The sequence below is a fragment of the Leifsonia sp. NPDC058248 genome (genome assembly GCF_042881905.1).
Classification (GTDB): Bacteria; Actinomycetota; Actinomycetes; order Actinomycetales; family Microbacteriaceae; genus Leifsonia.
On the sequence record NZ_JBHVXB010000010.1, the window covers coordinates 1 to 111,647 of the forward strand.

Genomic DNA, 111,647 nt, shown 5'->3' on the forward strand with positions numbered 1-111,647 from the left:
ACCGATCAGCCGTCGCTGGATGGCAACGGTGACCCGGTCCGCTCCACTATCACGGTGACCGACAAGGACCCCTTCCACGCGGAGACCACGGTTGAGCCCGTCACAGCCCTCGACAAGAAACTCCTCTCCCAGGAGAAGCTTGCCGATGGTACGTGGAAGGTCACGTACGAGCTGACAGCATCAAACCTGTCGCCCGTCGCGGACAGATACACACTGACGGACACCCTGCGGTTCGGCGATCAGATATCCGTCATCTCGGCGTCCGTCAAGGCGGCAGCGCCCGGTACTCCGGTAGGGAACCCCAGCTGGAACGGCGAGCAGGACACTCTGGTCGTCAGGGACGCGGTCATCGCCCCGAACCAGACGCACAGGTACATCGTCGTGGTGCACGCCGACACACCTGCCAGTGTCGACGGAAACGTCGACTCGCAGTGTCCGGTGCCGAGCGACACGGATCACCGGGGCGGATTCCTGAACCTGGCTGACCTCACGGCGACGAACGGCGCATCGCACGACGAAGCCTGTGGTTCGTTCGACGAGGAGCCGCCCGCACCGGGGAGGCTCGCGAGCACAGGCTTCGATGGAGGAATCGTCGGCGGCGCAGCTGTCGCGCTCCTCATGCTCGGCGCAGCGTTGCTCGCACGTCGGCGCAGGACGATGCGGGCTCGCGGCTAGAGCGACCGGTCAGGACTGGGGGAAAACCTTCCCCAGTCCTGACCGTGCGACCTGGGTTGCTTCAACCGGCTGGGAGTTGCCTGTCGGAACGTAAGTTCCGTGCATCCGATGCGTCTCTTCTTCGTGCGCCGTTCCGCGCCCACCCACACCACAGAAGAGGAAGACAATGAAGAGAAGCCATGCAGTGCGCGTCGTGCTCGCCATGACCGTGGCAGGTGTCGGCCTGGCCGGGCTGGCCGGCTGTGCCGGCCGCGAGTCCGCGAGCGATTCAGCCCGGAGCTTTGTCGCTGCCATGAGCACGCAGGATGGTTCGGCGTTGTGCGAGAACGCCGCTATGGGCGGAAAAGCAGTTGCTGGAGACAAGGATCGCCTCGCACTGTGCAAGGACATCATTGCGCCGAAGATCATGTCCGGAGCGAAGGGGAACGCTGCCCTCAAGAAGCCCAACGTGTCCGTGAAGGAAAACGGAAGCACAGCGAAGGCAACGGTCAAGGGACTCGGCTCGGACCTCACCCTGGAAGACATCGATGGTCGCTGGCTGATTGTGATCGGCTAAGTGGTCGACTGCACAGATCCAGGACACAGGACGCGTCCGCTCGCGCGTCTTATCGCCGGACTCATTGCTGCTGCAACAGTGCTGGGTATCAGCGGGTGCACGACGGCGCCTTCGCAACCCGAATCCTTGATCGTACGTGTGCCGGAAGACGCCGGATCGATTTCGGCGGCGGTGGGGGAAGTACGTCCCGGCGGCATGGTGCTCGTCGGGAAAGGTACATACCGAGAGTCGGTCACAATCGACAAGCCCGACGTGACCATTCGCGGGACGGACCGCAACGCGACCGTGATCGACGGCGAGGGCATCCGGCCGTACGGAATCGTCGGGGTAGCCGCCGGCGTGCGCGTTCAAAACCTGACCGTCAAGTCCAATACCTTCTACGGAGTCCTGGTCACTGGACTGCACGACAAGAACGGGCCGGCAGCTCACGGCCTCGACGGCTACAAGCCATTCGATCCGAAAAAGTTCCCGCCCCTTCAGCGGTACGCGATCGACCATGTCACGGCGTACAACAACGGCCTCTACGGCATCTACGCATTCAACTCACAGCACGGCTCCATCACCGAATCGTACGCGTCGGGGTCGGCGGACTCGGGGTTCTACGTCGGGCAATGCAGGTCTTGTGACGTACTGGTCGCGAACAATACCGCGGAGCGCAACGCCATCGGATTCGAGAACGCGAACGCTTCTGATTCCGTCACCATCGCAGGAAACCGGTTCACGAACAACCGGGTCGGCATCACATTGATCTCCAGCTACCAAGAAGCATTCGTTCCTCAACGCGCGAACACCGTCATCGGCAACCTGATCGCCGACAACGCGGAAGCAGACTCGCCCGCGCACGCTGAAGGAGCCTTCGGAATCGGAATCGGAATCGCAGGCGGGCGCGACAACCTGTTTCGGGCCAACCGTGTCTCGGGGAACCCCGGCGGCGGCGTTGTGCTCAGCAATACCGAGGACCTTCCCGCCACCGGGAACACGTTCGCGGACCTCTACGAACACAACAGCTTCGACGTCGTCAACGAATCGGCGGCACGAGCTGGAGCCTCAGGCAATTGCTTTGACATGCCCGGACCCCAGACATCCCTTCCCGCGACGTCACCCGAGCATCCCTGGTACCGGAACCCGGATTGCTCCCAGACGCCTCAACCGGCGACCACGCCGTCAGCGACGCTATCGGCCGTTCCCACCCCACCCGGAATCAGCTTCCTCAAGGTCGCCTCACCCCGCCCGCAGCCAGGGCTGGCCGACGTGCGCACGCTGCCCGGGAAAGTCCCCGGATCGCCGGACCGTTCTGCCGTGGACACGCTGACGACCCCGGGTCGGGACTACCTGGAGTCCAGATCAGGAATTCATCGATGAGTGGAGAAGATCGGGCGTCGATGCGATGGCGACGTTCGATGACCTCCAAAGTGATCGCCGCGCTCGCTCTCGGAACTCTGCTGCTCGCGGGCTGCGCCGACGCATCCACGGACACAGCCCGACACCTGACCCAGTCCGAGGCGCAGCTCATGGCAGTGGCGCGGTTCAAGAACTACAACACCGGCACCCGCACCATCATCGCAACGATTCACGACGGAACGGACGAGTGGAACGTCCGAGGTTGGTACGACTACGCACGCGACGTCGGCTACGCATCCCTGACCAACGCTCGAGGAGGCACCACGGCGCGGGCGGCCGCACTCCTCCTGTGGTCGAAACACCTCCTGTTCAGTCGCAACGCAGACGGCCTGGCAGGCAGATCGATGCCGCCGCTTCCGGTGCCCGACGCGAGCCAGCTCGAAGACAAATGGAAGTCGACACCGTACGAGCCGACCGAATTCGCCGCCCACGCGGCCCTTCTCATTCTCGCGTCACTGGGATTCGACAGGCCGGAGAATCCGCTTCTCCTGCGCCAGTCCGATGCCCAGTGGCTCCGCGAAGATCACCTGGGGAAGACTCCAGTCGACGTGTTCGCCGGACCGACCGGCGCGAGCGCTGACGACAGCGGCCCGACGTCCCCTGCCACCGACCGTCCCGCGTCACCCGAGACGTCCACCGTGCGGTATTGGCTCAACCGATCCGGGCTGATGCTTCGAGTGGAGATGCGGCTCGGAACGGCGGAATGGTCGAAAGTCGACTTCGGTTCGCCATCGAAGTCCACCGTGGTCGAACTTCCTGATCTGAGTGCGCTGAGCGAATCGGAGGGTCGGTGAGGGGCGACTCGCCGGCGTTGACGGGTGCCGCCCCCGGCGCCGGCCTCAGCCGAAGGGCCTTTGGAGGTCTCCTGGCGGCCGGAGCAGGCGCGGCGATGGGCACGGCACTCGAACGGCAGTCCAGTACCGCGCGCGGCGACACGGACACAGCCGAGCTCACCAGGCACATCCAAAGCCCGTACGGCCCGACGCAGCGCGGAGTGTCTGTGCCCGAAACTCCCCAGACTCACACCCTGCTCAGCAGCTTCGACCTTCCCGACCCGCGCGCACTGAGGACGACCACCACCGAACTCGCGGCATCACTCGCTGATATCGGTTCGGCGATCGCTCAACTGGCAAACACCAAGCCGGGCGACGATCCGCTGATCCCGGACGGACCAGAGGGACTGACTGCAACGATCGGGATCGGCCCCCGTGTTGCAAGACTCGTCGACGCCGCTGGCGTTGGGACTACGAACTTGCCGGCATTCGCCGGCGACGAGCACATCTCACCGACGAACCGCGACGGCGACATTCTCATCGCCGTCTCCAGCGACTCTCCATCCACCTTGCTCCCTGCGACCGACTTTCTGATCAGCCGAATGCCGGGCGCAACGTTCAGATGGCGGCAGGCAGGGGTTCGAGGCCACAGCAACGGCTCGATCGTGCGAAACCCACTGGGATTCCACGATGGTGTCATCGTTCCCCGGGGCGGCGCCCAGCTCGCGGAGAACGTGTGGATCTCAGATGGGCGGTACGCGGAAGGATCGATCATGGTCATCCGCCGGCTTCGGCTCGACATCGCTCGCTGGAACTCGCTCACAACCAGCCACCAAGAATCGATAATCGGCCGTCAGAAAATGAGCGGAGTCCCTCTCTCCGGAGGGAAGGCCACCGACGCGGCCGACCTGCACGCGAAGACGCCCGACGGTGAGTATCTCACCCCCGTTCGTTCCCACGTCCGGGCAGCACACCCGTCGTTTACGGGGTCGCGACTCATGCTGCGTCGAAGCTACATGTTCGACAGCGGGATGCAGGGCTCCGTGCCCAACGCCGGCCTGCTCTTCATCGCCTACCAAAACGACCTGAACACTTTCATCGACACGCAACTGCGTCTCGACGCCCAGGACGACCTCATGGGCTTCGCCAGCCCGTCCGCTTCGGCGACCTTCCTCGTCCTGCCGGGATTCACGCACACGCGACCCCTGGGACATTGCCTCACGAACTAGTGCACTCAGACACGCGCCAGGATCGACTAGGCAAAGCGTGAAGCGATGTGATGCGCCTCATCGATCACAGCCGCACACTCACGGCATCCCGCAACGTGATTCGTGAGCCGCGCGGATTCGCCAGGCGTGAGGTTGCATCTTGCGGCCGCGCCCGCGCGCGAAGACACCCACCCACAGGTGGGGTTGGACTTCACCATCTGCACCTGCTGCTGGATCCACTTCTCCCGCAATCCCTCCCGAGCACGATGCGCCAACTGATCCACTGCGTTTGTCGTCACCTCGAGCCGGCGAGCGATTTCACTATGGCTGGTCCCCTCCACCACGGAGTACCAGAGAACCTGCTGCCAGCGAAGCGGGAGCGATTGAAATGCGCGAGCGACGACGTTTTTACCGTGATTTCGCACGGCACTCGCCTCAGCGGAATCGGACTCGTTGACGTACTCGAGCTCTTCTATGGACACCGTCTTCGCACTTCTACGTCCCGCGTTCAGGGCAAGCCTTCGAATGGTCGAGAGGAGGTAACCGCGGAACGTATCCGATGGTCCGCCGCCGGACAGAATCGCCGAGTAGGTGCGGAGGAACGCCTCCGCCACAAGGTCCTCTGGATCGGCGAGATTCGAATAGCCCACGGCGATGGCGATCCCAACCGAGCGGTGACGCCCCCACAGCAGGGCGTAGGCCTCCGAATCACCGCCTCGCGCCGCTCCGACAAGCGTGAGATCACTGATTTCATCCACGGGCACCGCCCAGATTTGAGGTTGCAACTCGCTACCGTTCTCGCATTCGACACTGATGGTGCGGCGTCAACGGTCGTGCTTTGAGCGGGGCACATGTATTCGCCGACCCGCAGCACTAGTTCACATGCGACCATCGAGCGTTCTCGGGTCAGCCCGGACAATGCAGTAGCACCCGATTGCCAGTTGCGTGGTCGGCGCCCGATAGTCGGCGCGTGCGAGGCGCGGTGACGTGTTTCTCGTGTGAGCTTGCGGTCGCGGGCGCTCGACGCGCGCGCGAGAGAATCCCCGCACCCCGGCCGGGATCCTACGGGTTCAGCGGCGCGGAACACGCAAACGTGTCAGTGGCGCCGCACTCGTGGTTCCTGCGACCTAGCGTGGGTTGTGCGGCCGGATGATTCGAGCTCACCACGACCGCGGCGAGGGTGTGACGCGTGTGGGTCACACCCACGGTCGGGGCGACTCCGCTGCTTTCGGGTTAGGAGTGTAGAGCCGCCCCGGCCATCCCTTTCGGCAAACGACTGCGCCGCAATCGCGGCTTCGCCGATCAGGCGGTCAGATGCCCGACGGCCGGCCAGGCGATGGAGCCGCCGACGGCAACCCCACGACGGTGCCCAGCCACACCGCCTCACCCGGGCCGGCCGTGCATCCGGGGCGGAACGACTCGATCATCAGAGGTGATCGATCATTCCCTCCGGCGCGCGGCGCCGTTAGGTTGTAGCCATGAAGTCTGTCAGGAGCCTTCGATCCGCCTTCGCAATCGCCGCCACCGTCGTGGCACTGACCGCGCTCGCCGGATGCTCGTCGTCCGGATCGGCCTTCACCGGCAACTGGGGCCAGGTCGCGACCGGCCAGCCGTCCCTCACCATCAAAGCCGATGGGACGTGGTCCGGAATGGACGGCTGCAACAAGATGAGCGGCAAGGGCAGCGTTTACACCGACACCTTCACGTTCGGCCCGTTCGCTTCGACTCTCAAGGCGTGCGAGGGCGTCACTCCCTGGCTCAACCTCGCCCACACGGCCAAGGTCGACGGGAGCACCCTCACCGTCTACAGGACCGACGGTGAGAAGATCGGAACGCTCGCCAAGCGCTGACCTGCGCTGACCTGCCGTTCGCCGATCGCCGGCGGTCACGCCGGCTGCTCGAACTCCTTGGTGCGGTGCCCGACCGCCAGCCAGGCGATGGAGCCGCCGATGGGCAACCCGACGATCGTCACCAGCCACGCAGCCCTCACCGAGACGGACATCGTGCGGTCGCGAGCGATCTGCACCACGGCCACGGCGAACAGCGCCAGATAGCCGCCGGCTACGCTCACCGCGAGCACAGCCAGAACGATCCCCCAGAACCCCATGGGGCTCAGCCTAGGTGGTACGCCCTGTCTGCCGCACCCTCGAAAACGTTCAGGCTCTCGCCGGCGCTCAACTGCGAGACGAGGTCGTGCGTCGTCTCCCAGGTCTCGGCGTACGGCCCGGCGAGGGTCGAGACGGGCCAGTCGCCGCCGTAGAGCACCCGCTCGGCCCCGAACGCAGCGAGCACATGGTCGACGAAAGGCCGGAGCGAAGCGGCGTCCGCGCGGCCGGCCGGCCCGAGGGTGGTCAGCCCGGAGAGCTTGACGAAGACATTCGGATGCTCGCCCAGCCGCGTCATCAGCCCACGCCACGGCTCGGGGTCGGCCGCTCCGACCGGAGGTGTTCCGAGATGGTCGATCACCAGGCGGAGCCCGGGCAGCTCGGCGGCGATGGCCAGAGCGTGCTCGAGATGACGGGGGAGGACGCCGACGACATCGAACGTGAGGTCTCGCGAGGCGAGCAGTGCGAGGCTCTCGCGCACCGCATCCCGTGCCAGCCAGTCGGGGTCGGGTTCGTCGTGGATGAGGTGCCGCACTCCCGCGAACACCGGATGCCCGACCCAGCGGTCGAGCTGAGCAGCGGCGGCCCGCGGGTCGAGCAGGTCGACCCAGGCGACGACCCCGGCGACGAGCGGAGAGTCCGCGGCGACAGCGAACATCGCCTCGGAGTCCTCCAGGGAGTTCGCCGCCTGGACCAGGACGACGCGGTCGACGCCCGCACGCTCCAGCTGGGGTGCGACCTCCGTGAGAGCGAAGGTGCGGTGGATCGGGCCGAGTGCAGCGGTCAGCCAGGGGTATTCGACCCGATCCAGGTCCCAGAGGTGCAGGTGGGCGTCGACCGTCATCCTCAGACCGCCAGGTCGAAGCGGATGAGAGCGGGTCCCGCGATCTCCGGCGCCGGGAGGGTGAGGCGGAGGCCGTCTCCCTCACGGGTGACGGAGACGGCCGAGCCGTCGGCGAGACGCGCCGAGCCGCCGAGCACCGCATCCGTGACGCCGGTCAGCGCGACCTCGCCGGACGCGTCGACGAACGCGTTGGCGGTGTCGCCGGTGCGGGTCCAGCGGACCCAGGGCTGGTCGCCGGGCGTCGCGATCGAGGCGTCGAGAGTGGTCGAGCCGAAGACCGCGTCGCCGTTCACCGCGTTCCAGGATGCGAGGTGCTCGAGAGTGCGGCGCTGCAGGTCGGGGACGGTGCCGAGCGACGTGAGGCCGACGTTGAGCAGCAGGTTGCCGCCCCGCGAGACGATGTCGACGAAAGTCTTGACCGCATCCGGGCCGCTGAGCAGGTGGGTCTCGTCTTCGAGCGTGTTGTGCCCGAACGAGTAGCCGATGCCGCGGCAGTTCTCCCAGCCGCTGTCGCCTTCGACGCTGAGGCCGTTCTGGTATTCGCTGGTGCGGAAGTCCCAGTGCGTCTCTCCCCAGCGGTCGTTGGCGACGCCGTCCGGGGACTTCGCGTAGAACTTCTCGAAGAGGTTCTCCATGCTGAAGGGGCCGGGCGCCTTGCCGGCATCCGGCCACTCGATGTCGCCCCAGAGCACGTCGGGGGAGTAGCGGTCGAGCAGGTCGTCGACATGCGCGTAGGCGTAGGCGGCGTAGTCGGCGTCGACCGGGCGGCCGAACTGCTGGTTGTCGTCGGTGATCGGAGGCAGGTTCGAGAAGTGCCAGTCGAGGCCCCCGGAGTAGTAGACGCCGAAGCGGAGGCCCGCATCCCGGGTCGCCTTCTCGAACGCGCCGATCAGGTCGCGCTTCGGGCCGCGGGCGACCGTGTTGCGGCCGTCGGTGCCGGGAGCGTCCCAGAGGGTGACGCCGTCGTGGTGCTTGGTGGTGGGGACGAAGTAGCCGGCGCCGGTGCTCTTCACGAGGGCGAGGAACTCGTCGGGATCGAACTCGGACGGGTCCCACTGGTCGATGAAGTCGTCGTACGGAGCGCCGCCGAACACGTCGCGCTGGTGCTGGGCGGCTGGGCTGTCCTCGATGCGGACGGTGTTGAAGTACCACTCGGCATAGGGGTTGTGCTTGAACCAGTACTGCTTCTCGATCGTGCCGAGCTCGCCGATAGGCTCAGCCCAGGCCGGAACGGAGTACGGACCCCAGTGCACGAAGATGCCGAGCTTCGCGTCGGTGAACCACTGCGGCACCTCGCGTTCGAAGCGCTGGTAGTTCTCGGGGCGGACGGGGTCGTCTTTGAACATGGCCACGCGGAGATTCTCCTTCTTCGTCGAATGGATTGTGGGACGCATCCCGCGCACATATCCTATAGGCAATAGGCATCTCACTTCCAAGACCTATCTCGAAGGAGAGTTTTTCACCGTGGAATCCACCCTCGCAGTCCTCCCCGACAGTTTTGTGCGACCGACCGACTTCCAGCTCCCCGGCGGCGAGTGGTTCGTCGGCGCGGGCTTCGGTCTCTTCGTGCACTGGGACCACGCCAGCCAGCAGGGCATCGAGATCTCCTGGCCGCTCGTCGGCCGCTCGATCATCCCCGGCACCCGGGAAGTCGAAGACACCGTCTCGGTGTCGCAGTACCAGTCGAGCGCCGCCACCTTCAACCCGGTCGAATGGGACGCCGTTGCCCTCGCCCGGCTCGCCAAGCGCGCCGGCGCCCGCTACGTCGTGTTCACGGCACGGCACCACGCGGGGTACTCGATGTTCCACACGGAGCACTCGGACTTCGGCATCGAGCACTCGCCGTTCGGACGCGACATCACGCGGGAGTTCGTCGAGGCCATCCGCGCCGAGGGCATCCGGGTCGGCATCTACTACAGCCTGCCCGACTGGAACCACCCCGACTATCCGGCCTTCGAGATGAGCGACCGGCCGTACCCGCTCGAGCACTGGCCGTCGGCCGGCGACCCCGCATACGCCGGGACGCCGGTGGCCGACGACAAGCACCGGCGCCCGTCGCCCGAGGCGTGGGCGCGCTACCAGGACTACCTGCGCGGACAGCTCACGGAACTGCTCACCGGCTACGGCACGATCGACCTGCTCTGGTTCGACGGCGAGTGGGAGCGGTCGGAATCCGAATGGGACAGCGCGGGCCTGCGTGCGCACATCAAGTCGCTGCAACCGGATGTGGTGATCAACGACCGCCTGCTGGGCCAGGGCGACTACAAGACGCCCGAGCAGGGCTTTCCGGTCACGGCGCCGAAGGGACCGTGGGAGCTCTGCCTGACCATCGGCCAGATGTGGGCCTGGCGGTCCGGCGACACGAAGAGCAAGAGCACGACGTCGCTGCTCACGACGCTCATCGAGGTGGCGAGCCGTGGGGGCAACCTGCTGCTCAACATCGGGCCGAAGGGCGACGGCAGCCTCAACGGCTCGCAGGTCGAGACCCTCGAGCAGATCGGCTCGTGGATGGATCGGCACGCGGAGAGCGTGGTGGGCGTCTCCCCGGCGGTCGGCGTCGACTTCTACGGGCCGGTCACCGCACGGCCGGGAACGCTGTACCTGCACCTGGTGATGCGCCCGATCGAACAGGTGATCGTGCGCGGCATCCCGGTCGGCCGCGTCACGGGCATCCGGATGCTCGCCACAGGGGAGCAGCTGCCGTACGAGGTCAACTTCGAGGTGCACGAGCAGTCGGCGGCCGGTGACGACCCGCTCGGCGAGCTCCTGATCCCCGCGCCGGCCGCATCCGGTGCTCCGATCGACGTGCTCGCGATCGACTTCGCCTGAGTGCGACGGGGTGGCGGCGAGGTGGAGCGGGCGGACTACTTGACCGGGGGAGCGCATGCACTTATGCTCCCAATAACCTATATCAAAGACCCTATAGGATCGGGCGAAAGCAGACCGGCAGAGACGCCGCGGAGCAGAGCCTGAAACGCCAGGCTCAGTAGGCGATCACATTTTGATGAATCCAATGGAGGAGGCACAGCAAGTGACACCACGAAGCAAGCGCACGGCGGGCCGTATCGGAACCGCCATCGTACTCGCCGGAGCGATGACCGCTCTCGCCGGGTGCTCCGGGGGAGGTGGGGGCAGCAGCGCCTCCGGCCCCATCGCGATGTACACCTGGGTCAGCAGTCAGAGCGACCGCGACCAGTGGGAGGGCTTCATCTCCCTGGGCAAGAAAGAAGACCCGAAGCTCGACGTCACCATCGACGGCCCGAGCTTCAACGACTACTGGACCAAGGTCAAGACCCGCCTCAGCGGCTCCAACCCGCCCTGCCTGCTCACCACGCAGGCGGCACGCGCCCAGGAGCTCGGCGGGCTGCTGATGCCGCTGAACGACCTGATCAAGAAGTACAAGCTCGACACCTCGGCGTTCGACGAGTCGATGCTCAAGGGCATGACCGTCGACGGCACCATCCGGGCCATCCCGTACGACGCCGAGCCGATCGTCCTCTACTACAACCTCGACGCGTTCAAGAAGGCCGGCATCACGCCGCCGACCACGACCTACACGCGTGACCAGTTCATCGCGGACGCCAAGAAGCTCACGACCGCGAACCACAAGGCGCTCGCGATCGAGCCCGGGTTCTTCACGGTCAACGCGTGGACCATCGCAGACGGGGCGGAAGCCGTGAAGAAGGGCAAGCTCGACCTCACGAACTCCAAGCTGGTGGACCAGGTGCAGTCGTACTTCGACCTGGTGAGCAAAGAGGGCATCGCCAAGGCGCCCGAGGCCGCCGACGGATCGGATGTGGCCCAGGCCGCGTTCACCAGCGGAAACGCCGACATGCTGATCGAAGGCCCGTGGATGTACGGCACCTTCGCCGACGCGGCCAAGTTCGACATGGGCGTGACCGTCGTCCCGAGCACCAGCGGTGAAGCGCACGGAATGACCGCCGGCTCCGGCTTCGGCATCGCGAAGAACTGCAAGAACCCGGATGCCGCGTTCAAGGCCATCCAGGCGATGACGGCCACCAGCGTGCTCGAGGGACAGGCCGCCAAGCGCGGCATCGTCCCCTCGCGCGCCGAGGCCCAGCCCGCCTGGGCGGACGGCAAGACACCCGAGGCGGCGTCCGCGGTGAAGGCCCTGCTCGGCAACGCGACGGCGCAGCTCACCACACCGACCTGGAACCAGGTGGAAACCCTCTTCACGCAGTACGGCGTCGAGGGCTACCGGGGTGACAAGACCGCCAAGGATGTGCTGAACACGATCCAGCATTCGGTGGGCGAGTAGCCGCATGGCCTCTCCGCTCATCACGGGTGCCGTCGTCTCCGAGGAGACGGCGGCATCCGCCGCGCCCGCGACGCGCCCGTTCGGGGTCCCGCATCCGACCCCGCCGGCCGCCGGCAAGAAGAAGAAGGGCGACGGGCTGGTCGCCCTCGCCTACCTGTGGCCCGGGCTCGCCGGGTTCACCTTCTTCATCCTGGTCCCGCTGCTGGGCTCGCTCGTCATCAGCCTGTTCGAGTGGCCGCTGTTCGGGACGCCGACGTTCATCGGCCTGGCCAACTTCCAGAAGCTGTTCGCCGACCCGACCTTCTACACCGTGCTGGGGAACACGGTGGTCTTCGCGTTCGTCTACACCGCGCTCAACCTGGCGCTCGCACTGGCGGTGTCGCTCTGGCTGAACACGCGCATCAAGTTCGCCGGCTTCTGGAGGGTCATCTTCTTCCTGCCGGCGATCACGCCGATGGTGGCCAACGCGCTCGTCTGGCGCCTGCTGCTCAGCGACAACGGAATCGTCAATTCGGCGCTCGCCTCCATCGGCATCGACGGCCCCAGCTGGCTCTCGGACTCGTCGTTCGCGCTGTTCTCGGTGATCGCGATGTCGGTGTGGCAGTCGTTCGGCTACAACGTGATCGTGCTCTCAGCGGGCCTCGGCGGCATCCCGAAGGAGATCCTCGAGGCCTCCCGGATGGACGGCACCAGCGCATGGCAGCGGCTGCGGTCGATCATCCTCCCGATGATCTCGCCGTCCCTGTTCTTCACGATGACCATGACGATGATCGGCGCCTTCCAGGTGTTCGTGCAGCCGCAGATCCTGACCCAGGGCGGGCCCGGCGAGTCGACGAACACTTTCGTGCTCTACATGTACCGCAACGGCTTCGTCTTCGATCGTCTCGGCTACGCCTCCGCGCTGGCGTGGATCCTGTTCATCGTCGTGATGCTCATCACCGCACTGCAGTTCGCGGGACAGAAGAAGTGGGTCAACTATGACAAGTGACACCGTCACGATCGCCCCGTCGGGGTCCAAGGCGTCGAAGGCTGCGACAGCCTCGAAGGCATCCATGGCGCCGAAGCGGCCGAAGCCCCGGATGCGCCGCGCGCAGAAGGTCGTGGCCGCCAAGACCTGGGGCAACACGCTCGTCATCGCTGTCGTCGCCCTAGTCTTCACGTTCCCGTTCATCTGGATGTTCTTCACTGCCCTCAAGCCGGAGTCGGAGGTGTTCTCGTCCACGCCGACGTTCATCGGCTCCGAGGTGAAGTGGTCCAACTTCGTGGAGGCCTGGACCGTCGTGCCGTTCGGCCGGTTCATCTTCAACGGCTTCTTCGTCTCGGTCATGGGCGCGCTGCTCTCGGTGATCGTCGCGGTGCTGTCCGCGTACGCGTTCTCCCGGCTGCGGTTCAAGTACCGCGACCGCATCTTCATGCTCTACGTGCTCACGCTCGTGCTGCCGCAGGAGGTGCTGGTCGTCCCGCTGTTCATCATGATGAACCAGCTCGGCCTGGTCGACACCTACACCGCTCTGATCATCCCGTTCGCGTTCACCGCGTTCGGCACCTTCCTGCTGCGGCAGTTCTTCCTCACCATCCCGATCGAGTACGAGGAGGCAGCGCTCATCGACGGCGCCTCCCGCTTCCGCACCCTCTGGTCGGTGCTGCTCCCGCAGCTCACCGCGCCGCTGTCGGTGCTGGCCGTCTTCTCGTTCGTCGGCTACTACAACTCGTACCTCTGGCCCCTGATCATCATCAACAGCCAGGAGCTGGCCACCGTGCCGCTCGGCCTCGCGATGTTCACCGGTGAGCGCGGTACGCAGTGGAGCCTCATGATGGCCGCGTCGACTCTGGCGGTCATCCCGTCGCTGATCATCGTGGCCGTGCTGCAACGTCAGCTCATCAAGGGCGTCGCTCTCGGCGGCTTCGGAGGTCGCTGATGACCATCACCTCACCCGGAGAAGGATCCATGACACTCGCTCCACCCGCCCTCGCCACCGCCACCCACGTGGACGGCACGATCGTCAGTGCCGAAGCGTGGCTCAGCGACCTCGAAGTGGAGACGGTGCGGACGGACGCCGTGCAGTCGTTCGTCAAGCAGGAGACCATCTTCGTGCGCATCCGGACCGCGGGCGGTGTGGAGGGGCTCGGCTACAGCTACACGATCGGCACAGGCGGCGGGGCTGTTCTCAGCCTCCTGCGCGCCGGGCTGCTCGAGGTGCTCGTGGGGCTGGACGCCAACCGGCCCGAGGCCGTCTGGCGCGCACTGTTCGCCTCGACGCGGGCGACGACGGTCGGTGCGATCACCTCGCTCGCGCTCGCCGCGGTCGACACGGCGGTGTGGGATGCGCGCTGCAAGGCTGCCGGGGTACCGCTCTGGATGCTCGCGGGCGGCACCCGGCCGAGCATCCCGTTGTACGACACCGAGGGCGGCTGGCTGCACTTCAGCACCGACGAGCTCGTGGCGCAGGCGGTCGAGTCGAAGGCCCGCGGGATGAACGGCGTGAAGATCAAGGTCGGCAAGCCCCGCGGCCATGAGGACTTCGAGCGGCTGGCCGCCGTGCGCGAGGCCGTCGGCCCCGGCATGGACATCATGGTCGACGCCAACCAGTCGATGACCGCGGCCGAGGCCATCCGTCGCGCTGCGCTCTTCGAGTCGCTGGGCATCTACTGGTTCGAGGAGCCCCTCCCGGCCGAAGACGTCGCCGGCCATCGTCGCCTCGCCGAGTCGACCAGTCTGCCGATCGCGGTGGGCGAATCGATCTACTCGATCGGGCACTTCCGCGAATACCTCCAGACGGGCGCCGCCTCGATCGTGCAGGTCGACGTGGCCCGCATCGGCGGCATCACCCCGTGGCTGAAGGTCGCGCACCTGGCCGAGGCGTTCAACGTCGCGGTCGCGCCGCACTTCCTCATGGAACTGCACGTGTCGCTCACCTGCGCCGTGCCCAACGCGCTCTACCTGGAGCACATCCCGCAGCTGCGCGCCGTGACCTGCAGCGAGATGGAGATCGTCGACGGTCACGGCGTCGCGCCGAGCGCCCCCGGGCTCGGAATCGAATGGGACCTCGACGCCGTCGACGCCCTCCGGGTGCTGTGAGCAGAATGGAAACCGTGGAAGAGAACACCGCACAGACCACGACCACGACCACGACGGTCCGATCCTTCGAGACGCGTGCCTACGGCCGCGGCGGTCTCACCGTCGGCCCGATCGGCTACGGCGTCGCGGCGCTGGGCAACCTGTACCGGGCCCTGCCCGACGACGTGTGGCCCGGATGCGTGCCCGCGGCCTGGGATGCCGGCGTGCGCTACTTCGACACCGCGCCGCACTACGGGCTCGGTCTCGCCGAGGAGCGGCTCGGAGCCGGCCTCCAGGCATACCCGCGCGAGGCGTTCGTGCTGTCGACCAAGGTCGGCCGGGTGCTCGACCCGAATCCGGAGTACCGGCCGGGCGACACCGACATCGCCAACCTGTTCGACGTGCCCACGACCCGGCGGCGCCGATTCGACTTCTCACGCGACGGCGTGCTGCGTTCGGTGGAGGACAGCCTGACCCGGCTGGGCCTCGACCGCATCGACGTGCTCTTCGTGCACGACCCCGACGAGCACGAGCGCGAAGCCCTCGACGGCGCCTTCCCGGCGCTGGAGGAGCTGCGCTCGCAAGGGGTCGTCCGCTCGTACGGCGCGGGGATGAACCAGTCGGCGATGCTGACGCGGTTCGTGGAGCGGACGGACCTCGACATCGTGATGTGCGCCGGCCGCTACACGCTGCTCGACCAGAGCGCGGAGGCCGACCTGCTGCCCGCGGCGCAGGCCCGTGGCGTCTCCGTGGCCGTGGCGGCGGTGTTCAACTCGGGCATCCTGTCGACCGATCGCCCCCGGCCGGGAGCGACCTTCGACTACGGCGCGGCTCCCGCCGAGCTGCTCGCGCGCACGGAGAGGATCGCCGACATCGCCGACGGCTACGGGGTGAGCATCCCGCAACTGGCGGTGCAGTTCCCGCTGCGGCATCCGGCGGTCGCGACCGTTGTGCTCGGCGCCGACTCCGGCGCCCAGATCACCCGGAACGCCGGTCTGGCGGACGCGCCCGTGCCCGAAGCGCTCTGGCGCGAGCTGGAGCACGAAGGGCTCATTGGTGGCGACCGATGAGAATCCTCTACCCTGTATCCTCTCTTTTCCTGGTTCCTACACTTAGTATTTCTGCATGAGCATCCAACCCGCTTCCGGCGAACACTTCCTCCCCGCCAGGCGTGCTCTCGCCGACGACGTCTACGACGCGGTGCTCGGACTGCTCATGGACCAGGTGATCGAGCCCGGCAGCCGTGCCAGCATCGACGGCATCGCCCGCCAGCTGAACGTCTCGCCCACCCCCGTGCGCGAGGCGCTCGCCCGGCTCGAGTCCGAAGGGCTGGTGGTCAAGCAGGCGCTGAAGGGCTACACCGCCGCCCCGCTGCTCGACGCCGAGGGCCTGCGCCAGCTGTTCGAGATGCGCCGCCTGATGGAGCCGTACGCCACCGGTCACGCCGTCGGAGAGCTCACGCCCGAGACGCTCAGCGAGCTCGAAGAGCTCTGCGAGGCGATGCACCGCAGCGGTGAGGCCGCGCAGACCGGCGCTGACCGCTTCCGCGACTACAAGGAGTTTGCCGACCAGGACGCGGCCTTCCACCTCATCATCGCGGAGCACTCCGGCAACGAACTGCTCGCCGACGCCATCGCGCGACTGCGGTCGCACATGCACCAGTACCGCATCTTCTTCAAGCACGGCGTGGTCGAGGAAACCTCCGGCGAGCACGAGGCGGTGCTGGAGGCGCTGCGCTCCGGTGATCCGTCGGCCGCCGAGAAGGCGATGCTCGATCACATCACCAAGTCGTACAACCGCATCTCGGCGAGCCTGGCCTCGTCAGAAGACGCCGGCTAGCGTCGACACGAACCGGTCGATCGCGCCGGGGTCGCCCGCCGATCGGGTCGGGTTCAGCTCGCCGACCGACAGCACCCGGAACCTCGGGTCGGCGCACGCCGTCGTCAGCGCCTCGGCCACCTGTGCGAGACCGGGCCCGGTGTTGCGGCCGCCGGTGTCCTGCGCCAGCGGAGCGTCGGTGAAATCGAGCACGTCGACGTCCAGGTGAACGGCGAACGGGCCCGTTCCGAGGGTCGCCAGCGCGCGGGAGGCTGCGGCGCGCGGATCGGCGGCGAGCTCCGCGCCGGTCGTCATCCCCAGCCCGAGGGCGTCGCGGATGCTGCGCTCGCCCGGCGTCGACGCGGCCGGGTCCAGGCCGAGCAGGTGCAGGCGGCCGGGTGCGAGCAGGGGTGAGGGGCCGAGCGCGTCGCGCAGCTCGGGAACGACACCGGGCACGTCGAGCAGGTGGGCGAGGCCCATCCAGTCGAGGGCGCCATTCGTGGTGGTGGCGGGTGTGTTCAGATCGGAATGCCGGTCGATGTAGAGGAGCGCGGCATCCGGAGCGCGCTCGACCAGAGCGCTCATCACCCCCAGCGCCACGAGGCAGCTGCCGCCGAGCACGAGCACGTCGGCGTCGCCGTCGAGCGCCTCGCCGACCTGGGCGGCGACGGCGGTGACGGATGCGATGACCGCGTGGGCGTTCTGGGCGAGCGGATGCGCGGGGTCGGGCGCCCACACCTGAAGCGGTCCGTCTCCGGAGTCGGTGACGTCGAGGCCGCGGTCTCGCAGCTGCTCGAGGAGGCCGTGCTCACGCAGAACGCGGGGCGCCTGCTCCTGGCCGGCGGCGTAGCTGCCCGCGCTCGAGGGGGCGCCGACGATGGCGAGGCGATGCCTGATGTCGCTCATCCGCCCATCCTGCTCCCGGCCGGACTGGCACGCATCACCTATATCCAATAGGATGTACGTTGCGGACTCTCGCGATGATGGGAAAGAGGGCAACGAGTGAGCACTGTCACCGGTTTCGAGACCCTGGACGTGCGATTCGACACGTCCGCCATGCTCGACGGCTCCGACGCCATGAACCCCGACCCCGACTACTCGGCCGCCTACCTGCGGGTGACGACGGATGCGGCGGACGGGCTGGAAGGGCACTCCTTCGTCTTCACCATCGGCCGAGGCAACGACGTTCAGGTCGCCGCGATCGAAGCGGTCGCCCACCGTGTTCTCGGGCGCGACGTCGAAGCGATCCTCGCCGACCTCGGAGGCTTCTGGCGGGAATTCGTCTACGACTCGCAACTGCGCTGGCTCGGCCCCGAGAAGGGCGTGATGCACATGGCCATCGGCGCCGTCGTCAACGCCTTCTGGGACCTCAAAGCCAAACGCGCCGGGCTCCCGCTCTGGCAGCTGCTGGCACGCCTGACCCCGGAGGAGCTCGTCGACCTGGTCGACTTCCGCTACCTGAGCGACGCGCTCACCCGCGACGACGCGCTCGAGATCCTGCGCGCGGCGCTCCCGGGCCGTGCCGAACGGGAGGCGACGCTGCTCGCCCTCGGCTACCCGGGCTACACGACCACGCCGGGCTGGCTCGGCTACAGCGACGAGAAGCTCGCCCGCCTCGCCCGGGAGGCCGTCGACGACGGGTTCGAGCAGATCAAGCTCAAGGTGGGCGACAACCTCGACGACGACATCCGCCGCCTGGGCATCGCCCGGGAGACGGTCGGGCCGGGCATCCGGATCGCCATCGACGCGAACCAGCGCTGGGACCGCGACCAGGCCATCGAGTGGATCAAAGCGCTCGAACGGTTCGACCTCGCGTGGATCGAGGAGCCCACCAGCCCCGACGACATCCTGGCCCACGCGGCGATCGCGCGCGCCGTCGCGCCGGTCAAGGTCGCCACCGGCGAGCACGCGATGAGCCGGGTGCTCTTCAAGCAGCTGCTGCAGGCCGAGGCGACGGCGATCGTGCAGATCGACTCGACCCGGGTGGCCGGCGTCAACGAGAACCTGGCGATCCTGCTGCTGGCCGCGAAGTTCGGCGTCCCGGTGTGCCCGCATGCGGGCGGAGTGGGCCTGTGCGAGGCGGTGCAGCACTTCTCGATGTTCGACTTCGTGGCGGTGTCGGGCAGCCAGGAGGGCCGGATGATCGAGTACACGAAGCACCTGCACGAGCACTTCGTGTCGCCGGTCGAACTGGTGCGCGGACGCTACCGCGCCCCCCTGGCCCCGGGCATCGGCATGGAGATGCTGCCGGAGTCGCTCGCCGCCCACCAATTCGCGGAGCCCACGCTGGCCGAGAAGCGCTGACGCTGGGCGGGCGTGCGCCCTCGCCCCACGCACCTGAACCTCGCTGAGTTGCCCCAAAGTGTCGTTATGAGGCCGAAAACGCGCCCTATAACGACAATTTGCGACAACTCACGGGCCGGGCGGGCGTTCGGGTGTGGATAAGTCGGGCTCTAGGCGTGCGGGCGCGGCCGCAGCGAGTACATGCCGCCATCGACGGCGAGGATGACGCCGTTCGTGCTGCCCGACGTGGGCGAGGCGAGGTAGGCGACCGCCTCGGCGACCTCCTGCGGCTGCACGAGACGGCCGCTCGGCTGGCGTGCCTCCAGCGCAGCGCGCTCGGCGTCCGGGTCGGCAGCGCTGTCGAGGAGGCGGCCCACCCAGGGCGTGTCCGCCGTGCCGGGGGCGACCGCGTTCACCCGGATGCCCAGGGGCAGGCAGTCGGTCGCGATCGCCAGCGTCATTGCCGAGATCGCGCCCTTCGACGCCGAGTAGAGCACGCGCTGGGGCAGGCCGGCCGAAGCGGCGATCGAGCTGGTGAACACGATCGCGGCCGACGCCGACTTCTCGAGGTGCGGGAACGCGTGCCGGACCGTGCGCGCCGAGCCGATCACGTTGACGTTGAGCACCCGCAGCCACTCCTCGTCGGAGTTGGCGAGCACATCGCCCTGCGCACCGATCCCCGCGTTGGCGACCAGCACATCCAGGTGCCCGGCGTCCGCGACGACCGTCTCGATGGCTTCACGGACGCTGTCGTCGTCGCCGATGTCGCAGCGCACCCCGACATGCGGCGCCTGCACGCCGGCGGCGTCGAGGTCGAGGCAGTACACGCGCGCGCCCTGGGCGTTGAGCTCGTCGGCGATGGCCTTGCCGAGTCCGGATGCCCCACCCGTGACCGCCGCCACCAGGCCCTGGAAGTTCTGCGTCATTGTGCTCTCCTCGTTTCGTTCGTGCTGTCGTTTCGTTCGTGCTGTCGTTTCGGTCGTGCGGCCGGTTCAGTGCGGCTGCCGGTTCAGTGTGTCCGCTTGGGTGCGGAAGCGTCTAGACCTGGGCAGCGCACGGTCGCCCGCTGCTCGCCGAGGCCGTCGACGCCGACTTCGACGACGTCGCCCGCCTGCAGGTAGGGGAAGCGGCCCGAGAGGCCGACCCCTTCCGGCGTTCCCGTGTTGATCAGGTCGCCGGGCTCGAGCACGGTGAACTGGCTGAGCCGGTACACGATCTCGGCGACGCCGAAGATCAGGTCGCTCGTCGAGGAGTCCTGTCGCGCCTCGCCGTTGACCGACGACCGGATGCCCAGGCCGGAGCCGTCCCCGACCTCGGCCGTCGGCACCAGCCAGGGGCCGAGGGGGTTGAAGGTCTCGAAGCTCTTGCCCTTGCTCCACTGGCCGCCGGAGCGCTGGAGCTGGTACTCCCGCTCGGAGACGTCGTTGGAGACGGCGAACCCGGCGATGTGGCGCAGCGCCTCCTCGGGCGACGAGAGGTAGCGCGCCCGCGTGCCGATCACGGCAGCGAGCTCGACCTCCCAGTCGGTCGTCGTCGACCCGGGCGGCAGCAGGATGTCGTCGTTCGGGCCGACCACCGTGTTGGGGTGCTTGTAGAAGACGACGATGTCGCTGGGCGGTTCCGATCCGGACTCGCGGGCGTGGGCCGCGTAGTTCATCCCGATGCAGATGACCGCGGTGGGCCGCGCGATCGGCGCGCCCACGCGCATCCGGTGCCCGTCGAATTCGGGGAGCTCGCCGTTCTCGGCGGCTGCGGCCGCATGTTCGAGCCCACCGGATGCGAGGAACGCCCCGTCGAGGTCGCCTGTCAGCGGACGGAGGTCCCAGGTCCGTTCGCCGTCGGTCGCCATCGGGATCTCGGCCCCGGGCTCGCCGAGTCGCATGAATCGCATCGAGGGTCCTTTCGCTCGTCGAGGAAACCCTATTACTATTTCCTATAGCATTCCAAATATCGTCGAGGGAGAATCATGCGCGTGGCCCTGCATTCCGTCGTCCGCGAAGGCCGCGAGGCCGGCTACGAGGAGGCGCACGCCACTATCCCCGACGACCTCGTCGAATCGTTCGCGCGCGTCGGCATCCACGACTGGACCATCTGGCGGAGCGGACGCGACCTGTTCCACGTCGTCGACTGCGACGACTTCGTGGCGGCCATGGCGGCGCTCGACTCCGACCCCGCCAACGAGCGCTGGCAGGCGTTCATCGGCCCGTACGTCGACCATTTCGAGACCACCGCGGACGGCCCCGCCGGCATGCTCGTGGGCCAGGTGTGGCGGCTCTCGGCGCAGCGTGGGGATCCCGCAACCCAGTCGTGAGAGAAAGCTGGGGGCGCTCCGCAGATGAGCCGAGCGGATGCGTTCACAACTTGACTACAACTCAGGGATATTGCACTCTTATCGCATGACCGTCACTTCGGGCCCGCCCGTCCGTGGCGCACGCAACCCGGGGTCGCAGGGCGCGCTCAGGCACCTGAACCAGGAGCGGCTCTTCGAGTTCCTTCTGGCGAACGGCCCGTCGACCCAGGCGGAGCTCGCGCGCGGAACGGGGCTGTCCACCGCCACCGTCTCGAACATCGTGCGAGACATGGCGGCGAAAGGCGTCGTCGACACCACCCCGGTGAACAGCTCCGGACGTCGCGCCCTGCTGGTGCGGCTGACGGACACCGGCGACATCGCGGCGGGCGTGGACTTCGGCCGACGTCACGTGCGGATCGTTCTCGCCACGCTCGGCTACGAGGCGCTCGCCGAGGAGTCGGTCGAGCTCCCGCTCGGCTACGACGTGGGCGACGCGCTCAGCACCGCCTCCGACCTCATCGACCGGATGCTCGAAGCGAACGGTTTCGAGCGCCAGTCCGTGCTCGCCGTCGGCGTCGGCGTTCCGGGCCCGATCGACCGCCGTACCGGCACCGTGCTGCAGGGCGCGATCCTCCCCGAATGGGTCGGCGTGAACCTGCGCGACCTCGAAGACGCCTTCCACTTCCCGGTGATGGTCGACAACGACGCGAACCTCGGCGCACTCGGCGAGGTGACCTGGGGCGTCAACCGGGGGGTGCGCAACCTCATGTTCGTGAAGATCGGCTCCGGCATCGGCGCGGGTCTGATCCTCAACGGCGAGCTCTATTACGGCTACCTCGGAATCACGGGCGAGCTGGGCCACACACCGGTGGCGGAGCACGGGCTCATCTGCCGCTGCGGCAACCGCGGCTGCCTGGAGACCGTCGCTTCGACGACCGTCATGCTAGAGTCGCTGAGCCGCGGGTCGGAGGTTCCCGTCGCCATCGCGGACATGGTCGAGCGCGGGCTCGCGCGCGACCCCGCCACGTTGCGTGTCATCGGCGACGCCGGCACGGCGATCGGCAAGGCGATCGCCAACATCGCCAACGTCATCAACCCCGAGATCGTGCTCATCGGCGGCCCTCTCGCCGGCCTCGGGGACGCCTTGCTGGACCCTGTTCAGCACGGGATCCTGCAGAACGCCATCCCGGCGATCGCCGAGACCACGACGCTCCGGATGTCGTCCCTCGGCGACCGCGCGGAGTCGCTGGGCGCCGCGGCACTGGTGATCAAGAGCTCCCTGGCGACGCATGACTGAACACCTGCGCCCGAAAAGCCCGTCAAGTCGTTATCAGGTCGTTGTGTTCACTATTTGACGCCAACGAGGAAGTTAGCGTTTACTACTTAGGCAGATAGATAGTTCGAAACAGAGCAACAAACGAAGGAGCGACGATGTCGTCGAACGCGGTCATCCTGGAGATGCGCTCGATCACCAAGGAGTTCCCTGGTGTGAAGGCGCTCGAGGATGTCTCCCTCACTGTGAAAGCCGACGAGATCCACGCGATCTGCGGCGAGAACGGCGCAGGAAAATCAACCCTGATGAAGGTACTCTCGGGCGTCTACCCCTATGGGACGTACACCGGTGACATCGTCTACCAGGGCGAAGAGGTCCGCTTCAAGGACATCAAGTCCAGCGAGCAGCAGGGCATCGTCATCATCCACCAGGAGCTGGCGCTCATCCCGGAGCTCTCGATCACCGAGAACATCTTCCTGGGCAACGAGCCGGGCCGCGGCGGTGTCATCAACTGGCAGGAAGCCAAGACGCGCGCCGTCGAGCTCCTCGCCCGTGTCGGCCTCACCGACGACCCCGACACCCCCATCAAGAACATCGGCGTCGGCAAGCAGCAGCTCGTCGAGATCGCCAAGGCGCTCAACAAGTCGGTGAAGCTCCTCATCCTCGACGAGCCGACCGCCGCGCTCAATGAAGCCGAGTCCGCGCACCTGCTCGACCTCATCCTGGGCCTGAAGTCCAAGGGCATCAGCTCGATCATGATCTCCCACAAGCTCAACGAGATCGAGCGCGTGGCCGACGAGATCACGATCATTCGCGACGGCCGCACCATCGAGACGCTCAACGTGGTGGCCGACGGCGTCGACGAAGACCGCATCATCCGCGGCATGGTCGGCCGCAACCTCGAGAGCCGCTTCCCCGAGCACACGCCGAACATCGGCGAGAAGTTCTTCGAGGTGAAGAACTGGGTCGTACAGCACCCGCAGATCGCCGACCGTCTCGTGGTCAAGAACTCGAGCTTCTTCGTGCGCCGCGGTGAGATCGTCGGCTTCGCCGGCCTCATGGGCGCCGGCCGCACCGAGCTCGCGATGAGCGTCTTCGGCCGCTCATACGGAACCTTCGTGTCCGGCGAGATCTACAAAGACGGCAAAGAGATCAAGGTCCGCAACGTCAGCGAGGCCATCGACGAGGGCATGGCCTACGTGAGCGAGGACCGCAAGGTGCTCGGGCTCAACCTGCTCGACGACATCAAGGAGTCGATCGTCTCGGCCAAGCTGAAGAAGATCTCCCGGTTCAACGTCGTCAACGACGAAGAAGAGCACAAGGTCGCGGAGCAGTACCGCAAGAGCCTCCGGATCAAGACGCCGGATGTCGAGCGCGGCATAAGCACCCTCTCCGGCGGAAACCAGCAGAAGGTCGTGCTGGCCAAGTGGATGTTCACCGACCCCGACCTGCTGATCCTCGACGAGCCCACCCGAGGCATCGACGTCGGCGCCAAGTACGAGATCTACGGCATCATCCAGCAGCTCGCCGCGCAGGGGAAGGGCGTCATCGTCATCTCCTCCGAGCTGCCCGAGCTGCTCGGCATCTCCGATCGCATCTACACGATCTTCGAGGGCCAGATCACCAATGAGCTCCCGGCCTCCGAGGCCGACCCCGAAACACTCCTGAAAAGCATGACGTCCGCCAAGAAGAGGGTTGCCTGACAATGTCCACACAAATCCCCGAAAAGAAGAAGTCCGGAGGAATCCGCGACCTCGGCAAGATGTTCGGAGGCGGCCAATCCACCGGACGCCAGTTCGGCATCCTCGGCGCCCTCGTCGTCATCATCATCTTCTTCGAGATCCTCACCGGCGGAAAGACGCTCGAACCGGTCAACCTGATCAACCTGGTCAACCAGAACGCATACGTGCTCATTCTGGCGATCGGCATGGTCATGGTGATCATCGCCGGTCACATCGACCTGTCGGTCGGCTCGGTGGCGGCCCTCGTCGGCATCGTCGTCGCCAAGGCGATGAATGACTGGAACGTGCCCTGGCCGCTGGCGATCATCCTCGGACTCGTGGTCGGCGCGCTCATCGGCGCCTGGCAGGGCTGGTGGGTCGCGTACGTCGGCGTGCCCGCGTTCATCGTGACTCTGGCCGGCATGCTCATCTTCCGTGGACTGAACCAGCTCATCGGCAGCGCGCAGACCATCCCCGTGCCCGACGGCTTCACCTACATAGGTGGAGGCTTCCTCCCCGACTGGGGCCCCGACATCGGCTACAACAACTCGACGCTGCTGCTCGGCCTGATCATCGCTTTGGTCATCGCCTACACGGAGATCCGCCGCCGTCGGACCCAGACCAAGATGGGCTCCGAGAAGGCGCCGCTCTGGGTCAGCGTGTTCAAGGTCGTCGTGCTCGACGCCGTGGTCATCTACGCCGCGTTCCTGTTCGCGGGCGGCCGCATCGGCACCAGCTTCCCGGTGTCGGGCATCATCCTCGGCGTGCTGGTGATCATCTACTCGTTCGTGACCCGCAACACGATCTTCGGCCGTCACATCTACGCGGTCGGCGGCAACTGGCACGCGGCCGAGCTCTCCGGCGTGAAGATCAAGCGCATCAACTTCTTCGTCATGATGAACATGTCGGTCCTCGCAGCGCTCGCCGGCATGGTCTCGGTGGCACGCTCGATCTCCTCCGGACCGCAGGACGGCCTCGGCTGGGAGCTCGACGCGATCGCCGCTGTGTTCATCGGTGGCGCCGCGGTCTCCGGCGGCATCGGAACCGTGGCCGGCTCCATCATCGGTGGTCTGGTCATCGCCGTGCTGAACAACGGTCTGCAGCTGCTCGGCGTCACGATCGACAAGGTGCAGATCATCAAGGGCCTCGTGCTCCTCGTGGCGGTCGGCATCGACGTGTACTCCAAGCGGAGCGGTGGTCGATCGTTGATAAGCAGGTTCGGCCGCAAAGAGAAGCCGTCTGACGCAGCCGGCGCCGACCAGCCCCTCGTCGTACCGTCCGCGGACTCGGCCGAGGACAGCTCCCGCTCCCTCACCTCCTAGAACTTCACCTCCTGCACCACAACACAACCCTGCACTATCCAAAAAGAGAAAGTGAAAGTACACATGCGCAAAATCGCACTCGCGACAGTGGCCGTCGCTGCTGTCGCCGCGCTCGCCCTGTCGGGCTGCTCCAGCCGTGGATCCGGTTCCGGCTCCTCGGCCGCGGGCTTCGACAAGGGCGCGACCATCGGTGTCGCCCTCCCGACTAAGACGTCGGAGAACTGGGTGCTCGCCGGTGACCTGTTCACCAACGGGCTGAAGGACGCCGGCTTCAAGGGCGACGTGCAGTACGCCGGAGCATCCGGTGCTGTCGCCGACCAGCAGTCGCAGATCAACTCGATGATCACCAACGGCGCCAAGGTCGTCATCATCGGCGCGGTCGACGGTGGCCAGCTCGCCGCCCAGGCCAAGGCCGCGCACGATGCGGGCGCCCTCGTCATCGCGTACGACCGCCTCATCCTCAACACGCCGAACGTCGACTACTACGTCGCGTACGACAACGAGAAGGTCGGCGAGCTTCAGGGTCAGGCCCTCCTCGACGGAATGGCCAAGAAGTTCCCGGGCAAGACGAAGTACAACATCGAGCTGTTCTCCGGTTCGCCGGACGACGCCAACTCGGCCGTGTTCTTCAACGGCGCCATGAAGATCCTTCAGCCGAAGATCGACGACGGAACCCTCACGGTCGTCTCCGGCCAGAAGGAACTGAAGCAGACCGCTACCCAGGGCTGGCTGCCGGCTAACGCGCAGACCCGCATGGACACCCTGCTCGCCGCCAACTACGGCTCGAAGGAGCTCAACGGCGTCCTGTCGCCGAACGACACCCTCGCTCGCGCCATCATCACCTCGGTGAAGGGTGCAGGCAAGCCGATCCCGACCGTCACCGGTCAGGACTCCGAGGCCGAGTCGGTCAAGTCCATCATGGCGGGCGAGCAGTACTCGACCATCAACAAGGACACCCGCAACCTGGTGAAGCAGGCCATCGAGATGGTCAAGGAGCTCCAGGCGGGCAAGAAGGCCACGACGAACGACGACAAGTCGTATGACAACGGCAAGAAGATCGTCCCGGCGTTCCTGCTGAAGCCGGTCATCGTCACCAAGGAGAACGCGGCCGAGGCGTACGCCAACGACCCGACCCTCGAGCCGCTGACCAAGTAGTCATCGACTCACCGCCCCCGGGCGACGAGCGGGCCGGATCCCTTCGGGGGTCCGGCCCTTTCTTCGTGTAGGCGCGCCCGTGGGTCGTGCGAGGGCGCGGCCGACCGTTGATTCGGGCGACGGGAACGGCGAGGATCGGATCGACACCGAAGGGGGAGTCATGGCCCGCTCGTCACGCACGGCTCGTGCATCCGGTTCGGCCACTGGGCACCGCGGGCGCCGGAGGCGGGGCGGGCTCGGCGCCGTCTCGCTCGCGGTGGCGGCGGGGCTGGCTCTGGCCGGGTGCGTTCCGTTCGCCGGCTTCTCGGCGCCCGCCGCGACCTTCAGCTTCGCCGACGGCCAGAGGCTGGGGTCAGGGGATGCCGGAGCGATCGCGTTCTACGCCGACCTCGGCGATGTGCAGGGCTGGGTGCAGGCGCCGGGAGGCGACGCCGACCACGCGGAGTTCGTGCAGGCGTCGACCGGGTGCCGCGCGATCCTGCAGCGCATCGACGCCAGCGGTCAGGACTACCTGCATCCCGGAGACGACGCGACCTCGTCGGCGGCGATCGTCGACTCGACGTCGGGACTGCACGAGAACCGCACGCTGCGCGCCCGCTCGCTGCTGGCTCTCGGCGACCCCGCCTCGACCGGGAACCAGCGGACCGTCGACGTGATCCGCATCGTGTTCGCTCCCGCGGAAGGCGGGGTGACGACGCACGACGCAGCGCTCGTTCGGGTGTTCGCCGACGCCGGCGTCGGCCTGGTAGCGGAGGCCGACTGCCGGACGGACGAGACGCTGTCCGCCGCGATGCAGGTGCTGCGGCAGCATGTCGCGTTCGTGGTCGAGCGCTGATCGGGCCGGTCTCGGGCCGGCGCCGGCCGCCGACACACGACTGGGGCCGGAGCGGATGTTCCGCGCCGACCCCAGCCTCCCCCGTGTCTCCCCCTGAAACACTGATATCAACCTACGGTCGGGTGCCGGCTCGGGCATCCGGGCTGGCACGGATATTTCGACCGTGCGTGCTCGGAGCATCCGGTCGCGTCGCTATCGCCTGCGGCGGCGGCGCAGCGTGCCCAGCACCGAACGCGGGAACACGACCAGCAGCAGCACGAGCAGGACCAGCATCGCCGAACCGGCGATCAACCCGGCGGGCCGGCCGAGCGTCACATCGAAGATGAAGAAGACCACGCCGCTCGTCAGCAAGGCGACCAGCGTCAAGGTCGCGCGCAGCAGCCTGTCGGCGATCGTGACCGTCGGCACCTTCTCGTGGTGCTGGAACAGCGCGCGGTGCAACGCCACCGGGGCGAGCCCCAGCGCGGTGGCCGCGGCGGCCATCACGACGAGCACCAGATAGAAGCCCACCTGGAACGGGTCCAGGTGGGCGAACCGCTGCTGGAAGACGATCGTGAGCAGGAAGCCGCTGATGACCTGGGTGCCGGTCTGCGTCACGCGCAACTCCTGCAGGATCTCCGCCCAGTTGCGGTCGGCGCGCTGCGTCGCGCTCTCGGGACGTCCGTCGTCGGGGTCGGCGTCGGGGGAGTCGTCGGGTCGGGGGAGCGCGTCGCTCATGCGCCGACCAGGAAGTCGAGGAGCAGGGGAGCGAGCACGGCATCGTCGACGTTGTGCGACTGGCCCGGGACGATGCGCAGGCTGACATCCCGGATGCCCCGCTCGGCAGCCACAGCCGCCTGGTGCATCCACGCGGGGCTGTCGCCGCCGGCCATCAGCAGCACGGGCACGGCGATCCGGGAGAGGACGTCGGCGGGCGGCCCGTCGTCGACGAGGGCGAAGTCGTAGGGGAGCGACGGGGCGAGGGACACGAGGCCGGGGAACCACGGCTGATCCGCCACGGTGTCGGGGTTCATCCCGGTGCCGGCGAGGAACGCCCGGGCCGCCCTGTCACGGTCACCGTCGGCCAGAGCATCCTGGACCACGTCGGCCCCGCCGTCGGGAACGCCCTCGCGCCCGCCGCCGGTCGAGTAGGGCGGCTCGTAGCCCGCCACCCGGCTGATCGCCGACGAACCGGATGCCGCCTCGAGTGCCAGCGCGGCACCCGACGAGTGCCCGTACAGCATGGCGCTGCCGCCGACCGCCTCGACGACCGCGTGCAGATCGGCGACCTCGCGGGCGATCGCGCCACGATGGTCCCGTGCATCCGGAACCGCGAACCCGTGAGGACCCGCGGCGGTCGACGCATCGGTGCTGTCGCCGCGACCGCGCCGATCGAACGTGACGACGGTGAGACGCCCGCTGAGCAGGGGGACCAGCCCACCCGGACTGCGGCGGGTGTTGAGCGCACCCCCGACGATCACGAGCACCGGGCCGGCGCCGGACCTCTCGAATGCGATCGCGCTGCCGTCGGAACTCGTCGCGGTCTCTGCCATCAATGCCTCCCGGATGTCGTGCGCTCCATGGTCCCCGCAGTTGGCCGCCGCCGCAATGACGCCCGGTAGAAGCGCACCAGGTCGGCCGCCGACGGACGCTCACGGTCCATGGTGGCGGCGTCGGTGCGCTTGGCGGCCAGATGGTGCCGCCACGATTCGGAGGCGCAGCGGTGATCCCACCCGGCAGCGGCAGCGGCCTCGAGCGTGCGGCACCAGCCGATCAACTCGCGGTCGGCCGAGCGCGGGGCCCAGGTGACGACGCGGAACCAGAGCTCGGGCCGGTTCGGGTCGCCGAACGCGAAGCGGCGGACGACGGCGTACGGGGCGTCCATCGCGCCCTGGCGCAGCAGCCACTCCGACGCGTGAGCGTTGGCGACGGGATGCCACGGGGCCACTGCTCTCCTTCGGTCGGGTCCGCAGCCCGGCCCGCTGCACTCACAGAGTACGAACGGCCTCCGACACGGCTGCCGTCGCCGCGAGCGTCGCCTGCGGCCGCCGCCTGCGCGCGCCGCCCCGGGCCGGCGACAGGCGAAAAGGGGTCCCGAGTTACCGTCGCGAGGGGGTCCGGGTGGTAGATCGGGACCTTGTGCGTCAGGGGATGAGGCGGATGAGCGCGGCGACGACCGCCGCGGCCGGAACGACCACGATGAACGGGACCCGCAGCGCGTAGAGACCGGCGGCGATCGCGACGGCGGGGAGGCGCGCATCCACGTGCAGTCCCTGGCCGGCGCCGAGCGTCTGCACGCAGATGAGTGCGGCGAGCAGGGCCGCCGTGAGCAGGTCGCTGATGCGCGCGACCGTCGGGTGGTCGAGCGCCTTGGGCGGCACCAGCCAGCCGATCGCCTTCAGTGCGAGGACGGCGATCGAGGCGAGCAGGATGATGTTCCAGGTGGTCACGGCTCCACCTCGCGTTCCATCGGGATGGCTTCCGGATGCGGTGGGTCGGTGCGCCGTCCGAACAGATTGAGGGTTCCGATCACGATGGCGACCAGCGCCGCCGCGAGCACCGGGAGGCCGGGCATCAGGAAGGGGGTGAGCAACGTCGCGACGAACCCGGCGGCCACCGCGACGGCCTGCGTCTGCCTCGCCTTGAGCCGCGGCCAGAGGAGGCCGAGGAAGGCGGCGGCGGCAGCGGCATCCAGCCCGTAGGCCTTGACGTCGCCGATCAGGTTGCCGAGCAGCGCGCCCGCGAGGGTGGTGAGGTTCCAGCCGACGTAGACGACCAGGCCCGTGGTCCAGAAGCCGATGCGCTGGGCACGCCGCTCCTTCTGGGCGGTCGCGACGGCAGTGGACTCGTCGATGGTGAGCTGGGTCGCGGCTGCCCGGCGCCAGAAGCCGGGACCGATGATGCGCGACAGCCGCAGGGCGTAGAAGGAGTTGCGGACCCCGAGCAGGGCGGCGCCGGCGATCGCGGAGCCGCCCGCGGACGTGCCACCCGACGCGAGCACGCCGATCAGGGCGAACTGCGAGCCGCCGCTGAACATCAGGAGACTGAGCACGCAGGCCTGCCAGATGTCGAGGCCGGATGCCGTCGCGAGAGCGCCGAACGAGATTCCGTAGGCGGCGGTCGCGAGCCCGACCGCCCATCCGGAGCGAGCGGCGGCGCTCTCCTCACGGGTCCGGCTCATCCGTCGAGCCTACCGAGCGGCTGCGCGGGGCGGATGCTCGCGTCGTCAGGCGAAGAGGCGGGCGACCAGGTCGTCGGCGGTGCGGTCGGTGAGCGTCCAGGGCTGGAAGATGACGCGGTAGATGATCGGCGCGACCACGTGGTCGACGATGTCGTCGGGGGTGATGCCCGCGGCATCCGTGCGCTCGATGAACATGGTCGCCTCCGCCCGGCGGTTGCGCAGGCAGTCCGATTCGCGCTCGCCGGCGTTGGCGGCGCCCCCGCGCAGCAGTGCGGCGTTGACCGGTTTGCTGTAGTGCTCCACGATCTCGCGCGCCCAGTCGGTGAGGTCTTCACGCAGGGTCCCGCTCTGCGGCAGGGGGCGTTCGGGGTCGAGGCGGTACGTGGCGATGTCGTTGATGAGGGTGGGCAGGTCGCCCCAGCGGCGGTAGATGCTCGTCGGGTTGACGCCCGCACGCTCTGCGACCATCGGCACGGTCACCCGGTCGCTGCCTCGCTCTTTCACGAGCTCTTCGACGGCCGTACGCACGTTGTGGATGACCGCGGCGCTTCGCCCGCCCGTCCTCTTCGACGGAGTGGTCTTGGTTTCCATGACGTCGATTATACGTCAGGAATTTCTTAAAGCAAAAATTGTTGCTTTTGAGGAGCGATAGGTCTAACATCCCTAAAGCAATCGCATTTGCTTTTAGGAGGCGAAGATGTCAACAGGAACAGCAACCGCAGGAGCGACGGGAACCGGAGCCGTCGCCGCGGTCACGACACGCCGGCGCACGCTCGGCCCGGTCGCCGCCTTCGCCGGAGCCGCACTCGCCTTCGTCGGCGTCACCTTCGCCGCCGGCGCCCCCAGTCCGCTCTTCGTCCTCTACCAGCAGGAGTGGGGCTTCCCGGCCTGGGTGCTCACGGTCGCCTTCGCGATCTACGCGATCACCCTGCTGGTCACCCTCCTGATCGCCGGATCCGTCTCCGACCACATCGGCCGCCGCCCGGTGCTGATCGGCGCTCTCGCGCTCGAAGTCGTGGCCATGCTGCTCTTCCTGTTCGCCCGTGACATCGGCTGGATCATCGTCGCCCGCGCTGTGCAGGGTGTCGCCACCGGAGCCGCGACGGGCACGTTCACCGCCTCGATCGTCGAACTCGCCCCCGAGCGCCACAAGAAGCTCGGCGCCGTGATCGGCAGCACCGCTCCGGTCGGCGGTCTCGCCCTCGGCGCCCTGATCACCGGCGCGGCCGTGCAGTTCACGTCACAGCCCACGGTCCTCATCTTCTCGGCCCTCGCCGTCGTCTTCGCCGCGGGGATCGTCGTCGTCGCGTCATCCCGGGAGACCGTGACGAGGCGTCCGGGGGCGATCCGCTCGCTCATCCCGCGCCTCAGCGTTCCGCGCGCCGCGCGCCGCGAGTTCGCCGGCGCCGTCCCGTTGCTGGCGGCGACCTGGATGCTCGCCGGACTGTTCCTCGGCCTCGCGCCGTCGATCGTGCGCGGCGTCTTCCACATCGACAGCGGCCTCGTCAACGGCCTGATCGTCGCACTCCAGCCGGCCGTCGGCGCACTCGCCGGGTTCCTGCTGAGCCGGGCTCCCGCCCGCCTGACGATCGTCTGGGGCACCGTGGCCGTGCTGATCGGCGTGACCCTCGCGGTCGTGGCGGTCGCCGGTAGCGTGCTCTGGCTGCTCTTCGTGGCGGCGGTGTTCGGGGGCGCGGGCTTCGGCGTGGCGTTCTCCGCGACACTGCGGATCCTCTCCCCGCTCGCGCCGAACCACCAGCGGGCCGAGCTCTTCGCGGGTGTGTACCTGGTCAGCTACCTGGCGTACGGAGTGCCGGCGCTCGTGGTCGGTGAGCTGATCGGCGTGGTCGGGCTGCTTCCGTCGGTGATCGGCTACGGGCTGGCGATCGCACTGGTCGCGGCCGTCGCTCTCGCAACGCAGCTCAGCCTGCTGCAGAAGGATCGCGCCCGGCGGGCGCAGGACGCACTCGCGAGCTGATCCGCGCCGGGTCGGCGCATCCGTTTGCCAGTCGTCGTCGTCATCCCGGGCGTGTTGACGACATCAACCGGCAAACGGCGCGCGTACTGGCAACGGCGCCGCGCTCACGCCACGTCGATGAGCGCCTTGCCGATCAGGCCGTTCTCGACGGCGTCGTGGGCGGCAGCGGTGTCGGCCAGCGCGAAGCGCGTGATCGGGAGCCCGTGCTCGGCGCCCACCGACAGTGCTCCCGCGGCCGCGGCCGCGGCCACGCCCCGCACGGCGGCATCCTTCGCGGCAGACGGCGCCGTGTACGTCAGCACGAACTGGAACCGCAGGTTCTTACTCATGCTCGGGCGCGCGGGGATCGTCACGCCCGGCGAGTCGGGGGTGTCGGCGTAGATCGCGATCGCCGCATCCGGAGCCGTCACCCGAACGTCGAGCTCGGCGTTCGCCGCGCCGTTCACCTCGACCACGATGTCGACGCCGCGCGGCGCGAGTGCCCCGATCGCCTGAGCGGCGTCCGAGTCCCGGTAATTGACGACGTGGTGGGCGCCGGCCGCCCGGGCGAGCTCGGCCTTCTCGTGGCTGCTCACGGTGGAGACGACGGTGGCGCCGGCCCAGACCGCGAGCTGGATGGCCGCGTGGCCGACCGCTCCGGCACCGCCCGCGACCAGCACGGTGCGACCCGAAAGGGAACCGGGTGCGAGCTCGCTCGGCGACGATTCGTGCACGGTGAGCGCGCGGTGCGCGGTCAGGGCCGGGATGCCCAGCGAAGCGCCCACGTCGAAGCTCACGTCGTCGGGCAGGGCCACGACCTGACGTACGGGGACCACGGCGAGCTCCTGGGCGGTTCCGTCCGCGCGCTTGTAAGCGGTATCCCACATCCAGACCCGGTCGCCGACCGCGAACTCCGTGACGCCCTCGCCGACTTCGTCGACCACGCCGGCGCCGTCCTGGTTCGGAACCTGCGGGCGCGGGAGCGTCTGCGACTCGGCGCCGCCGCGCCGGGCTTTCCAATCGGTCGGGTTCACGCCCGAGACGTGGATGCGCACGCGCACCTCACCGGGGGCGGGGTGCGGTTCCTCGCGATCGACGAGCTCGAGCACATCGGACGGACCTGTGGACGCGTAGGTGACAGCCTTCATGGCTCCAGCCAACCACTCCGGAGCGGGATGCGCATAGCCGCGAGACGGGCGCGGCCGCCCTGCCGGTCGCCTCCGAGATCCCGGACTCGGTCGACGGGCCCGGGATCGCGCACCTGCCCTGCACCTGTGTCGCCCGGAATCATGTCGGTCCGACGTGCGGCGGGATGCGGTGACTCCAGGCTAGCCGGGCAGGGGCGCCGGGGACAGTAGAAGGGCTCGACGCAGTACGTTCCCACAGCGCGCGGTACGACCCGTGGCGGCCGTCACGACCCCGTGGCCGCCGAGGCGTCAGCCCGTCGCGCAGCCGCCCGAGCTGATGGGCGCCGAGCTCACCCGGGACAGCACGGGCCGCAGCTCCGTGAGGGTGAGGGCGTACCCGGTGTCGGGGTCGACGCTCGAGCGTGCGAACACCACTCCGGCCACCTTGCCCGAGGAGTCCAGCAGGGGGCCGCCCGAGTTGCCCGGACGCACGGCGCCGCGCAGCGCGTAGATGTCGCGGTCGACGACACCGGTCTGGTAGATGTCGGCGCCGCGCGCGGTCACGCGATCGCGCACGCGCTGAGGGCTCACGGTGAACGGACCGTTGCCGGGGTAGCCGGCGGCGTAGGCCTGGGCCCCGGCCGTGAGGTCGTTGCCGATGTCGAGCGGCGGCGCGGTGAGGTCGGTCACGTCGAGCACCGCCAGGTCGCGCTCCGGGTCGAATGCGGTGAGCGTCGCGGCCACCGGACGATCCGTGACCGGGTCGCGCACCACGATCGAGGATGCGCCCGCCACGACGTGGGCGTTGGTGACGACCCGGCCGCGCGAGACCACCCAGCCGCTGCCCTCGGAGTCGACTCCGCAGTCGGGCTTGGACGCGAGGACGGTGACGACGGAACGCTCGGAGCGGACGACTGCGGCCGGGACCGAGCCGTCGGGCGGCTGCACGGTCGTGATCGACTCGCCGCCCTCGAAGACCTTGGGCAGCCCGGCGTCGGCGAGGGCATCGTCCACGGCGCCCAGGATCGTCGACGACGGGATGGGCGCGATGGTCTCGAGGGTCGCCACGACGCGCGACGAGTTCGCGGCCTGCACGACGGTCGCGATATTGGTGGCGAGCGCGAACCCGGCGACCAGCCACACGACGAGCGCCCAGGTGAGCAGCCCGAGCACGGACCCGATCAGCGAGTCCAGCCAGCGGATGGGACCGTGCCGCGCGACCTTGCCGATGAAGGCTGCGATGGTGACGGCGATGGCGTAGGACACGGCGGCGCAGGCCAGCACGACGATCGAGGCGACCACGGACCGCTGCATGATGCTGCCCCAGCCGGCCGAGGCGAGCCAGCCGACGACCAGCGGCGCGAGGGCCAGACCTGCCCACAGGCCGAGACCCAGGCCGACGAGGGAGCCGGCGGCCTTGATGGCGCCCTTGCTCCACCCGGCGGCGATCGCGACGACGGCGAGCACCACCAGCACGACGTCCACGACGATCTCCACGTGGCCACCCTGCCTCATCTGGCTGTGGGTGTGCTCAACCCCTCCCGCGGATGCGCCGCGCTGCCCCTCGCCTGGATGCGCCGCGCGATACCCCGGGCGGCGCTCTGTCGCCACCCCTTATGGCTTCGCAGGCCAGGGGCTACCGTCCGTGACCCACCACGAAAGGACCGACAACGATGAGCGACCAGCAGAACCGCCCCGACCTCGACGAGGGCGAACGGGAGATGACGAGCGCCGACCTCACGGCGGCCGACCCGCAGCACGGCCAGGAGTCCGAGCCGTCGCAGCAGCAGCATCACGACGCGGAGACGGAAGAGGACACAGCGTCGGGCGGCGCTCCCGACTGATCGGCAGCGGGTCAGCCGCTCGTCGCACTCGCCCGGCTAGAGGCGCCCGTCCTCCTCGTCGCCGTCGTCCACGGCGCTCGGATCGGGCAGGGACGTGGGCACGATGTCCGGGTCCAGCTGGTAGGCGGGCACTGCGTTCTGCGGGTTCTGGGCGTCCTTGTCCATGTGCTGAAGGTACGCCCCTGCGCCGCCCCGGGAAACCCCCTTGAGGCGCCGTATCCCCCGCCCCCGCCCCCGCACCCGCCCCCCGCCCCGCCCCGCCCCCGCCCCGCCCGCAATCGAGTCCGGAGTTGCTGGGTCTCAGAACGCGATTTCGACCAAGCAAGTCCGGACTCGATTGCGGGCGGACTGCGCGGGGCGGACTGCGCGGAGCGGACTGCGCGGCCTACTCGGTGGGCTTGCGGCGGCTCGTGAAGACCACGATGAGAACTCCGGCGATCGCGAGCACGACGATCCCGATCCCGATGCCGATCACCAGGGCCAGGTTGCCCGAGTCGTCGGAGGCGGGCGCCGTCGGGGCGGCCGAGCCGGCCGACTCGGTCGGCTGAACCGCGGGGGCGGTCGCGCTGGAGCGCGGGGTCGAGGCGGGCGTCTTCGCGCCGCAGACCGCCGCGTCGCTTCCCGCCGCGGCCACCGCGCCCGCAGGCGGCCGGTACGTGAACGTCAGCGCGTCCGACACCGTGTGCCCGTCGGCCGAGACCACCTGGTACGTCACCGTGTAGGTTCCCGCGGCACCGAGCGCGACGGGTGCCGAGACGACGCGGTCGGCGACCGTCGCGCATCCGGTCTCGAAGTGGCGGGAGCCGGCATCCGGGCCCGTCACTGTCACGAGCGAGCCTGAGCCGTCTCCGGCGAGGTCGAGCACGCGGTCGTTGAACGTGAGCGACACCCTCTGCAACGGCTGGGTGACGACGGCGCCGGATTTCGGGTCGCTGTCGACCAGGTAGTCGTGGGCCGACGCTCCGACCACGGGCAGCAGCGCAAGCGCCACAGCGCCGAGTGCGGCGACGGATGCGGTGAGCAGCCGGAGGCGCGTCATGCGCTCGCCTTTCCACGCGCACGCCGGGTGGCGGCGAAGACGGCCACGACCAGTGCGATCGCGCCCAGGAGGAGGCCGGCGATCCCGAGTCCGATCGCGACCGCGTCGCTCAGCCCGCTCGAGGACGACGCCGGCACCGGCGCGGTTGTCGCGACCACCGGGTTGGCGTCGCCGCCGGCGGGCGCCGGGTCGTTCACGTAGACCGTGGGCGCCGGATGCTCGGGCTCTGCGCCCGACGCGGGGGTCTTGTCCGACCAGTCGACGACCGTTCCGTCGGAGTACGTCTGATGCGTCGGCATCACGATCCGGCCGACGTCGGGGACCGCTCCCGCCGAGATGGTGAACTGCTGGAACTGTCCCGCCGCGATCTGCACGCCGCTGCCGGCCGTCCAGGTGACGCGGACCGGGGCTTCGGTGATCGTCCCGTCGGAGGTCGTAACCGGCTTGGTCAGTTTCTCCGTGTCGACCGTGGTCGTCCAGCCGGCGACCGGCTGATACGACACCGACGTGAACGGGGTTGCGGTCGGCAGGTCGACGACCAGCTTGACGGTGCCCGCGGTCGTGGACTCGGTCGGGACCCGGAAGGTCAGGGTGGCGTAGCTGCCGGGGGAGGCCTGGTCGGGGTCGACGTGCACGTGGGCATTCGCGGCGAGCGGAGCGCCGAAGAGCAGGAGGGCGGTCGTGCCGGCGGCGATCGTCGCGGCGATGGTTCTTTTCTTCATGGGGATGTCCTGGGTCGGAGTCGTCAGAGGATGCGGGAGGCGCGCGTGCACGGACGGCGCGGCCCACGGCATCCGTGGCGACGCGACGTCAGAACGCGACGGCGGCCCGAGGGGGCCCGCGGTGACGAAGGCGGCCGAGCGGGATGCCGAGATCCTGCAGGCGCGACGGCTCCGCCTCGACGGCGGTGGCAGGGGTGAAGAAGAGGGTGACCGGCGCGGTGGCGAGGTGCGCGGCGAACCGGGCGACGCCCATCCGGGCCGTCTCGAACAGCTCCCAGAAGGCGCGCTCCCCGAAGCGGAGTGCGACCACGGTGACGAGCGCGGCGGCAGCGTGCGAGAACCACATCGACGCGCTGCTGGGGACGACCCCCATGTCGGCGTGCCCGGATGCTCCTGCCGCGACCGACATGACCAGGTGGGAGCCCAGGTGCACGTGGCCCTCGCCGGCGGGGGAGAGCGTCGCCGTGCCCGTTCCCAGGCCGAACAGCAGGTGGAACAGGAACTGGCTGAGGACCACCGAGACGGTGAGGCGCCACAGCGAGAGGCGCCGCCCGGCGAGGGCGATCGACGCGAGGGTGGCGAACGCCAGGCTCAGCGCGAGCGGCAGCGGACCCGGCGCCGCACCGCCGCCGGCGACGTGGAAAAGGGCCGCGACGAAGATGGCGATGCCGGACGCGAGCAGCCCGCGCGTCACGCGAGCCCACCTCGATCCCATGTCCGTCCCTCCGTCGGCGGCCTGTCGCGGCCGCACTGCGGTGTCGTTCGCCTGCTGGTTGTTCGTAGCCAGTCTAGGAGTCGGATGGCTCGCGTGCTCCGGCCCCGGATGCTCGGCTCGGTCGCCCGGCTCGCTCAGTGGAGCCGGCTGCGCCAGTCCTCCGGCACCCGGCCCGCCGGCCCCGGAACGGGCTGGTCCTCCGGATGGTGCTGCGGCCCGGCGAGTTGCGGACCGTGAAGCAGTTCGTCGGACTCGTAGTCGTAGAACCAGATCTCTCCGGGCTCGAACGAGCGGATCACGGTGTGACCGGTCTCGCGGAAGTGCGCCGTCGCATGCTGCGAGGGCGACGTGTCGCAGCATCCGATGTGCCCGCACGCCGTGCAGCGGCGCAGGTGGAACCACCACCCGTCGACCTGACTGCATTCGACGCAGCCGGAACCGCTCGGCGGGACGGTGGGGTCGATCTTCGTGGCTTGAGCCATATGCCCCATTGTGGCCACACTCCGAACCGAGCGCGACCCGGTATGTATTCTACGAATGCCGCACACCATGGCCCGTGAAGGAGGTCGCATGCCGAGAGGAGCGAATCTCCCCGCCATCGCTGCGTTCAACGAGACCGTCGTGCTCGACGCGATCCGGCGTTCCGGCCACGGGATGAGCAGGGTCGAGCTGGTGGGACGGACCGGCCTGTCCGCGCAGACCGTCACCAACGTGAGCCGCCGGCTGCTCGGGCAGGGGCTCATCCGGGAGGCTGGGAAGCAGATCGACGGACCGGGCAAGCCGCGCACCATCCTGGAGCTGGAACCGACCGGCTCGTACGCCGTGGGCGTGCACCTCGACCCGACGGTCATCACCGTCGTACTGCTGGATCTCGAGGGCTCGGTGGTCGAGCATCTGCGGCGGCACTCGCCGGTCTCCGGCGACTCGGGGGAGACGATCGCGATCGCGGCGGAGGCGATCGCCGAGCTGCTGGCGCGGTCGGGCGTCGACCGCCCGCGGGTGAGCGGCGTCGGGGTGGCGGCGCCCGGCCCCATCGACGTCGGGAACGGCGTCGTGGTTCGGCCGCCGCTCATCCCGGGCTGGAACGACCTGCACCTGCGCGACGAGCTCACGGCGGCGACCGGCCTGCCCTCGCTGCTGGCGAAGGACGTCACCGCTGCGGCGGTCGCCGAACGCTGGCGCGACCCGGCCGGCGCGAGCGGCAATTTCGTCTTCGTCTACTACGGGACCGGCGTGGGCGTGGGGATGGTGCTGGCCAGGGAGGTCTACACCGGCGCCTCGCAGAACGCGGGCGACGTCGGGCATGCGATCGTCGACCCGGGAGGCGCGCTCTGCGCGTGCGGCCGCCGAGGCTGCTACGGGGAGTCGGTGCGGCCCTACCGGCTGGTCATGCAAGGCATCTGGGCGGGCGCGCTCGCGGCGCCTGGAGGGGTCACCGTGCCGGACGGCACGGACCTCGACCTCGACGTGGAGGCGGTCGACGAGCTGTTCACCGAGCTGACCCGGGCGGCGGACGCCGGGGACGCGGCTGCTGCGAGCATCCTGGACCGCTCGATCCGCAACTCGGCGCTGTACCTGTCGAATCTCGCGGCGCTGCTCGACGTCGACCGCATCGTGTTCGGCGGGCCGTCGTGGGCGCGCGTGGAGCAGCGTTACCTCGCGCAGCTCCCCGAGCGGATGCGCGAGATCGACATGAGCATCCTCACGCATCCCGTCGACCTCGCGTCGAGCGCGGTCGGCGAGGACGTGGCGGCCGTCGGCGCCGCCTGCCTGGTGCTCGACGCCGCCTTCTCGCCGCGCGCCAACCTGGTCTGACCCGCGGCGCCGCCGCGATGCCGGGCCGCGGCTGGCGCGACGTGCGGCTGCGCGACCCGGCACCGGCCTGAATTCAGGAGATCCGATCGCGCCGACGCCGCCCGAGCCTGTTTTCAGGAGCCGGCGGTCGGCGCCCCGCGAAAACTCCTGAATTCAGGCGGGAGGACGAGGGGCGCGCGATAACTCTTCGGGAAATGTTCTGACAAAGTCTTGTGCCGTAAATCAAATTGATTTATAAATTACGACAGGGTCCGGATCGAGGGCGTGAGAGAGCCCACCGGACATCGAAGCAAAGGAGCATCGATGAAACGCAGCAGGATACTGGCCGCCGCGGTGGCCGCGTCCACGCTCGTCGCACTGGCCGGATGTTCGTCATCCGGTTCGAGCGACGGGAAAACGATCAAGGTGGCCTACCAGGACTTCGGGTCCGACCTCATGAGCGTCTTCATGAACAAGGCCAAGAAGGGTTTCGAGGCAGCCAACCCCGGCGAGAAGGTCACGCTGGTACCGATCAAGGCCGCTGAGAACGACTACTACACCAAGCTCTCGCTGATGAACCGCAGCGCGGCCACGGCTCCCGACGTGCTCTACGAAGACACGTTCCTGATCCGCTCGGATGCCCAGGCCGGCTACCTGGAGCCGCTCGACTCGTACGTGGCCAAGTGGGGCGACTGGTCGCAGTTCTACGACAACGCGAAGGACGCGGGCAAGGGCGACGACGGCAAGATCTACGGCGTCTCGATGGGCACCGACACGCGTGGCCTCTGGTACAACAAGGACATCTTCGCCAAGGCCGGCCTCCCCACCGACTGGAAGCCGACCAGCTGGACCGAGGTACTCGACGCGGCCAAGACCATCAAGGCGAAGGTGCCCGGCGTCACGCCGATCAACATCTTCTCCGGCAAGGCCGGCGGCGAGGCCAGCTCCATGCAGGGCTTCGAGATGCTGCTCTACGGAGCCAGCGAGAACGGCCTGTACGACGCCTCCTCCAGCAAGTGGATCACCGGCTCCAAGGCCTTCACCGACTCCCTCGACGTCCTCAAAGACGTCTACCAGGGTGGTCTCGGCCCGTCGCAGGAAGTGACGAGCGACACCAACTACCAGAACATCGTCACGAGCCAGCTGCTCCCGCAGGGCAAGCTCGCGATCAACCTCGACGGCTCCTGGGTGTCGAACACCTGGCAGAAGGGCGGCGCGACGCCGTGGCCCGAGTGGAACACCGTGATGGGCACGGCTCCGATGCCGACGCAGACCGGCGACAAGCCGGGAAGCATCAGCATGTCGGGCGGCTGGACGCTCTCGATGGGCTCCAAGAGCAAGGCGAAGGACGAGGCGTTCAAGTTCATCTCCTACGCCCTCAACAAGGAGAACTCGCTCGACTTCGCCATCCAGCTCAGCCAGATCCCGGTTCGCAAGGACGTGGCGGCCGACCCGTCGTACGCCAAGGCGAACCCGACCTCCGAGTTCTTCTCGTCGCTGGTGGCGGTGACCAAGTTCCGTCCGGCGACGCCTGACTACTCGAAGATCTCAAACGGTATCCAGGTGGCGATGGAGTCGGTGATGACCGGCCAGCAGTCGCCGGCAGAAGCCGCCAAGGCGTACGACGACACGGTCGTCGGAATCGTCGGGAAAGACAAGACGAGTTCGGAGTAACGCCCTGTGACGTCGACAATCGACGCCGTCGGCACCGACGCGCGCGGCCGGGGGATCTCCCCCCGGCCGCAGCGCCCGGAGCGCACGGCACGTTCGCGCAAGACTCGGCGGTCGTTAGCACGGGCTGTTCCGCTGATCCCGGCCATCGGCCTCCTGGTCGTCTTCCTGGTCGGCCCCATCCTCGCCTCGTTCTACGGCTCGTTCACCAACTCGGCGCTCACCGGCTCGGCTGCGGCATCCACTGAGTGGATCGGCTTCAAGAACTACATCGACCTGTTCAACAGCCCCGACTTCCCCGTGGCCGTCGTGCTCACCCTCGTGTTCGTGATCGGCTCGGCCGTGATCGGGCAGAACGTGATGGGCATGATCCTGGCCCTGCTGATGCGGTCGGGAGGCCGCGTCGTCGGCGCGATCGTCTCGACGTTCGTGGTGGGCGCCTGGGTGCTGCCCGAGATCGTGGCGGCCTTCGCGTCGTACGCCTTCTTCAGCTCCAAGGGCACGTTGAACGCCATGCTCTCGACGTTCGGGATCGTCGGCCCCTCGTGGCTGTTCGTCTTCCCCATGCTGTCGGTCATCCTCGCCAACACCTGGCGGGGCACCGCCTTCTCGATGCTCGTCTACTCGGCGGCGCTGTCGGAGGTGCCGCCGGAGATCACCGAGGCGGCCGAAGTCGACGGCGCCAACGGGGTGAAGCGGTTCTTCCTGGTGACGCTGCCGATGATCCGGCGCAGCATCTCGACCAACCTCATGCTGATCACCCTGCAGACGCTCTCGGTGTTCACGCTCATCTATGTGATGACCGGCGGCGGCCCCGGCAACAAGAGCATGACGCTGCCGGTGCTGGCCTACCAGGAGGCGTTCAAGTTCTCCGAGCTGGGCTACGGCACCGCCATCGCGACCATCCTGTTGCTCGTCGGCGCGATCTTCGCCTTCGTCTATGTCCGCGCACTGAAATCGGAGGTGGACTGATGAGCTCGATGCGCTTGTCCTCACCCAACGGCACCGCCCTCAGGTGGACGGCCAACATCCTGCTCATCGTCATCGGCATCGTGTTCGTGCTGCCGATGGTGTGGGTGGTGCTCGCGTCGTTCGACGGGGGCGCGACGCTCGCGGTCGCCTGGCCCAAGCAGTGGACGTTCGACAACTTTCAGAAGGTGCTGACGCCCGACCTGGCGTTCATCCCGCTCTGGAACAGCCTGCTGCTGTCGGCCGGATGCGCGATCCTGACGGTCATCGTGGCGGTTCTGGCCGCCTACCCGCTGTCGCGTTACCGCAACCGGTTCAACAAGCCGTTCCTCTACGCCATCCTGTTCGGCACCTGCCTGCCGATCACGGCGATGATGGTCCCGGTCTACAGCCTGTTCGTGGCGCTCAACCTGATCGACTCGCTCGGCGGCACCATCCTGTTCATGGCGGCCTCGTCGCTGCCGATGGCGATCTGGATGACGAAGAACTTCGTCGACGCGGTGCCGATCTCGCTGGAGGAGGCGGCCTGGGTTGACGGCGCCTCGAGCATGAAGACGCTCTGGACCGTCGTCGTCCCGCTGGTGCGGCCGGGCATCGCGGTGGTTTTCATCTTCGTGTTCGTGCAGGCGTGGGGCAACTTCTTCGTGCCCTTCGTGCTGCTGCTCAGCCCGGAGAACCAGCCGGCCGCGGTCAGTATCTTCACCTTCTTCGGCCAGTACGGCGCGGTGGCGTACGGGCAGCTCGCTGCCTACTCGCTCATCTACTCCGTTCCGGTCATCGCACTGTACGTGCTCGTCTCGCGGGTGCTCGGCGGTTCGTCGGCGCTCGCCGGGGCGGTCAAGGGCTGAACGCCCGTACATCTATATAAGGAGTCTCGTTGTATCAGCAGAACCAGCTCGTCGAGTTGCGCGTGGACCGGTTCGTCCGCGAGCGCCTCGCCCCCGCCGTGGAGCGCGCGAGCGTGCCCGTGACGATCGAAGCGTGGGAGGTGCCGGATGAGCCGGTGCCGTTCGCGCAGGCCGTCGCCGCGACTTACGCGCCGTTCGCGGTCGGTCGCCCGTGGGGTCGTCCGTGGGGCACAGTGTGGTTCCGGCTGACCGGCACCGTTCCGGCCGAGTGGGCGGCCGATCCCGACGATGTCGAGCTGGTCGTCGACCTCGGCTTCACCGCCGGCCAGGTCGGGTTCCAGGCCGAGGGCCTCGTGTACGCGCTGGACGGCAGCATCCTGAAGGCCATCGAGCCCTACAACGGCTACGTCCGGCTGCGGGCGGCTCCCGGCGATTCCTTCGAGGTGTTCGTCGAGGCGGCGTCGAACCCGGATGTCGGCAGCGAGTTCGTCGACTTCGTCCCGACGAAGCTCGGGCGCAAGTCCACGGCGCCGCAGACTCCGATCTATACGCTGCGGCGCATGGACGTGGTGCACCGCGACCGCGAGGTCTGGGAGCTGATCCAGGACATCTGGACCGCGCACGGCCTTGCGACGCAGCTGCCTGCGACGTCGCCGCGCCGGGCATCCCTGTTCGCCGCCCTCGACGCCGTCGTGGATGCTGTCGACCCGTTCGACGTGCACGGCACGGCCTCCGCGGGCCGGTCCGTGCTGGCGCCGGCGCTGGCGTCGCCCGCCGCGGCGACCGCCCACCGCGTCTTCGCCGTCGGCCACGCGCACATCGACTCGGCCTGGCTGTGGCCGGTGCGCGAGACGATCCGCAAATGCGCTCGCACCTTCTCGAACGTGCTCGACCTGATGGACCAGGACCCCGACTTCGTCTTCGCCTGCTCGTCGGCTCAGCAGTTCGCCTGGATGAAGCAGTTCTACCCGAAGCTGTTCGAGCGCATCCGGGCGCGGGTGGCCGAGGGCCGCTTCGTGCCGGTGGGCGGCATGTGGGTGGAGTCGGACACGAACATGCCCGGCTCCGAGGCCCTCGCGCGGCAGTTCGTGGAGGGCAAGCGGTTCTTCCTCGAGGAGTTCGGCTTCGAGCCGAAAGAGGTGTGGCTGCCCGATTCGTTCGGCTACACCGGCGCGCTCCCGCAGATCGCGCGGGCGGCCGGAGCCGACTACTTCCTCACCCAGAAGATCTCGTGGAACGAGAGCAACCGGTTCCCGCACCACAGCTTCGACTGGGAGGGCATCGACGGCACCCGCATCTTCACCCACTTCCCGCCGGTCGACACCTACAACTCCCAGCTCTCCGGCGCGGAGCTCGCGCACGCCGAGCAGAACTTCCAGGACAAGGACCGGGCGAACACCTCGCTGGTGCCCTTCGGCTACGGCGACGGCGGCGGCGGACCGACGCGTGAGATGGTCGCTGCGGCCCGTCGCACGGCCGATCTCGAGGGATCGCCGATCGTGCGCGTCGCCACTCCGGCCGAGTTCTTCGCAGCGGCATCCGCCGAGTTCGACCCCGCGCCCGTGTGGGCCGGAGAGCTCTATCTCGAGTTCCACCGCGGAACCTACACGTCGCAGGCGCGCACCAAGCAGGGCAACCGCCGGAGCGAGCACCTCCTGCACGAGGCCGAGCTGTGGGCGACCACGGCCGCTGTGCGCACCGGGGCCGAGTATCCGGTCGCCGCGTTGCGCGAAGCCTGGCAGACGGTGCTGCTGCAGCAGTTCCACGACATCCTGCCCGGGTCGTCGATCGGCTGGGTGCACGACCAGGCGGTGGAGAACTACGCCGCGGTCGCCGCCTCGCTCGAAGGCCTGATCGCGCAAGCGGTCGCGGCACTCGGTGGCGGAGCGGCCGACGGAGTCGTCTTCAACGCGTCGCCCTACGCGGTCGACGGGGTGGCGGCGTTCGGCGCAGCAGCGCCGGTGGTGGGCACGGATGCGCGGCTCGAGCGTGACGGCGACGCTCACGTGCTGTCGAACGCTGTGCTGAGCATCCGGATCGACGCCTCGGGCCTGATCACGTCGATCGTCGAGCGGGCGACCGAGCGCGAGGTGCTGCCGCCCGGAACGCGGGCCAATGTGCTGCAGCTGTTCCGCGACACCCCCACGCAGTGGGACGCCTGGGACGTCGACGTCGAATACCGGCGGTCGGCTGTCGACCTCACCGAGCTCGACAGCCTCGAGGTGGTGGCCGACACGCCCGAGCGCGTCGGGCTGCGGATCGTGCGCAGCTTCGGCTCCTCTGTGGTCACGCAGACGGTCTCGCTCGCCGCGGGCTCACGCGCCCTCGACATCGAGACGCACGTCGACTGGCACGAGAGGCAGCGGATGCTCAAACTCGCGGTTCCCGTCGACGTGCACACCGCATCCGCCCGCTCCGAGATCCAGTTCGGACACATCGACCGTCCCACCCACACGAACACCAGCTGGGACACGGCCCGCTTCGAGACCCCCGCGCACCGCTGGGTGCACGTGGCGGACGCGACCTTCGGCGTGGGCGTGGCCAACGATGCGACCTACGGGCACGACATCACCCGGCACGCCCGCGAAGGCGGCGGGACGTACTCGCTCGTGCGGCAGACCCTGCTGCGCGCGCCGATGTTCCCCGATCCCGAGGCCGACCAGGGCGAGCACACGCTGCACTCGGCGATCGTCGTCGGCGGAGTCGAGAGCGCGATCGAGGAGGGCTACCGGCTCAACCTGCCGGTGCGCCCTGTCTCGAGCGCCCCGGTCGAGCCGCTGGTCGCATCCTCGCGCCCGGCTGTGGTGATCGAGACGGTCAAGCTCGCCGAAGACGGCTCCGGCGACGTGGTCGTGCGACTGTACGAGTCCCACGGTTCGCGGGCGACCGCGACGATCTCGACCACCTTCCCGCACACCGGGGTGACCGAGACCGACCTGCTCGAACGCGAGACGGCAGCGGATGCGGTGTCCGCGTCGGACGCGTCCGGCGCGACGGTCTCGCTCCGCCCCTTCCAGCTCGTCACGCTGCGTTTCGCACGCTGACGCCCGAACCACCCGCCCCGGGCCGCGCGAACCCCGGGGCGGGTGATCCTCCCCGACCCCGAATTGGGGTACCGGAGCGGCTGGAACGCCCCCACCGCGCGGTTATCCTGACGAGCATGACGGCTGGCGAATGGACGAGACGGGCGCTGGTGGTGGAGGACCACGCGCTCATGCGCTCCCTCATCGCCGACGCTCTGCGCGGCCGTGGCTTCGCCGTCGAGGCGTTCGGGCGGGCATCCGACGCCCTCGACGCGTTCGAGTCGTTCGACCCCGATCTGCTCATCACCGACATCGACCTCGGCGAGCGGCCCAACGGCGTCGAACTCGCCGGCGTGATCCGTTCACGGGCGCCGCACGTGGCCGTGGTCTTCCTCACCAACCTGTCGCGTGAAGCCGCCTCGGCCCGGGCCCGCGATGTCGTAGCAGGCGCGTCGTTCGTCAACAAAGGCGCGATCGAGTCGATCGACGAACTCGTGGACGCCGCCGACGCAGCCCTCGACGACCGCCCCCTCGCCCGCGAGCTCGCGCCGCGCACCGCTCAGGCGGCGCTGCACGTGCTCACCAGCACCCAGCTCGAAACGGTTCGGCTGCTGGCTGCCGGCCTCTCCAACGCCGAGATCGCCCGCCGCCGTGACGTGTCGGTGCGCGCCGTCGAGAAGAGCGTCGAACGCATCTTCGCCGCGCTCGGCCTGTCGGGGGACGACAGCATGACGCCGCGCGTTGCGACGGCGGCCGCCTACATCGCGACCTACGGCGACCCGGCCACGGGGCTCGGATGATTTCGCCGAGCACGCTCCGGCTGCTGTCCCGAGCGACCGGGCCGAGCGCCATCACCGAGTGGACCTGGCTGGTCACCGCACCGTTCGCGCTCACGGTGATGTCGGGGATGCAGTACGTCGAGATCACGGAACCCGCGGGCGCCATCTGGATGGTCGCGGCCCTCGGGCACGTCGGCGTGGGCATCCTGATGCTCATCGCGTATTTTCTGATCAAGCCGTTCCGCGGCGCGTTCCGGGCCCCTGCGGTGGTGACCGTGTTCGCCGCCATCGGCCTGGTGCGCCCCTTCCTGTTCCTCGCATCCGCCGCGATCCTCGGCTACTCGGTGCAGGTGGGCGACCTCGGTTCGAGGATCGCCATCAACGTCGTGGTGTGCGTCGCCGGCTTCTCGCTGATCGCGATCAGCGTCGACCTCGTGCGCGAGCACTTCGGTGTTCTCCGCCGGCTCCGGGCGGTACAGCGGGCCGCGCAGGCCGACGGCGAGAACGGCCGCCGCCGCATCGAGACGCTGCGCGAGAGGGCCGTCGACGAGGTGCTCGCGCGGATCGACGAGACCGTGCGGCCGGCCATCCGCCCCGGACTGCCGGCGAGCGAGGCATCGAAACTCCTACGTTCGATCGCGAACGACATCGTGCGCCCGGTGAGCCACGACCTGTTCGACTCCGCCGACGACCCCACCGCGGCAACCGACGCCGCCGAACTGCCACGACCCCGGATGCGCGACTGGCTCGCCGCCGCCCTCACGGGTCTGCAGCCGGCGCCGGCCGGCCTCACGGCTGCGCTCTTCGTCGCGCTCGTCATCCCGTATGCGCTCGGAACGTACGGTCCCGCGGTCACGGCGGTGCACTCGGTGGTCGGCGGCGCACTGCTCTACGCGGGCAACCGCGCGGTGAGCGCTCTCGCCCGCCGGGCATCCGGAGCCGCCGCGACGATCGTGATCATCGTCGGGTATGCCGTCACGGGGGTCGTGGTCGCGCTCGAGAGCACGGTGCTCCTCGCCGGACTCGGGCTCACCACGGAGCGCCTCTGGTTCCAGGCGGCGCTGTACCCGGTCATCGCCTGCGCGGTGGCCCTGGTCGGCTCCCTCTCGACGCGGCTCGGCGAGGACGCACGCGAGCTCGAGGAGTCGCTGCAGACGAGCGTCGCCACAGCGGCGCGGGTGCGCGCGGCCTACGACCACGAGCGCACCGGGCTCGCCAGCCTCCTGCACTCGGGGGTGCAGGCCGATCTGATCGCCACGGCGCTCGCCCTCAGTGCCGGCGACGACGCGGATGCCGAGCGCACGGTTCGCGAGGCGGTCGAACGCGTCCGCACCGAGCTCGAACGGGAGCATCGCGACGACCCGGCCCCGCGGGAGCAGCTCGCGAGGCTCGTCGACAGCTGGAGCTCGGCGATGCCGCTGGAGGCGACCATCGACGATCACGTCTGGGGGCGCCTGGACGACGCGGTGCGCTGCCAGGTGGTGGTGGATGCGGTGTCCGAAGGGCTCGCGAACGCGGTGCGTCACGGGGACGGGTCGCCGGTGGGTCTGGCGATCCGTCCGAGCATCCGGGACGGCGTGACGGTGATCGTCAACTCGGGCGGGCGGCTCCTCCGTGCGCGGCCCGGCATCGGACTTCGAGACCTCTCCAGACATTCTGAGGTGATTCTGAGGGAGCGGCCCGGAGGGGTCGAACTGGCCGTCTCCGTGCCGTGAGCGGGGCCGGCGAATCCGCCGACCGAGAAGCCGGACGGGCGATGTCGTACTGACCGTACCCCCCGAAAACCTACCGCTCACCGGGATGTACGCTCGCTCCAGTCGAGAAGGTGGCGGGATCGTCACACGATCCCTCCCGGCTCGCCCCCGGACAGAGGGGCACTTTCTGCATGACCCGAACATGCAGGAAGGGCCCCTCCGGACTCGGCACTTCGTCGTGTCAAGTTCCCTCCCAGGCGGTTTAAGGCCATGATGGTAAGTACGCGTTGCGCCAAGCCCGGCGCTCTTCCCCCGCCCAGAAAGCCCCCGACTTGCCCCACTCCAGTGCTCCGCTGCGGTCTCGCCGCACGTACAGAGCCCCGATCGTCGTCGGTGTCCAGGAGTCCCCCGTGACTCCAGACGACGCCGCGGTGCTCGACGATGGCGGGCAGAGGTGGCAGAGCAGGCGCGACAGGCTCGAGCACGAGCGCACGGCGGCTCAGCCGACGCGGTCGTCGCGGAGCGGGCGTGTGTCGCGGCGCGAGGCGTCTGTGCAGGGAGCGCCGTCGGCGCGGCGCGAGGCGTCAGCACGGCGTGAGCCGTCGGCGCGGCGTGAACCGTCGGCGCGGCGCGTGGTCGCCGCCCAGCGACCGGTGCCCAGTGAGCGAGCGGCATCCACGCACGGCATGCGTGGGGCGTTCGCCCGGCTCCGCGGCGGGAACAAGCGCCGTCTCGGCTTCCATGCCGTCGTCTTCCTGGCGTTGTCCGCGTTCTTCGGAACCGCGGCCCTCCCCGCCTACGCCACCTCCGACACCGCTTCGGTCGCCGGAGACACCCGCGTCGCGCTCGCGGTGCAGACGCTCACCGGCGGTGGCACCGCCGCCATCCAGACGGTCGCACGCGACGGCTACTCGGTCGCCGAGGCCAGTGCGGCGCTCGACTCCACTGAGAACACATTCGTCTCGCCCACCGTCCAGGCCCTGGCCACCCAGCTGATGGGCGCCGTCGCCACCGGCCGGCTCGTCGGCTCGACGCCCGACCACATCCCCGAGATCGCCAACCTCGCCGAAGGCAAGGCGGTGCCCGAGTGTGGCATCGACTACCGCGTGCTGCAGGCCATCTCGATCGCGCTCGACCACTTCCGGCAGGTCGGCGTGAGCGACATCAACCGCCGATGCACGGGCCAGATCGAGGGCGCCGGAACCGACTCGTCGCACTACGCGAACGGCGGAGGCCACGCCGTCGACTTCTACCTGCTCGACGGCCAGGCCCTCAGCGGCGGCGACGCCAAGTCGGTGGAGCTCATCGACATCCTCGACCCGCTGGTCCCCGCCGGCTCCGGACTCGGGCAGGTCGGCTGCCGCTCCTCGATCGGCCTGACCAACTTCGTGCCCTTCGACGACACCTGCAACCACCTGCACATCGACTTCGGCAACGCGACGGGCTACGCCCTCAAGTAGCGGCTGCGCCCGGCGGGAGCCGGCCGGGAGCGGGTCAGAAGAGGTTCAGGGCCGCCCACTGCAGCAGGACGGCTGTCTTGCCGTCGACGATGCGACCGTCGTCGAGCATCCGGAGCGCCTCGTCGTAGCCGACCACCACCGGCTCGATCTCTTCGCCCTCCGCCTCGACGCCGCCGCCCCCGCTCACATCGGCCGCGGCGTAGGGGGCGGCGAAGAAGTGCACGCGCTCCGTGACCGAGCCGGGACTCATGAACAGGTCGAACAGGTGCCGCAGCGCGCCGACGGTCACCCCGAGCTCCTCGGCGGCCTCGCGGCGGATGGCGTCCTCGGGGGAGTCGTCGTCGAGCAGCCCGGCCGCCGCCTCGACGAGCAGTCCGTCCGGGTGGCCGTTGACATACGCCGGAAGACGGAACTGACGCGTCAGAAGAAGTGTGCGGGCATCCGGGTCGTAGAGCAGGATCGTCGCGCCGTTGCCGCGGTCGTACGTCTCGCGGGACTGCGTGGTCCACTCGCCGTCGCGCCCGCGGAATTCGAAGGTCGTGCGCCGCAGCACGTGCCACCCGTCGGAGGTCACCTCGACATCGCGGACGCGCACATCCGGGTTGCGGTCGAGGTCGCGCCCGACCAGGTGCAGGCCGGTGCGGCCGCGCGAGTCAGGTGACGTGGTGCCGGGCGTGACGGGGTCGGAGCTCATGGTCCGAGCCTAACCAGCGGACCCGGAACTCCCGCTCCACCCCGAGACCTCACACCTCCGGACGATACCGCCGCCGGACCTCGCGGGCGGCGAGAATGTCCGCGTCCGCGGCATCCCGAGCCTTCGCGAGCGCCTTCGACGACGCCAGGGGAAGCCGCAGCTCGGTGTCCGCCTCGATGCCGCTCACCAGTTCGCGGGCCCGTTCGACCTCCGAGTCGAGTTCTGCGCCGAGGAGCAGCGCGACGTTGGCGATCCAGATCCACAGCAGGAAGACGATGATCCCGGCCAGGGTGCCGTACGTCTTGTCGTAGCTGCCGAAGTTGGCCACATAGAAGGCGAACAGCGCCGACGCGACACCGAGCACGACGATCGCGGCGAACGAACCCGTGGTCAGCCAGCGGAACCTCGTCTGCCGCACGTTCGGCGTCGCGTAGTAGAGCAGAGCCACCAGCAGCACGAGTGCGATCACGAGCACCGGCCATTTGAGCACCGACCACACCACTTGAACCGTCTCGCCGATCCCGAGCGCGTCGCCGATCGCCGTCGCCACCGGCCCGGACACGACGAGCATCAACGCGATCAGGGCGACCAGCAGCAGTGCTGCGATCGTCACGCCGAGCTGGGTTCCCCGCAGCGACACCACGCCGCGTCCCTCGGGGGCCCCGTAGATCCGATTGAGAGCGCGACCGAAGCCCCCGACGTAGCCCGACGCCGACCACACGGCGCCGACGATGCCGATGGCGAGGGCCCAGCCGCTGGCAGGGGAGGAGGCGAGGTTCTCGATCGGCGCGCGCACCGCATCCAGGGTGCCCGGCGCCAGCTGCTCGACGACCCCGAACAGGGCGTCGATCCCGGCCGTGCTCTGGCCGATCAGGCCCAGGATGCTCACCAGCGCGATCATCGCCGGAAACAGCGAGAGCACACCGAAGTAGGTGAGACCGGCGGCCAGATCGGTGGTCGCATTCGTGGTGAAGCTGCGCATCGTGCGCTTCAGGATGAAGCCCCACGGCAGCTTGAACCACGAGACCCGGTGCATCCCCTCGATGCGCCCGACCGCCTTCGCCCGTGGCGAGCCGGAGCTCCCGCTGTCAGCGACCGCCACGCGACCGTCCCCGCGTCAGCATGAGCACAGCGCCGGCGGCGGCACCCACCATGGCCAGGAACAGCCCGGCGAAGAACACGGGGTGGGAACGGATCTGCACGCCCGGGTTGAACGTGGCGAAGAGGTCGTCGAGCGTGGAGGCGACCTCGTCCCTGGTCTGCTCGAGGTCGAGCTGGATGGTGTGGATGCCGGCATCCTTCGGCAGCGGCGGGCGCTCGGGTCGGCCGTCGGTCACGGTCGCTCTCCCTTCAGGGCGCGCAGGTCGTCGCCCAGTTCCTGCTTGAGGTCGTCGGGCACCGGGGGCAGCCCGCGCTTGAGGCTGGCGCGGCCGATCAATGCCGCGATGCCCGCGAGCAGCAGCAGGATGCCCGCCACCACCAGAGCAGCCAGCCAGGCGGGCAGGATGAGGGCGAACGCGAGGATCGCAGTGGCCACGAGCGCGCAGAGCGCGAAGAACACGAAGATCAGCGCGCCGACGAGCAGGCCGACCCCGACCCCGGCCGCTTTGGCCTTGGCCGTCATCTCCGTCTTGAACAGCAGCACTTCGCTCGCGACCAGTCGCCGCAGCTGGGCGACCAGGTCCCTGGTCAGCTCCGGCAGCGGCCGGAGGCCCCGCGTCGTACGTCGCCGCTCGCGCGGAAGAGGCGGCTTCTCGAAACTCATCGGGCTCCCTTCTGGCACGGCCGGTCTCTGGCGACCGTACCCCACCCTGCTGCCGGAGCCAAGGGTCCGCGGCATCCCGCGTGAGTGGTGTACGGCATCCCTCGCCGCGCCTCTGGACGGCGGATGCTCCCGCCCACCACACTGGACACATGAGCGGCACCGACCACACCCTGCGCGGAGGCATCCTCGTCGCCGTCGTCGCGGGACAGCCGGTGACGGTGCTGGAGCAGGCGGCCAGGCTGGCCGACGACCTCGACGTCCCGCTGGTGTGCGCGAACGTCGACCCCAATCGCTACCTGGTGTCCAGCTACGTCGACGGGACCGTCGTGGCGCTCCCGTACGACCCCGATCTGCCCGAGGTGGAAGAGGAACGGTTCGACCCGGAGCTGGAGGAGCAGGTGCGCAGGGTCCTCGCACCGCTCGGTGTGCCCTTCTCGCTCGAACAGCTCGCCGGCGATCCGGCCTGGGCGCTGGCGCGACTGGCCGAAGAGGTGGATGCGCGCTACATCGTGGTCGGAACGCGTGAGGCGGGGATCCGCGGGAGCATCCGGGAGTTCTTCAACGGCTCGGTGGCCGTGCATCTGGCGCACCGGCAGCACCGTCCGGTGATCGTGATCCCGACCGCACCGGTCGAGGGCGACGGGCGGCTGCCGTGGGAGGAGCCGCCGGTATAGTAGGCGAACGGCGATGGATCTCGCCGGGGCGCCCGGTCGCCCGAACCGCATCGGATGCTGATAGTTCCTACGCTTCTCGGTTGAAGGGTGGACTCTGCGTGTCATCGAAAAGGGTGGTGCCGGTGCACCTGCACTGGCGGTACATCGCACTGGTCTTCGTCGGCGGCATGCTGGGCACGGCGGCCCGCTACCTGGTCGCGGCGGCCATCCCGACGGTCGCCGGCCTGCCGGTCGGCACGTTCTGCATCAATGTCGTCGGGGCTTTCGTGCTCGGGATGCTCCTGGAGACGCTCGCGCTGCGGGGCTCGGACACGGGGATGCGCCGCAACGTCCGCCTGTTCGCCGGCACCGGCATCCTCGGCGGGTTCACGACGTACAGCGCGTTCGCGGTCGACGCCGACGGGCTGATCCTGGCCCAGAACCTCGGCGGGAGCATCCTGTACGCGATCGCGACGATCGTCGTCGGAGCCCTCGCATCGGTCGCGGGAATCGCGCTCGCCGCACGAATCGGCCGGATGGCGGTCCGGTGACGCCGCTGCTGGTGCTCGCGGTCGGGGTCGCGGGCGGGGTCGGCGCGGTGGCGCGGCTGGTGCTCGACGGGGTGCTGCGCAGCCGTTTCGCCGTGAACTTCCCCCTCGGAACGACGGTCATCAACGTGAGCGGCTCGCTGCTGCTCGGGCTGGTCACCGGGCTGGCGCTCACGCACGGGCTCCCGACGGAGTGGAGGGCGGTCCTCGGCACCGGCTTCCTCGGCGGCTACACGACGTTCAGCACGGCGAGCTACGAGACCGTGCGGCTCGCGCAGCAGCGACGGTACCGCGCCGCGCTGGTCAACGGGTTCGGGATGATGGTGCTGGCGCTCGCCGCAGCCGGGCTCGGTCTCTTGCTGGGCTCGCTGTAGTCGTGTGTGGCTCCTATTCCTCTGTGGCGTCCTGTTCCATCCACCACTCGGTGAACTCTTCGGCGCGGCCATCCGGGGCCAGTCGAACGAGCCACAGATTGCTGTAGATCGGGCCGGCGTGATAGTCGGTCACGCCTTCGACGAAGTACAGGGGACCATCCTGACCCACCAGACGCCACTCGAAGGTGGCGGCACCGGGCTCGTCCTGGGCGTCCAGCCAGCCTTCGACGATCTCGAGGTGGCCGTCCCACGGTTCGGCGAACGGCTCGGTGCGGTACGAGCCGTCCTCCGTGAAGAGTGCGCGGATGTCGTCGGGGTCGTTGCTCTCCCATGCTCGGCGGTACAGATCGATCCAGGTCGTGATCGCGTCGCTCATGGCACCGTTATACGCCCCCGAACTGGGCCGGCGCCAGAGTGGTGCCGGTGAACACCGGGGGCGCGGGCGGCCCGATTCGGACGGGTTTCAGAAAATCTTCGGCGGTTTAGTCGAATTGTCGTGGTGCCTGCGCGACGTCCTCACGTACCGTCACATACCGTCGCGTACCGTCACAACCAAGGAGGACGACATGAACTATCTGCTTCTGATCCGCACGGACACCGGAGCCGAGCCGTACCGCGCCGAAGACGACAACATCGAGGACTGGGTGGCTGAGCTCGAGAAGAGCGGCCGGCGCGCGGACGGCGACCGGCTGCGGCCGATCGAGGAGGCCAAGACGGTGCGACTGCGCCAAGGCCGTCTCGACGTCACGGACGGACCGTTCGCGGAGGCGAAGGAGTGGGTCGCGGGCTACGACATCCTCGAGTGCGACAGCATCGATGAGGCCGTCGGGATCGCGGCGAAGCACCCGATGGCGCGGTTCGGTCGCATCGAGGTGCGCGAGATCTGGAAGTGGGAGTGAGCGCTTCGCTGACGCGCTCGCCCGGCGCAGCGCTCCGCTGACCCCCGTTATCCACAGGCTCGAGGCGGCCCCGCTCGCTGAGTTGGGTCAAAGTGTCGTTATGAGGGCCGAAATCGCGCCCATTACGACAATTTGCGACAACTCAGTGGCTTGTAGGTGCGGGATGGAGGTGAGTGGGCGGCCAGGGGCGTGAGCGCTGAGCGCGGCAACGCCCCTGAGCACTACAGCTAGTGCGCGAGGGCGAGCTGGGGGAGCGCCGCGATGAGGCCGGCGAGCTCGGGAACGCCGTTGGCTGAGGTCAGGGCGTTCTCGAGGGCCTCGTCGTGGATGGGGCGCGCCTGGTCGAGCAGCCGATGGCCTGCGGCGGTCAGCTCGGTGTAGATTCCGCGGCGGTCGTCGTCGCACAGGATGCGCGTGAGCAGTCCGCGCTCCTCCAGCCGGTTGACGAGGCGGGTCGTCGCGCTCGGGCTCAGGGCGCTGGCACGGGCGAGCTGCTGCATGCGCATGTGCCAGCCGTCCTGGCGGCTGAGGGCGTCGAGCACCGTGTACTCGACCACCGAGAGCTTGACCTCGGCGGTGAGGGAGCGTTCGAGCTCGTTCTCGATGAAGTTGTGGAGCGCAGCGAGTGTTCGCCAGCCCTGGGCGCGCACCTCGACGGCATCGTCGGCGATTCCCATGTCGGGCCTCTCTGTTCTGTTCGGTGGGCGAGCAGCCATTCGGCCGCCGGCCCGGCATCCGGGGTTGCAGGAAGTAGTTGCATGTGCAACTATTTATGACGCGTCTGCAACTAACAGGGTACGCGCATCATCGACTCGACCCAACCTGTCAGGGAGTTCTCATGCCCATCGGCCTCATCGCCCTCGCCCTCGGAGGTTTCGGCATCGGCCTCACCGAGTTCGTCATCGCCGGACTCCTGCCCGAAGTCGCCGCCGAGTTCCAGGTGGACGAGGCCGCCGCGGGCTGGCTCATCTCGGGTTACGCGCTCGCGGTCGTCGTCGGGGCGCTCGGTCTCACCGCCGCCCTCACGCGCGTCCCCCGCAAGGCGGCGCTCATCGGCCTCATGGTGCTCTTCATCGCCGGCAACGCTCTCTCCGCCGTCGCCCCGACCTACGAGGTCATGCTCACCGGCCGCATCCTCGCCGCCCTCTGCCACGGAGCGTTCTTCGGCATCGGATCGGTGGTCGCCGCCGGCCTGGTCGCCTCGGAGAAGCGGGCCGGCGCCATCGCAATCATGTTCACCGGACTGACCGCCGCCAACGTGCTCGGCGTGCCCTTCGGAACCCTGCTCGGTCAGGCGTTCGGCTGGCGTTCCACGTTCTGGGCCATCACGGTCATCGGTGTGATCGCCCTCGCCGGTGTCGCGCTCCTCGTTCCACGTTCCGCCGCAAAGAACCGCGGCGGGGGCCTCAGGCATGAGCTCACCGCATTCCGGTCCGGCCAGGTGTGGCTGTCGATCGTCGTCACCGTCCTCGGTTTCGGTGGGATGTTCGGAGCGTTCACGTACATCGCATACACACTCACCCAGGTCTCCGGGTTCGCAACGTCGGCGGTGCCGTGGCTGCTCATCCTGTTCGGCGTCGGGCTCTTCGTGGGCAACGCGCTGGGCGCGCGGTTCGCCGACCGCTCCCTCGACAAGAGCCTGGTGATCATCCTCATCGGCCTCGCCGTCGTGCTCGCCGGCTTCGCCCTGGTGGCGCCGAATCCGATTGCGACGATCGTGGCCCTGCTGCTGATGGGCGGGTTCGGTTTCGCGACGGTGCCCGGCCTCCAGACGCGCGTGATGAAGTACGCCGATCACGCGCCGACGCTCGCGTCCGGCGCCAACATCGCCGCCTTCAACCTGGGCAATGCGCTCGGCGCCTGGATCGGCGGGCTCACCATCACCGCCGGCCTCGGCTACACGTCGCCGCTCTGGGCGGGCGCCGCGATCACGGTCGGCGCGGTGGTCGTGATGCTGATCGCTGCGGCCACAGCCAAGCGCAGTGTCCGGATCGGCGTCGAGGCCGAAGTGCAGCACACAGTACCGGTGGGATAGGGCGAAGGCGGGGCTAGAGCTCCACGGAGCGGTTCTCGCCCACATCCGGAGGCCGATGGGTCACGGCGGCCCGCGCGATCTTGAAGGCGGTCACGATGCCTGGCTCGTGGGAGGCCCAGAACTCCGCGGAACTCGCGTGCACCAGCAGGAGGGCGACCTCGGGGTCGTCCTTGCCGGCGGGGAACCACGCCTCCATCGCGGGCGTCCACAGCTCGTCCACCTTCTCGCGGTCGTGCACCAGTTCGGCGGTGCCTGCGATCGACAGGTAGCCCTTGCCGGTGTCGTAGGCGACGTTCACGCTGGGATGCGCCCGGATGTCCGCGACCTTCGGACTCGGATCGTGGATGAGGAACCAGAGGTCGCCGTCGAACTCGGCCTCCTGGGTCGCCAGCGGGCGGGAGTGGAGGTCGCCGTCCACGGTCTGCGTGGTGAGGAGTGCCACCTTCGAGGCTTTGATCAGGGAGGCGATGGTCTCGAGGTCGTCATTGGTCGGTGCTGCGTCGGTCATGGCCGACACGGTACGCCGTGCACCGCCCACCGCAATCGGGGCGGGACTCCCGTTCCCTGCGGTGTCCGGCCTCGCTAGGTTGAAATCATGAAGACGCGTGCAGCCCTCGTCGCGCTCGTGACAGCGATCGCGCTCGCGGCCGCTGCCGCGCTCGCCGGCTGCTCGTCGGCGCAGCCCGAACCGTCGAGTCCGTCCGCGTCCGCGAACGCGTCCGCGACCCCATCCCCGTCCCCGACCCCGACCGTGTCGCCCTCCGCCGGCTCGTCCGCGGCGCCGACCGGATCGGCCTCGTCGCCCGTCGGCAGCTGGGGGGAAGACGGTGCCGGCAAGCCGAGCGCCGTCTTCAACAGCGACGGCACCGTCTCGGGCAGCGACGGCTGCAACCGTTTCAGCGCCACCTGGACCGACTCCGGCGGAACGATCGAGATCGGCGTTCTCGTCGCCACGCAGGTGGGCTGCCCGGGCATGGACACCTGGCTGACGATGATGAGATCGGTGAAGGTCGACGGCGACACGCTCGTCGTCTACAAGGGCACCGAGAAGATCGGCACCCTCGCCCGGGCGTGACCACGGCGTGCCGGGCCCGACGACCGCGCCCCCTAGACTCGCGGAGGGATCCCCCAACCACCCGACTCGCTCCGGCGGAAAGTGAGGCTCAGCTGTGATCACCGTTCATCTGCGCTACGAGATCGACCCCGCCAAACTGGCCGAGTTCACCGACTACGGTCAGCGCTGGATCCGTCTGGTCGACAAGCTCGGCGGAACCCATCACGGCTACTTCATGCCGAGCGAGGGCGACAGCGACGAGGCGTTCGCCCTGTTCACCTTCCCGTCGTTCGCCGAGTACGAGAAGTACCGTGCGGCGGCCGCCGTCGACCCGGAGTGCGTCGAAGCCGTGCGGTTCGCCAACGAGACCCAGTGCATCCGCCGTTACGAGCGCCGCTTCCTCTCGCCCGTCTTCGAGTAGGTCACGCGTCGATCGTGCGCGCCAGTTCGTCTTCTTGTCTCGTGTCTTAGAACCGGAGCTCCGAGTCGAGAGCTTCCACGAGGTTCCTGGCCGCCCGGACAAGCGAAAGACGTTTTGTGTCGGGTCAGCTGTTTCCGTCGGCCGCGCCCCACCCCTCACGACCCCGCCCTCACGAGTCGATGATGCGCACCAGCTCGTCGATGAACGCCGCGAACGTCTCAGAGCGCCGGATGAGCTGCAGCACGGCATCCCGGTCGGAGAAGACCTCCACGAACTGGTCGAACACCGTCTGAAAGCTCCCGCGCCCCGCGGCGTCGAAGGCGATGAACGCGATGACGTTGACCCGCGCATCCCCCCAGTCCATCGCCGTGTCGTTCACCACGATCGCGATCGCCGTCCGCTTGGCGCTCATCGTCATGGCGTGCGGAACGGCGAGCGAGTCCGTGAACGCCGTCGACGACATCTGCTCGCGTTCGATCGTGCGGTCGACGTACTCCTGGTCGATGGCGTCCGCTGCGATCATCCGGCCGCCCAGCGCCTGGATCATCGCTATCGGGTCGTGTGCGTAGAAGTTGCGCAGGAACAGCGACTCGTCGAAGTATTCGAGCAGGTCGTTCTTGATGCGGACGCGTCGGCGCTGCCGGCGGATGCGCGCGATGGCCTGGCGCGTGTGCTCGATGTCGGCCTCGGTGAGGAACGGCTGCACGACGATGGCGTTCTCCCGGTGGCCGCCCGGCTCGATCGTGGTGAGCACCAGGTCGGCGTCGATGGCGTCCCAGTCCGCGTCCGTCGAGGTGATCACGCTGGTGACATCGAGCTCGTCGCCGAGGGCGCTCTCGAGCCGTTCCCGCAGCAGGATGTGCATGTCGTAGTAGTTCGGGCAGACGACCGCGCAGGTCACCGCATCCCGACGCCGTGACTGCTGCTCGAGGTAGGCGCCGACATGCATCGCGATGTAGGCGATCTCGTCGTCGTTGACCACGATGTCCTCCGCGGTCTGCAGCCGGCTGGCGATGTACACGGCCAGCTCGTAGATCATCGGGTACGAGCTCTTGATCGAGCGGGTCAGCGGGTTGCGCGAATACGACTTCTCGTGGGCGCGAGCCACCAGGTTCTGCACGTGCAGGGTGAGCCGGACGATGAAGTCCTCGTCGCGCAGGTCGACCAGGTACTCTGCGGATGCCCGGGCGACGATGCCGCGGACCACCTCGAGGTCGTCGCCGCTCACGAACTCGGCGACGGTGGCCTCGCCGGCGCCGGGCGCGATCACCCGGGTGCGCAGCAGGATCGCCAGGTAGTGCAGTTCGGTCGGGTCGAGGGTCACGGCGAAGTGCCGGGTGATCAGGGCGCCGAGGTCGTCGGCCAGGAGCCGAATGGTCTCGCTCACGTCCGCGTCGGACGCCGCGGGGAGAGCGCGCTGCTTCTTCACGCGGTCGAGGGCCACCGCCATGTGCAGCAGCACGTCGTTGATGCCGTATTCGTTGACGAAGAAGCCGCGGGCGTCGAGCATCTCGACGAGGTCGGACTTGAACGCGGGCAGGCCCGGCGACGCGAAGGCCTCCTGGATGCGCGCCAGGTCGACGACGCCCTGCCGCATCTCGTCGCGGAACAGGCGGCTCAGCAGCTTGCGGCGCGCGATCTCGGGACCGGTGAGCTGCACGCGGCCGCCGTGCCGCGTAAGGGTGAGCTCTGTGTCGGCGAGGAGGCCGCGCATCCGGGTCAGGTCGGATTCGATGGTGGAGTCGCTGACGAAGACGCTCTCCGCGGTCTCGTACACGTCGATGCCGTCGGGCTCTTCGAGGACCCGGCGAACGAGGAAGACGAGCCGTTCCTGCGGCGAGCCCGCGGTGCCGTCCCCGCCGCCGGGCGCGGAGGACTCGTCGAGGAAGAGCCGGTAGGCGTCGTGGTCGAGCCGATAGCCCTGCGGACCGGACTCGACCGGCTCGAGCGGGGCGGCGGTCTCCTTGATCTCGGTCACATAGTTCCGGATGCTCCGCGTGGTCACACCGAGGTCGTGGGCCAGCTCGGCCGCGGTCACCCAGGCGTCACGGCGCGCCAGGATGTCCAGCATCCTCGCCTGCTTCGCCGGGAGTGCCACGGGTAACACGACCTTTCCGCGTGCGCTTCGCGCACGATTGCACCTGAGTAAACCACCTCGTCGGCGGTGCGCTGACGGGATTCGGGGAAGTTTCCGCCCCCGCGGAAGAAACGCTGCTGGATGGCGGGCATTCCCGGGGGCGAGCATGGCAACGATCCAGCCCGCAGCTCCACCGCTCGACTCGCTCGACATGTTCCACCCGTTCCATCCGCTCCTCGCTTGATCAGCAGTCCCCGAAAGGCAGATCGATGAAGATCCTCGTGGTGTGCGGCGCCGGTGCGTCCAGCACCTTCGTCGCACTGAAGGTGCGCAAGGCCGCCGCGGGCCGGGGGATCGCTGCGAGCGTCGAGGCCGGGAGCGCCGACCAGCTCGAGACGTTCGACGATGTCGACGTCGTGCTCGTCGGCGGGCACCTCTCCGCGAGCCTTCCCGCGCTCCGCGAGCGGGCCGCCGCCGTCGGCGCCGCTGTGGCCGTCCTCCCGGCCGTCTCGCCCGCCTCCCTCGCCGGTGACGACGCGCTCGACCTGGCTCTCGGCGCTGGCCCTGCGCGCGACAGCGACGGCACTATGGGAGCATCCTCTGCAATTTCGAGCCACACCGAAGGAGTACAGAATGGCTGAGCGGATCATCACTGTCGGATCGAGCCATGGGCTGCACGCCCGCCCGGCGAAGCTGTTCGTCGAGGCCGTCACCAAATCCGGCGCCGCCGTCAAGCTCACCAAGGAGGGCGGCAAGACCGTCGACGCCGGCAGCATCCTGGGTGTCATCTCGCTCGGCATCGACCACGGCGACAAGATCGTCCTCACCACCGAGAGCGCGGATGCCGAGGGCGTCCTCGACGACCTCGCCGAGATCCTCGCGACGGATCACGACGCCTGATCATGGCTGACACCACGACACGCGTCCTCACTGGAGCCGGCATCGGCCAGGGCATCGCCCTCGGCCCGGTGCTCCGGATGTCCGACCCGCTTCCCGAGCCCGCCGATGTGGCGAGCGACCGCACCGCCGACGAGGAGCGCGCTCGCGTCGCCGACGCCGTGGCCGCGGTCGGCGCCGACCTGCGGGTCCGCGCCGGCAAGGTCTCCGGCACGGCGGCGGATGTGCTCGAAGCGCAGGCGATGATGGCGGAGGACTCCACGCTCGCCGACGACATCTCCCAGCGCATCTCCACCGGGAAGACCGCCGAGCGCGCTGTCTTCGAAGCGTTCCGGGTGTTCCGCGAGATGCTCATCGACCTCGGCGGCTACATGGGGGAGCGCGCCAACGACCTCGACGACGTGGCCCAGCGCGTCATCGCGGTGCTCTCCGGCCGCGCCGCGCCCGGTGTCCCCGAGTCCGACGAGCCGTACGTGCTCGTCGCCCACGATCTCGCTCCTGCGGACACCGCGTTGCTCGACCTGTCGAAGGTGCTCGGCCTCGTCACCCGCGAAGGCGGCCCGACCTCCCACACGGCCATCCTCGCCCGGGAGAAGTCGATTGTCGCGATCGTCGGCGTCGCGGGCGCCGACGCGCTCGCCGACGGCACCGAGATGATCGTCGACGCGGGCGCCGGCTCCGTGGTCGTCGATCCGGACGACGCGCAGCGAGCCGACGCCCTGCGCCGCATCGAGGAACGCCGCGCCGCCCTCACCGGCGGGGTCGAGCCCGGAGCCCTCGCCGACGGCACGCCGATTCCCCTGCTGGCCAACCTCGGCTCGCCCGACGGCTCGCAGAAGGCGCTCGACGCCGGGGCCGAAGGCGTCGGCCTGTTCCGCACCGAGTTCCTGTTCCTCGAACAGCGCATGGCCCCGACGGTCGAGCAGCAGCGGGAGCAGTACATCAAGCTCCTCGCCGACTTCCCCGGCAAGAAGGTCGTCGTGCGGGTGCTCGACGCCGGCGCCGACAAACCTCTCGAGTTCCTCAACGACGCGCATGAGGACAATCCGGCCCTCGGCCTGCGCGGGCTGCGGGCGCTGCGCGCCAACGAGGACATCCTCCGCGAGCAGCTCACGGCGCTCGCCGAAGCCGACGCCGTCTCGGAGGCCGAGCTCTGGGTGATGGCTCCGATGGTCGCGAACGTCGAGGAGACCCGCTACTTCGTCGGTCTCGCCACCGAGTACGGCCTGAAGACGGCCGGCGTGATGGTCGAGATCCCGTCGGCGGCGCTCATCGCCGACCGCATCCTCCGCGAGGCCGCGTTCGCCTCGATCGGCACCAACGACCTCACCCAGTACACCCTCGCCGCCGACCGGCTGCTCGGCTCGGTGGCCGGTTTCCAGGACCCGTGGCATCCCGCCGTCCTCCGCCTGATCGGCGAGACCGGGGAGGCCGGACGGGTCGCGGGCAAACCGGTCGGGATCTGCGGCGAAGCCGCCGCCGACCCATTGCTCGCGGTCGTGCTGGTCGGCCTCGGTGCGACCACCCTCTCGATGTCGCCGGCGGCCATCGCCGACGTCCGCCTGTCTCTCAGGCGCTTCACCCTCGAACAGGCGAAGCGCCTGGCCGAGATCGCCCTGGCTGCCGATGGCGCGGCCGAAGCCCGGGATGCGGTGCGAGCCGCCATCGCGGAAGAACCCCCACACCCCGACAGAAATGAGGCATCACAATGACAACGGCGTCAGAGACCAGGACGAGCAAGCCCGGAGGCGCGCGCGTTCACGTGCAGCGGTTCGGGACGTTCCTCTCCAACATGGTCATGCCGAACATCCCCGCGTTCATCGCCTGGGGATTCATCACGGCACTGTTCATCGCCACCGGCTGGCTCCAGAACACCAACTGGGCGATCAGCGGCATCCTCGGCGGCTTCGGCGATCAGGCCAAGCTCGGCTGGACCGGCGCCGCGACCGTCCTCGCTCAAGACCCCAGCGGTCACACCTTCCAGCAGTACGTGGGTCTCGTCGGCCCGATGATCACCTATCTGCTGCCGCTGCTCATCGCGAACACGGGCGGCCGGATGGTCTACGGAGTCCGTGGCGGCGTGGTCGGCTCGATCGCGACCATGGGTGTGATCGTCGGCAGCACCATCCCGATGTTCATCGGCGCGATGATCATGGGCCCCCTCGGCGCCTGGGTCATGAAGCAGATCGATCGGCTGTGGGAGGGGAAGATCAAAGCCGGCTTCGAGATGCTGGTCAACAACTTCTCGGCCGGCATCGTCGGCATGCTCTTGTCGATCGGCGCGTTCTTCGGCATCGCCCCGATCGTCGAGTGGCTGAGCTCGATCCTGAGCAACGCGGTCAACTGGCTGGTCGCGGCGCACCTGCTGCCGTTCGCGAGCATCCTGATCGAGCCGGGCAAGGTGCTGTTCCTCAACAACGCCATCAACCATGGCGTGCTCACGCCCCTCGGCATCGAGCAGGCCCAGCAGAGCGGCAAGTCGATCCTGTTCCTGCTGGAGGCCAACCCCGGCCCCGGCTTCGGCATCCTGATCGCCTACTCGATCTTCGGCCTCGGCATCGCCAAGGCGAGCGCCCCCGGTGCGGCCCTGATCCAGTTCGTCGGCGGCATCCACGAGATCTACTTCCCGTACGTGCTCATGAAGCCGATGATCGTCATCGCGGCGATCCTGGGCGGAATGACCGGCATCGCGATCAACGTGACGTTCAACTCGGGCCTGCGCGCCCCGGCCTCGCCCGGGTCGATCATCGCCGTGCTGATCCAGTCTCCGGCCAGCAGCATCGTCGGTGTCACACTGTCGGTGATCGGAGCCGCGACGGTTTCGTTCGTCGTGGCGTCGATCATCCTGCGCGCCAGCCGCCGCCGCGACCTGGCCGCGGGCAACGCCGGCGATCTCAGCGCCGCCGTCGCCCAGACCGAGTCGAACAAGGGTAAGTCGTCGTCCGTCCTCGGGGGCCTCGTGCAGGAGGGTGAGCACGAGACCGGCGACGCCCAGGGCGACGCCACCGAACGACTGGTGCGTAACATCGTGTTCGCGTGCGACGCCGGCATGGGTTCGAGCGCGATGGGAGCATCCGTGCTCCGCAACAAGATCAAGAAAGCCGGCGTGGAAGGGGTGACCGTGACCAACCAGGCCATCGCGAACCTCGACGGAACCGCCGACCTCGTGATCACGCAGCGCGAGCTCACGGAACGCGCCAAAGGCCAGTCGCCCGCCTCGCAGCATGTCTCGGTCGACAACTTCATGAACAGCCCGGCTTACGATGACGTCGTCGACCTCGTCAAATCGCAGCAGGCCCGAACCGCACCGGAGGACGCCAGACAATGACCGAGATCCTCGACCCCGTGAACGTGGTCGCCGCCGGAACGGCGACCACCCGTGAAGCCGCCATCCGTGAGGCCGGCGAGCTGCTGGTGAAGGCCGGCGCCGTCGAGCCCGGCTATGTGGACTCGATGTTCGACCGCGAGCGCACGGTGTCCACGTTCATGGGGAACGGCCTCGCCATCCCGCACGGAACCAATGAGGCCAAGGACGAGATCAAGCGCTCGGCCCTGTCGTTCATCCGGTACACCTCGCCGCTCGACTGGGGCGGCGAGGAGGTGCGGTTCGTCGTCGGCATCGCCGGGCTGAACAACGAGCACCTCGAGATCCTGTCGAAGATCGCCATCCTCTTCTCGGAGGAGGACGACGTTCAGCAGCTCATCGACGCACCGGATGCGGACGCGCTGTTCGTACTGCTCGGGGACGTGAACGAGTGAAAGCCGTCCAGTTCGGCGCCGGGAACATCGGCCGCGGCTTCGTCGGGCTCCTGCTCGACGAAGCCGGGTACGAGCTCGTCTTCGCCGATGTCAACGCCGAGCTGATCGACGCGCTCAAGGCTGCGGACTCCTATGAGGTGCACGAGGTCGGCGAGGGCGCGCAGACGCACGTGGTCGCCGGCTTCCGCGCTCTCGACAGCGCCGCCGAAGAGGATGCCCTGATCGCCGAGGTCGCGACGGCCGATGTCGTGACCACCGCGGTCGGCCCCCGCATCCTGAGGTTCGTCGCCCCTGTGATCGCTGCGGGGCTTCGCGCCCGTGCTCCCGAAGCGCCGCGCCTCGCCGTGATGGCGTGCGAGAACGCGATCGGCGCCACCGATCTGCTGGCCGCCGAAGTGCTCGCCGCACTTTCCGACGACGAGCGCGACGAGGTCGCCGCCCGCGCCGTGTTCGCCAACACCGCCGTCGACCGCATCGTGCCCGCCCAGGCGGTCGATGCGGGCATCGACGTGACGGTCGAGACGTTCCACGAGTGGGTCGTCGACCGTACGCCGTTCGCCGGGGCGGAGCCGAGCATCCCGGGCGCCCACTTCGTGGACGACCTCGCGCCGTACATCGAGCGCAAGCTCTTCACGGTGAACACCGGCCATGCCACGGTCGCGTACACCGGATTCCTCGCGGGCGCCACGACGATCAGCGAGGCGGTGGGCATGCCGTATGTGCGCGCCGCGGCCGAGGCCGCTCTCGCGGAGACGTCGGCCGCCCTGGTCGCCAAGCACGGGCTGGACCCGGAGGAGCTGGCGACGTACCGCGCCACGATCCTGGGCCGGTTCGCCAACCCCTCCCTGGTCGACGAGGTCACGCGCGTGGGACGGGAGCCGCTACGCAAGCTGGGCCGCAACGAGCGCTTCATCGGGCCGGCGTCCGATTTCGCGTCGACGACGGGACGGACCCCGGATGCCCTCCTCGCAGCTGTCGGGGCGGCCCTGCGTTTCGACGTGCCGGAGGACCAGCAGAGCGTCGAGCTGCAGAAGCTGCTGCGCGAGGCCGCGGCCGAGGACATCGTGACCGAGGTCACCGGCGTCGCGCCCGGCGAAGCGCTCTACGCGCCGCTGGTCGCCGTCGTGCGCGCCGCGCAGGCGTAGCCCGCTGCGCCCCGCCTGCCGCCGCTCCGCTGCGCCTCGCCGCGCCCCGCCGGCGCTCCGCTGCGCCCCGGTGCCGCCTGCCGCCGCTCCGGACGGCTCCTGAATTCAGGTAGATGGAAGTCCCTGCCGGTGCCGGCGAGCGGCCGCCGCCATCGAGTCCGGACTTGATGGGTCGGGCCGAGCCGTTTCGACCCATCTACTCAGGACTCGATTGCTGGACGACGCAGGCGCAGGCGCAGGCGCAGGCGCAGACGCAGACGCAGGCGCAGGCGCGGGCGCCGGATGCACGGCCGGTTCGGGCAGGATGGGGGAGTGACCGAACGCGCGATTCTGAAGGCCGAGGGGGTCGGCTTCGTGCGCGGCGGACGCACGATCCTCGACGAGATCGACTTCGAGGTCCGGGCCGGCGAGCATTGGGCGCTCATCGGGTCGAACGGCGCCGGCAAGAGCACCATCCTCAGCCTGCTCGGAGCGGTCGTGCATCCGACTCGCGGCACCGTCGACGTGCTCGGCAAGCGTCTCGGGCGGGTCGACCTGCGGGAGCTGCGCGGCCTCATCGGCCACGTGAACCCACGCCACGAGGTGCGCTCGCCGCTCACCGTGCGGGAGGTCGTGCTCACCGGGGTCACCGGAACCACCGAGCTCATGATGCGCTGGGAACCGACCCCGGCCCAGGTCCGTCGTGCCGAGGAGCTCATCGACCTGCTCGGGATGCGCGACCTGGCGACTCCACCTGGCCCAACCTGTCCCAGGGTGAGCGCGGACGCACCCTGATCGCCCGCGCGCTGCAGCCCGACCCGCACCTGCTGCTGCTCGACGAGCCGGGCACCGGACTGGACATCGCGGCGCGGGAGCACCTGCTCGACCGCATCGACGGTCTGCGCGCCCAGCATCCGGACCTGGCCAGCGTGCTGGTGACGCATCACCTGGAGGAGCTGCCCGCGAGCACGACGCACGCCATCCTGTTGCGCGACGGACGCATCGTCGCACAGGGCGCCGCCGACGACGTGCTGACGAGTGCGCTCATCAGCGAGACGCTCGATTACCCGCTCAGTCTCACTCGCACCGACGGCCGCTGGACGGTGCGCACCGCCCGCTGAGCAGTGCGCGCGCGGCCCGCGCCCGGCCCGCGCCCGGGCCGCCGCCCTGCCCGCCATCCGAGTCGCCGCCCTGCGGGTTCGCTCCGCGTCGCCCCACGCCGCGTCGCGCGGTGGTACGTTCCGCATATGACGCGAATCGTGGCAGTGGCGCCGGTGGTTCCGGCGCGGAGCTACAGCCAAGCCGAGATCACCACCGCGTTACTGGCGATGATCACCACGGACCCGGGGCGGCAGGCCGTCATGCGGCGCATCCACGCGTCCAGCGGCGTCGAGACGCGCAACCTCGTGATGCCGCTCGAACGGTACAGTTCGATGGCCTCGTTCCAGGAGTCGAACGACTACTTCATCGCCGAGGGGACCACCCTCGCCGAGCGGGCGCTCACCGGGGCGCTCGAGGCGGCAGGGCTCGAGCCCGCCGACGTCGACTTCCTGCTCTTCACCTCCGTGACCGGAATCGCCGCGCCCTCGATCGACGCGCAACTGGTCTCGCGGCTCGGCCTGCGGCCCGACGTGAAGCGGCTTCCGAGCTTCGGTCTCGGATGCGTCGCGGGCGCCGCCGGGATCGCCCGCGTCCACGACTACCTCGTCGGCCACCCCAACGAGGTCGCCGTCCTGCTGTCGGTGGAGCTCTGCTCCCTGACCGTGCAGGCGAGCGACGACTCGATGGCGAACATCGTGGCGAGCGGCCTGTTCGGCGACGGCGCGGCCGCCGTCATCATGGTCGGAGACCAGCGCGCGCAGCAGCTCGGGCTCCCCGGGCCCGAGGTGATCGACACCCGCAGTCGCATCTACCCGGACACCGCCGACGTCATCGGCTGGGACATCGGCGGGACCGGGTTCCGCATCGTGCTCAGCGCGGGCGTCCCCGAGGTGATCGACAACAACTTCGCGGGAGACGCCGCCGGGCTGCTGGCCGCGCACGATCTGACGATCGCCGACGTCGGCGCCTGGGCCGCGCATCCGGGTGGCCCGAAGGTCCTCGAGGCGTTCGCGCGGGCGCTCGAACTGCCCGACGGAGCCCTCGACGCCAGCTGGCGTTCGCTCGCACGCGTGGGGAATCTCTCGTCGGCGGCGGTGCTGCACGTGCTCGCCGAGCTGATGGATGCGCATCCGGTCGCCGGCACCAACGGCCTGCTGTTCGCACTCGGCCCCGGCGTCACCGCCGAGCTCGTGCTCCTGCGCTGGGCGGACGGCACCGAGGTGAGCGGGCCCGCCGAGCCGATCGGCGTCGCCGCGTGATCTGGTACACAGTGCTCGTGCTCGCGACGGGCGTCGAGCGCATCGCCGAACTGGTCGTCTCGAACCGCAACGCCCGCTGGTCGTTCGCGCGCGGCGGCGTCGAGTTCGGGCGCGGGCACTTCCCCCCGATGGTCGCCCTCCACACCGGTCTGCTGCTGGCCTGCCTGGCGGAGGTCTGGTTCGGTGGGCGTCCGTTCATCCCATGGCTGGGCTGGCCGATGTTCGCGCTGGTGCTGGCGAGCCAGGGTCTTCGCTGGTGGTGCATCGCGGTGCTGGGCCCCCGCTGGAACACCCGCGTGATCGTGGTGCAGGGCCTTCCCCTGGTGCATCGGGGACCCTACCGCTGGCTGAAGCACCCCAACTACGTCGCGGTCATCGTCGAGGGGTTCGCGCTGCCGCTGGTGGACACGGCCTGGATCACGGCGCTCGTGTTCACCGTGTTGAACGCCATTCTGCTGTTCGCGGTTCGCATCCCGACCGAGAACCGTGCGCTGGCGACGGTCGTATCGTCGGCCCCATGAACGCGCAGGACGCCGGCCTGATCGTGGTCGGGGCGGGACCCGTCGGACTGGTGACGGCGATCGAGGCGCGTGACGCGGGACTGGACGTGCTGGTCGTCGAGGCGCGCGAAGCGCCGATCGACAAGGCCTGCGGCGAGGGCCTGATGCCCGGTGCGCTTCGGGCCCTCGGCCGCCTCGGGGTGGACCCGGAAGGCCACGATCTCACCGGGATCGCCTACATCGACCCCGAGCGGCGGGTCGAGCACCGGTTCGTGGGCGGCCTCGGTCGGGGGGTTCGGCGCACGCTGTTGCAGACAGTGCTCGCCGAGCGGGCGGCCGAGGTCGGGGTGCGGTTCGAGCACGCGCGGGTCGTGGGAGTCGAGCAGGCAGGGGACGGGGTGGAGCTCCAGCTCGCCGACGGCAAGGCCCCGCTGCGCGCTCCCTGGCTGGTGGCTGCGGACGGGCTGCACTCGCCGATCCGCCGGATGCTCGGCCTGGAGCACCGACCGCAACCCGAGGCGCGTCGCCGCTACGGCATCCGGCGCCACTACGCGGTCGCGCCCTGGACGGATCTCGTCGAAGTGCACTGGTCGGGCGAGGTCGAGGCCTACGTCACGCCTGTGGACGCCTGGACGGTGGGGGTGGCGATCCTCGGCCCGCGGCGGATCGACCTGGAGGAGGCGCTCGCGGGCATCCGGGAGCTCGCGGACCGCGTCGCCTCCGCCCCGATCGCGAGTTCGACCCGTGGCGCAGGCCCGCTGCTGCAACGGACGCGTGCGCGGACGAAGGGCCGGGTGCTGCTGGTGGGCGACGCCTCGGGCTACGTCGACGCGCTCACCGGCGAGGGGATGCGCGTGGGGTTCGCGCAGGCGCGCTCGGCGGTCGAGGCCGTCATCTCGGGCGACACCTCACGGTATGAGCGGGCGTGGCGGGTGCAGACGCGGGACTTCCGGATGCTCACCTCGGGTCTCGTGACGGCGGCCCGTTCGCCGTTGCGCTCGCGGATCGTTCCGACAGCCGTGGCGCAGCCGGCGCTGTTCGGTTCGATCGTGGAGCGCCTCGCGCGCTGACGCTGGAGCAGCTTGCGCGCCGGTTCACGGTGGGGGTGTTCACCGACGCCGGATCCCGCTAAAATCTGGAACAGACAATGCGACATTCCATGATGACGGGGGAGATCATCGACCGCGAAACTCAGCACGATCAGGGGAAAGCTCGATCCGCTGCGGAACCTCGGGCACGGCCACGGCCGCGACGCCGCGCGACGATCACGTTCTACCTCGGCGAGCCACTGCGCGACCGGGCGCGCGCGGCCTTTCGCTCGACGTCGCTCGTGGAGGAGGACGCCACCTGGTCGGAGATGCTCGCCAAAGCGCTCCTGGCCGAGGTGGAACGCCGCGAGGCCGAGCACAACGACGGCGACCGTTTCACGGGTGGTGACGATCCGCTGCGGCCCGGTCGCCCGATCGGCGGCTGAGCGGGAGCGTCCGGAAGGAGCCGCAAAACGCGAACGCCGCGCGCCCACCCGGAGGTGGGGGCGCGGCGTCCGTGCGGATGACTGCCCGGCTGCGACTAGTTGGCCGTGACCAGGTAGGTGACCGAGACGCCCGGCGTCCCCACGGCGACGGTGTACTTGTCGTTCGTGAAGACGGCCTTCGTGTCCGTGGCGCCGGCAGCGGGCTTGTAGCCGGCCTTCTCAAGGGCGGCTTTCGCGTCGGCGAAGCCGGTCTTGTTCTGGGGCTGCACGGTGACGCTCCAGCCGTTGTCCTTGTCGCCGCGGGCGACGAGGATCGTGCCGTCGATGATCGGGACGTCGCTCTTCGGGAAGCTCGCGGGGAGCGTCGCCGCAGTGACCGTCTCGCTGGCGGACGGGGAGGAGTCCCCGCCGCTGGTGCCGCTGGAGCACGCGGCGAGCGAACCGATGGTGAGGGCGGCCGCGATGACGGCCGGAACGAACAGTTTCTTGCGTGAATGCATAGTGATTCCTAGTGCTGTATGGGTGCGTGTTGTGCGGTAATGCAAACATCCAGCGTACTCCGAAGGCACGGTCGATTTCGGCCCCCATCCACTGGGAGCTCGAGAGTTCTCGACAGCTCAGCCCAGCAGGAGCGAGCTGAGCTGATCCGTCGAGTGCACGATGGCGATCGCGCCGGCTGCCTCGGCGGGCGAGCCGTAGCCCCACTCGACGAGGATGGTCGGCAGGCCGTTCTCGGTCGCGCCTTCCACGTCGAAGGCACGGTCCCCGACCATCACGGTGTGCGCGAGATCGACGCCCTGCTCGGTGAGGCGGCGCAGTGCGTCTGCCACCACATCGGACTTGGCGCTGCGCGACTCGTCCTCCGTCGCGCCGGCGATGACGTCGAAGTACTTGGCCAGGTCGAAGTGCTCGAGGATCCGGGTTGCCTGCAGCTCGGGCTTGCTGGTGGCGACCGCGAGGGGGATGCCGGCTTCGTGCAGGCGCGACAGCAGGCCCCGGATGCCCGGGAAGACGGCGCTGTCGAAGGCGCCCTTCTCGTGGTAGTCGGCGCGGTAGACGGTGAGGGCCTTGCGGGCTTCCTCCTCATCGAGGCCGGCGAAGGCCTGGAGCGAGTCGAGCAGCGGCGGGCCGACGTATTCGACGAGCTGGGCGGGGGAGGGCACGGGCAGACCGAGGGTCTCGAAGGTCGAGGCCAGCGAGGAGGTGATGCCGGATGCGGAGTCTGTGAGGGTTCCGTCGAGATCGAACAGGACGCAGGTCCAGGTTCGGGTGACGGTGGGGGTCGGGATTGTCATAACCGTCCAATGGTAGGTGAGACGACTCGGAGAACGCTCAATGTGCGCTCAACGTCCGCTCAGTGCGGACTCAATGTGGGAGCGGGCCACCACCATGGTGTCCGAGGCCCCGGGGTTGAACTGCACGGCGACGAAGTCGGCGGAGGCGATGAACCCGAGCGCTTCGAGCGCCGGGACGATGACGGCCTGCACCTGCGTGCCTTCTCCCTCCGCGGTGCTCGCCACCGCCGCTCGCAGGGCGTTCATCGACGTGAACAGCGGCAAGACGGACTCGCCGGTGGTCGACGAGATCGTGCGCAGCCGGGTGTGCTGCGGCGTGGAACCGGTGACGTCGACGACCAGGCCGCCCTTCACGGCGGCGGCGAGCAGGGCATCCAGATTCTCGAGGCTCGGCTCGGCCGTGATGGCCGTCAGAGCCTTGCGCACGGGCACGTTCTCGTAGCCGGACGGGAAGCGGGGCGAAACGGCCATCAGAACAGCCGGCTTTCGCTGTCGTCGAGACCGCGCATCGCGTCGTAGTCGAGCACGAGGCACCGGATGCCGCGATCCTCGGCGAGCGTCCTCGCCTGCGGTTTGATCTCCTGGGCGGCGAAGATGCCGGTCACCGGAGCGAGGTGCGGGTCGCGGTTCATGAGCTCGAGGTACCGGGTGAGCTGTTCGACACCGTCGATGTCCCCACGGCGTTTCAGTTCGACGGCGATGGACGCTCCGCGGGCATCCCGGGCCAGGATGTCGACCGGGCCGATCGCCGTCATGTACTCGCGGCGCACCAGCACGTGACCTTCGCCGAGGAGGTGGATCTGCTCGGCCAGCAGCTTCTGCAGGTGCGCTTCGACGCCGTCCTTCTGGAGGCCGGGGTCGATGCCGAGCTCGTGGGCGGAGTCGTGCAGGATCTCGTGGATCGACACCACGAGCATGTCGGCGGTCTTCGCCTGGGTGACTTTCCAGATCTGGGTCACGCCGGCCTCGGCCTGCGTCTCGTCGGGCTCGACCACGGAGAGCGTGCAGGGCGGGCTCATCCAGTTGAGGGGCTTGTAGGAGCCGCCGTCGGAGTGGACCAGCAGGCTGCCGTCGGACTTGAGCATGAGGAGCCGGTTGGCGAGCGGGAGGTGAGCGCTCAGGCGGCCGGCGTAGTCGACGGAGCAATGGGCAATGACGAGGCGCACCGGATCATCCTAGGCTCTCGCTGCGACAGAGTGCTCCCGGGCATGCGGCGCTGAGAGGATGGGCACATGACCAGCGAGCTCCTCATCGGCACGTACACCGAGTCCCTCCCGCACGTCGACGGTCGCGCCGAAGGCATCCTGAGCGCCCGCTTCGACGGCGAGCGGCTCATCGGGGTCGAGGTCGCCGCACGGGTGACCAATCCGTCGTGGCTGACCGCGAGCGCCGACGGGTCGCGGGTGTACTCCGTGATCGAGACCGCTCCGGATGGCGGCGTCACCGCGTTCGCACGGGATGCCCGCGGATCCCTCACCCCGCTCGGAACCGCGTCGTCGGGCGGAGCAGAGCCGGCCAACCTCACCCTCGACCCGAGCGGACGCTTCCTCGTCGCCGGCACGTACGGCGGCGGGTCGATCTCGGTGTTCGCGCTCGCTGCCGACGGCTCGCTCGGCGAACGGACCGCGTTCCTGCAGCACGTCGGCCACGGACCCGACCCGACCCGGCAGGAGGCGCCGCACGTCCACCAGCTGAGCTTCGATCCCGTCACGGGCGACCTCGCGGTGGTCGACCTCGGTCTCGGCGAGCTCCGCTTCTACGCCTTCGGCGACGACGGGAGCATCGCGCTCCGACCCGACGCGACGGTCGTGGCGGGCGCAGTCGGCCCGCGTCACCTGGCCTTTCACCCGGACGGCCGCCACGCCTTCCTCGTGAACGAGCTCGCGAACACGCTCGACGTGCTCCGCCGCTCCGCTGACCGGTTCGAGATCGTCGCGACGGCAGCGACCAGGTCCCCGGATGCCCGGGGCGAGAGCGCTGCGGCGGGGGTGCGTGTGTCGGCGGGAGGAGCATCCGTGTTCGTCACGAACCGGGGCGACGACACGGTCGCCGTGTTCGCGTTCGACGGCGAGGCGTCGGCGCTCCGGCCGGCCGGCACGGTCGACGCCCGGGGCCGGGCGCCGCGCGACCTGGTGGTGTCGCCGGACGGCACGCGCATCCTGGTCGCGAATCAGGACAGCGGCGACGTGACGGTGTTCGCCTTCGACGAGGGGACCCGCGTGCTCGACTTCCTGTCGCTCACGCCGGTCCCCACGCCGGTCTGCGTGCACTTCGTCTGATCCGGGTGCCGCTGGCTGGTCGTGCGACCGTTGCAGCGGCCGGTGTCAGCGGCGGGTCACGGTCGCGAAGAACGCCCGGATGTCCGCCGCCAGCACCTCAGGGCGCTCCAGGGCGGCGTAGTGCCCGCCGGTCTCGAACTCCGACCAGTGCACGATGTTGTCGTTGTCCCGCTCGGCGAAGGCGCGCACCGACTTGAAGTCGTCGGAGAACACCGCGACGCCGACCGGCGAGTGGTTGACTGCGGGCTCGGCGCCCGCGTGCGCCTCCTCGTAGTGGTAGCGGCCCATCGCCGCCGACGTGTTCGTGAACCATTCGAGCGAGGCCTCGGTGAGGATCTGCTCGGTGGTCACGAGGCTCGTGCCGTTGCCGAACGACTGGAACAGCTCGTTCCAGGCCAGCTGGCCGACCGGGGAGTCGGAGACGCCGACCGCGACCGTCTGCGGCCGGCTGGCGTTGATGGCGTTGTAGCCGCCCACCGACTGGAACCACTTCATGTGCTCGAGCGCGACGTAGTCCTTGGGCTCCAGCTTCTCGAACTCGGCGGGGTCGCCCGACGGGAACGAGAACAGCTGCAGCACGTGCGAGCCGAGGAAGCCCTCCGGGGCGAGCAGCCCGAGCTCGCGCCCGACCATCGCCCCTCCATCGCTGCCGTGCACGCCGTAGCTGTCGTAGCCGAGGGTGCGCATGAGGATGTCGAAGGTGCGGGCGACGCGGGCCATCGTCCAGCCGCGGTCGCTGACCGGGGTGCTGAAGCCGAAGCCGGGCAGGGAGGGCACGACCACGGTGAACGCGTCCTCCGCCCGGCCACCATGGGCGACCGGGTCGACGAGCGGGCCGATCAGGTCGAGGAAGTCGACGAAGCTTCCCGGGTAGGTGTGAACCAGCAGCAGCGGTGTCGCGTTCGCTTCGGCCGAGGGGACGTGCAGAAAGTGGACGGTCTGCCCGTCGATCTCGGTGAGGTACTGCGGGAAGGCGTTGATCCGCTCCTCCTGGGCGCGCCAGTCGAAGTCGTTCGCCCACGTCTCGGCGACCTCGTGCAGGTAGGAGTTGGGGACTCCGTACTGCCAGTCGTCTTCGTTCGGAACCGGGCGGGGCAGCCGGGTGCGGGCGAGGCGCTGGCGGAGGTCGGCGAGGTCGTCGTCGGAGACGGCGACACGGAAAGGGGCGATGGTGCTGGAGCTCGTCTGCGTTGTCATGGCTTCACTGTAGAAAGCTAATAGGAAGGTTCGGTTCCTATACGAAGAAGGTTGTGCGAGGCTTTTCGGCATGAGCGATACGGCCGCGCGACTCCTCCGCATCCTGGGGCGGCTGCAGGTGCGACCGGCCTGGACGGCGACCGAGCTCGCCGAGCGACTCGGGGTCAGCACCCGCACCGTGCGGACCGACATCGAGCGGCTCCGCTCCCTCGACTACCCGGTGGATGCGGTACGCGGCCCGGCGGGCCGCTACCGGCTGGGCGCCGGCGCGAAACTGCCCCCGCTCCTTCTCGACGACGAGGAGGCGGTGGCCGTGACCATCGGCCTGCGGGCGGCGACGGGCGTCAGCGGCATCGAGGAGAGCAGCGCCCGCGCCCTGGCGAAGCTCGAACAGGTGTTGCCGAACCATCTGCGGGCCAAGGTCACGGCGATGCACGAGACGGTCTCGAAAGCACCCGAGAACACCGGCAGCAATGTGGCCGACCCCGAGGTCGGCGCCGACCTGCTCGCCGCCATCGCCACGGCCATCCACGACCGTCACTGGCTGCGGTTCGATGAGCGGGGCGAACCGCGCGTCGTGGAGCCCTACCGCCTCGTGAACTGGCAGCGCCGCTGGTACCTCGTTGCCCGGCACGCCGAGACCGGCGACTGGAACGCGCATCGGGTCGACTGGATGAGCCTCCGGATGCCCACCCGCCGGCCGTTCGCACCTCGGCCGCTCGCCGGTGAGGACTACTCGAGCTTCGTCCTCCGCACGGTCGCCTTCGCCGGCTGGACCGTGCACACCAGGATCACCGTGCTCGCACCGGCCGCGGAGGTGCTGTCGCGCATCAACGCGACCGTCGGCGTCGTCGAGCCGGTCGACGACGACACCTGCGTGCTCGTCACCGGCGGAGACAGCGTCGAGGTGATCGCGGTCTACATCGGGATGCTCGGCATCGACTTCCGGGTCGAGGAGCCGGCCGAGCTCGTGGAGCACCTGCGCGTGCTCGGTGCGCGCTACGCCCGGTCGGTGGCTTGAGCCGCCGCTGCGCCGGCGAACGCATGCCCGCGGCGCCTCGTTTGCCAGTAGGTGCTGCTATCCCGGGAGTGTTGGCAGCATCAAGTGGCAAACGACGGCGCCGCAGCGGCCGCCGGCCTCAGGCCGCGGGCTCGGGGGAGTGCTCGGGCGTCGCGGCGCGGGCGCGCCTCGACTCGCGCACGGAGGGCGCGGCCAGGAACGAGGCGACCAGCAGGACCAGGATGAGGTACAGCGCGTTGAGCAGGCCGAACTCCTTGCCCAGGAACCCGATGACCGGCGGTCCGACCAGGAACGCGCAGTACCCGATGATGGCGACGGCGCTGACCCGGGCGGCCGGGTTGGCGGTCCCGTCGGCTGCTGCGGACATCCCGAGCGGGAAGCCGAGCGAGACTCCGAAGCCCCACAGCACGGTCCCGATCACGACCAGCCACAGCGGGCCGCCGAGGATGAAGAGGAGGAGGCCGGCGGCGCCGAGCCCGGCGGTGATCCGGATCGCGCTGACGCGTCCGATGCGGTCGACCAGCGGTCCGCCGAGCACGCGGCCGATCGTCATCGCGGCCACGAAGAAGCCGAACACGATGGCGCCGGTCGAGTTGGACTGGCCGTGACCGTCGACGACGGCCAGGGAGATCCAGTCGTTGGCGGAGCCTTCGCCGAACGCCATGCCCAGCATCACGACGCCGATCGCGATGAGGCGCCAGTCGGCCCACACGGCCAGGCTGTCCCGCATCCGCTCGCCGAACGGCACCTTCGGCTTCGCTTCGACCTCGTCGCCCAGGTCGGCTTCGCGAGGGATGTACCGCACAGCGATGATCGCGACCACGGCGATGAGGATCGCGATCGCGATGAGGTTCCAGGAGACGTCGATGTTCAGGGCGGCGCACGCAGCGCCGATTCCCGCGCCGATCACGGTTCCGAGGCTGAAGCACGCGTGCATGAGGGGCATCAGCGTCTTGCCGATCTCGCGCTCGACCGCGGTTCCCTCGACGTTCATCATCACGTCGCACATCCCGTTGCCGAAACCGACCATCACGAGCCCGATGGCGACGACGGGCACCGAATGCGCGACGGACGTGCCGACACCCAGCAGCACCAGTCCGACCGAGACGATCAGGAGGGCGGCGACCATGCCTTTGTGCGGTCCGAAGCGCACCAGCACGAGTGAGGAGATCGAGAGTCCGACGATCGCGCCGATCGACATGCCGAGGATGAGCAGGCCGATCGCCGAGGGGTCCTTGCCGAAGCCGAGACCGTCGCGCACGCCGGGGATGCGGGCCACCCAGGTGGCGATCGTCATGCCGCTCAGAATGAAGATCACGAATACGGCATTGCGCCAGGCCGTCAGTTCTCGGCGGCTGCGCGTGGGGGGCGGGGTCGTCTGTGACATCGTCGGTCCTGCTGCTCGGTCGTGCTCGGAAATTCGGGGTCGAATCGTTTCGATCGAAACGATTCGACTAAGCTACCACACGTGAACGACACAAGCACGGCATCCGTCGCCCGGCCCACTCTCGCGGCGGTCGCCCGACTGGCCGGCGTCTCCAACTCGACGGCGTCGCTGGCTTTCAGCGGCACCGGTCCGGTCTCCGACGCCACCCGCGACCGCGTGCTCGCCGCGGCCAAAGAGCTCAACTACGCCGGACCCGACCCGCGCGCCCGCTCGCTGAGGCGCGGTCGCTCGGGCATCGTCGGCGTGGTGATGGAGGAGCGCGTGGGCGACGCGTTCCGCGATCCCATCAAGATCGCGCTGCTCGACGGCATCTCCGACTCGATCGCGGCGATCGACGCCGGGCTCCTCATCCTCACCGACGCGGGCGAGACCGCCCAGCGCATCGAAGACGCCCCGATGGATGCCGTGGTGCTCATCGGCTGCAGCCCCCGCCTCGACGAGTCGGTCGCCATGCTGCGGCAGCGCGGCATCCCGCTGGTCGCCATCGAAGGCAACCCGGCCGGTGAGGTGCTCACCATCGGACAGGACAACCGCGAGGCCACCCGAGTCGCCGCACAGCACCTCTACGACCTCGGGCACCGCGACGTGGCACTCGTCGCCCTGCCGCTCGACCGCAACCGGACGCGCGGTCCGCTGACCGACGAGCTCATCGCATCCGGCAGCTCGAACACCACCATCGAGCGTCTCGCCGGCGCCCGCGACGTGTTCCCGGATGCCCGGGGCTACGTCACCCGCGGCTCGTTCGTCGAGGAGGGCCGCCTCGCCGGCCACGCGCTGCTCGACGACCCGTCGACCCGGCCCACAGCCGTCATCGCGCAGAGCGACCTGATCGCCGCCGGGGTGATCCGGGCGGCCGAGGAGATCGGTCTCGTCGTGCCGGACGACGTCAGCGTCGTCGGGTTCGACGGCGCCAGGGTCGACGGGCTCTGGCCGTACGACCTCACCACGCTCGTGCAGCCGGCGGTCGACAAGGGACGCGCCGCCGGTGCCGCCATCGTCGACATGCTCGAGGGCTCGGTCGCGCATCCGGCCACCTTCACGAGCGTCTTCCACCTCGGCAACACCACCGCCGCGCCGCGCGCCTGACCCGGGGGGCGCCTGACCGGGCGGCTGGTCCGCCCCCGGTGTCGACAGCGCTGTCGGTCTCCCTGTCCGCAATTCCGGAGATGTGGGCGCTGTGCACCGACGATCTCCGGAGTTGCTCGCGCCACACCGGCGTGCCGCACCGATTCTCCGGAGTTGCGCGCATCCGTCCCGTCGTGCCGCGCCGAGCATCCGGACCTGCCGCAGCCACCCCGGACGGTTCCCTAGGCTGGAGCGCATGACCGACCTCGAAGCCCTGTACCGCGACCTGCACAGTCACCCCGAGCTCTCCTTCGCCGAACACCGCACGGCCGGCCTCGTCGCCGAGCATCTGCGCGCGCTCGGCCTCGACGTCACCACCGGCATCGGCCGCACGGGAGCCGTCGGCGTCCTGACCAACGGTGAAGGCCCGACCGTGCTGCTGCGGGCCGACATGGATGCGCTCCCCGTCAAGGAGGACACCGGCCTCGCCTGGGCATCCACCCAGACCGCCACCGACCACACGGGAGCGACCGTCCCCGTCATGCACGCCTGCGGGCACGACATCCACATCACCTGCCTGATCGGAGCGGTCGAGGCGATGGCCGCCTCCCGCGACGAGTGGACGGGCACGTTGATCGCGCTGTTCCAGCCTGCCGAGGAGCACGGCGGAGGCGCCAGGGTGATGGTCGACGACGGCCTGTACGAGAAGATTCCAACACCGGATGTGGTGCTCGGCCAGCACGTGACCTCGCTGCCCGCCGGCATGCTCGGAGCCCACTCCGGAGCGGCGATGGCAGCCGTCGACACGATGGAGGTGACCCTCCACGGTCGCGGCGGTCACGGCTCCCGCCCCGAGACCACCATCGACCCGGTCGTGATGGCCGCGGCGACTGTCATGCGGCTGCAGACCGTCGTCTCGCGCGAGATCGCCCCGAAGGACACCGCCGTCGTCACCGTCGGCTCACTGCACGCGGGCAGTGCGAGCAACATCATCGCCGCGGATGCCACGCTCGGCATCAGCGTCCGCAGCTTCAGTGAAGAGGTGCGGGGCAGGGTGCTGGGCGCCGTCGACCGGATCATCACGGCCGAGGCCACCGCATCCGGAGCGCCGGTTGCGCCGACCGTGGAGTTCGACGTGCAGTACCCCGTGACCGTCAACGAGCCGGCCGCCACCGCGCGGACGACCGCCGCGTTCGCCGCCGAGTTCGGTGAGGACCGTCTCTTCGACCCGGGCGCGCTCTCGGGCAGCGAAGACGTCGGGATCCTCGCGACGGCTGCCGGCGTCCCGCTGGTGTACTGGATCCTCGGCGGGGCCGACCCCGCGGTGGTAGCGGCGGCTCAGGCTGCGGGTTCCGTGGACACGGACATCCCCTCGAACCACTCTCCGCACTTCGCGCCGCTCGCGCAGCCGACGATCGATACCGGCGTGCGGGCGCTCGTCGTCGCTGCTCGGGAGTGGCTCGGATCGCGCGGCTAGCAACTCCGGAGGATCAGCGGGACACGCCGAGGAAAGTGCCGTTGCGACGGAGGATCCGCGGCCGCGGAGGCGGATCCTCCGGAGTTAGCGACAGCGCGGCAGGCCTAGGGCGACAGCACGGCAGGGCAGGGGCGACAGGCGACAGGGCCAGAGGCGGCAGCGCGGCGGCGTCAGGCGGTGACGCCCGCGCGCATCCAGCGGGTGGTGCGGGCGCGCAGGCCGAGGGTGAGCGCGCGGGCGCCGAGGTAGCCGAAGGCGAATGCGGCGGTGAGCCAGGCGAGGCCGGAGGCGTCGTGGCCGCCCCACGCTCCGACGGCGAGGGCCATCGGGATGAAGACCGCCACGTTCGCCAGGCCGGTGAGGGCCAGATAGCGCGCGTCGCCGGCTCCGATGAGCACGCCGTCGAGAACGAAGACGTAGCCGCCGAGCGGTGCGCCGACGCCGATGATGGCGAGTGGGACGGGCAGCAGCGCAGCCACCGACGGATCGTTCGTGAACAGGCCGGCCGCGATCGGGCTGAGCGCGACGACGACCAGGCCGAACACGATGCCGGCGCCCACACCCCACTGCAGGCAGCGACGCAGCACGGCCCGGACGGTCTCGAGGTCTCCGGAGCCGAGGTTCATGCCGATCAGCGCCTGGGCTGCGATGGCCAGGGCGTCGAGGGCGAAGGCGACCGTCGCGAAGACCGTCAGCGTCACCTGGAAGGCGGCCAGCTCATCCGGACCCAGCTGCGTGGCCGTGAAGACGGCCAGCAGCATCGCGGCGCGCAGGCTCGCGGTGCGAACGAAGAGCCAGCCGCCGGAGCGCGCCGTGTGGGTGAGGCCGGTGTGGTGCGGCAGCAGCGGCGCGCCGACCCGGCGGGCGTGACGCGCGACGATCACCAGGTAGACGACGACCATCGCCCACTGGGCCGCGACCGTCCCGATGGCCGAGCCGGCGATGCCGAGGCCGGCGACGTAGATGAAGAGGAAGTTGAGCAGGATGTTCACCGCGAAGCCGCCCACCGCCACGGCGAGCGGGGTGCGGGTGTCCTGGAGTCCGCGGAGCAGGCCGGTCGCGGCGAACACGAGCAGCATCGCGGGCAGTCCGAGCATCGACAGCTCGAGGTAGGTGGTCGCTGCCGCTGAGATGGCGGCGGATGCTCCGAACAGGTTCACGAGCGCGGGCGAAGCGAACCAGCCGCCGACCGCCAGCAGGATCCCGAGACCGAGCGCGAGCCAGCATCCGTCGACGCCGGCCGCCACGGCGCCGCGCTCGTCGCCGGCTCCCAGCCGCCGGGCGACAGCGGGCGTGGTGCTGTAGGCGAGGAACACCATGAGCCCGACGATGGTCTGCAGGATGGCGCTCGCGATCCCCAGCCCGGCCAGCGGCGTCACGCCGAGGTGCCCGACCATGGCCGAGTCGGCGAGCAGGAAGATCGGTTCGGCGACGAGGGCACCCAGGGCCGGGACGGCGAGGCGCAGGATGTCCCGGTCGACCGGGCGGCGGAGGAGGTGGTTCACGACGGGGCAACGCTATCGCGCGCCGGCGACAGGCGCGCGGCGACGGCCGCACTGTGGCGACGGCCGCTCTGTGGCGACGGCCGCTCTGCGGCGACGGCCGCACAGGGGTCACGGGCGAGCATCCGCTAGTAGCATCGGCCCATGAGGGTGACCACTCTGGGCGGCGCGACCCACTACCCGCGTCCCGGCAACGCCTGCTCCGGCTACCTGGTTCAGAGCGGCGACACGACGATCTGGGTGGACGCCGGCCCCGGGACCCTCGCCGAACTGCAACGCCACCTGCAACTCGAAGACGTGAGCGCCATCTGGATCTCGCACACGCACGCCGACCACACGTCCGACCTGCTCACCGCCTACTACGCGTACCGCTTCGGCGACGTCGAGCCGCGACCGCCGATCCCGCTGTTCGCCCCGTCGACGCTGCGCGAGCGGATGGTGTCGTTCCTCGGCGGAGGCGCTGAGGCGGGCCTCGACCTGGTGTTTGGGTTCGCCGACCTCGCGGCGGCTCCGGGCGGAGGGGAGGCGACGATCGGCGACCTGTCGCTCTCGTGGCGCAAGGTCGACCACGACGTCCCGGGCTTCGCCCTCCGCGTCGACGGCCCGGACGGCTCCTTCGTCTACTCCGGCGACACCGCGCCCTGCGCCGCCCTCGACGAGCTGGCGACCGGATGCGACGCCCTGTTGTGCGAGGCCGGTACCGGCGCACAGGAGCCGGGTGAGCATCCGGTGCATCACACCCCGGAGGAGGCCGGCGCGACGGCCGCCCGTTCCGGGGCCGAACGCCTGATCGTCACGCACATCGCGCTCGGTCTCTCGGGGGAGGAGGCCGCGGTGCGCGCCCAGACCCGCTTCGACGGCCCCGTCGAGGTCGCGCGTCCGGGATCCGTCTTCGTCGTGGAGCGCACGGCGCCCGTCACCGGCTGACGCGAGCGCCACGCGACACGCGCGCACAGATTCCGTTAGGAACTTTCACAAATTTGTGAAAAGAGCGTAGAGTCTCGCTCATGAACACAGTGATTGAGGCCCGCGGCCTCGAGAAGCGATTCGGTCATGTGCGGGCTCTCGACGGGCTCGACCTCTCGGTCAGCGCCGGAGAAGTGCACGGCTTCCTCGGCCCGAACGGCGCGGGCAAGTCCACGACCATCCGGATTCTGCTCGGTCTCGCCAAGTCCAGTGGCGGCAGCGCCACCCTCTTCGGCCGCGACCCGTGGAAGGACGCCGTCGACCTGCACCGGCGCCTCGCCTACGTCCCCGGCGACGTGAGCCTGTGGCCCAACCTCTCCGGCGGCGAGGCCATCGACCTGCTCGCGCGCCTGCGCGGCGGCACCGCCGACAAGGCCGTCTACACCGAGCGCAAGAAGCGCCTCGTCGAGGTCTTCCAGCTCGACCCGAGCAAGAAGGGGCGCGCCTACTCCAAGGGCAACCGGCAGAAGGTCGCCCTCGTCGCGGCGTTCGCCACGCCCGCCGACGTCTACATCCTGGACGAACCGACCAGCGGCCTCGACCCCCTGATGGAGGCGACCTTCAACGCGGAGATCGAGCGGGTCTCCGCCGAGGGGGCGACCGTTCTGCTCTCCAGCCACATCCTCTCGGAGGTGGAGCAGCTCTGTGACCGCGTCAGCATCATCCGGGCCGGCAAGACCGTCGAATCGGGCACTCTCGACGACCTGCGCCACCTGACGCGCACCGAGGTCTCCTTCCTCGCCGACGGCATCGGCCAGGAGCAGCTGGCGCGCATCCCGCAGGCCCACGACGTGGGCACCGACAACGGGCGCGTGCACTTCACGGTCGACAGCGACAAGCTCTCGGGAGTGCTGTCCGCGCTCGCCGAGCTCGACCCCAAGGGCATCACCGTCGCGCCGCCCTCGCTCGAGGAGCTGTTCCTGCGTCACTACGGCGACGACCTCGCGGAGGCGAACGCACGATGAGCACGACCACGACCACCCCGATCTCCGCGGAGCCTGCGCACCGCGACCGCACCAGCGCCTCACCGGCCCCGCGCGGGGCCATGCACACGCTCGGGATCCTGCTGCGGCAGCGTCTGCGCCGCGACCGCTGGCAGCTCGTGATCTGGCTGCTGTCCATCGCCCTGCTCGCGCTGTTCTCGGCCGAGAGCATCCAGACCACCTACGGGAATGCGGCGGGTCGCGTCGAGCTTCTCAAGCTCGCCATCGCGAACCCCGCGATCCTCATGCTGCGCGGCCTCCCGCAGGGCACGGGGCTGGGAGCGGTGACGTTCTTCGAGATCTTCACCTTCCTCGCTCTGCTCGCCGGCCTGATGAGCACCTTCCTGGCCGTGCGGCACTCCCGCGCGGAGGAGGAGAGCGGGCGCGCCGAGCTGGTCGCGTCGACCCCTGCCGCGCGCATCCTGCCCACGGTCGCCACCCTCATCCACGGCGTGCTGGCCAACGCGGCGCTCGCGGTCCTGGTCGGCCTGGGCTTCATCGCGGCGGGGCTTCCCGCCTACGGCTCGTTCGTCGCCGGTGCGGCGGTCGGCGGCGCCGGCATCGCCTTCCTGGCGGTCGGCCTGCTGCTCGCCCAGCTGATGATGACGCCGCGCGGCGCCAACGGCTTCGCGTCCGCGGTCGTCGTGCTCGCCTACGTGCTGCGCGGGATCGGGGACGCCACCGGCACGATCACCGGCGACGGCACGCACATGAGGAGCGCGTGGCCGTCCTGGCTCAGCCCGATCGGCTGGGGCGAGCAGTCCGGCGCATACACGACGAACGACTGGACTCCGCTGCTGCTCGACCTCGGTCTCGCCGTCGTTTTGATGGCGGTCGTCTTCTGGCTCCAGTCCGTGCGCGACAGCGGTGCCGGCTTCGTCCCGGAGCGGGCAGGGCGGGCGGATGCCCGGAGCACCCTGTCCGGACCGCTCGGCCTCGCGTGGCGGCTGCAGTGGCCGACCATCCTCGGCTGGACCGTCGGCGGCCTCTTCACGGGTCTGCTCGCCGGCGCCCTCGGCAGCGTGGTGAGCTCGTCCGTCGCCAACGATCCGGCTCTCGCGAACATCCGGAAGGCCCTCGGCACCATCGGCTCGGGCGGCTCCGGACCGCTCACCCAGATCTTCATCTCCGCGATCTTCTCGATCGTCGGCGTGCTCGCTGCGGCGTGCGCGACCCAGGTGATCATCCGGTTGCGGCAGGAGGAGGCGGGCGGCTCGGCCGAGATCATGATGTCCACGCCGCTCTCGCGGGTGCGCTGGCTGCTCGAGTTCCTGCTCGACGGCGTGATCGCGGTCGTGCTGGTGCTGCTGGCGGCCGGTCTGGCATCCGGGCTCTCGGCGGTCTCGGCCGGCGAAGGCGCGTCGATCATCAACGACTCGTTCGCGGCCGCCGCGGCCCAGCTGCCGGTGGCGTTCGTCTACCTGGGCATGCTGGCGCTGGTGTTCGTCGTGCTGCCGACCTGGACGATCCCGGTCGCGTGGGCGGCGCTCGGACTCGGCGCGTTCATCGGTATCTTCGGCGGCCTCGTCGGCATGCCGCAGTGGGTCAAGGACCTGTCGCCGTTCTCGCATGCGCCCGTCGTGGTGGGAACCGTCGACTGGACGGGCGGGTTCTGGATGTTCGGGATCGCGATCGTCGCAACCGCCGCGGCTGCGGTGCTGGTCAAGCGGAGGGACTTCGCCATCGGCTGACTCCGATGGGGAAATGAAAGGATATGGGAATGACGAGGGATGAGCAGGCGCTGAGTGATGTCGTCGAGCGCGCCGCCGCCATCCTGACCGCGGCCGGGTTCCCCAAGATGCCGGCCCGAGTTCTCATGGCCCTCACCGTCACCGAGAGCGGCGGCCTCACCGCCGTCGAGCTGAGCGATCAGCTCGGCGCCAGTGCGGCCGCCATCTCCGGTGCGGTGCGCTACCTGCAGACCGTCGGCATCATCCGCCGCGTCGCCCAGACCGGCAGCCGCCGCGACCGCTACGAACTCCCCGAGGACGCCTGGTACGCCGCCCTCACCAGCAAGAACGCGGTCTTCGGCGTGCTCGCCGCCCAGGCAGACGCAGGTGCGGCAGCCATCGCAGACCCCGCGTCGACCGCCCGGGCTCGCCTCACCGAGATGGCCGAGTTCTACCGCTTCATCGAAGGCCGGATGCCGCTGCTTCTCGAGGAATGGGAGCAGGTGCGCGGCCAGGAGTCGGCGTAGCGCGTCGCCGCTGCGGCGCGGCGGGCGGCCCGTTTGCCAGTAGCTGCGGCCATCCCGGGCGTGTTGGGGACAACTACTGGCAAACGGCGGCCCCGCCGTCGGGGCTGGCGAGCATCCGGCACCTTCTGGCAGGCTGAGGGCCGACGGAGGGGGCATATGCGCATCGTGAAGTATTCGCACAAGGTGCTGATCGTGATCGGCGTGGTACTCCTCGTCAGCTCGGCCGGAACCATCGCGCTCGCTGCCGGGATGAACGAGTCGCTGACCTTCGGCATCGTCTCCCTCGCCGAGACGGCGGCGATCTGGGGCATCACGCGATTCTTCCGCGGTGAAAGCGAGGCACTCCGTCCGCCACGGCCGTGGTGGCGCATGACCGAGCTGCCCTTCCTCAGCGGCACGTGGGCTCTGTACTTCGCGATCGCGACCGCAGCGTCGATCGCGAGCGCCGTCACCGGGGGCGCCTCTTCTGCCTTCCCGGCCGTCGGCCAGCTCGCGCTCACCGCGATCATGACGGTCTCCTGCGTTCGCCTCTCGCTGGCCCTCCGCCGTGCGAAACGGCGCGGTGGGTCGAGTCGTCCGCCGTCGTCGGCGGGCCTCCCGCCACTGCCCACAAGCATCTGACATGCTGGACGCAGCGTCCTGAAACCAGTGGGCGCGCTGCACAAGGGGCTCGTCCATGCGTTTCGTCTCAGTCGGTCAGAAGGCGGTCGTCGTCGCGATCCTGCTCGCCGTCGACCTGTTCCTCACCCTCGTCCTCTACGCCTTCGCGTCCGAGCCCGGGTCGATCGCCCTGTCGTTGCTCCAGCTCGTCGGCTGGTACCTGGCCTCGCGGGTGTTCCGCGGCGCCGGCGAACCGGTCGCGCCCGCCCGGCCGTGGTGGCGGATGACCGCCCGTCCCGCCCTCAGCGGCGTGATCGGGCTCGTCTACGCCCTTCTCGCCACGGTGAACCTCGTGCTGTCGTTCGCCGGCTTCGGCAGCGCATCCGGGGTCGTGTCGATTCTGGTCGAAGGCGTGCTCGCCTACCTGTTCCTGACCTCCTACCGGAGGCTGACGGCGGCAGGGCGCACACCCCGGACCGTGCCTGCGCGGGGCTGACATTCCGCGTCAAAGCCGGACACCGTAGGCTGGCGGAATGACTGACTCCGCCACCGAATCCGCCACCGAGTCCGGCATCGGCTCCGGCATCGAAACCGCTGAACTCGACCCGGCCGTGCGGCCGCAGGACGACCTGTACCGCCACGTGAACGGCCAGTGGATCGCACGTACCGAGATCCCGGCCGACAAGGCTCGCTGGGGCTCGTTCATGATCCTCGCCGAAGAGTCCGAGTCCGCCGTGCGCGACATCATCATCGAGGCGCAGAAGGCCGACGAGGGCACCGAGGAACGCACGTTCGGCGACCTGTTCGCCTCCTTCATGGACGAGGACCGCATCGAGCAGCTCGGAACCGAGCCGATCGAGAACGAGCTGGCCCTCGCAAGCGATGTCGACAGCATCCCGAGCCTGCTCGCCACCATCGGCAGGCTGGAGCGCCACGGCCTGGCCGGCTTCTACCAGCTGTTCGTCGACAACGACCCGGGCAACCCGGAACGCTATCTCGTCTTCGCCGAGCAGGCCGGCATCTCGCTGCCCGACGAGTCGTACTTCCGCGAAGAGAGCTTCGCCCCGATCCGCGAGGCATTCCTGGCGCACATCCAGCGGATGTTCGAACTGGCCGGCTCCGACGACGCGCCCGAGCGCTCGCAGCGGGTGTACGACCTGGAGAAGGCCCTCGCGTCGCACCACTGGGACAACGTGAAGTCCCGCGACTCGGAGAAGACCTACAACCTCTACAGCTGGCCGGATGCGGCAGCCCTCTTCCAGGGCTCGGCCGCCGGTGACGCCGACCTCACGGTCTGGGAGGAGGCGCTCGGCGCCCCCGAGGGAGCCCTGTCCGAGCTCGTACTGCGGCAGCCGTCGTTCACCGAAGGCCTCGCAAGCCTCCTCACCGAAGACCGCCTCGAGAGCTGGAAGGACTGGCTGGCCTGGCAGATCATCCACGGCGCCGCTCCGTACCTCTCGGGTGATCTCGTGGAGGAGAACTTCGACTTCTACGGACGCACTCTGACCGGCACGCCGGAGATCCGCGCGCGCTGGAAGCGGGGCGTCTCCCTGGTCGAAGGCGCGATGGGTGAGGCCGTGGGCCGCATCTACGTGGAGAAGCACTTCCCGCCCGCCGCCAAAGAGAGCATGGATGTGCTGGTCGCCAACCTGATCGAGGCGTACCGGCAGAGCATCCGGACCCTCGAATGGATGGGGGAGGACACCCGCGAGCGCGCCCTCGACAAGCTGGAGAAGTTCACGCCCAAGATCGGCTACCCGGTCAAATGGCGCGACTACTCGAGCCTCGAGATCGACCCCACCGACCTGGTCGGTAACGTGCGCGCGACCAGCACGTTCGAGTTCAACCGCGAGCTCGGCAAGATCGGCGAGCCGCTCGACCGCGACGAGTGGTTCATGACGCCGCAGACGATCAACGCCTACTACAACCCCGGCTTCAACGAGATCGTGTTCCCGGCGGCCATCCTGCAGTTCCCGTTCTTCGACGCGACCAGGGACGACGCGGCCAACTACGGTGCGATCGGCGCCGTGATCGGTCACGAGATCGGGCACGGGTTCGACGACCAGGGCTCCAAGTACGACGGAGACGGCCGCCTGAAGGACTGGTGGACCGAGGACGACCGCGCGGCGTTCGAGGAGCGCACCGGCAGCCTCATCGAGCAGTACAACGCCCTCGCCCCGGCACAGGTGCCCGACCACCACGTGAACGGCGCGCTCACCATCGGCGAGAACATCGGCGATCTGGGCGGTCTCGGCATCGCCTGGCGCGCCTACCGCATCTCGCTGAAGGGCGAGGAGCCGCCGGTCATCGACGGGCTCACCGGCGCGCAGCGCTTCTTCCTGTCATGGGCGCAGGCCTGGCAGCAGAAGGGGCGCGACGAGGAGGTCATCCGCCTGCTGGCGATCGACCCGCACTCGCCGAACGAGTTCCGCTGCAACCAGATCGTGCGCAACATCGACGCGTTCTACGAGACGTTCGACGTCACGGAGGACGACAAGCTCTGGCTCGAGCCGGAGGAACGCGTCACCATCTGGTGACTCGCGCATACCACCGTGGAGGAGGGGCGCAAGTCCCCCCTCCGCGGGGGTAACATCGAGCGTGTTGTGTCGTCCTGATCGGACGCCCGACACGTGGACCGGGGGGCCGCAGCCGAACGCATCACCTCCGATGAAGGACACCCCCACCGCCGTGACGATCCAGACCCAGGAATCCGAACGCCGAAGCCGGCACACCGCGCTCCGTCGCGGGCGCCACCGCGGATCGGACGCCTCCGAGAATTTCAGCCGCGGGTTCGCCTCCCTCGGCCAGCTCGCGCTCAACGGGGTGCAGGTCTCCGCTCGCGCCACCGACCTGTCGACCGGGACCGTGCTCTTCTCCGTCGACGACCACGTCGTGATGCCCACTGCCAGCATCGGCAAGGTGCTGCTGCTCGTCGAGGTCGCAGCGCGGCTCCAGACCGGCCAGCTCAGCCCTCTCACGATCATCGACCGCTCGCCCGAGGACGCGGTGGGCGACTCCGGGATCTGGCAGCACCTGCAGGTTCCGTCGCTGCCCGTCGCCGACCTGGCCGCCCTGATCGGGGCCACCAGCGACAACCTCGCCACGAACGTCCTGCTGCGCCGGGTCGGCCTCGAAGCCGTGAGCGCCCGCACGGAGGCCCTCGGACTCACCCGCACCGCCCTGCTCGACCTGGTGCGCGACCATCGGGGTCCGGATGACGCCCCGCAGCTCTCGATCGGCAGCGCGAACGAGCTCACCTGGCTGTTCTCGGCGCTCGCCCGCGGCGAGATCGTCGACCCGCCCACCAGTCAGCGGGTCATCTCCTGGCTCTCCCTGAACAGCGACTTCTCGCTGGTGTCGAGCGCGTTCGGCCTCGACCCGCACTCGCACCGCTCGGCCGAGCACGGCATCCTGCTGGTCAACAAGACGGGCACCGACCCCGGCGTGCGCAGCGAGGTGGGCGTGCTGCGCGGCCCGCGGGCCGGCGTCACCTACGCGGTCTCGATGTACTTCGACGACGCGACCCTTCCGACCCGGCTGTCGGTGATCGACGGGATGCGCACCGTCGGCCTCGACCTGCTGGAGTACGTCTTCTAAGCCGGCGCGTCTGCGCGACAACGGTCGGACTCCCGTTCCGGGGACTCGACGCCGGGCGCCGTCGGCGGTGATAATCCACCTGTGACCTACGGCTATCCACCACAGCTGCCGCCGAGCGGCTGGTACCCCGACCCGCAGCCCCTCCCGCAGTACCGCTGGTGGTCGGGCACGATGTGGACGGCGTACGTCCACCCGCCGCGCGAGCCGGCGACCGTCGCCGTCGGCGGAGCATCCGATGCCGCCGCAGGCTCGGCTGTAAGCGCCGCCACCGGCCGCAAGCGCATGTGGCTCGGCCGGTTCGGCGGATTCATCATCCTGGGCGCGTGCGCGGGCATCTGGGTCTGGCTCATCGGGTTCAGCCTGATCCTCGACGCGATCGCGCCGGCCGACGACAGCGGCGGCCCTGTCTTCCTGTCGCCCTACCTGCTCGTGACCGGCAGCGTGGCCGTCGCCGCGTCGATCATGTACACAATGGCCTACCGGCTGCGGCCGGCCGACGGGCTCACGGCATCCCGTCTCGTCATCATCGCGCTGGTCGGCGGAACGGGCGCGACCCTTCTCGCCATCCCCGTGAACTCGCTGATCGACGTCGCGGGCGGCGGCACCGAGGCGCGGCCGAGCGCCCTCGCGCTGGGCATGGCCGGCGTCGTGGAGGAGCTGGCGAAGATCCTGTTCGTCGTGCTGCTCGCCTGGCGCCTGCCCGTGAAGAACGCGCGCATCGGTCTGTTCGTGGGCGGCGCGGTCGGGTTCGGCTTCAGCGTCATCGAGAACCTGAGCTACCTCGAGCAGGCGTTCGCGCTGGGGGCAGAGAAGGGCAACGCGTTCGGGTCGTTCATCGAGACCGTGATCGTGCGGGAGGTGACGGGACCGTTCCTGCATCCGGTGTTCACGGCGTTGCTGAGCGCGGCGGTGTTCGCGGCGGCGCGCAACGGACGGTTCCGCATCACGTTCGGCGTCATCGGCACCTACCTGGCGGTGGCGACAGCGCACGGGCTCTTCAACAGCATGTTCACGCTCACCCGCCTGATCTCCCGGGACGCCGTCGTCGCCGGGCTGCTGACCCTGCTGTTCACGGTGCTGCTCCTGCTCGGCTCCGGGCTGGCCTGGCTGCTGGTCGCCCGCCGCGCCAAACGGACGGCGCTGGCTCAGGAGGCGGCCGCCGCGGCCGCGGCGTATCGGGCGGCGGCACTCCGGACGGAGCCGCAGGTCGGGCCCGGTTCGCAGCCGGCGCTCGCAACGGACCCTGGCCCGGAACCCGCACCGGACGCCCGCGCCGACCCCACCCGCGAGCGGATCAACGCCCCGTGACGCGGCCCCGAACGAACGCGTCCTCCGCCGCGTAGTCGAACCACTTGTCCGTGACGGCGCGTTCCGCCATCGACGGGAACACCGCCTGCCACCCTTCCTCGCGGCGGGCGGCCAGCTCCACTTCGCGCACCGTCCAGTCGACCGCGTCGGCCACCGCATCCGCGTAGCTCACCGGCTGCCGGTAGCCGAGCTCGACGGTGGCCGCGGCCATGCTCAGGAGCAGCGGATGCGCGACCGACCACGGCGTCGAGCCCAGGTTGTCGACCGGAGGGCCGGGGAAGGCGACGATCTCCACCTCGCGGTCGAGCACCCCGAAGATCGTGCGGGCGATCTCGGCCACGCTCAGATTGTCCTCGTCGACGGCGTTCAGGATGCGCCTGCCCGGCTGGTTCGCGCACAGCGACACCAGCTCGGCGATGTTCACCGTGGCCGAGGTGCTGAACCGGTTGGTGCCGTCGTCGGAGAGCACCACGCGTCCGCGGTGGTCGAGGGCGCGCTTGATGAAGAACCATTCGCGGAGGGCCGGACTGAACGGCCCGTGAACGGCGCCCGGGCGCAGGATGCTCACCGGCAGGCCCTCCGCCGCCATCAGCTTCCGCTCCATCGCGGCCTTCAAGGGCGAGTACGTCTTCTCGCGGTTGCGCACGGTCGCGTCCGTCTCGCGGAGCGGGATCGGGTAGTCCGGAAAGTCGTCGGGCCCGGTGACCACGTCGAGGTAGCCTCCGTGCGCGCCGGTGTAGACCGAGCCGGTGGAGATCACCACTAGCGAGCCGACATCGCCGGCCAGCTGTGCGAGCTGGTCGGCGTGGCGGGGTTCGTACGCGACGGTGTCGAGCACGAGGTCGTGTCCACGCGCCCGGGCGAGGAGACTCTCGGTGTCGTCCCGGTCGAGGCGGATGGTCGTGACGTCGAGGTCGGCGAGCCCGGCATCCCCCGAATGCTGCCCGCGGTGGCCGATGAGCACGGACCAGCCGTCGGCCGCCAGACGCCTGGCCGCGGCAGCGCCGATCTGGCCCGTTCCTCCGATGATCATCGCTGTGCGGGTGGTGTCAGCCTGCATGGCACCAACCTACGCCGCGCGGGTCAGTTCATGAGCGTCCGCGCGAGCGCCGGATACTCCTTCGGGCTGACGTCGGGCAGGTAGGCCCGGCCGATGGCGGTGCCGATGGCCGGTAGTGCGAGCGAGTCGCCGTAGGCCAGGTAGACGGTCTCGTACGTCGGATCGAAGGTGCTCTTGAAGGCGGCCAGCGAGGCGAAGCCGTGGGCGGGTTCGAGGGCGCGGGCGAGGAAGCCGAGAAGGCTGTCCAGGGCGGCCCGCTCTGCCGCGTCGGCGCCGCCGCCGTTGCCCTGGCCGTTGCCCTCCGGTTCGATCGCACGAGGTGCGCCCGAGAGGCTGATCTCCTCGATGCCGTCCTCCTGCAGGCGCAGAGCCGCCGACGCGATGACGAACTCCATGATCCCGGGCTCCGCGTCGTCCGAGCGCCGCATGAAGTCGATCGTGTACCCGACCACCTGCCCGTCGCGATAGCGGGGCAGCCAGCTGGTCACGGCGAGCATCCGGCCGTCGGGCGCGATGGCGAGGAACAGCCGCACCGCGGGGTCTTTGAGCTCGCTCAGGCCGCCGAAGGTGAAGTCCAGCTCGGGGAGCTCCTTCTCGGAGAGCCACTGCTCGCAGATCGACTCGATCTGCGCCGCCATCGTCGGCGTCAGCTCGTTCCAGGTGGTCCAGACGGTCGCGACGGCGCCGTCGAGGCCGCGGTCGTGGGCCTGACGCACCTCCTGCCAGGGCGTGCCCGTCGGCGCGGACGTCTGCGGGTGCAGCAGCGTCTCCTCGCCGACCGGCAGGTACTGCCAGCCGAGCGAATCGAACACGGGGAGGGTCTCGCGGTGCACGCTGTAGAACGCGGGTGTCCAGCTGTTGACGTCGCAGAAAGCGATGAAGTCGGTGATGGTGCGCTCGGCCCGGCCCGGTTCGCAGACCGGATCGGACAGAGTGATCGCGACGCCGTCGATCACCCGGTAAGCCACCGCGCTCTCGCCGTCCTCGCTGAACCAGTAGACGTTGCCCGGCCAGGTCCCCATGAAGCCGAGGGTCCCGCCACCGCGCTCGAGCAGGCTCCGGAAGTGCTGCTCGTCGCCGTGGGTGCGCCCGGTGACGGTGGCGCGGTACAGCTGGAGCGTCGCGAGGGTGAAGACGAGCCAGAACGCCGGCCCGACCCACTGATAGAGCACGACGACGACCGGCGCGGTCGGGTAGATGACGATCCCCAGCACCGCATCGAAGCCGGTGGGGATGAAGCGCCGGATGGTCGAGGCGAACACATCACCGATCGACGCGTTGGGCACGTACTCGTCCAGCGAGGCGAGGCCGGCCACGAGGTAGGCGATCGCGAGGACGGCGAACGAGATCGAGACGATGAACGCGAACCGGGCGACGGCACTGCGCGGCGCCCGGAGCTGGAAATGCCGCCGCGTGGTGACGAGCAGGACGATCGATCCGATCGGAACCAGCAGCGCCGTGATCAGCCAGAAGGAGATCTCGACGAGCTGCCCGAACCCCCTCGCGCTGTTCACGTCGATGAAGATGTTGCCGAGCCCGAACACGATGAACGCGAGCAGGATGGTGGCCGCGTTGACGACGATGCCGAGGACGAGCGCGAAGTGTCGCCCGCGCCTCAGCCCGATCGCCGTGAGCAGCAGGAGCACCAGGGGCAACAGGCTGAGCACGAGCGAGCCGAGGCCGGTCGCGGCGGAAGCCGCGAGGTCGCGGGTGCAGTTCGCGGTGAAATCCTTGTCGCACGCCGCCAGAACGGCCTGCGACACCTGCGTCGCCTGCGTCGGCCGCGCTAAGAGCTGCGCCAGGAACGACAGGGGTCCGAATCCACTGGGCGGCAGCAGGGCGGTCAGCGGCCCGAAACCGGTGATCGCGATGATCGAGGCCACCAGGTTCCTGGTCTCCGCGTGCGAGCTGCGCCGGAGGGGCATCCGGGAACGCCCCGGCCGGAGCAGCACGCCCAGCCAGAGGCCGAGAAGCCCGGCGAGCAGCCGGTAGAAGTTGTCCTGGTCGCCGTTGTAGAGCACGAACATGAGCACGACGGTGAAGGTCACCACCCGGATGCGCCGCCGCCACAGCGACGTCGCGAACGCGCTCGCCGTGATCAGGGCGCCCACGATCCCGACCGTCGGGTCGAGCGTGAAGCCGAACGAGCCGATGGCGGCCCAGAGCGCGCCGAGGTTCGCAGCGGCCCACTGGATCAGGACGCCGAGCAGGATGCCCACCACACCGGTCACCAGGAAGGCCAGGATCGTGCGCGCGGTCCCGAGCAGCCGCTCGGCCAGCGCCAGTGCGGTGAGGGCCAGCACCACCGCGACGACCAGCTGCACGGGGCCCTCGACGACGAACAGCGCCGTCAGCGGCGTCCACCACCAGCCGCTTCCGATCGTCGTGGACACCCCGGCCGCCCAGACCAGCGCATCCCCGCCGGTGGCTGCCGGATGCCACAGCGTGCCGGTCACGACGGACGTGACGATCACGATCGCCGCGAGTCCGAGGCTCGCCGGGGCACGCCAGGCGTAGCGCGCCACGGCAGCGCGGAGCGTCTTCGGGCTCTTGACGGGATCGTTCGCGGTCACAGTGGCATCGCCATAGCGGGGGCCCCGATCGGGGCGGCTCAGATCTCCTTGAGCCGCCCGGCGAGGTAGGCGTCGAGCTCGTCGACCGGGATGCGCTCCTGCTTCATGGTGTCGCGGTCGCGCACGGTCACGGCGTTGTCGTCGAGCGACTCGAAGTCGACGGTGACGCAGAACGGCGTGCCGATCTCGTCCTGGCGGCGGTAGCGCCGGCCGATCGCGCCCGAGTCGTCGAAGTCGACGTTGCGCTTCTTGCGGAGGGAGTCGGCGAGCGAACGCGCCAGCGGCGAGAGCCGCTCGTTGCGTGACAGCGGGAGCACCGCGACCTTGACAGGCGCCAGGCGCGGATCGAGGTGCAGCACGGTGCGCTTGTCGGTGCCGCCCTTGGCGTTCGGCACCTCCTCCTCGTCGTAGGCGTCGACCAGGAACGCCATCAGCGCGCGGGTGAGGCCGAACGAGGGCTCGATCACGAAGGGCACGAAGCGCTCGTTCTTGTTCTGGTCGAAGAAGCTGAGGTCTTTGCCCGACGACTCGACGTGCACGCGCAGGTCGTAGTCGGTGCGGTTGGCGACGCCCATCAGCTCGCCCCACTCGCCGGCGGGGAAGTTGAACCTGTACTCGATGTCGACGGTGCGCTTCGAGTAGTGAGCGAGCTTGTCCTTCGGGTGCTCGAACCACCGGATGTTCTCCGGAGTCATGCCCAGGTCGACGAACCAGTCCCAGCAGAGGTCCATCCAGGTCTGCTGCCACTCTTCATCGGTTCCCGGCTCGACGAAGAACTCGATCTCCATCTGCTCGAACTCGCGGGTGCGGAAGATGAAGTTTCCGGGCGTGATCTCGTTGCGGAACGCCTTGCCGATCTGCCCGATTCCGAACGGCGGCTTCTTGCGCGAGGTCTGGAGCACGTTGGCGAAGTTGGTGAAGATGCCCTGCGCCGTCTCGGGCCGCAGGTAGTGGAGGCCCGACTGGTCGTCGACGACGCCGAGGAAGGTCTTGAGCAGGCCCGAGAACTGCCGGATCTCGGTCCACTGGCCGACCTTGTCCGGATGCTCGGGGTCGGGGATGTCGGCGAGGCCGTTCACCGGCGGGTGGCCGTGCTCGGCCTCGTACTGCTCGAAGAGGTGGTCTGCACGGTAGCGCTTGTGGGTGACGAGGGACTCGGTGAGCGGGTCGCTGAACACCTGGACGTGACCGGATGCCTCCCAGACGGCCGTCGGCAGGATGACAGCCGAGTCGAGGCCGACCATGTCGCCGCGTCCGCGGACGAAGCTGTTCCACCACTCGCGCTTGATGTTCTCTTTGAGCTCCACGCCGAGAGGCCCGTAGTCCCAGGCCGACCGGGTTCCGCCGTAGATCTCTCCGGAGGGGAAGACGAATCCGCGGTGCTGCGCCAGCGTGATTACCGAATCGAGTCTCGACTGTTCAGCCAATGGTGCTCCCAAAATGTCCTGTGCTCCGGGCAGACGGCCCGCCGAATCAATCCTACTGACGTTGTCCAGCGCCCGAGGCCGTGGCAAGAGAGGGGAGCGAGAGCGTGACGTGCCGCGTTACTGCACCTTGACCTGGAGGTTCAGGACGCGGGTCCGCTGCGCCGTGCTGAAGTTGTCGTCGCTGATCAGGCTCACACCGAGCACGTGCTGCGATCCGTGCGTTGTGATGGCCATCCCCTCGAAGTTGTCGAGGAGCGGGTTCGCCTGCGGCTCCAATGGCGTCGCGCCCAGCGTGGGCCCCTTCACCAGGTCGGCGACGAGCTTCTTGTCGAGTGCGTCGCCGGCCGGCGCGGCCGACAGGTTCGGAACGCCGCTGACATCGGTCGCGTCCTTCAGGCCGCTCACGGCGTAGAGGTCCACCGCGTTGCCCGTGGTCGGCGAGAACGACGCCTCCTCCACCAGGAGCGCGTCGTCGCTGTAGGCGGCGACCTCGGGGATGCGCATCCCGGCTCCGGTGCGGTACTCGACCTGCTTCTCGAGCGACCACGCGCCGTGGCGATCCTGGGTGTAGACGAGGAACCGGTGGGCGGTCGCGTCACCGGACGCCGACACGTCGCCCGACAGTGCGCCCTCCATCGCCGCGACGATCGTGTGCCCCGACGGCGAGATCGTGAGCCCCTCGAGGGTCGCGTTGCCCGTGGCCTGCCCATCCGGTGTCGTGCAGGTCACCGTGAACCGCGCGGGCACGCGGAGCGACGACTTCTGGATGCCGTCCCGTCCGAAGATCCGGATCGACGGCTCGGTCTCCGAGCTGACGACGTAGTCGCCGTTCGGAAGCACCGCGAGGCCCTCGTCGTCGGAGGTCGTGCCGTCGTACGGCGTTCCGTCCGCCCGCTTCAGCACCAGGGGATCCCGCACCACCGTCGGGTCGGCGAGGTCGCGGAGGAACCAGATCCGGGCGGGATCGCTCGCGTGGTTGTCGACGGCGGAGATCCACGAGTTCGAGCGCTTGTCGAACGCCAGCGACGACAGGCCGCCGAGAGCGACTCCGTTGTGAACGAGCTTGTTGAGCGAGTCGCTGTAGCCGAGCGCGGTCGCACGCGGCGGAATCAGCCGCGACTCGGGCTTGCCTTTGCCGAACGGCAGCCGAACGACCTGCGGATCGTGGTCGCTCACCTGGTCGGCGAACTCGGAGTTGATGTGCACGACCTGGTACTGCGGTGCGCCCGTACCCGCTGTGACGAGGATGTGGTCGAGCACCTCGCTCACACCCTCGAAGTCGTACGTGTACTGCTCGTTCGCAGGCAGCGTGGAGATCAGGTCGGTGAGGATCGGCTCTCCGGACGCCTGACCGGTGAGGGTCGCGAGGGCGGGGCTGAACTGGTAGATCGATCGGAGCGCTGCTGCGGTTCGTCAGCTCGATGAAGTCGTTCTTGTACGTCGAGCCGGAGTTGCCGCCGCCTCCGTACACCTCGTTGACGACGAGGCCGGCTGATGGCGCGGCCGAGGCCGGTGACGCGATCAGGAAGGCAGCGACGACACTCATCGCTCCAGCAGTGGCGAGAGCGGCGCGACTCCCTCCGGTGAGGACGACGCGTAGCAGGTGCGCCCGGATGCCCCTACCGGGAGCGGTACTCGTGGTCGAGCATCGCGTAGACCGCGGTGTCGCCCCACTCGCCTTTGAAGATCTCGGTCTCGCGCAGCAGCGCCTCCTTCTGCATGCCGAGCCGCTCGCACAGCCGGGCGGACGCCTCGTTGCGCGGGTCGAGCTGGGCGAACACGCGGTGGGCGCCGAGGTTCTCGAAGCAGACCTTGAGCACCGCCTCCGCAGCCTCGGTGGCGTAGCCGCGGCCGTGCACGGCCGGGTGGAACACCCAGCCGAGCTCGAGCTTGGCGAACTTCGCGCTCTTGAGGAAGATGCTCAGATCGCCGACCACCCGGCCGTGGCCGCCCGCGGGGTCGGGGAGCTCGACCGCGTAGATGAGGCCGTCGCCGTCTTCGGCGAGCCGGTTCATCGCGATGCGCTTCTTCAGGTGCTCCGCCGACTCCTCGTGGTCGTGCACCTCCCAGTAGAGGTAGCGCACGACGTCTTTGAGTCGCTGGTACGCGTGCACGTCGTCGAGGTCGTCCGTGTTGAGCGGCCGCAGGACCAGTCGCTCGGTGCGCAGCTCTTCTGCGCCGTACGGCAGGCCGTTCAGGCCGTGGGGGTCTTCGTCAGCTCCGTTGCTCACTGGTCCTCCTGGGGTGTGGGTGGTCAGGATGCGGCGGTCTGGTCGTCGCCGACCGCGCGCAGTCGGCGGTCGGCGGCAGCGGAGGCGTCGTCGACGTCGAGGCCGAAGAGCGTGTTGGCCGCGTCGACCACGGCCTGCGCCTCGCCGGAGCGCGCGAGCTCACGGGCGCGGACGGACGGCGTGTGCAGCAGCACGCCCGCGAGGTGACGCAGCGCGGACTCGGTCTGCTCGGTCGAGTCACCCCGGGAACGGGCCCGCTCGATCTCGGCGTCGAGCACGTCGAACACGTGCTTGCGCAGCGCGACGAGCGCCGGGGTCACGGACTGCTCGGCCGACTGGGCGGCGAATTCGGCAGCGGCGGCGTCGACGATCAGCCGGGCATCCTGAGCCGCGTTCAGCTCGTCGAGCGGAGCGTGGCGGCTGATGGTCTCGAGGTCGAGCAGTTCGATGCCGCGCAGTTCGGCGACCGCAGGGTCGACGTTGCGGGGGAGCCCGAGGTCGATCACCAGGCGGCGTTCGAGCGCTCCGGGCATCCCGAGCGCTTCGGTCAGCTGGGCGCGGGTGAGGATCGGTTCGGTGGCGGCACTGCAGGTCACGATGAGGTCGCTCTGGGCGATCGCGTCGATCAGGTCGCCCGCTTCGACGGGCCGGATGTCATGGGAGAGCGCGAACTTGACCGCGCGGCCCGACGGCGAGAACACCTGCACGTCGACGACTCCGCGATCGCGCAGGGCGGCCAGGCTCGCGCCGGCGTAGGCGCCGGTGCCGACGAGCAGCACGCGGGTGGCCGCCCAGTCGGTCACCCGGCTCTCGGCCAGGTCGAGGGCGAGGCGCACCATGGAGCGTCCGGCCGTGGTGATGCCGGTGCGGTTCTTGACGCCGCGCGAGGTGCGGGACGCCCCCTGGAAGAGTCGCTCCAGGTCGTGCGTGACGGTTCCGGATGCTCGCGCGGCCTCGAGCGCCCGGCGGACCTGCCCGGCGATCTCGCCTTCGCCGACGACCACGGACTCGAGTCCGCTCGACACGGCGAAGAGGTGCTCGGCGACTCCGTGGTCGGAGATGACCGTGCTGGCGGCGCGCAGTTCGTCGGCGTCGATGCCGGCGGCGGCGCTCACGGCCTCGATCACGGTCTCGGCCGAGACGGCCAGAGCGGCGGTCAGCGGCTCGTCCACATCCAGGTAGGCCTCGAAGCGGTTGCAGGTGGCGAGGACCACCGATCCGCTGATGACTTCGCTGTGTTCGGCGAGCGCGGCCTTCACAGCCGGAGCGCGGAGCTCGAGCCGTTCAAGAAGGTCGAAGTCCGCAGTGCGGTGGCTCGACGAGAAGCAGAGAAGCACGGGCGAAATCCTACGCTTGCTGCCGTCGAACCTCGAATCGGACGGGTCCCCAGCGCGGTCCCCAGGTTTCATTCCCGGCACTTTGACAGAATCAGAGGGTGAACACCCTCGATCCGTCGCATCCGCTCAGTGCGGCGCGCACCGCATCCTCCCGCCTCGTCCGCGCATATCAGGGGGTGCGTCAGGAGGTGACACCGGTCTGGTTCATGCGTCAGGCGGGTCGCTCGCTGCCGGAATACCGGGAACTGCGCGTCGGCACCCGGATGCTCGACGCCTGCCTCGACCCGGCGCTCGCCAGCGAGATCACCCTGCAGCCGGTGCGCCGCCACGGTGTCGACGCCGGCATCTTCTTCAGCGACATCGTCATCCCGCTGCGTCTCGCCGGGGTCGACGTCGACATCGTCCCCGGCAAGGGCCCGGTGCTCGGCAGCCCGGTTCGCACGGCCGACGACGTGTCGCGGCTCACCGAGCTCGACCCGGCCTCCCTCACCGACGAGACGTTCGCCCCGATCATCGAGGCCGTCCGGCTGACGACCGCGGAGCTCGGCGACACCCCCTTGATCGGTTTCGCCGGTGCGCCGTTCACCCTCGCCGCCTACCTGGTCGAGGGCGGTCCTTCGAAAGACCACATCCGCGCCCGCACGATGATGCACGCCGACCCGATCGCCTGGGCGAGGCTGATGGACTGGACGGCCGACGTCACCGGCGCCTTCCTCCGCACCCAGGTGGTGGCCGGCGCCAGCGCCGCGCAGCTGTTCGACTCGTGGGCCGGTTCGCTCTCACTGCACGACTACGCGACGCACGTCGCGCCCGCGTCGACCCGCGCGCTCTCGCATGTGCGCGACCTCACCTACGTGGTGACGCACGCTCCGGATGCCGCAGCGGACGCCGACGCGCGCGCAGACGAACCGCAGACCGAGACGCGCAACGTTCCGATCGTCCACTTCGGGGTCGGGACCGGCGAGCTGCTCAAGGCGATGCACGAGGTCGGGGCCGACGTGGTCGGCGTCGACTACCGCATCCCCCTCGACGAGGCGAGCCGCCGGCTGGGCCACGTCGTCCCGATCCAGGGCAACGTCGATCCGGCGATGCTCGCCGCCCCGTGGAAGGTGCTCCAGGCGCACGTGCTCGACGTGCTCGAGCGGGGCGCCGACGCTCCGGCGCACGTGCTGAACCTCGGGCACGGCGTGCCGCCGGAGACCGATCCTGACGTGCTGACCCGCCTGGTCGGCTTCGTGCACGGACTGTGACCGGCATGTCCGACCCCGCCGACTACGTCCGCAATGCCGTGGAGGTGCCGCCCACACGGGTCGTGGTGATCGGCGGCGGGATGGCCGGACTGGTCGCCGCCCGCGACTGCGCCCGTCCCGGGTTCGAGGTCACGCTGCTGGAGGCGTCCGACAGGGCGGGCGGTTCCGTCGCGTCCCTCGAGGTCGGCGGGATCACCGTCGACGCCGGTGCGGAGAGCTTCGCCACGCGCGGAGGGCACGTCTCCGCCCTGATCGAGGAGCTCGGACTCGCCGGCGACATCGTGCAGCCGAATCCGGCCGGCGCCTGGGTGCGGTACGGAACGCACACGGTCCCGTTGCCCAAGGCCGGCCTGCTGGGCATCCCGAGCTCACCGCTCGCTTCGGACGTGGTGCGTGCCATCGGCTGGGGCGGCGCCTGGCGCGCCTACCTCGACCGGATCATCCCGGTGCTGAAGATCGGCCAGGAGCACAGCCTGGGCGTTCTGGTGCGCAAACGGATGGGCGCCAAGGTGCTCGACCGTCTCGTCGCCCCGATCGCCACCGGGGTCTATTCGGCGCAGCCGGACGACCTCGACATCGACGTGGTCGCGCCCGGACTCAATTCGGCGCTGACCCGGCTCGGCTCGCTCTCGGGCGCGGTCGGCGAGTTGCGGAGCACGGCCAAGGCCGGCAGTGCGGTGGGCGGCATCCTTGGCGGGATGTGGCGGCTGCCCGCCGCGGTGGTGGCCGACTTCGAGGCGCGCGGGGGAGTGCTGCGGACCGGCGCGGCCGTGACCGGGCTGGAGCCGTACGCTCCGCCGGAGCCGGGTGAGACCGCTGAGGGCCCGGATGCGGGCGAAGCGCCCGAGTCCGCCCGCTGGACGGTGCGCCTGGCCGACGGCGAGGTTGTGCACGCCGATGCGGTGATCCTGGCCGCACCCGCCTCCGTCGCGCTCGCACTGCTCGGGGGAGCATCCGAGAGCCTGGCGACGCTTGCAGCCCTCGACTGGCCGCCCGCGTCCAGCGTGGAGCTCACGACTCTCGTGCTCACCGACGATCGCCTCGCCGCCGCACCGCGCGGAACGGGCGTGCTGGTGGCGGATGCCGAACAGTCCGACGTCACCGCCAAGGCCATGACGCACTCGACGGCCAAGTGGTCCTGGCTCGCGGAGAGCGTCGGGGCAGGAACGCACGTCGTGCGGCTGTCGTACGGCCGGGCAGGAAGGCCCTCCGAGACGTCGGGGCTCGATGACGCCGGACTGCGGGCGCTCGCGCTCGCCGACGCCGCGGCTCTGCTCGATATTCCGCTGCAGGAATCCGACCTCGCCGGATTCGCCCGCACCAGGTGGACGAACGCGCTTCCCTACGCCGCGCTGGGCGAAGGCGGCCGCATCCGGGGCGTCCGCGAGGCCGTCGATTCGGTCGACGGGCTCGAGGTCACCGGGTCGTGGCTCACCGGAACCGGACTCGCATCCGTGATCCCGGATGCTCGCGAAGCGGCCACGCGCACCAGGGGTCTACGCTGGAGGGCACTGACCGAGAACCTTTGACGAACGGGGCCAGCAATGCGCGGAAAGCTTCTCTTTGTCGCCGGAGCCGCGGTGGGCTACGTGCTCGGCGCACGCGCCGGGCGCAAGCGATACGAACAGATCAAGTCGGCGTTCGACAAGGTGTGGCAGTCCCCGGGCATCCAGAAGCAGGTGAACGCCGCCGAAGACTTCGTCGCCGCCAAGGTGGGCGAGGTCCCGGGCGCCGTGTTCGACACCGCCAAGAAGCTGGCCGCTCAGGCCGCCGCTCGCCGCAAGGAGGCCGGCGCACCCGTGCCGTCGCCCGCCGCCAAGGCCGCTGTCGACAACGCTGCCGATGCCGCCTCCGGCTCCCCTTCCGGCGCCGCCCCCGGCGCCGGCTCCGACCGGAGCGCTTGAGCCGGAACACTCGAGGAGTACGGTGACGCGTATGACCGACAACCACCTGCCACCCGAGGGCGGGGCCCGATCGAGATCCCTCGGCGCGCTGATCTCCGATCTGCCGCGGCTGCTGGTCGCTCTGCTCAAGGCCGAGCTCGACCACCTGAAGGCCGAGTTCGCCGAGAAGGCGAAACATGCCGGGGTCGGAATAGGCCTGTTCGTCGTCGCCGCGGGGCTGGGCTTCTTCGCGCTGGGATCGCTGGTCGCCGCGGCCATCCTCGGAATCGCCGTCGCCCTGCCCGCCTGGCTCGCCGCCCTGATCGTGGTGGTCGGCCTGCTCGTGATCGCCGCAGTGCTCGCGCTCTTCGGCGTCTCGTCGCTCAAGAAGATGGACGGCGTCGCGCCGCAGAAGACCATCGCGAGCATCAAAGACGACGCCGACGCGCTGAAGGGGTTGGGCCGCTATGACAACTGAGCCGACCGGGACCGCCGACCTCGGGCGGCTGAGGGCCGAACTCGCCGAGACCATCGACGCCATCGAATACAAGCTGAACGTCCCCAAGCGCGTGACGGAGCGCGTTCAGCGCCTGCGTCACGACAACCCCCTCGCGCTGGTGGGCATCGCCGTGGGTGTCGCCGCCGCCATCGGGGGCGTCGTGTGGATGGCCGTCCGCGCGGGCTCGAAGTGAGCCGCCGGCCTCCGCGTTTTTGGCTCTCACAGGTTTGAGAGAGAGACTGTGGGGTATGAGCAACCCGGCTGCCGCACCGGCAGATTCGACCATCCCCCAAGACAATCCGAGCGGTTACACCCTGTGGGCCGTTCTGCGCCGTGATCCGGCGCGACCCGATGACCTCGACGGCACCGACGTGCCGCGAGCAGTGCGTGAACTGGAAGGCGTCATCGCCGACCTCGAGCTGCAGGAGGTCACCACGCGTGGCCTCTACGACGTCTCCGGCCTGCGCGCCGACGCCGACGTGATGATCTGGCTGCACGGCCCCGAAGCGCAGACCCTCCAGTGGGGTCTGCGCCAGCTGCGCCGCACGCAGCTCCTCAAAGCACTGCTGCCCACCTGGAACGCCATGGGCGTGCACCGCGACGCCGAGTTCAACAAGTCTCACGTGCCCGGCTTCCTGCGCGGCGTGGAGCCGCGGGACTGGCTCACGGTCTACCCGTTCGTGCGCAGCTACGAGTGGTATCTGCTCCCCGACGAGGAGCGGGGCCGGATGCTCGCCGAGCACGGTCGCAAGGGCGCAGCGTTCCGCAACGTGCTGGCCAACACCGTCGCATCCTTCGCCCTCGGCGACTACGAGTGGATCCTTCCCCTCGAGTCCGACGAGCTCACCGACCTCGTCGACCTGATGCGCGACCTGCGCCAGACGGATGCCCGCCGCCACGTGCGCGAAGAGGTTCCGTTCTTCACCGGCCGCCGCATCGCACCGGCCGAGCTGGTGGAGGTGCTGCAGTGACGGGAACCGCCACCACCGGCACGACGACCGTCGGCGCGGCGGCCGCCGGGCGCGTGCTGGATGCGACGCCGGCGGCAGCCGACGGCCCCGAGTACGTCACCGAGCCGGTCGCCTACGACGCGATACTGCTCGCCGGCTTCGGCGGTCCCGAGGGGCAGGACGACGTCATCCCGTTCTTGCGCAATGTGACCCGCGGCCGCGGCATCCCGGAGGAGCGCCTGGAGGAGGTGGCGCACCACTACCGCCACTTCGGCGGCGTCTCGCCGATCAACGACCAGAACCGCGAGCTGAAGGCCGCGTTGCAAGCCGAGCTGGCATCCCGGGGTATCGACCTGCCCGTGCTGTGGGGGAACCGCAACTGGGACCCGTACCTGAAAGACGCGCTCAACGAGGCGAACGAGCGGGGCTTCACGAAGGTCATCGCGATCGCCACGAGCGCGTACTCGTCGTACTCCAGCTGCCGCCAGTACCGCGAGGACTTCGCGATCGCGCTGGAGGAGACCGGGCTGGAGGGCACCATCCAGATCGACAAGGTGCGCCAGTTCTTCGATCACCCGGGCTTCGTCGAGCCGTTCATCGAGGGCGTGCGCGACGCGCTGGCCGAAGTTCAGCGAAAGGTGCCCGGCATCGACCCGGCCACCGAGATCGAGATCCTGTTCTCCACCCATTCGATCCCGTCCAGCGACGCGGCGAAGTCCGGTCCGGCCGAGCGCGGCTTCGGCGAAGGCGGCGCTTACGCCGCCCAGCACCTGGCCGTCGCCGAGGTCGTGGCCCAGGCTGCGACCGACGGCGTCGTGACGTGGCAGCTCGTCTACCAGTCGCGCAGCGGCCCGCCGTCGATGCCCTGGCTGGAGCCCGACATCAACGACGCCATCGCAGAACTTCCTGCGAAGGGCGTCCGCGCGGTCATCATCGTGCCGCTCGGCTTCGTCAGCGACCACATGGAGGTCCTGTGGGACCTCGACAACGAGGCGATGGAGACCAGCGAGCAGAACGGCCTCGTCGCCGTGCGCGTCCCCACCCCCGGCACCCACCACGCCTACGTGAAGGGTCTGGTCGACCTCGTGCTCGAGCGCCGCGACGGCGTGCCCGTCGACCAGCGCCCGGCCATGACGGGGCTCGGCCCCTGGTACGACGTCTGCCGCCCGGGATGCTGCGAGAACGTCCGGCTGGGCTTCAAGCCGGCCGTTGCGGGGCTGGCGCCGTGAGCGCTTCGGTGAGTCGAGCATCCGGGCCGTCCGAGCGCCGGAACGGCGTGCTGCGTGTCGGCACCCGTGGCAGCGCCCTCGCTGTCGCCCAGACCACTGCGGTGTCCGAGGCGATCGCGAAGGCGACCGGCCTCGACGTGGAGCTCGTCACGGTGACGACCCACGGCGACACCTCGCGCGACTCACTGGCCGACCTCGGGGGCACGGGCGTCTTCGCCACGGCACTCCGGGATGCTCTTCTCGCCGACGAGTGCGACCTCATCGTCCACTCGCTGAAAGACCTGCCCACCGGCGACTATCCGGGGCTCGTGATCGGCGCCGTGCCCAAGCGCGCGGACGCCAGGGACACACTGTGCGCCCGCGACGGCCTCACCCTGGAGACGCTGCCCGAGGGGGCCCGCGTCGGAACGGGCTCGCCGCGCCGGGTCGCGCAGCTGAAGGCCAAGCGTCCCGACCTCGAGGTGGTGGACATCCGGGGCAACGTCGACACCCGGCTGGGGCGTGTGGCGGAGGGCGACCTCGACGCCGTCGTGCTCGCGGCCGCGGGTCTCGGCCGGCTCGGGCGTTCCGACTCCGTCACCGAGAGCTTCCCGCTCTCCGAGGTGCCGACCGCGCCCGGTCAGGGAGCGCTCGCCATCGAGGTGCGCGCCGGCGACGAGACACGGCACGGCCCGATCGCGAAGGCCCTCTCCGCCGTCGACCACGCCACCACCCGCGCCTGCGTCACCGCCGAGCGCACCGTCCTCGCCGGACTCGAAGCCGGATGCGCCGCACCGATCGGCGCCACCGCGATCATCGACGACGGGCTGCTGTTCCTCACCGCGACCGTGTACCGGCCCGACGGAACCGAACAGCTCACTGCATCCCACGCCGCGACACCCGACTCGCTGAGCCGCAACGATCTCGCTGCAGCCGCCCGCGACGTCGGGGACCGCGTCGTGGCCGAACTGCTCGGCGCCGGGGCCGCCGGCCTGGCACCGCTCGGGAGCGCGCGATGACCACGTCCACGACATCCACCGGAAAGCCGCTCACCGGCTGGCGCGTCCTCGTGCCGCGCGGCGGGCCCTGGGGCGATTCGGTGGCGGCCGACCTGCGGGCCAAGGGCGCGTCCCCGGTGGTCGCCGCGATGATCAACTTCGCCCCCACGGCCGACGCGTCCGCGCTCGAGGCGGCTCTCGCCCGTCTGGCGGCCGGCGAGTTCGACTGGATGACCGTGACGAGCGCCACCACGGTCGACGTGCTGAGCGCGCAGCGCGCCGTCGTGCCGCCGACCACCCGGGTGGCCGCCGTCGGCGAGACGACCGCGGCAGCCCTGGCCGCCGCCGGCTACAAGGTCGACCTCGTGCCCTCGGAGGACAACTCCGCCCGCGGCCTGCTGGCCGAGTGGGAGGCCGCGACCTCCGGCGTCGTGCCGCTGCGCGTCCTCACGCTGCGCTCGGAGATCGCCAAGCCCCTTCTCACGGAGGGCCTCAAGCGCGTCGGCCACCACGTGGAGTCGGTCGTGGCCTACCGGACCATCGGCGTCCCCGTTCCCGAGAATGTGGTCCGGGATGTCGCCGACGGGCTCGTGCAGGCCATCCTCGTCACCAGCGGCTCGGTCGCCGAGCAGGTGCAGAGCCAGCTCGGGCCCATCCCGGAGACCACGCTGGTCGCGGCCATCGGCCCGCAGACCGCTCGCGACGCCCGGGCGTTCGGCCTGCGCGTCGACGCCGTCGCCGCCGAGCGCACCGCAGCCTCCCTCATCGAGGCCGTCGTCCACGCCGCGTCTGCGGGTGCGTCCGGGTCCGCGTCTGCGGCTGCGTCTGCTCCTTCGTCGGGCTCCGACTCCGCCTCGGACTCCGCCGACGCCCGCTCCTAGAGCGCTCGGGCAGGCTCCCGCAGATTCCTGGTTCTCCACAGGTGCGCGCCTCCCGGGCGCCGTGAGTTGTTCCAAAGTGTCGTTATCAGTGCCGAATCGGCCCCTATAGCGACAATTTGGAACGACTCAGCGGGATCGCGCCACGGCGGAGGCGATGCCAGGCAACGCGAGCGGCGAGACGGCCAGCGGGGCGGCGGCGAGCAGGCGAGCTGGGAGGCCGCGCAGGGACCCCGCCCGGCACGCGCGTAGGCTTGACCGGTGAGCGAAGTGACGCACCCCGTTGTCAGACCACGGCGCCTGCGGCAGTCCCCGGCATTGCGCCGGCTGACCGCCGAGACCCGCCTCCACCCCGCAGAGCTGATCCTGCCGATGTTCGTGCGTGAGGGCACGCCCGAAGCGCTGCCGATCGGCTCGATGCCGGGCGTCGTCCAGCACAGCATCGACTCCCTCAAGCGCGCCGTCGCCGAGGCGGCCGAGGCCGGCGTCGGCGGCGTGATGCTCTTCGGCGTTCCCGAGACCCGGGATGCCGTGGGCTCCGCAGCCACCGACCCTGACGGCATCCTGAACGTCGCGACGCGCGCCGTCGCCGCCGAGGTGGGAGACGCGATCGTGCTCCAGACCGACCTCTGCCTCGACGAGTTCACCGATCACGGGCACTGCGGTGTCCTGGATGCGCGCGGTCACGTCGACAACGACGCCACCCTCATCCGGTACCGCGATATGGCGATCGCCCAGGCGGAGGCCGGCTCGCAGCTGCTCGGCCTCAGCGGCATGATGGACGGCCAGGTCGCCGCCGTGCGCGACGCCCTCGACGAGGCCGGCCACATCGACACCGTCCTCCTCGCCTACTCCGCGAAGTACGCCTCGGCCTTCTACGGCCCCTTCCGCGAGGCCGTCGACTCGCAGCTCAGCGGCGACCGCCGCGCCTACCAGCAGGATCCGGCCAACCGCCGCGAGGGCCTGCGCGAGGCGCGACTCGACCTGGAGGAGGGCGCCGACATCCTCATGGTCAAGCCCGCTCTCAGCTACCTCGACGTGCTCTCCGACGTCGCCGCGATCAGCGACGTGCCGGTGTGGGCGTACCAGGTCTCCGGCGAGTACGCGATGGTCGAGGCCGCCGCCGCGAACGGCTGGATCGATCGCCGCCGGATCATCGAGGAGACCCTCGTCGGAGCCCGCCGCGCCGGAGCCGACGCCGTGATGACCTACTGGGCGACGGAGGTGGCGAGGTGGCTGCGATGAGCGACGAGCAGGCTCTGGCCGACGGCGCCGCCCTCTCCGACGTCAATCTCGCGCAGTTCGAGCGCGCTCTGCGCGTCATCCCCGGCGGCGTCAATTCGCCGGTGCGCGCGTTCCGGTCGGTCGGCGGCACCCCGCGGTTCATGGTCTCGGCCAGTGGTCCGTACATCACGGATGCGCAGGGCCGTGAATACGTCGACCTCGTCGCCTCGTGGGGTCCCGCGATCCTGGGCCACGCGCATCCGGCCGTGGTCGCCGCCGTGCAGGAGGCCGCAGCACGCGGCCTGTCGTTCGGTGCTTCGACGCCGGCGGAGACCGAGCTGGCCGAGGCCGTGCTCGCACGGGTGCCGTTCGTGGACAAGCTGCGCCTGGTCTCGACCGGCACCGAGGCGACGATGACGGCCATCCGGCTGGCGCGCGGCTTCACCGGCCGCCCGCTGCTGATCAAGTTCGCGGGCCACTACCACGGCCACTCCGACGGCCTCCTGGCCGAGGCAGGCTCCGGTCTCGCCACGCTCGCGCTGCCCGGGTCGGCCGGCGTCACCGAGGCGACGGCCGCGCAGACGCTCGTCCTGCCGTACAACGACCTCGGCGCTGTGCGCGCCGCCTTCGAGGCACACGGTCCCGACATCGCCGCCGTCATCACCGAGGCCGCCGCCGCCAACATGGGCGTGGTGGCGCCTGACGAGGGTTTCAACGCCGCGCTCACCGAGCTCGCGCACGAGTTCGGGGCGCTGCTCATCCTCGACGAGGTGCTCACCGGTTTCCGGGTGAGCGAGGCCGGCTTCTGGGGTCTCGACCGCAGCTACGTGCCCGACCTGGTCACGTTCGGCAAGGTCATCGGGGGCGGGATGCCCCTGGCGGCCCTCGGCGGACGAGCGGAGCTCATGGACTTCCTCGCGCCCACCGGCCCGGTCTACCAGGCGGGCACACTGTCCGGCAATCCGGTCGCGGTCGCCGCCGGGCTCACCACGCTGGCCCTCGCCGACGAGGCCGTGTACGACCGTCTCGACATCGTGGCCGACACGGTGTCCTCCGCGGTGTCGGACGCGCTGTCGGCATCCGGCGTCGCCCACCGCGTGCAGCGCGCCGGCAACCTGTTCAGCTTCGTCTTCGGCGACTTCGCGTCGGCCCCGCGCACCTACGCGGAGGTCCAACGGCAGGATGCGTTCCGGTACCGGCCGTTCTTCCACGCGATGCTCGACGCGGGGGTGTCCTTGCCGCCGAGCGTGTTCGAGGCCTGGTTCGTGACCGCGGCCCACGACGACGCCGCCGTCGATCGCATCCTCAGCGCGCTGCCCGGGGCAGCCGCCGCCGCCGCGTCGGCCGTGCCCGACGCCTGACCCCAGCTCGAATCCACCCCTCGACGAGAAGGCCGGAGGCCGTGCGGCTCAGATGTCGGCGTCCGCAGCCGAGCGCGAGACCGACTCCACGTAGGAGTACGTCGCCTCGTTGGGCCAGCCGTCGGCATCCACCAGCGCGTACACGTCGAACGTGAGCAGTCCGCCGCCGCCGGCCGCACGCCGCAGCGTTCGCGGCGGGGAGTCTGAGGGCGCACGCACGGTGACCGTCTGCGGCTGGGCGTCCCGCCGCAGCAGCCGGGCGTGGAAAGTGGTCGTGCGCGTCACTCGACCACTTTCCCACACTCGCAGCTCAGGCACCCACCGGATGCCCGGGCCCTACGCCTGACCGTGGGACGCGCGCGAACGACGTGACAGCGAGTCAATGATGACCGCGAGCAGCGTGACCACACCGGTGATCATGTAGCGGTACGAGCTGTCGAGGTTGAGCAGGATGAGCCCGTTCGAGATCGACTGGATCACCAGGATGCCGACCAGCGCCGACCACGCCCGTCCGCGTCCCCCGAACAGGCTGGTGCCGCCGATGACCGCCGCCGCGATGGCGTTCAGGCTCGTGTCGGTGCCACCGCTCGACAGCGAGACGGACGCGAGCCGCCCGGCCGCGAGGACCCCGCCGAGGGCTGCGAAACTCGAGCAGAGCACGAATACGCTGATGTAGACGCGGTCCACCCGGATGCCCGCCCGCCGCGCAGCCTCGACGGAGCCGCCGACCGCGTAGACCGACCGGCCCCACCGTGTGCGTCGCAGCAGGAAGTTCATGAGGGCCACCAGCAGCACGAAGAGC

General features: G+C 69.5%; 116 protein-coding genes and 1 riboswitch (1 of these 117 running past the window's edge). Of the genes, 73 read left to right on the forward strand and 43 right to left on the reverse strand.

Annotation, left to right across the window (positions count from 1 at the left end; genetic code table 11):
- Positions 1–54: 54 nt before the first annotated feature.
- From ACFVV5_RS15725 to ACFVV5_RS15745, 5 genes are all read left to right on the forward strand, one after another.
- Positions 55–675 (forward strand): hypothetical protein, encoded by a 621-nt coding sequence (locus ACFVV5_RS15725; protein WP_387245962.1) that lies wholly within the window; start codon positions 55–57, stop codon positions 673–675.
- Positions 676–859: 184 nt separating this feature from the next.
- Positions 860–1,231 (forward strand): hypothetical protein, encoded by a 372-nt coding sequence (locus ACFVV5_RS15730; RefSeq protein WP_387245964.1) that lies wholly within the window; start codon positions 860–862, stop codon positions 1,229–1,231.
- A gap of 138 nt (positions 1,232–1,369) precedes the next feature.
- The gene (locus ACFVV5_RS15735; protein WP_387245966.1) at positions 1,370–2,593 is read left to right on the forward strand and encodes a nitrous oxide reductase family maturation protein NosD; all 1,224 of its coding nucleotides are present in this window, start codon (positions 1,370–1,372) and stop codon (positions 2,591–2,593) included.
- 38 nt (positions 2,594–2,631) lie between these two features.
- Positions 2,632–3,426, forward strand: a complete 795-nt coding sequence (locus tag ACFVV5_RS15740; RefSeq protein WP_387245968.1) for a hypothetical protein — start codon at positions 2,632–2,634, stop codon at positions 3,424–3,426.
- A gap of 95 nt (positions 3,427–3,521) precedes the next feature.
- Positions 3,522–4,634 (forward strand): Dyp-type peroxidase, encoded by a 1,113-nt coding sequence (locus ACFVV5_RS15745; protein WP_387245970.1) that lies wholly within the window; start codon positions 3,522–3,524, stop codon positions 4,632–4,634.
- A 26-nt stretch (positions 4,635–4,660) separates the two neighbouring features.
- Here the strand turns inward: ACFVV5_RS15745 and ACFVV5_RS15750 are convergent, their stop codons facing one another.
- Entirely contained in the window at positions 4,661–5,371 is a 711-nt protein-coding gene (locus ACFVV5_RS15750; RefSeq protein ID WP_387245972.1) for an RNA polymerase sigma factor, read from the reverse strand.
- A gap of 720 nt (positions 5,372–6,091) precedes the next feature.
- Between ACFVV5_RS15750 and ACFVV5_RS15755 the strand changes: the two genes are divergently transcribed.
- Positions 6,092–6,463: an META domain-containing protein gene (locus ACFVV5_RS15755; RefSeq protein ID WP_387245974.1), complete on the forward strand. Its 372-nt coding sequence runs from the start codon at positions 6,092–6,094 to the stop codon at positions 6,461–6,463.
- A 35-nt stretch (positions 6,464–6,498) separates the two neighbouring features.
- Here ACFVV5_RS15755 and ACFVV5_RS15760 read toward each other — a convergent pair whose 3' ends face one another.
- From ACFVV5_RS15760 to ACFVV5_RS15770, 3 genes are read right to left on the reverse strand one after another with little or no spacing between them, the layout of a single operon-like run.
- Positions 6,499–6,720, reverse strand: coding sequence for a PLDc N-terminal domain-containing protein (locus tag ACFVV5_RS15760; RefSeq protein ID WP_387245976.1), 222 nt, complete (start codon positions 6,718–6,720; stop codon positions 6,499–6,501).
- 5 nt (positions 6,721–6,725) lie between these two features.
- Positions 6,726–7,562 carry an amidohydrolase family protein gene (locus ACFVV5_RS15765; RefSeq protein WP_387245978.1) on the reverse strand — a complete coding sequence of 279 codons (837 nt, stop codon included), beginning with the start codon at positions 7,560–7,562 and terminating at the stop codon, positions 6,726–6,728.
- 2 nt (positions 7,563–7,564) lie between these two features.
- Complete coding sequence (locus tag ACFVV5_RS15770; RefSeq protein ID WP_387246252.1) at positions 7,565–8,908, reverse strand: alpha-L-fucosidase; 1,344 nt, start codon at positions 8,906–8,908, stop codon at positions 7,565–7,567.
- Between the two features lie 118 nt (positions 8,909–9,026).
- Here ACFVV5_RS15770 and ACFVV5_RS15775 point away from each other — a divergent pair, with 118 nt between their 5' ends.
- The 7 genes from ACFVV5_RS15775 to ACFVV5_RS15805 all read left to right on the forward strand — a co-directional run bounded on the left by ACFVV5_RS15775 (position 9,027) and on the right by ACFVV5_RS15805 (position 16,738).
- A complete protein-coding gene (locus ACFVV5_RS15775; protein ID WP_387245980.1) occupies positions 9,027–10,391 on the forward strand; it encodes an alpha-L-fucosidase in 1,365 nt (454 codons plus the stop codon).
- A 202-nt stretch (positions 10,392–10,593) separates the two neighbouring features.
- Positions 10,594–11,841: an ABC transporter substrate-binding protein gene (locus tag ACFVV5_RS15780; protein ID WP_387245982.1), complete on the forward strand. Its 1,248-nt coding sequence runs from the start codon at positions 10,594–10,596 to the stop codon at positions 11,839–11,841.
- Between the two features lie 4 nt (positions 11,842–11,845).
- Positions 11,846–12,829 (forward strand): carbohydrate ABC transporter permease, encoded by a 984-nt coding sequence (locus ACFVV5_RS15785; protein ID WP_387245984.1) that lies wholly within the window; start codon positions 11,846–11,848, stop codon positions 12,827–12,829.
- A complete protein-coding gene (locus ACFVV5_RS15790) occupies positions 12,819–13,760 on the forward strand; it encodes a carbohydrate ABC transporter permease (RefSeq protein ID WP_387245986.1) in 942 nt (313 codons plus the stop codon). The genes ACFVV5_RS15785 and ACFVV5_RS15790 overlap by 11 nt, the downstream gene beginning before the upstream one ends.
- 29 nt (positions 13,761–13,789) lie before the next feature.
- A complete protein-coding gene (locus ACFVV5_RS15795; RefSeq protein ID WP_387245988.1) occupies positions 13,790–14,920 on the forward strand; it encodes a mandelate racemase/muconate lactonizing enzyme family protein in 1,131 nt (376 codons plus the stop codon).
- Positions 14,921–14,934: 14 nt separating this feature from the next.
- Positions 14,935–15,969: an aldo/keto reductase gene (locus tag ACFVV5_RS15800; RefSeq protein ID WP_387245990.1), complete on the forward strand. Its 1,035-nt coding sequence runs from the start codon at positions 14,935–14,937 to the stop codon at positions 15,967–15,969.
- A gap of 55 nt (positions 15,970–16,024) precedes the next feature.
- A complete protein-coding gene (locus tag ACFVV5_RS15805) occupies positions 16,025–16,738 on the forward strand; it encodes a GntR family transcriptional regulator (protein WP_387245992.1) in 714 nt (237 codons plus the stop codon).
- Here the strand turns inward: ACFVV5_RS15805 and ACFVV5_RS15810 are convergent.
- A complete protein-coding gene (locus ACFVV5_RS15810; protein WP_387245994.1) occupies positions 16,721–17,623 on the reverse strand; it encodes an arginase family protein in 903 nt (300 codons plus the stop codon). The genes ACFVV5_RS15805 and ACFVV5_RS15810 overlap by 18 nt on opposite strands.
- A gap of 96 nt (positions 17,624–17,719) precedes the next feature.
- Here ACFVV5_RS15810 and ACFVV5_RS15815 point away from each other — a divergent pair, with 96 nt between their 5' ends.
- A complete protein-coding gene (locus tag ACFVV5_RS15815; RefSeq protein ID WP_387245996.1) occupies positions 17,720–19,021 on the forward strand; it encodes an enolase C-terminal domain-like protein in 1,302 nt (433 codons plus the stop codon).
- 149 nt (positions 19,022–19,170) lie between these two features.
- Here the strand turns inward: ACFVV5_RS15815 and ACFVV5_RS15820 are convergent, their stop codons facing one another.
- Complete coding sequence (locus tag ACFVV5_RS15820; RefSeq protein WP_387245998.1) at positions 19,171–19,926, reverse strand: SDR family NAD(P)-dependent oxidoreductase; 756 nt, start codon at positions 19,924–19,926, stop codon at positions 19,171–19,173.
- An 83-nt stretch (positions 19,927–20,009) separates the two neighbouring features.
- Positions 20,010–20,891: a fumarylacetoacetate hydrolase family protein gene (locus ACFVV5_RS15825; RefSeq protein WP_387246000.1), complete on the reverse strand. Its 882-nt coding sequence runs from the start codon at positions 20,889–20,891 to the stop codon at positions 20,010–20,012.
- A 75-nt stretch (positions 20,892–20,966) separates the two neighbouring features.
- Between ACFVV5_RS15825 and ACFVV5_RS15830 the strand changes: the two genes are divergently transcribed.
- From ACFVV5_RS15830 to ACFVV5_RS15855, 6 genes are all read left to right on the forward strand, one after another.
- Positions 20,967–21,311, forward strand: a complete 345-nt coding sequence (locus ACFVV5_RS15830) for an L-rhamnose mutarotase (RefSeq protein ID WP_387246002.1) — start codon at positions 20,967–20,969, stop codon at positions 21,309–21,311.
- 85 nt (positions 21,312–21,396) lie between these two features.
- Positions 21,397–22,587 (forward strand): ROK family transcriptional regulator, encoded by a 1,191-nt coding sequence (locus ACFVV5_RS15835; protein ID WP_387246003.1) that lies wholly within the window; start codon positions 21,397–21,399, stop codon positions 22,585–22,587.
- Between the two features lie 134 nt (positions 22,588–22,721).
- A complete protein-coding gene (gene mmsA, locus ACFVV5_RS15840; protein ID WP_387246005.1) occupies positions 22,722–24,266 on the forward strand; it encodes a multiple monosaccharide ABC transporter ATP-binding protein in 1,545 nt (514 codons plus the stop codon).
- A 2-nt stretch (positions 24,267–24,268) separates the two neighbouring features.
- Complete coding sequence (gene mmsB, locus ACFVV5_RS15845; RefSeq protein WP_387246007.1) at positions 24,269–25,606, forward strand: multiple monosaccharide ABC transporter permease; 1,338 nt, start codon at positions 24,269–24,271, stop codon at positions 25,604–25,606.
- Between the two features lie 63 nt (positions 25,607–25,669).
- Entirely contained in the window at positions 25,670–26,761 is a 1,092-nt protein-coding gene (locus tag ACFVV5_RS15850) for a substrate-binding domain-containing protein (RefSeq protein WP_387246009.1), read from the forward strand.
- 160 nt (positions 26,762–26,921) lie between these two features.
- The gene (locus ACFVV5_RS15855; protein ID WP_387246010.1) at positions 26,922–27,596 is read left to right on the forward strand and encodes a hypothetical protein; all 675 of its coding nucleotides are present in this window, start codon (positions 26,922–26,924) and stop codon (positions 27,594–27,596) included.
- Positions 27,597–27,788: 192 nt separating this feature from the next.
- Here the strand turns inward: ACFVV5_RS15855 and ACFVV5_RS15860 are convergent, their stop codons facing one another.
- The 6 genes from ACFVV5_RS15860 to ACFVV5_RS15885 all read right to left on the reverse strand — a co-directional run bounded on the left by ACFVV5_RS15860 (position 27,789) and on the right by ACFVV5_RS15885 (position 31,347).
- Positions 27,789–28,313: a DUF6328 family protein gene (locus ACFVV5_RS15860; RefSeq protein WP_387246012.1), complete on the reverse strand. Its 525-nt coding sequence runs from the start codon at positions 28,311–28,313 to the stop codon at positions 27,789–27,791.
- Positions 28,310–29,128, reverse strand: a complete 819-nt coding sequence (locus tag ACFVV5_RS15865; protein WP_387246014.1) for an alpha/beta fold hydrolase — start codon at positions 29,126–29,128, stop codon at positions 28,310–28,312. The genes ACFVV5_RS15860 and ACFVV5_RS15865 overlap by 4 nt, the downstream gene beginning before the upstream one ends.
- Positions 29,128–29,523: a hypothetical protein gene (locus ACFVV5_RS15870; RefSeq protein WP_387246016.1), complete on the reverse strand. Its 396-nt coding sequence runs from the start codon at positions 29,521–29,523 to the stop codon at positions 29,128–29,130. The genes ACFVV5_RS15865 and ACFVV5_RS15870 overlap by 1 nt, the downstream gene beginning before the upstream one ends.
- Positions 29,524–29,719: 196 nt before the next feature.
- The gene (locus tag ACFVV5_RS15875) at positions 29,720–30,025 is read right to left on the reverse strand and encodes an AzlD domain-containing protein (protein WP_387246018.1); all 306 of its coding nucleotides are present in this window, start codon (positions 30,023–30,025) and stop codon (positions 29,720–29,722) included.
- On the reverse strand, positions 30,022–30,756 hold the full coding sequence (locus tag ACFVV5_RS15880; RefSeq protein WP_387246020.1) for an AzlC family ABC transporter permease: 735 nt from the start codon (positions 30,754–30,756) through the stop codon (positions 30,022–30,024). Before ACFVV5_RS15880 ends, ACFVV5_RS15875 begins: the two co-directional genes overlap by 4 nt.
- A gap of 45 nt (positions 30,757–30,801) precedes the next feature.
- A complete protein-coding gene (locus ACFVV5_RS15885; RefSeq protein ID WP_387246022.1) occupies positions 30,802–31,347 on the reverse strand; it encodes a TetR/AcrR family transcriptional regulator in 546 nt (181 codons plus the stop codon).
- Positions 31,348–31,453: 106 nt separating this feature from the next.
- On the opposite strand from ACFVV5_RS15885, the gene ACFVV5_RS15890 reads away from it, so the two are divergent.
- Positions 31,454–32,734: an MFS transporter gene (locus ACFVV5_RS15890; RefSeq protein ID WP_387246024.1), complete on the forward strand. Its 1,281-nt coding sequence runs from the start codon at positions 31,454–31,456 to the stop codon at positions 32,732–32,734.
- Between the two features lie 104 nt (positions 32,735–32,838).
- Here ACFVV5_RS15890 and ACFVV5_RS15895 read toward each other — a convergent pair whose 3' ends face one another.
- Positions 32,839–33,861, reverse strand: a complete 1,023-nt coding sequence (locus ACFVV5_RS15895; protein ID WP_387246026.1) for an NADPH:quinone reductase — start codon at positions 33,859–33,861, stop codon at positions 32,839–32,841.
- 288 nt (positions 33,862–34,149) lie between these two features.
- A complete protein-coding gene (locus ACFVV5_RS15900; RefSeq protein ID WP_387246028.1) occupies positions 34,150–35,337 on the reverse strand; it encodes a MarP family serine protease in 1,188 nt (395 codons plus the stop codon).
- Positions 35,338–35,513: 176 nt separating this feature from the next.
- On the opposite strand from ACFVV5_RS15900, the gene ACFVV5_RS15905 reads away from it, so the two are divergent.
- Complete coding sequence (locus tag ACFVV5_RS15905; RefSeq protein ID WP_387246030.1) at positions 35,514–35,684, forward strand: hypothetical protein; 171 nt, start codon at positions 35,514–35,516, stop codon at positions 35,682–35,684.
- 36 nt (positions 35,685–35,720) lie between these two features.
- Here the strand turns inward: ACFVV5_RS15905 and ACFVV5_RS15910 are convergent, their stop codons facing one another.
- From ACFVV5_RS15910 to ACFVV5_RS15930, 5 genes are all read right to left on the reverse strand, one after another.
- A complete protein-coding gene (locus ACFVV5_RS15910; RefSeq protein WP_387246032.1) occupies positions 35,721–35,849 on the reverse strand; it encodes a hypothetical protein in 129 nt (42 codons plus the stop codon).
- Positions 35,850–36,069: 220 nt separating this feature from the next.
- Positions 36,070–36,723, reverse strand: a complete 654-nt coding sequence (locus ACFVV5_RS15915; RefSeq protein ID WP_387246034.1) for a copper resistance CopC family protein — start codon at positions 36,721–36,723, stop codon at positions 36,070–36,072.
- Positions 36,720–37,445, reverse strand: a complete 726-nt coding sequence (locus tag ACFVV5_RS15920; RefSeq protein ID WP_387246036.1) for a YcnI family protein — start codon at positions 37,443–37,445, stop codon at positions 36,720–36,722. The genes ACFVV5_RS15915 and ACFVV5_RS15920 overlap by 4 nt, the downstream gene beginning before the upstream one ends.
- Before the next feature lie 88 nt (positions 37,446–37,533).
- Positions 37,534–38,139 (reverse strand): hypothetical protein, encoded by a 606-nt coding sequence (locus ACFVV5_RS15925; RefSeq protein WP_387246038.1) that lies wholly within the window; start codon positions 38,137–38,139, stop codon positions 37,534–37,536.
- 155 nt (positions 38,140–38,294) lie between these two features.
- A complete protein-coding gene (locus ACFVV5_RS15930) occupies positions 38,295–38,642 on the reverse strand; it encodes a UBP-type zinc finger domain-containing protein (RefSeq protein WP_387246040.1) in 348 nt (115 codons plus the stop codon).
- Positions 38,643–38,730: 88 nt separating this feature from the next.
- Between ACFVV5_RS15930 and ACFVV5_RS15935 the strand changes: the two genes are divergently transcribed.
- The 8 genes from ACFVV5_RS15935 (at position 38,731) to ACFVV5_RS15970 (ending at position 50,398) form a co-directional block, all read left to right on the forward strand.
- Positions 38,731–39,975 (forward strand): ROK family protein, encoded by a 1,245-nt coding sequence (locus ACFVV5_RS15935; RefSeq protein WP_387246042.1) that lies wholly within the window; start codon positions 38,731–38,733, stop codon positions 39,973–39,975.
- Positions 39,976–40,278: 303 nt separating this feature from the next.
- Positions 40,279–41,628, forward strand: a complete 1,350-nt coding sequence (locus ACFVV5_RS15940; RefSeq protein WP_387246044.1) for an extracellular solute-binding protein — start codon at positions 40,279–40,281, stop codon at positions 41,626–41,628.
- A gap of 6 nt (positions 41,629–41,634) precedes the next feature.
- Entirely contained in the window at positions 41,635–42,597 is a 963-nt protein-coding gene (locus tag ACFVV5_RS15945) for a carbohydrate ABC transporter permease (RefSeq protein WP_387246046.1), read from the forward strand.
- Positions 42,598–42,605: 8 nt separating this feature from the next.
- Entirely contained in the window at positions 42,606–43,442 is an 837-nt protein-coding gene (locus ACFVV5_RS15950) for a carbohydrate ABC transporter permease (protein ID WP_387246254.1), read from the forward strand.
- 29 nt (positions 43,443–43,471) lie between these two features.
- Positions 43,472–46,486, forward strand: a complete 3,015-nt coding sequence (locus ACFVV5_RS15955) for an alpha-mannosidase (protein ID WP_387246049.1) — start codon at positions 43,472–43,474, stop codon at positions 46,484–46,486.
- Positions 46,487–46,602: 116 nt separating this feature from the next.
- Positions 46,603–47,265 carry a response regulator gene (locus ACFVV5_RS15960; protein ID WP_387246051.1) on the forward strand — a complete coding sequence of 221 codons (663 nt, stop codon included), beginning with the start codon at positions 46,603–46,605 and terminating at the stop codon, positions 47,263–47,265.
- Positions 47,262–48,959 carry a hypothetical protein gene (locus ACFVV5_RS15965; RefSeq protein ID WP_387246053.1) on the forward strand — a complete coding sequence of 566 codons (1,698 nt, stop codon included), beginning with the start codon at positions 47,262–47,264 and terminating at the stop codon, positions 48,957–48,959. The genes ACFVV5_RS15960 and ACFVV5_RS15965 overlap by 4 nt, the downstream gene beginning before the upstream one ends.
- A gap of 389 nt (positions 48,960–49,348) precedes the next feature.
- On the forward strand, positions 49,349–50,398 hold the full coding sequence (locus ACFVV5_RS15970) for a hypothetical protein (protein ID WP_387246055.1): 1,050 nt from the start codon (positions 49,349–49,351) through the stop codon (positions 50,396–50,398).
- 34 nt (positions 50,399–50,432) lie between these two features.
- Here ACFVV5_RS15970 and ACFVV5_RS15975 read toward each other — a convergent pair whose 3' ends face one another.
- From ACFVV5_RS15975 to ACFVV5_RS15990, 4 genes are read right to left on the reverse strand one after another with little or no spacing between them, the layout of a single operon-like run.
- Complete coding sequence (locus ACFVV5_RS15975; protein ID WP_387246057.1) at positions 50,433–51,092, reverse strand: NUDIX domain-containing protein; 660 nt, start codon at positions 51,090–51,092, stop codon at positions 50,433–50,435.
- A gap of 49 nt (positions 51,093–51,141) precedes the next feature.
- Positions 51,142–52,194, reverse strand: a complete 1,053-nt coding sequence (locus tag ACFVV5_RS15980; protein WP_387246059.1) for a YihY/virulence factor BrkB family protein — start codon at positions 52,192–52,194, stop codon at positions 51,142–51,144.
- A complete protein-coding gene (locus ACFVV5_RS15985) occupies positions 52,181–52,429 on the reverse strand; it encodes a DUF3618 domain-containing protein (RefSeq protein ID WP_387246061.1) in 249 nt (82 codons plus the stop codon). Before ACFVV5_RS15985 ends, ACFVV5_RS15980 begins: the two co-directional genes overlap by 14 nt.
- Positions 52,426–52,857, reverse strand: a complete 432-nt coding sequence (locus tag ACFVV5_RS15990; RefSeq protein WP_387246063.1) for a phage holin family protein — start codon at positions 52,855–52,857, stop codon at positions 52,426–52,428. Before ACFVV5_RS15990 ends, ACFVV5_RS15985 begins: the two co-directional genes overlap by 4 nt.
- Before the next feature lie 149 nt (positions 52,858–53,006).
- Here ACFVV5_RS15990 and ACFVV5_RS15995 point away from each other — a divergent pair, with 149 nt between their 5' ends.
- The 3 genes from ACFVV5_RS15995 to crcB all read left to right on the forward strand — a co-directional run bounded on the left by ACFVV5_RS15995 (position 53,007) and on the right by crcB (position 54,432).
- Positions 53,007–53,531, forward strand: a complete 525-nt coding sequence (locus ACFVV5_RS15995) for a universal stress protein (RefSeq protein WP_387246065.1) — start codon at positions 53,007–53,009, stop codon at positions 53,529–53,531.
- A riboswitch (Fluoride riboswitch) is annotated at positions 53,532–53,608 on the forward strand. It abuts the gene before it with no gap.
- A 21-nt stretch (positions 53,609–53,629) separates the two neighbouring features.
- A complete protein-coding gene (locus tag ACFVV5_RS16000; RefSeq protein ID WP_387246067.1) occupies positions 53,630–54,061 on the forward strand; it encodes a fluoride efflux transporter FluC in 432 nt (143 codons plus the stop codon).
- Positions 54,058–54,432 (forward strand): fluoride efflux transporter CrcB, encoded by a 375-nt coding sequence (gene crcB / locus ACFVV5_RS16005; protein WP_387246068.1) that lies wholly within the window; start codon positions 54,058–54,060, stop codon positions 54,430–54,432. Before ACFVV5_RS16000 ends, crcB begins: the two co-directional genes overlap by 4 nt.
- 13 nt (positions 54,433–54,445) lie before the next feature.
- Here the strand turns inward: crcB and ACFVV5_RS16010 are convergent, their stop codons facing one another.
- The gene (locus tag ACFVV5_RS16010) at positions 54,446–54,808 is read right to left on the reverse strand and encodes a nuclear transport factor 2 family protein (RefSeq protein ID WP_387246070.1); all 363 of its coding nucleotides are present in this window, start codon (positions 54,806–54,808) and stop codon (positions 54,446–54,448) included.
- A 190-nt stretch (positions 54,809–54,998) separates the two neighbouring features.
- On the opposite strand from ACFVV5_RS16010, the gene ACFVV5_RS16015 reads away from it, so the two are divergent.
- Positions 54,999–55,331 (forward strand): YciI family protein, encoded by a 333-nt coding sequence (locus ACFVV5_RS16015; RefSeq protein WP_387246072.1) that lies wholly within the window; start codon positions 54,999–55,001, stop codon positions 55,329–55,331.
- A gap of 227 nt (positions 55,332–55,558) precedes the next feature.
- On the opposite strand, the gene ACFVV5_RS16020 is transcribed toward ACFVV5_RS16015, so the two are convergent.
- Positions 55,559–56,008, reverse strand: coding sequence for a MarR family winged helix-turn-helix transcriptional regulator (locus ACFVV5_RS16020; RefSeq protein WP_387246074.1), 450 nt, complete (start codon positions 56,006–56,008; stop codon positions 55,559–55,561).
- 161 nt (positions 56,009–56,169) lie between these two features.
- Between ACFVV5_RS16020 and ACFVV5_RS16025 the strand changes: the two genes are divergently transcribed.
- A complete protein-coding gene (locus ACFVV5_RS16025) occupies positions 56,170–57,366 on the forward strand; it encodes an MFS transporter (RefSeq protein ID WP_387246076.1) in 1,197 nt (398 codons plus the stop codon).
- Between the two features lie 13 nt (positions 57,367–57,379).
- On the opposite strand, the gene ACFVV5_RS16030 is transcribed toward ACFVV5_RS16025, so the two are convergent.
- A complete protein-coding gene (locus ACFVV5_RS16030; protein ID WP_387246079.1) occupies positions 57,380–57,874 on the reverse strand; it encodes a pyridoxamine 5'-phosphate oxidase family protein in 495 nt (164 codons plus the stop codon).
- 87 nt (positions 57,875–57,961) lie between these two features.
- On the opposite strand from ACFVV5_RS16030, the gene ACFVV5_RS16035 reads away from it, so the two are divergent.
- Together ACFVV5_RS16035 and ACFVV5_RS16040 are read left to right on the forward strand one after the other, a co-directional pair.
- Positions 57,962–58,441 (forward strand): META domain-containing protein, encoded by a 480-nt coding sequence (locus ACFVV5_RS16035; RefSeq protein WP_387246081.1) that lies wholly within the window; start codon positions 57,962–57,964, stop codon positions 58,439–58,441.
- A 94-nt stretch (positions 58,442–58,535) separates the two neighbouring features.
- Positions 58,536–58,841 carry an NIPSNAP family protein gene (locus ACFVV5_RS16040; protein ID WP_387246083.1) on the forward strand — a complete coding sequence of 102 codons (306 nt, stop codon included), beginning with the start codon at positions 58,536–58,538 and terminating at the stop codon, positions 58,839–58,841.
- 169 nt (positions 58,842–59,010) lie between these two features.
- Here ACFVV5_RS16040 and ACFVV5_RS16045 read toward each other — a convergent pair whose 3' ends face one another.
- Positions 59,011–60,939 carry a BglG family transcription antiterminator gene (locus ACFVV5_RS16045; RefSeq protein ID WP_387246085.1) on the reverse strand — a complete coding sequence of 643 codons (1,929 nt, stop codon included), beginning with the start codon at positions 60,937–60,939 and terminating at the stop codon, positions 59,011–59,013.
- 248 nt (positions 60,940–61,187) lie between these two features.
- Here ACFVV5_RS16045 and ACFVV5_RS16050 point away from each other — a divergent pair, with 248 nt between their 5' ends.
- The 12 genes from ACFVV5_RS16050 to ACFVV5_RS16105 all read left to right on the forward strand — a co-directional run bounded on the left by ACFVV5_RS16050 (position 61,188) and on the right by ACFVV5_RS16105 (position 71,032).
- Positions 61,188–61,559 carry a PTS sugar transporter subunit IIB gene (locus ACFVV5_RS16050; RefSeq protein WP_387246087.1) on the forward strand — a complete coding sequence of 124 codons (372 nt, stop codon included), beginning with the start codon at positions 61,188–61,190 and terminating at the stop codon, positions 61,557–61,559.
- Positions 61,552–61,818, forward strand: a complete 267-nt coding sequence (locus ACFVV5_RS16055; RefSeq protein ID WP_387246089.1) for an HPr family phosphocarrier protein — start codon at positions 61,552–61,554, stop codon at positions 61,816–61,818. The genes ACFVV5_RS16050 and ACFVV5_RS16055 overlap by 8 nt, the downstream gene beginning before the upstream one ends.
- A gap of 77 nt (positions 61,819–61,895) precedes the next feature.
- On the forward strand, positions 61,896–63,527 hold the full coding sequence (gene ptsP, locus ACFVV5_RS16060) for a phosphoenolpyruvate--protein phosphotransferase (RefSeq protein WP_387246256.1): 1,632 nt from the start codon (positions 61,896–61,898) through the stop codon (positions 63,525–63,527).
- Positions 63,524–65,143: a PTS mannitol transporter subunit IICB gene (locus ACFVV5_RS16065; protein ID WP_387246091.1), complete on the forward strand. Its 1,620-nt coding sequence runs from the start codon at positions 63,524–63,526 to the stop codon at positions 65,141–65,143. Before ptsP ends, ACFVV5_RS16065 begins: the two co-directional genes overlap by 4 nt.
- On the forward strand, positions 65,140–65,574 hold the full coding sequence (locus ACFVV5_RS16070; protein ID WP_387246093.1) for a PTS sugar transporter subunit IIA: 435 nt from the start codon (positions 65,140–65,142) through the stop codon (positions 65,572–65,574). The genes ACFVV5_RS16065 and ACFVV5_RS16070 overlap by 4 nt, the downstream gene beginning before the upstream one ends.
- Positions 65,571–66,719 carry a mannitol-1-phosphate 5-dehydrogenase gene (locus tag ACFVV5_RS16075; RefSeq protein ID WP_387246094.1) on the forward strand — a complete coding sequence of 383 codons (1,149 nt, stop codon included), beginning with the start codon at positions 65,571–65,573 and terminating at the stop codon, positions 66,717–66,719. The genes ACFVV5_RS16070 and ACFVV5_RS16075 overlap by 4 nt, the downstream gene beginning before the upstream one ends.
- Positions 66,720–67,031: 312 nt before the next feature.
- Complete coding sequence (locus ACFVV5_RS16080; protein WP_387246096.1) at positions 67,032–67,493, forward strand: ATP-binding cassette domain-containing protein; 462 nt, start codon at positions 67,032–67,034, stop codon at positions 67,491–67,493.
- A gap of 140 nt (positions 67,494–67,633) precedes the next feature.
- Entirely contained in the window at positions 67,634–67,819 is a 186-nt protein-coding gene (locus ACFVV5_RS16085) for a hypothetical protein (RefSeq protein ID WP_387246097.1), read from the forward strand.
- A 126-nt stretch (positions 67,820–67,945) separates the two neighbouring features.
- Positions 67,946–69,058: a type III polyketide synthase gene (locus ACFVV5_RS16090; RefSeq protein ID WP_387246099.1), complete on the forward strand. Its 1,113-nt coding sequence runs from the start codon at positions 67,946–67,948 to the stop codon at positions 69,056–69,058.
- Positions 69,055–69,579: an isoprenylcysteine carboxyl methyltransferase family protein gene (locus tag ACFVV5_RS16095; protein ID WP_387246101.1), complete on the forward strand. Its 525-nt coding sequence runs from the start codon at positions 69,055–69,057 to the stop codon at positions 69,577–69,579. Before ACFVV5_RS16090 ends, ACFVV5_RS16095 begins: the two co-directional genes overlap by 4 nt.
- Positions 69,576–70,628, forward strand: coding sequence for an NAD(P)/FAD-dependent oxidoreductase (locus ACFVV5_RS16100; RefSeq protein WP_387246103.1), 1,053 nt, complete (start codon positions 69,576–69,578; stop codon positions 70,626–70,628). The genes ACFVV5_RS16095 and ACFVV5_RS16100 overlap by 4 nt, the downstream gene beginning before the upstream one ends.
- A 77-nt stretch (positions 70,629–70,705) precedes the next feature.
- Positions 70,706–71,032: a hypothetical protein gene (locus ACFVV5_RS16105; protein ID WP_387246105.1), complete on the forward strand. Its 327-nt coding sequence runs from the start codon at positions 70,706–70,708 to the stop codon at positions 71,030–71,032.
- Positions 71,033–71,127: 95 nt separating this feature from the next.
- On the opposite strand, the gene ACFVV5_RS16110 is transcribed toward ACFVV5_RS16105, so the two are convergent.
- From ACFVV5_RS16110 to nucS, 4 genes are all read right to left on the reverse strand, one after another.
- On the reverse strand, positions 71,128–71,532 hold the full coding sequence (locus tag ACFVV5_RS16110; protein ID WP_387246107.1) for a hypothetical protein: 405 nt from the start codon (positions 71,530–71,532) through the stop codon (positions 71,128–71,130).
- 117 nt (positions 71,533–71,649) lie between these two features.
- Complete coding sequence (locus ACFVV5_RS16115) at positions 71,650–72,327, reverse strand: HAD hydrolase-like protein (protein WP_387246109.1); 678 nt, start codon at positions 72,325–72,327, stop codon at positions 71,650–71,652.
- 48 nt (positions 72,328–72,375) lie between these two features.
- Entirely contained in the window at positions 72,376–72,798 is a 423-nt protein-coding gene (locus ACFVV5_RS16120) for an SseB family protein (protein WP_387246111.1), read from the reverse strand.
- Entirely contained in the window at positions 72,798–73,493 is a 696-nt protein-coding gene (gene nucS, locus ACFVV5_RS16125; RefSeq protein ID WP_387246113.1) for an endonuclease NucS, read from the reverse strand. Before nucS ends, ACFVV5_RS16120 begins: the two co-directional genes overlap by 1 nt.
- Positions 73,494–73,559: 66 nt before the next feature.
- Here nucS and ACFVV5_RS16130 point away from each other — a divergent pair, with 66 nt between their 5' ends.
- Positions 73,560–74,606, forward strand: a complete 1,047-nt coding sequence (locus ACFVV5_RS16130) for a lactonase family protein (RefSeq protein WP_387246115.1) — start codon at positions 73,560–73,562, stop codon at positions 74,604–74,606.
- Positions 74,607–74,651: 45 nt separating this feature from the next.
- Here ACFVV5_RS16130 and ACFVV5_RS16135 read toward each other — a convergent pair whose 3' ends face one another.
- Positions 74,652–75,803 carry an epoxide hydrolase family protein gene (locus ACFVV5_RS16135; RefSeq protein WP_387246117.1) on the reverse strand — a complete coding sequence of 384 codons (1,152 nt, stop codon included), beginning with the start codon at positions 75,801–75,803 and terminating at the stop codon, positions 74,652–74,654.
- Between the two features lie 70 nt (positions 75,804–75,873).
- Between ACFVV5_RS16135 and ACFVV5_RS16140 the strand changes: the two genes are divergently transcribed.
- Positions 75,874–76,824: a helix-turn-helix transcriptional regulator gene (locus tag ACFVV5_RS16140; RefSeq protein ID WP_387246119.1), complete on the forward strand. Its 951-nt coding sequence runs from the start codon at positions 75,874–75,876 to the stop codon at positions 76,822–76,824.
- A gap of 118 nt (positions 76,825–76,942) precedes the next feature.
- On the opposite strand, the gene ACFVV5_RS16145 is transcribed toward ACFVV5_RS16140, so the two are convergent.
- Positions 76,943–78,211 carry an MFS transporter gene (locus ACFVV5_RS16145; RefSeq protein ID WP_387246121.1) on the reverse strand — a complete coding sequence of 423 codons (1,269 nt, stop codon included), beginning with the start codon at positions 78,209–78,211 and terminating at the stop codon, positions 76,943–76,945.
- Positions 78,212–78,292: 81 nt separating this feature from the next.
- Between ACFVV5_RS16145 and ACFVV5_RS16150 the strand changes: the two genes are divergently transcribed.
- Positions 78,293–79,357: a LacI family DNA-binding transcriptional regulator gene (locus ACFVV5_RS16150; RefSeq protein WP_387246123.1), complete on the forward strand. Its 1,065-nt coding sequence runs from the start codon at positions 78,293–78,295 to the stop codon at positions 79,355–79,357.
- A 235-nt stretch (positions 79,358–79,592) separates the two neighbouring features.
- Complete coding sequence (locus tag ACFVV5_RS16155; RefSeq protein ID WP_387246128.1) at positions 79,593–80,813, forward strand: amidohydrolase; 1,221 nt, start codon at positions 79,593–79,595, stop codon at positions 80,811–80,813.
- A 170-nt stretch (positions 80,814–80,983) separates the two neighbouring features.
- On the opposite strand, the gene ACFVV5_RS16160 is transcribed toward ACFVV5_RS16155, so the two are convergent.
- On the reverse strand, positions 80,984–82,318 hold the full coding sequence (locus tag ACFVV5_RS16160) for an MATE family efflux transporter (RefSeq protein ID WP_387246130.1): 1,335 nt from the start codon (positions 82,316–82,318) through the stop codon (positions 80,984–80,986).
- 141 nt (positions 82,319–82,459) lie between these two features.
- Here ACFVV5_RS16160 and ACFVV5_RS16165 point away from each other — a divergent pair, with 141 nt between their 5' ends.
- The 9 genes from ACFVV5_RS16165 (at position 82,460) to ACFVV5_RS16205 (ending at position 91,966) form a co-directional block, all read left to right on the forward strand.
- Positions 82,460–83,242 (forward strand): MBL fold metallo-hydrolase, encoded by a 783-nt coding sequence (locus ACFVV5_RS16165; protein WP_387246132.1) that lies wholly within the window; start codon positions 82,460–82,462, stop codon positions 83,240–83,242.
- 80 nt (positions 83,243–83,322) lie between these two features.
- Positions 83,323–84,246 (forward strand): ATP-binding cassette domain-containing protein, encoded by a 924-nt coding sequence (locus ACFVV5_RS16170; protein ID WP_387246134.1) that lies wholly within the window; start codon positions 83,323–83,325, stop codon positions 84,244–84,246.
- The gene (locus ACFVV5_RS16175) at positions 84,243–85,955 is read left to right on the forward strand and encodes an ABC transporter permease (protein WP_387246136.1); all 1,713 of its coding nucleotides are present in this window, start codon (positions 84,243–84,245) and stop codon (positions 85,953–85,955) included. Before ACFVV5_RS16170 ends, ACFVV5_RS16175 begins: the two co-directional genes overlap by 4 nt.
- Positions 85,956–85,984: 29 nt before the next feature.
- On the forward strand, positions 85,985–86,461 hold the full coding sequence (locus ACFVV5_RS16180; RefSeq protein WP_387246137.1) for a GbsR/MarR family transcriptional regulator: 477 nt from the start codon (positions 85,985–85,987) through the stop codon (positions 86,459–86,461).
- A gap of 156 nt (positions 86,462–86,617) precedes the next feature.
- Positions 86,618–87,082, forward strand: a complete 465-nt coding sequence (locus ACFVV5_RS16185) for a hypothetical protein (RefSeq protein ID WP_387246139.1) — start codon at positions 86,618–86,620, stop codon at positions 87,080–87,082.
- A 55-nt stretch (positions 87,083–87,137) separates the two neighbouring features.
- Complete coding sequence (locus tag ACFVV5_RS16190) at positions 87,138–87,557, forward strand: hypothetical protein (protein ID WP_387246141.1); 420 nt, start codon at positions 87,138–87,140, stop codon at positions 87,555–87,557.
- 37 nt (positions 87,558–87,594) lie between these two features.
- Positions 87,595–89,598, forward strand: coding sequence for a M13 family metallopeptidase (locus tag ACFVV5_RS16195; protein WP_387246143.1), 2,004 nt, complete (start codon positions 87,595–87,597; stop codon positions 89,596–89,598).
- A gap of 130 nt (positions 89,599–89,728) precedes the next feature.
- Positions 89,729–90,658 (forward strand): serine hydrolase, encoded by a 930-nt coding sequence (locus tag ACFVV5_RS16200; RefSeq protein ID WP_387246145.1) that lies wholly within the window; start codon positions 89,729–89,731, stop codon positions 90,656–90,658.
- 81 nt (positions 90,659–90,739) lie between these two features.
- On the forward strand, positions 90,740–91,966 hold the full coding sequence (locus tag ACFVV5_RS16205; RefSeq protein ID WP_387246147.1) for a PrsW family glutamic-type intramembrane protease: 1,227 nt from the start codon (positions 90,740–90,742) through the stop codon (positions 91,964–91,966).
- On the opposite strand, the gene ACFVV5_RS16210 is transcribed toward ACFVV5_RS16205, so the two are convergent.
- The 6 genes from ACFVV5_RS16210 to ACFVV5_RS16235 form a co-directional block, all read right to left on the reverse strand.
- A complete protein-coding gene (locus ACFVV5_RS16210; protein ID WP_387246149.1) occupies positions 91,953–93,026 on the reverse strand; it encodes an NAD-dependent epimerase/dehydratase family protein in 1,074 nt (357 codons plus the stop codon). The two genes, ACFVV5_RS16205 and ACFVV5_RS16210, sit on opposite strands and share 14 nt — an antisense overlap.
- Before the next feature lie 23 nt (positions 93,027–93,049).
- Complete coding sequence (locus ACFVV5_RS16215) at positions 93,050–95,599, reverse strand: phosphatidylglycerol lysyltransferase domain-containing protein (protein WP_387246151.1); 2,550 nt, start codon at positions 95,597–95,599, stop codon at positions 93,050–93,052.
- Between the two features lie 38 nt (positions 95,600–95,637).
- A complete protein-coding gene (locus ACFVV5_RS16220) occupies positions 95,638–97,026 on the reverse strand; it encodes a glycine--tRNA ligase (protein ID WP_387246153.1) in 1,389 nt (462 codons plus the stop codon).
- Between the two features lie 117 nt (positions 97,027–97,143).
- Positions 97,144–98,295, reverse strand: coding sequence for an esterase-like activity of phytase family protein (locus ACFVV5_RS16225; protein WP_387246155.1), 1,152 nt, complete (start codon positions 98,293–98,295; stop codon positions 97,144–97,146).
- 350 nt (positions 98,296–98,645) lie between these two features.
- Entirely contained in the window at positions 98,646–99,257 is a 612-nt protein-coding gene (locus tag ACFVV5_RS16230; protein WP_387246157.1) for a GNAT family N-acetyltransferase, read from the reverse strand.
- A gap of 23 nt (positions 99,258–99,280) precedes the next feature.
- Positions 99,281–100,594: a glutamyl-tRNA reductase gene (locus tag ACFVV5_RS16235; protein ID WP_387246159.1), complete on the reverse strand. Its 1,314-nt coding sequence runs from the start codon at positions 100,592–100,594 to the stop codon at positions 99,281–99,283.
- 98 nt (positions 100,595–100,692) lie between these two features.
- Here ACFVV5_RS16235 and hemE point away from each other — a divergent pair, with 98 nt between their 5' ends.
- The 11 genes from hemE to hemL all read left to right on the forward strand — a co-directional run bounded on the left by hemE (position 100,693) and on the right by hemL (position 110,845).
- Positions 100,693–101,844 (forward strand): uroporphyrinogen decarboxylase, encoded by a 1,152-nt coding sequence (gene hemE / locus ACFVV5_RS16240; RefSeq protein WP_387246161.1) that lies wholly within the window; start codon positions 100,693–100,695, stop codon positions 101,842–101,844.
- Positions 101,845–101,849: 5 nt separating this feature from the next.
- Positions 101,850–103,373 carry a protoporphyrinogen/coproporphyrinogen oxidase gene (locus ACFVV5_RS16245; protein WP_387246163.1) on the forward strand — a complete coding sequence of 508 codons (1,524 nt, stop codon included), beginning with the start codon at positions 101,850–101,852 and terminating at the stop codon, positions 103,371–103,373.
- A gap of 15 nt (positions 103,374–103,388) precedes the next feature.
- A complete protein-coding gene (locus ACFVV5_RS16250; protein ID WP_387246165.1) occupies positions 103,389–103,748 on the forward strand; it encodes a hypothetical protein in 360 nt (119 codons plus the stop codon).
- A gap of 31 nt (positions 103,749–103,779) precedes the next feature.
- On the forward strand, positions 103,780–104,205 hold the full coding sequence (locus tag ACFVV5_RS16255; RefSeq protein ID WP_387246167.1) for a phage holin family protein: 426 nt from the start codon (positions 103,780–103,782) through the stop codon (positions 104,203–104,205).
- Positions 104,195–104,419 carry a DUF3618 domain-containing protein gene (locus tag ACFVV5_RS16260; RefSeq protein WP_387246169.1) on the forward strand — a complete coding sequence of 75 codons (225 nt, stop codon included), beginning with the start codon at positions 104,195–104,197 and terminating at the stop codon, positions 104,417–104,419. Before ACFVV5_RS16255 ends, ACFVV5_RS16260 begins: the two co-directional genes overlap by 11 nt.
- A 55-nt stretch (positions 104,420–104,474) precedes the next feature.
- Positions 104,475–105,197, forward strand: coding sequence for a hydrogen peroxide-dependent heme synthase (gene hemQ / locus ACFVV5_RS16265; protein WP_387246171.1), 723 nt, complete (start codon positions 104,475–104,477; stop codon positions 105,195–105,197).
- Positions 105,194–106,405 carry a ferrochelatase gene (locus ACFVV5_RS16270; RefSeq protein ID WP_387246173.1) on the forward strand — a complete coding sequence of 404 codons (1,212 nt, stop codon included), beginning with the start codon at positions 105,194–105,196 and terminating at the stop codon, positions 106,403–106,405. The genes hemQ and ACFVV5_RS16270 overlap by 4 nt, the downstream gene beginning before the upstream one ends.
- Complete coding sequence (hemC, locus tag ACFVV5_RS16275; protein ID WP_387246175.1) at positions 106,402–107,403, forward strand: hydroxymethylbilane synthase; 1,002 nt, start codon at positions 106,402–106,404, stop codon at positions 107,401–107,403. The genes ACFVV5_RS16270 and hemC overlap by 4 nt, the downstream gene beginning before the upstream one ends.
- Complete coding sequence (locus tag ACFVV5_RS16280) at positions 107,400–108,263, forward strand: uroporphyrinogen-III synthase (RefSeq protein WP_387246177.1); 864 nt, start codon at positions 107,400–107,402, stop codon at positions 108,261–108,263. Before hemC ends, ACFVV5_RS16280 begins: the two co-directional genes overlap by 4 nt.
- Before the next feature lie 267 nt (positions 108,264–108,530).
- Entirely contained in the window at positions 108,531–109,505 is a 975-nt protein-coding gene (gene hemB, locus ACFVV5_RS16285; RefSeq protein ID WP_387246258.1) for a porphobilinogen synthase, read from the forward strand.
- Complete coding sequence (gene hemL / locus ACFVV5_RS16290; protein WP_387246179.1) at positions 109,502–110,845, forward strand: glutamate-1-semialdehyde 2,1-aminomutase; 1,344 nt, start codon at positions 109,502–109,504, stop codon at positions 110,843–110,845. Before hemB ends, hemL begins: the two co-directional genes overlap by 4 nt.
- 48 nt (positions 110,846–110,893) lie before the next feature.
- On the opposite strand, the gene ACFVV5_RS16295 is transcribed toward hemL, so the two are convergent.
- Together ACFVV5_RS16295 and ACFVV5_RS16300 are read right to left on the reverse strand one after the other, a co-directional pair.
- The gene (locus ACFVV5_RS16295; protein ID WP_387246181.1) at positions 110,894–111,130 is read right to left on the reverse strand and encodes a hypothetical protein; all 237 of its coding nucleotides are present in this window, start codon (positions 111,128–111,130) and stop codon (positions 110,894–110,896) included.
- 51 nt (positions 111,131–111,181) lie between these two features.
- A protein-coding gene (locus ACFVV5_RS16300) for a sugar ABC transporter permease (RefSeq protein WP_387246183.1) crosses the window boundary here: on the reverse strand, positions 111,182–111,647 show its 3' end. 776 nt of this gene lie beyond the right edge of the window; only the last 466 of its 1,242 coding nucleotides appear in the window; its start codon lies beyond the right edge, outside the window — the gene reads right to left on this strand; the stop codon is at positions 111,182–111,184.

What these genes read in the sequence shown, in the direction of transcription:
- ACFVV5_RS15740 (WP_387245968.1), top strand. Translation starts at nt 2,632, where the DNA reads ATGACCTCCAAAGTGATCGCCGCGCTCGCTCTCGGAACTCTGCTGCTC.
- ACFVV5_RS15745 (WP_387245970.1), top strand. Translation starts at nt 3,522, where the DNA reads ATGGGCACGGCACTCGAACGGCAGTCCAGTACCGCGCGCGGCGACACG.
- ACFVV5_RS15755 (WP_387245974.1), top strand. Translation starts at nt 6,092, where the DNA reads ATGAAGTCTGTCAGGAGCCTTCGATCCGCCTTCGCAATCGCCGCCACC.
- ACFVV5_RS15760 (WP_387245976.1), bottom strand. Translation starts at nt 6,720, where the DNA reads ATGGGGTTCTGGGGGATCGTTCTGGCTGTGCTCGCGGTGAGCGTAGCC.
- ACFVV5_RS15765 (WP_387245978.1), bottom strand. Translation starts at nt 7,562, where the DNA reads ATGACGGTCGACGCCCACCTGCACCTCTGGGACCTGGATCGGGTCGAA.
- ACFVV5_RS15770 (WP_387246252.1), bottom strand. Translation starts at nt 8,908, where the DNA reads ATGTTCAAAGACGACCCCGTCCGCCCCGAGAACTACCAGCGCTTCGAA.
- ACFVV5_RS15785 (WP_387245984.1), top strand. Translation starts at nt 11,846, where the DNA reads ATGGCCTCTCCGCTCATCACGGGTGCCGTCGTCTCCGAGGAGACGGCG.
- ACFVV5_RS15790 (WP_387245986.1), top strand. Translation starts at nt 12,819, where the DNA reads ATGACAAGTGACACCGTCACGATCGCCCCGTCGGGGTCCAAGGCGTCG.
- ACFVV5_RS15795 (WP_387245988.1), top strand. Translation starts at nt 13,790, where the DNA reads ATGACACTCGCTCCACCCGCCCTCGCCACCGCCACCCACGTGGACGGC.
- ACFVV5_RS15805 (WP_387245992.1), top strand. Translation starts at nt 16,025, where the DNA reads ATGAGCATCCAACCCGCTTCCGGCGAACACTTCCTCCCCGCCAGGCGT.
- ACFVV5_RS15810 (WP_387245994.1), bottom strand. Translation starts at nt 17,623, where the DNA reads ATGAGCGACATCAGGCATCGCCTCGCCATCGTCGGCGCCCCCTCGAGC.
- ACFVV5_RS15820 (WP_387245998.1), bottom strand. Translation starts at nt 19,926, where the DNA reads ATGACGCAGAACTTCCAGGGCCTGGTGGCGGCGGTCACGGGTGGGGCA.
- ACFVV5_RS15825 (WP_387246000.1), bottom strand. Translation starts at nt 20,891, where the DNA reads ATGCGATTCATGCGACTCGGCGAGCCCGGGGCCGAGATCCCGATGGCG.
- ACFVV5_RS15830 (WP_387246002.1), top strand. Translation starts at nt 20,967, where the DNA reads ATGCGCGTGGCCCTGCATTCCGTCGTCCGCGAAGGCCGCGAGGCCGGC.
- ACFVV5_RS15835 (WP_387246003.1), top strand. Translation starts at nt 21,397, where the DNA reads ATGACCGTCACTTCGGGCCCGCCCGTCCGTGGCGCACGCAACCCGGGG.
- mmsA (WP_387246005.1), top strand. Translation starts at nt 22,722, where the DNA reads ATGTCGTCGAACGCGGTCATCCTGGAGATGCGCTCGATCACCAAGGAG.
- mmsB (WP_387246007.1), top strand. Translation starts at nt 24,269, where the DNA reads ATGTCCACACAAATCCCCGAAAAGAAGAAGTCCGGAGGAATCCGCGAC.
- ACFVV5_RS15850 (WP_387246009.1), top strand. Translation starts at nt 25,670, where the DNA reads ATGCGCAAAATCGCACTCGCGACAGTGGCCGTCGCTGCTGTCGCCGCG.
- ACFVV5_RS15855 (WP_387246010.1), top strand. Translation starts at nt 26,922, where the DNA reads ATGGCCCGCTCGTCACGCACGGCTCGTGCATCCGGTTCGGCCACTGGG.
- ACFVV5_RS15860 (WP_387246012.1), bottom strand. Translation starts at nt 28,313, where the DNA reads ATGAGCGACGCGCTCCCCCGACCCGACGACTCCCCCGACGCCGACCCC.
- ACFVV5_RS15865 (WP_387246014.1), bottom strand. Translation starts at nt 29,128, where the DNA reads ATGGCAGAGACCGCGACGAGTTCCGACGGCAGCGCGATCGCATTCGAG.
- ACFVV5_RS15880 (WP_387246020.1), bottom strand. Translation starts at nt 30,756, where the DNA reads ATGAGCCGGACCCGTGAGGAGAGCGCCGCCGCTCGCTCCGGATGGGCG.
- ACFVV5_RS15885 (WP_387246022.1), bottom strand. Translation starts at nt 31,347, where the DNA reads ATGGAAACCAAGACCACTCCGTCGAAGAGGACGGGCGGGCGAAGCGCC.
- ACFVV5_RS15890 (WP_387246024.1), top strand. Translation starts at nt 31,454, where the DNA reads ATGTCAACAGGAACAGCAACCGCAGGAGCGACGGGAACCGGAGCCGTC.
- ACFVV5_RS15895 (WP_387246026.1), bottom strand. Translation starts at nt 33,861, where the DNA reads ATGAAGGCTGTCACCTACGCGTCCACAGGTCCGTCCGATGTGCTCGAG.
- ACFVV5_RS15905 (WP_387246030.1), top strand. Translation starts at nt 35,514, where the DNA reads ATGAGCGACCAGCAGAACCGCCCCGACCTCGACGAGGGCGAACGGGAG.
- ACFVV5_RS15910 (WP_387246032.1), bottom strand. Translation starts at nt 35,849, where the DNA reads ATGGACAAGGACGCCCAGAACCCGCAGAACGCAGTGCCCGCCTACCAG.
- ACFVV5_RS15915 (WP_387246034.1), bottom strand. Translation starts at nt 36,723, where the DNA reads ATGACGCGCCTCCGGCTGCTCACCGCATCCGTCGCCGCACTCGGCGCT.
- ACFVV5_RS15920 (WP_387246036.1), bottom strand. Translation starts at nt 37,445, where the DNA reads ATGAAGAAAAGAACCATCGCCGCGACGATCGCCGCCGGCACGACCGCC.
- ACFVV5_RS15930 (WP_387246040.1), bottom strand. Translation starts at nt 38,642, where the DNA reads ATGGCTCAAGCCACGAAGATCGACCCCACCGTCCCGCCGAGCGGTTCC.
- ACFVV5_RS15935 (WP_387246042.1), top strand. Translation starts at nt 38,731, where the DNA reads ATGCCGAGAGGAGCGAATCTCCCCGCCATCGCTGCGTTCAACGAGACC.
- ACFVV5_RS15940 (WP_387246044.1), top strand. Translation starts at nt 40,279, where the DNA reads ATGAAACGCAGCAGGATACTGGCCGCCGCGGTGGCCGCGTCCACGCTC.
- ACFVV5_RS15950 (WP_387246254.1), top strand. Translation starts at nt 42,606, where the DNA reads ATGCGCTTGTCCTCACCCAACGGCACCGCCCTCAGGTGGACGGCCAAC.
- ACFVV5_RS15960 (WP_387246051.1), top strand. Translation starts at nt 46,603, where the DNA reads ATGACGGCTGGCGAATGGACGAGACGGGCGCTGGTGGTGGAGGACCAC.
- ACFVV5_RS15965 (WP_387246053.1), top strand. Translation starts at nt 47,262, where the DNA reads ATGATTTCGCCGAGCACGCTCCGGCTGCTGTCCCGAGCGACCGGGCCG.
- ACFVV5_RS15975 (WP_387246057.1), bottom strand. Translation starts at nt 51,092, where the DNA reads ATGAGCTCCGACCCCGTCACGCCCGGCACCACGTCACCTGACTCGCGC.
- ACFVV5_RS15990 (WP_387246063.1), bottom strand. Translation starts at nt 52,857, where the DNA reads ATGAGTTTCGAGAAGCCGCCTCTTCCGCGCGAGCGGCGACGTACGACG.
- ACFVV5_RS15995 (WP_387246065.1), top strand. Translation starts at nt 53,007, where the DNA reads ATGAGCGGCACCGACCACACCCTGCGCGGAGGCATCCTCGTCGCCGTC.
- ACFVV5_RS16010 (WP_387246070.1), bottom strand. Translation starts at nt 54,808, where the DNA reads ATGAGCGACGCGATCACGACCTGGATCGATCTGTACCGCCGAGCATGG.
- ACFVV5_RS16015 (WP_387246072.1), top strand. Translation starts at nt 54,999, where the DNA reads ATGAACTATCTGCTTCTGATCCGCACGGACACCGGAGCCGAGCCGTAC.
- ACFVV5_RS16020 (WP_387246074.1), bottom strand. Translation starts at nt 56,008, where the DNA reads ATGGGAATCGCCGACGATGCCGTCGAGGTGCGCGCCCAGGGCTGGCGA.
- ACFVV5_RS16025 (WP_387246076.1), top strand. Translation starts at nt 56,170, where the DNA reads ATGCCCATCGGCCTCATCGCCCTCGCCCTCGGAGGTTTCGGCATCGGC.
- ACFVV5_RS16030 (WP_387246079.1), bottom strand. Translation starts at nt 57,874, where the DNA reads ATGACCGACGCAGCACCGACCAATGACGACCTCGAGACCATCGCCTCC.
- ACFVV5_RS16035 (WP_387246081.1), top strand. Translation starts at nt 57,962, where the DNA reads ATGAAGACGCGTGCAGCCCTCGTCGCGCTCGTGACAGCGATCGCGCTC.
- ACFVV5_RS16050 (WP_387246087.1), top strand. Translation starts at nt 61,188, where the DNA reads ATGAAGATCCTCGTGGTGTGCGGCGCCGGTGCGTCCAGCACCTTCGTC.
- ACFVV5_RS16055 (WP_387246089.1), top strand. Translation starts at nt 61,552, where the DNA reads ATGGCTGAGCGGATCATCACTGTCGGATCGAGCCATGGGCTGCACGCC.
- ptsP (WP_387246256.1), top strand. Translation starts at nt 61,896, where the DNA reads ATGTCCGACCCGCTTCCCGAGCCCGCCGATGTGGCGAGCGACCGCACC.
- ACFVV5_RS16065 (WP_387246091.1), top strand. Translation starts at nt 63,524, where the DNA reads ATGACAACGGCGTCAGAGACCAGGACGAGCAAGCCCGGAGGCGCGCGC.
- ACFVV5_RS16070 (WP_387246093.1), top strand. Translation starts at nt 65,140, where the DNA reads ATGACCGAGATCCTCGACCCCGTGAACGTGGTCGCCGCCGGAACGGCG.
- ACFVV5_RS16090 (WP_387246099.1), top strand. Translation starts at nt 67,946, where the DNA reads ATGACGCGAATCGTGGCAGTGGCGCCGGTGGTTCCGGCGCGGAGCTAC.
- ACFVV5_RS16100 (WP_387246103.1), top strand. Translation starts at nt 69,576, where the DNA reads ATGAACGCGCAGGACGCCGGCCTGATCGTGGTCGGGGCGGGACCCGTC.
- ACFVV5_RS16105 (WP_387246105.1), top strand. Translation starts at nt 70,706, where the DNA reads ATGCGACATTCCATGATGACGGGGGAGATCATCGACCGCGAAACTCAG.
- ACFVV5_RS16110 (WP_387246107.1), bottom strand. Translation starts at nt 71,532, where the DNA reads ATGCATTCACGCAAGAAACTGTTCGTTCCGGCCGTCATCGCGGCCGCC.
- ACFVV5_RS16115 (WP_387246109.1), bottom strand. Translation starts at nt 72,327, where the DNA reads ATGACAATCCCGACCCCCACCGTCACCCGAACCTGGACCTGCGTCCTG.
- ACFVV5_RS16120 (WP_387246111.1), bottom strand. Translation starts at nt 72,798, where the DNA reads ATGGCCGTTTCGCCCCGCTTCCCGTCCGGCTACGAGAACGTGCCCGTG.
- ACFVV5_RS16130 (WP_387246115.1), top strand. Translation starts at nt 73,560, where the DNA reads ATGACCAGCGAGCTCCTCATCGGCACGTACACCGAGTCCCTCCCGCAC.
- ACFVV5_RS16135 (WP_387246117.1), bottom strand. Translation starts at nt 75,803, where the DNA reads ATGACAACGCAGACGAGCTCCAGCACCATCGCCCCTTTCCGTGTCGCC.
- ACFVV5_RS16140 (WP_387246119.1), top strand. Translation starts at nt 75,874, where the DNA reads ATGAGCGATACGGCCGCGCGACTCCTCCGCATCCTGGGGCGGCTGCAG.
- ACFVV5_RS16145 (WP_387246121.1), bottom strand. Translation starts at nt 78,211, where the DNA reads ATGTCACAGACGACCCCGCCCCCCACGCGCAGCCGCCGAGAACTGACG.
- ACFVV5_RS16155 (WP_387246128.1), top strand. Translation starts at nt 79,593, where the DNA reads ATGACCGACCTCGAAGCCCTGTACCGCGACCTGCACAGTCACCCCGAG.
- ACFVV5_RS16165 (WP_387246132.1), top strand. Translation starts at nt 82,460, where the DNA reads ATGAGGGTGACCACTCTGGGCGGCGCGACCCACTACCCGCGTCCCGGC.
- ACFVV5_RS16170 (WP_387246134.1), top strand. Translation starts at nt 83,323, where the DNA reads ATGAACACAGTGATTGAGGCCCGCGGCCTCGAGAAGCGATTCGGTCAT.
- ACFVV5_RS16175 (WP_387246136.1), top strand. Translation starts at nt 84,243, where the DNA reads ATGAGCACGACCACGACCACCCCGATCTCCGCGGAGCCTGCGCACCGC.
- ACFVV5_RS16180 (WP_387246137.1), top strand. Translation starts at nt 85,985, where the DNA reads ATGACGAGGGATGAGCAGGCGCTGAGTGATGTCGTCGAGCGCGCCGCC.
- ACFVV5_RS16185 (WP_387246139.1), top strand. Translation starts at nt 86,618, where the DNA reads ATGCGCATCGTGAAGTATTCGCACAAGGTGCTGATCGTGATCGGCGTG.
- ACFVV5_RS16190 (WP_387246141.1), top strand. Translation starts at nt 87,138, where the DNA reads ATGCGTTTCGTCTCAGTCGGTCAGAAGGCGGTCGTCGTCGCGATCCTG.
- ACFVV5_RS16195 (WP_387246143.1), top strand. Translation starts at nt 87,595, where the DNA reads ATGACTGACTCCGCCACCGAATCCGCCACCGAGTCCGGCATCGGCTCC.
- ACFVV5_RS16200 (WP_387246145.1), top strand. Translation starts at nt 89,729, where the DNA reads ATGAAGGACACCCCCACCGCCGTGACGATCCAGACCCAGGAATCCGAA.
- ACFVV5_RS16210 (WP_387246149.1), bottom strand. Translation starts at nt 93,026, where the DNA reads ATGCAGGCTGACACCACCCGCACAGCGATGATCATCGGAGGAACGGGC.
- ACFVV5_RS16245 (WP_387246163.1), top strand. Translation starts at nt 101,850, where the DNA reads ATGTCCGACCCCGCCGACTACGTCCGCAATGCCGTGGAGGTGCCGCCC.
- ACFVV5_RS16250 (WP_387246165.1), top strand. Translation starts at nt 103,389, where the DNA reads ATGCGCGGAAAGCTTCTCTTTGTCGCCGGAGCCGCGGTGGGCTACGTG.
- ACFVV5_RS16255 (WP_387246167.1), top strand. Translation starts at nt 103,780, where the DNA reads ATGACCGACAACCACCTGCCACCCGAGGGCGGGGCCCGATCGAGATCC.
- ACFVV5_RS16260 (WP_387246169.1), top strand. Translation starts at nt 104,195, where the DNA reads ATGACAACTGAGCCGACCGGGACCGCCGACCTCGGGCGGCTGAGGGCC.
- hemQ (WP_387246171.1), top strand. Translation starts at nt 104,475, where the DNA reads ATGAGCAACCCGGCTGCCGCACCGGCAGATTCGACCATCCCCCAAGAC.
- ACFVV5_RS16280 (WP_387246177.1), top strand. Translation starts at nt 107,400, where the DNA reads ATGACCACGTCCACGACATCCACCGGAAAGCCGCTCACCGGCTGGCGC.
- hemL (WP_387246179.1), top strand. Translation starts at nt 109,502, where the DNA reads ATGAGCGACGAGCAGGCTCTGGCCGACGGCGCCGCCCTCTCCGACGTC.